Annotated in this window: 78 protein-coding genes, 1 tRNA gene, 1 rRNA gene and 5 pseudogenes (1 of these 85 only partly in view); 32 read left to right on the top strand and 53 right to left on the bottom strand. The window is 70.1% G+C overall.

Annotation, left to right across the window (positions count from 1 at the left end; all coding sequences use genetic code 11):
* Positions 1 to 383 carry the final stretch of a hypothetical protein gene (locus AB0K00_RS22630; RefSeq protein ID WP_363523469.1) on the top strand. 1,900 nt of this gene lie to the left of the window's left edge, so 383 of the gene's 2,283 nt are visible here — the last part of the coding sequence; the start codon falls outside the window, past its left edge; the stop codon is at positions 381 to 383.
* Positions 384 to 810: 427 nt separating this feature from the next.
* On the opposite strand, the pseudogene AB0K00_RS22635 reads toward AB0K00_RS22630, so the two are convergent.
* From AB0K00_RS22635 to AB0K00_RS22650, 4 genes and pseudogenes are all read right to left on the bottom strand, one after another.
* Positions 811 to 906 (bottom strand): annotated as a pseudogene (locus AB0K00_RS22635) (IS6 family transposase); the annotation flags it as partial.
* Positions 907 to 1,036: 130 nt separating this feature from the next.
* Positions 1,037 to 2,506 carry a multicopper oxidase family protein gene (locus tag AB0K00_RS22640; protein ID WP_363523470.1) on the bottom strand — a complete coding sequence of 490 codons (1,470 nt, stop codon included), beginning with the start codon at positions 2,504 to 2,506 and terminating at the stop codon, positions 1,037 to 1,039.
* Entirely contained in the window at positions 2,503 to 2,952 is a 450-nt protein-coding gene (locus AB0K00_RS22645; protein ID WP_363523471.1) for a hypothetical protein, read from the bottom strand. Before AB0K00_RS22645 ends, AB0K00_RS22640 begins: the two co-directional genes overlap by 4 nt.
* A gap of 54 nt (positions 2,953 to 3,006) precedes the next feature.
* On the bottom strand, positions 3,007 to 3,405 hold the full coding sequence (locus AB0K00_RS22650) for a hypothetical protein (RefSeq protein WP_363523472.1): 399 nt from the start codon (positions 3,403 to 3,405) through the stop codon (positions 3,007 to 3,009).
* 167 nt (positions 3,406 to 3,572) lie between these two features.
* Here AB0K00_RS22650 and AB0K00_RS22655 point away from each other — a divergent pair, with 167 nt between their 5' ends.
* Both AB0K00_RS22655 and AB0K00_RS22660 read left to right on the top strand, forming a co-directional pair.
* A complete protein-coding gene (locus tag AB0K00_RS22655) occupies positions 3,573 to 4,706 on the top strand; it encodes a histidine kinase (RefSeq protein ID WP_363523473.1) in 1,134 nt (377 codons plus the stop codon).
* On the top strand, positions 4,703 to 5,374 hold the full coding sequence (locus tag AB0K00_RS22660; protein WP_363523474.1) for a response regulator transcription factor: 672 nt from the start codon (positions 4,703 to 4,705) through the stop codon (positions 5,372 to 5,374). The genes AB0K00_RS22655 and AB0K00_RS22660 overlap by 4 nt, the downstream gene beginning before the upstream one ends.
* A 64-nt stretch (positions 5,375 to 5,438) precedes the next feature.
* Here the strand turns inward: AB0K00_RS22660 and AB0K00_RS22665 are convergent, their stop codons facing one another.
* Entirely contained in the window at positions 5,439 to 6,806 is a 1,368-nt protein-coding gene (locus AB0K00_RS22665; RefSeq protein ID WP_363523475.1) for a hypothetical protein, read from the bottom strand.
* Between the two features lie 88 nt (positions 6,807 to 6,894).
* Here AB0K00_RS22665 and AB0K00_RS22670 point away from each other — a divergent pair, with 88 nt between their 5' ends.
* A complete protein-coding gene (locus tag AB0K00_RS22670) occupies positions 6,895 to 7,467 on the top strand; it encodes a hypothetical protein (RefSeq protein ID WP_363523476.1) in 573 nt (190 codons plus the stop codon).
* A gap of 9 nt (positions 7,468 to 7,476) precedes the next feature.
* On the opposite strand, the gene AB0K00_RS22675 is transcribed toward AB0K00_RS22670, so the two are convergent.
* The gene (locus tag AB0K00_RS22675) at positions 7,477 to 8,565 is read right to left on the bottom strand and encodes a HEAT repeat domain-containing protein (RefSeq protein WP_363523477.1); all 1,089 of its coding nucleotides are present in this window, start codon (positions 8,563 to 8,565) and stop codon (positions 7,477 to 7,479) included.
* Between the two features lie 158 nt (positions 8,566 to 8,723).
* On the opposite strand from AB0K00_RS22675, the gene AB0K00_RS22680 reads away from it, so the two are divergent.
* From AB0K00_RS22680 to AB0K00_RS22700, 5 genes and pseudogenes are all read left to right on the top strand, one after another.
* Entirely contained in the window at positions 8,724 to 9,320 is a 597-nt protein-coding gene (locus tag AB0K00_RS22680; protein ID WP_363523478.1) for a hypothetical protein, read from the top strand.
* Entirely contained in the window at positions 9,317 to 9,676 is a 360-nt protein-coding gene (locus AB0K00_RS22685; RefSeq protein ID WP_363523479.1) for a hypothetical protein, read from the top strand. The genes AB0K00_RS22680 and AB0K00_RS22685 overlap by 4 nt, the downstream gene beginning before the upstream one ends.
* A 191-nt stretch (positions 9,677 to 9,867) precedes the next feature.
* Positions 9,868 to 10,203, top strand: a pseudogene (locus tag AB0K00_RS22690) (hypothetical protein); the annotation flags it as partial.
* 392 nt (positions 10,204 to 10,595) lie between these two features.
* Positions 10,596 to 10,886 carry an integrase core domain-containing protein gene (locus AB0K00_RS22695; RefSeq protein WP_363523545.1) on the top strand — a complete coding sequence of 97 codons (291 nt, stop codon included), beginning with the start codon at positions 10,596 to 10,598 and terminating at the stop codon, positions 10,884 to 10,886.
* A gap of 26 nt (positions 10,887 to 10,912) precedes the next feature.
* On the top strand, positions 10,913 to 11,341 hold the full coding sequence (locus AB0K00_RS22700; RefSeq protein ID WP_363523480.1) for a hypothetical protein: 429 nt from the start codon (positions 10,913 to 10,915) through the stop codon (positions 11,339 to 11,341).
* Positions 11,342 to 11,390: 49 nt separating this feature from the next.
* Here the strand turns inward: AB0K00_RS22700 and AB0K00_RS22705 are convergent, their stop codons facing one another.
* The gene (locus AB0K00_RS22705; RefSeq protein ID WP_363523481.1) at positions 11,391 to 11,795 is read right to left on the bottom strand and encodes a hypothetical protein; all 405 of its coding nucleotides are present in this window, start codon (positions 11,793 to 11,795) and stop codon (positions 11,391 to 11,393) included.
* Positions 11,796 to 12,000: 205 nt separating this feature from the next.
* Here AB0K00_RS22705 and AB0K00_RS22710 point away from each other — a divergent pair, with 205 nt between their 5' ends.
* Positions 12,001 to 12,309: a hypothetical protein gene (locus AB0K00_RS22710; protein WP_363523482.1), complete on the top strand. Its 309-nt coding sequence runs from the start codon at positions 12,001 to 12,003 to the stop codon at positions 12,307 to 12,309.
* 597 nt (positions 12,310 to 12,906) lie between these two features.
* Positions 12,907 to 13,383, top strand: a complete 477-nt coding sequence (locus tag AB0K00_RS22715) for a nucleotidyltransferase domain-containing protein (RefSeq protein WP_363523483.1) — start codon at positions 12,907 to 12,909, stop codon at positions 13,381 to 13,383.
* 490 nt (positions 13,384 to 13,873) lie between these two features.
* Here AB0K00_RS22715 and AB0K00_RS22720 read toward each other — a convergent pair whose 3' ends face one another.
* From AB0K00_RS22720 to AB0K00_RS22745, 6 genes are all read right to left on the bottom strand, one after another.
* Positions 13,874 to 15,790, bottom strand: a complete 1,917-nt coding sequence (locus AB0K00_RS22720; RefSeq protein WP_363523484.1) for an SAV_2336 N-terminal domain-related protein — start codon at positions 15,788 to 15,790, stop codon at positions 13,874 to 13,876.
* Positions 15,791 to 15,793: 3 nt separating this feature from the next.
* Entirely contained in the window at positions 15,794 to 16,579 is a 786-nt protein-coding gene (locus tag AB0K00_RS22725; RefSeq protein ID WP_363523485.1) for an AAA family ATPase, read from the bottom strand.
* A gap of 159 nt (positions 16,580 to 16,738) precedes the next feature.
* Positions 16,739 to 18,826 carry a hypothetical protein gene (locus AB0K00_RS22730; protein WP_363523486.1) on the bottom strand — a complete coding sequence of 696 codons (2,088 nt, stop codon included), beginning with the start codon at positions 18,824 to 18,826 and terminating at the stop codon, positions 16,739 to 16,741.
* Positions 18,742 to 19,692 (bottom strand): alpha/beta hydrolase, encoded by a 951-nt coding sequence (locus AB0K00_RS22735; RefSeq protein ID WP_363523487.1) that lies wholly within the window; start codon positions 19,690 to 19,692, stop codon positions 18,742 to 18,744. Before AB0K00_RS22735 ends, AB0K00_RS22730 begins: the two co-directional genes overlap by 85 nt.
* Before the next feature lie 54 nt (positions 19,693 to 19,746).
* Entirely contained in the window at positions 19,747 to 20,163 is a 417-nt protein-coding gene (locus tag AB0K00_RS22740) for a hypothetical protein (RefSeq protein WP_363523488.1), read from the bottom strand.
* Entirely contained in the window at positions 20,160 to 20,522 is a 363-nt protein-coding gene (locus AB0K00_RS22745) for a hypothetical protein (protein WP_363523489.1), read from the bottom strand. Before AB0K00_RS22745 ends, AB0K00_RS22740 begins: the two co-directional genes overlap by 4 nt.
* 231 nt (positions 20,523 to 20,753) lie before the next feature.
* On the opposite strand from AB0K00_RS22745, the gene AB0K00_RS22750 reads away from it, so the two are divergent.
* Together AB0K00_RS22750 and AB0K00_RS22755 are read left to right on the top strand one after the other, a co-directional pair.
* Positions 20,754 to 21,044 (top strand): hypothetical protein, encoded by a 291-nt coding sequence (locus AB0K00_RS22750; RefSeq protein WP_363523490.1) that lies wholly within the window; start codon positions 20,754 to 20,756, stop codon positions 21,042 to 21,044.
* 51 nt (positions 21,045 to 21,095) lie between these two features.
* Positions 21,096 to 22,160: an integrase core domain-containing protein gene (locus AB0K00_RS22755; RefSeq protein ID WP_363523491.1), complete on the top strand. Its 1,065-nt coding sequence runs from the start codon at positions 21,096 to 21,098 to the stop codon at positions 22,158 to 22,160.
* A 318-nt stretch (positions 22,161 to 22,478) separates the two neighbouring features.
* On the opposite strand, the gene AB0K00_RS22760 is transcribed toward AB0K00_RS22755, so the two are convergent.
* From AB0K00_RS22760 to AB0K00_RS22775, 4 genes and pseudogenes are all read right to left on the bottom strand, one after another.
* Complete coding sequence (locus AB0K00_RS22760; RefSeq protein WP_363523492.1) at positions 22,479 to 22,802, bottom strand: hypothetical protein; 324 nt, start codon at positions 22,800 to 22,802, stop codon at positions 22,479 to 22,481.
* Between the two features lie 105 nt (positions 22,803 to 22,907).
* Positions 22,908 to 23,042: pseudogene (locus AB0K00_RS22765) on the bottom strand (IS66 family transposase); the annotation flags it as partial.
* 193 nt (positions 23,043 to 23,235) lie between these two features.
* Positions 23,236 to 31,041, bottom strand: coding sequence for an FG-GAP-like repeat-containing protein (locus AB0K00_RS22770; protein WP_363523493.1), 7,806 nt, complete (start codon positions 31,039 to 31,041; stop codon positions 23,236 to 23,238).
* Positions 31,042 to 31,531: 490 nt separating this feature from the next.
* On the bottom strand, positions 31,532 to 36,397 hold the full coding sequence (locus AB0K00_RS22775; RefSeq protein ID WP_363523494.1) for an ATP-binding protein: 4,866 nt from the start codon (positions 36,395 to 36,397) through the stop codon (positions 31,532 to 31,534).
* A gap of 209 nt (positions 36,398 to 36,606) precedes the next feature.
* Between AB0K00_RS22775 and AB0K00_RS22780 the strand changes: the two genes are divergently transcribed.
* Together AB0K00_RS22780 and AB0K00_RS22785 are read left to right on the top strand one after the other, a co-directional pair.
* The gene (locus AB0K00_RS22780; RefSeq protein ID WP_363523495.1) at positions 36,607 to 39,087 is read left to right on the top strand and encodes a hypothetical protein; all 2,481 of its coding nucleotides are present in this window, start codon (positions 36,607 to 36,609) and stop codon (positions 39,085 to 39,087) included.
* A 157-nt stretch (positions 39,088 to 39,244) separates the two neighbouring features.
* Positions 39,245 to 43,699 carry a hypothetical protein gene (locus AB0K00_RS22785; RefSeq protein ID WP_363523496.1) on the top strand — a complete coding sequence of 1,485 codons (4,455 nt, stop codon included), beginning with the start codon at positions 39,245 to 39,247 and terminating at the stop codon, positions 43,697 to 43,699.
* Positions 43,700 to 44,045: 346 nt separating this feature from the next.
* Here AB0K00_RS22785 and AB0K00_RS22790 read toward each other — a convergent pair.
* A tRNA-Pro gene (locus tag AB0K00_RS22790) sits at positions 44,046 to 44,119 on the bottom strand.
* Positions 44,120 to 44,214: 95 nt separating this feature from the next.
* On the opposite strand from AB0K00_RS22790, the gene AB0K00_RS22795 reads away from it, so the two are divergent.
* From AB0K00_RS22795 to AB0K00_RS22805, 3 genes are all read left to right on the top strand, one after another.
* Positions 44,215 to 44,664: a VOC family protein gene (locus tag AB0K00_RS22795; RefSeq protein ID WP_363523497.1), complete on the top strand. Its 450-nt coding sequence runs from the start codon at positions 44,215 to 44,217 to the stop codon at positions 44,662 to 44,664.
* A gap of 95 nt (positions 44,665 to 44,759) precedes the next feature.
* Entirely contained in the window at positions 44,760 to 45,224 is a 465-nt protein-coding gene (locus tag AB0K00_RS22800) for a response regulator (protein ID WP_363523498.1), read from the top strand.
* A 196-nt stretch (positions 45,225 to 45,420) separates the two neighbouring features.
* Complete coding sequence (locus AB0K00_RS22805; protein WP_363523499.1) at positions 45,421 to 46,227, top strand: hypothetical protein; 807 nt, start codon at positions 45,421 to 45,423, stop codon at positions 46,225 to 46,227.
* A 142-nt stretch (positions 46,228 to 46,369) separates the two neighbouring features.
* On the opposite strand, the gene der is transcribed toward AB0K00_RS22805, so the two are convergent.
* From der to AB0K00_RS22820, 3 genes are all read right to left on the bottom strand, one after another.
* Positions 46,370 to 47,695, bottom strand: a complete 1,326-nt coding sequence (der, locus tag AB0K00_RS22810; protein WP_363523546.1) for a ribosome biogenesis GTPase Der — start codon at positions 47,693 to 47,695, stop codon at positions 46,370 to 46,372.
* Between the two features lie 99 nt (positions 47,696 to 47,794).
* Positions 47,795 to 48,466: a (d)CMP kinase gene (gene cmk, locus AB0K00_RS22815; protein WP_363523500.1), complete on the bottom strand. Its 672-nt coding sequence runs from the start codon at positions 48,464 to 48,466 to the stop codon at positions 47,795 to 47,797.
* A gap of 64 nt (positions 48,467 to 48,530) precedes the next feature.
* Positions 48,531 to 49,055, bottom strand: a complete 525-nt coding sequence (locus AB0K00_RS22820) for a MarR family winged helix-turn-helix transcriptional regulator (protein WP_363523501.1) — start codon at positions 49,053 to 49,055, stop codon at positions 48,531 to 48,533.
* A gap of 90 nt (positions 49,056 to 49,145) precedes the next feature.
* Between AB0K00_RS22820 and AB0K00_RS22825 the strand changes: the two genes are divergently transcribed.
* On the top strand, positions 49,146 to 49,706 hold the full coding sequence (locus AB0K00_RS22825) for an NAD(P)H-dependent oxidoreductase (protein WP_363523502.1): 561 nt from the start codon (positions 49,146 to 49,148) through the stop codon (positions 49,704 to 49,706).
* Between the two features lie 56 nt (positions 49,707 to 49,762).
* Here AB0K00_RS22825 and AB0K00_RS22830 read toward each other — a convergent pair whose 3' ends face one another.
* Entirely contained in the window at positions 49,763 to 50,734 is a 972-nt protein-coding gene (locus AB0K00_RS22830; RefSeq protein ID WP_363523503.1) for a WYL domain-containing protein, read from the bottom strand.
* Positions 50,735 to 50,797: 63 nt separating this feature from the next.
* Here AB0K00_RS22830 and AB0K00_RS22835 point away from each other — a divergent pair, with 63 nt between their 5' ends.
* Together AB0K00_RS22835 and AB0K00_RS22840 are read left to right on the top strand one after the other, a co-directional pair.
* Positions 50,798 to 51,733: an ATP-binding cassette domain-containing protein gene (locus AB0K00_RS22835; protein WP_363523504.1), complete on the top strand. Its 936-nt coding sequence runs from the start codon at positions 50,798 to 50,800 to the stop codon at positions 51,731 to 51,733.
* A complete protein-coding gene (locus AB0K00_RS22840) occupies positions 51,730 to 52,500 on the top strand; it encodes an ABC transporter permease (RefSeq protein WP_363523505.1) in 771 nt (256 codons plus the stop codon). Before AB0K00_RS22835 ends, AB0K00_RS22840 begins: the two co-directional genes overlap by 4 nt.
* 3 nt (positions 52,501 to 52,503) lie before the next feature.
* On the opposite strand, the gene AB0K00_RS22845 is transcribed toward AB0K00_RS22840, so the two are convergent.
* Genes AB0K00_RS22845 through AB0K00_RS22860 form a run of 4 tightly spaced genes read right to left on the bottom strand, consistent with a single transcriptional unit; the run spans position 52,504 to position 56,893 of the window.
* Positions 52,504 to 53,322: a pseudouridine synthase gene (locus AB0K00_RS22845; RefSeq protein ID WP_363523506.1), complete on the bottom strand. Its 819-nt coding sequence runs from the start codon at positions 53,320 to 53,322 to the stop codon at positions 52,504 to 52,506.
* A complete protein-coding gene (scpB, locus tag AB0K00_RS22850; RefSeq protein WP_363523507.1) occupies positions 53,309 to 54,730 on the bottom strand; it encodes an SMC-Scp complex subunit ScpB in 1,422 nt (473 codons plus the stop codon). Before scpB ends, AB0K00_RS22845 begins: the two co-directional genes overlap by 14 nt.
* Positions 54,727 to 55,923 (bottom strand): segregation/condensation protein A, encoded by a 1,197-nt coding sequence (locus AB0K00_RS22855; protein WP_363523508.1) that lies wholly within the window; start codon positions 55,921 to 55,923, stop codon positions 54,727 to 54,729. The genes scpB and AB0K00_RS22855 overlap by 4 nt, the downstream gene beginning before the upstream one ends.
* A gap of 34 nt (positions 55,924 to 55,957) precedes the next feature.
* Complete coding sequence (locus AB0K00_RS22860; RefSeq protein WP_363523509.1) at positions 55,958 to 56,893, bottom strand: ParA family protein; 936 nt, start codon at positions 56,891 to 56,893, stop codon at positions 55,958 to 55,960.
* A gap of 169 nt (positions 56,894 to 57,062) precedes the next feature.
* On the opposite strand from AB0K00_RS22860, the gene AB0K00_RS22865 reads away from it, so the two are divergent.
* The 3 genes from AB0K00_RS22865 (at position 57,063) to AB0K00_RS22875 (ending at position 60,313) form a co-directional block, all read left to right on the top strand.
* Complete coding sequence (locus tag AB0K00_RS22865; protein WP_363523510.1) at positions 57,063 to 58,355, top strand: serine/threonine-protein kinase; 1,293 nt, start codon at positions 57,063 to 57,065, stop codon at positions 58,353 to 58,355.
* A 103-nt stretch (positions 58,356 to 58,458) separates the two neighbouring features.
* Complete coding sequence (locus AB0K00_RS22870; protein WP_363523511.1) at positions 58,459 to 59,154, top strand: SigE family RNA polymerase sigma factor; 696 nt, start codon at positions 58,459 to 58,461, stop codon at positions 59,152 to 59,154.
* Positions 59,084 to 60,313: a hypothetical protein gene (locus AB0K00_RS22875; RefSeq protein WP_363523512.1), complete on the top strand. Its 1,230-nt coding sequence runs from the start codon at positions 59,084 to 59,086 to the stop codon at positions 60,311 to 60,313. The genes AB0K00_RS22870 and AB0K00_RS22875 overlap by 71 nt, the downstream gene beginning before the upstream one ends.
* 169 nt (positions 60,314 to 60,482) lie before the next feature.
* Here AB0K00_RS22875 and AB0K00_RS22880 read toward each other — a convergent pair whose 3' ends face one another.
* Positions 60,483 to 60,695, bottom strand: coding sequence for a hypothetical protein (locus AB0K00_RS22880; RefSeq protein ID WP_363523513.1), 213 nt, complete (start codon positions 60,693 to 60,695; stop codon positions 60,483 to 60,485).
* A gap of 222 nt (positions 60,696 to 60,917) precedes the next feature.
* Entirely contained in the window at positions 60,918 to 61,496 is a 579-nt protein-coding gene (locus tag AB0K00_RS22885; RefSeq protein WP_363523514.1) for a TetR family transcriptional regulator, read from the bottom strand.
* 60 nt (positions 61,497 to 61,556) lie between these two features.
* Between AB0K00_RS22885 and AB0K00_RS22890 the strand changes: the two genes are divergently transcribed.
* The gene (locus AB0K00_RS22890) at positions 61,557 to 62,738 is read left to right on the top strand and encodes an NAD(P)/FAD-dependent oxidoreductase (protein WP_363523515.1); all 1,182 of its coding nucleotides are present in this window, start codon (positions 61,557 to 61,559) and stop codon (positions 62,736 to 62,738) included.
* On the opposite strand, the gene AB0K00_RS22895 is transcribed toward AB0K00_RS22890, so the two are convergent.
* Both AB0K00_RS22895 and ald read right to left on the bottom strand, forming a co-directional pair.
* Complete coding sequence (locus AB0K00_RS22895) at positions 62,720 to 63,688, bottom strand: site-specific tyrosine recombinase XerD (protein WP_363523547.1); 969 nt, start codon at positions 63,686 to 63,688, stop codon at positions 62,720 to 62,722. The genes AB0K00_RS22890 and AB0K00_RS22895 overlap by 19 nt on opposite strands.
* Positions 63,689 to 63,716: 28 nt before the next feature.
* Complete coding sequence (gene ald, locus AB0K00_RS22900; RefSeq protein WP_363523516.1) at positions 63,717 to 64,832, bottom strand: alanine dehydrogenase; 1,116 nt, start codon at positions 64,830 to 64,832, stop codon at positions 63,717 to 63,719.
* A 586-nt stretch (positions 64,833 to 65,418) separates the two neighbouring features.
* On the opposite strand from ald, the gene AB0K00_RS22905 reads away from it, so the two are divergent.
* Positions 65,419 to 66,129 carry an RICIN domain-containing protein gene (locus tag AB0K00_RS22905; RefSeq protein ID WP_363523517.1) on the top strand — a complete coding sequence of 237 codons (711 nt, stop codon included), beginning with the start codon at positions 65,419 to 65,421 and terminating at the stop codon, positions 66,127 to 66,129.
* A gap of 161 nt (positions 66,130 to 66,290) precedes the next feature.
* Here the strand turns inward: AB0K00_RS22905 and AB0K00_RS22910 are convergent, their stop codons facing one another.
* From AB0K00_RS22910 to arfB, 3 genes are all read right to left on the bottom strand, one after another.
* On the bottom strand, positions 66,291 to 66,926 hold the full coding sequence (locus tag AB0K00_RS22910) for an NAD-dependent epimerase/dehydratase family protein (RefSeq protein WP_363523518.1): 636 nt from the start codon (positions 66,924 to 66,926) through the stop codon (positions 66,291 to 66,293).
* Positions 66,927 to 66,986: 60 nt separating this feature from the next.
* Positions 66,987 to 67,619 (bottom strand): hypothetical protein, encoded by a 633-nt coding sequence (locus AB0K00_RS22915; protein WP_363523519.1) that lies wholly within the window; start codon positions 67,617 to 67,619, stop codon positions 66,987 to 66,989.
* Between the two features lie 86 nt (positions 67,620 to 67,705).
* Positions 67,706 to 68,131 (bottom strand): alternative ribosome rescue aminoacyl-tRNA hydrolase ArfB, encoded by a 426-nt coding sequence (gene arfB / locus AB0K00_RS22920; protein WP_363523520.1) that lies wholly within the window; start codon positions 68,129 to 68,131, stop codon positions 67,706 to 67,708.
* A 123-nt stretch (positions 68,132 to 68,254) separates the two neighbouring features.
* Here arfB and AB0K00_RS22925 point away from each other — a divergent pair, with 123 nt between their 5' ends.
* A complete protein-coding gene (locus AB0K00_RS22925; RefSeq protein ID WP_363523521.1) occupies positions 68,255 to 68,659 on the top strand; it encodes an ATP-binding protein in 405 nt (134 codons plus the stop codon).
* Between the two features lie 9 nt (positions 68,660 to 68,668).
* Complete coding sequence (locus AB0K00_RS22930) at positions 68,669 to 69,226, top strand: GNAT family N-acetyltransferase (RefSeq protein ID WP_363523522.1); 558 nt, start codon at positions 68,669 to 68,671, stop codon at positions 69,224 to 69,226.
* Positions 69,227 to 69,269: 43 nt separating this feature from the next.
* Here the strand turns inward: AB0K00_RS22930 and AB0K00_RS22935 are convergent, their stop codons facing one another.
* Both AB0K00_RS22935 and AB0K00_RS22940 read right to left on the bottom strand, forming a co-directional pair.
* Entirely contained in the window at positions 69,270 to 69,641 is a 372-nt protein-coding gene (locus tag AB0K00_RS22935) for a YchJ family protein (RefSeq protein ID WP_363523523.1), read from the bottom strand.
* 1 nt (position 69,642) lies between these two features.
* Positions 69,643 to 70,566, bottom strand: coding sequence for an AraC family transcriptional regulator (locus tag AB0K00_RS22940; RefSeq protein WP_363523524.1), 924 nt, complete (start codon positions 70,564 to 70,566; stop codon positions 69,643 to 69,645).
* A gap of 75 nt (positions 70,567 to 70,641) precedes the next feature.
* Between AB0K00_RS22940 and AB0K00_RS22945 the strand changes: the two genes are divergently transcribed.
* Positions 70,642 to 71,115: an anthrone oxygenase family protein gene (locus AB0K00_RS22945; RefSeq protein ID WP_363523525.1), complete on the top strand. Its 474-nt coding sequence runs from the start codon at positions 70,642 to 70,644 to the stop codon at positions 71,113 to 71,115.
* 39 nt (positions 71,116 to 71,154) lie between these two features.
* On the opposite strand, the gene AB0K00_RS22950 is transcribed toward AB0K00_RS22945, so the two are convergent.
* From AB0K00_RS22950 to steA, 8 genes and pseudogenes are all read right to left on the bottom strand, one after another.
* Positions 71,155 to 71,739 (bottom strand): NUDIX hydrolase, encoded by a 585-nt coding sequence (locus AB0K00_RS22950; RefSeq protein WP_363523526.1) that lies wholly within the window; start codon positions 71,737 to 71,739, stop codon positions 71,155 to 71,157.
* Between the two features lie 82 nt (positions 71,740 to 71,821).
* On the bottom strand, positions 71,822 to 73,531 hold the full coding sequence (locus AB0K00_RS22955; protein ID WP_363523527.1) for a CTP synthase: 1,710 nt from the start codon (positions 73,529 to 73,531) through the stop codon (positions 71,822 to 71,824).
* Between the two features lie 70 nt (positions 73,532 to 73,601).
* The gene (locus tag AB0K00_RS22960; protein ID WP_363523528.1) at positions 73,602 to 75,725 is read right to left on the bottom strand and encodes a hypothetical protein; all 2,124 of its coding nucleotides are present in this window, start codon (positions 75,723 to 75,725) and stop codon (positions 73,602 to 73,604) included.
* The gene (locus tag AB0K00_RS22965) at positions 75,722 to 76,807 is read right to left on the bottom strand and encodes a glycosyltransferase family 4 protein (protein ID WP_363523529.1); all 1,086 of its coding nucleotides are present in this window, start codon (positions 76,805 to 76,807) and stop codon (positions 75,722 to 75,724) included. The genes AB0K00_RS22960 and AB0K00_RS22965 overlap by 4 nt, the downstream gene beginning before the upstream one ends.
* Positions 76,808 to 76,810: 3 nt before the next feature.
* On the bottom strand, positions 76,811 to 78,391 hold the full coding sequence (locus AB0K00_RS22970; RefSeq protein WP_363523530.1) for a lipid II flippase MurJ: 1,581 nt from the start codon (positions 78,389 to 78,391) through the stop codon (positions 76,811 to 76,813).
* Between the two features lie 200 nt (positions 78,392 to 78,591).
* Positions 78,592 to 79,188 (bottom strand): annotated as a pseudogene (locus tag AB0K00_RS22975) (hypothetical protein); the annotation flags it as partial.
* 589 nt (positions 79,189 to 79,777) lie between these two features.
* Positions 79,778 to 80,731, bottom strand: coding sequence for a copper transporter (locus AB0K00_RS22980; protein WP_363523531.1), 954 nt, complete (start codon positions 80,729 to 80,731; stop codon positions 79,778 to 79,780).
* Positions 80,732 to 80,773: 42 nt separating this feature from the next.
* Positions 80,774 to 81,946 (bottom strand): putative cytokinetic ring protein SteA, encoded by a 1,173-nt coding sequence (gene steA / locus AB0K00_RS22985; RefSeq protein WP_363523532.1) that lies wholly within the window; start codon positions 81,944 to 81,946, stop codon positions 80,774 to 80,776.
* 222 nt (positions 81,947 to 82,168) lie between these two features.
* Between steA and AB0K00_RS22990 the strand changes: the two genes are divergently transcribed.
* The gene (locus AB0K00_RS22990) at positions 82,169 to 82,354 is read left to right on the top strand and encodes a PASTA domain-containing protein (protein ID WP_363523548.1); all 186 of its coding nucleotides are present in this window, start codon (positions 82,169 to 82,171) and stop codon (positions 82,352 to 82,354) included.
* Between the two features lie 117 nt (positions 82,355 to 82,471).
* Here AB0K00_RS22990 and AB0K00_RS22995 read toward each other — a convergent pair.
* From AB0K00_RS22995 to AB0K00_RS23025, 7 genes and pseudogenes are all read right to left on the bottom strand, one after another.
* Positions 82,472 to 82,930 (bottom strand): annotated as a pseudogene (locus AB0K00_RS22995) (VTT domain-containing protein); the annotation flags it as partial.
* Positions 82,931 to 82,981: 51 nt separating this feature from the next.
* Complete coding sequence (locus tag AB0K00_RS23000; RefSeq protein ID WP_363523533.1) at positions 82,982 to 83,758, bottom strand: MOSC N-terminal beta barrel domain-containing protein; 777 nt, start codon at positions 83,756 to 83,758, stop codon at positions 82,982 to 82,984.
* A 98-nt stretch (positions 83,759 to 83,856) separates the two neighbouring features.
* Positions 83,857 to 85,614: a DNA repair protein RecN gene (gene recN, locus AB0K00_RS23005; RefSeq protein WP_363523534.1), complete on the bottom strand. Its 1,758-nt coding sequence runs from the start codon at positions 85,612 to 85,614 to the stop codon at positions 83,857 to 83,859.
* Between the two features lie 39 nt (positions 85,615 to 85,653).
* Complete coding sequence (locus AB0K00_RS23010) at positions 85,654 to 86,556, bottom strand: NAD kinase (RefSeq protein WP_363523535.1); 903 nt, start codon at positions 86,554 to 86,556, stop codon at positions 85,654 to 85,656.
* The gene (locus tag AB0K00_RS23015; protein ID WP_363523536.1) at positions 86,553 to 87,356 is read right to left on the bottom strand and encodes a TlyA family RNA methyltransferase; all 804 of its coding nucleotides are present in this window, start codon (positions 87,354 to 87,356) and stop codon (positions 86,553 to 86,555) included. The genes AB0K00_RS23010 and AB0K00_RS23015 overlap by 4 nt, the downstream gene beginning before the upstream one ends.
* Positions 87,356 to 87,583: a hypothetical protein gene (locus tag AB0K00_RS23020; RefSeq protein WP_363523537.1), complete on the bottom strand. Its 228-nt coding sequence runs from the start codon at positions 87,581 to 87,583 to the stop codon at positions 87,356 to 87,358. The genes AB0K00_RS23015 and AB0K00_RS23020 overlap by 1 nt, the downstream gene beginning before the upstream one ends.
* The gene (locus tag AB0K00_RS23025; protein WP_363523538.1) at positions 87,580 to 88,344 is read right to left on the bottom strand and encodes a hypothetical protein; all 765 of its coding nucleotides are present in this window, start codon (positions 88,342 to 88,344) and stop codon (positions 87,580 to 87,582) included. Before AB0K00_RS23025 ends, AB0K00_RS23020 begins: the two co-directional genes overlap by 4 nt.
* Positions 88,345 to 88,470: 126 nt before the next feature.
* Here AB0K00_RS23025 and AB0K00_RS23030 point away from each other — a divergent pair, with 126 nt between their 5' ends.
* Complete coding sequence (locus tag AB0K00_RS23030; RefSeq protein WP_363523539.1) at positions 88,471 to 88,809, top strand: SCP2 sterol-binding domain-containing protein; 339 nt, start codon at positions 88,471 to 88,473, stop codon at positions 88,807 to 88,809.
* Here the strand turns inward: AB0K00_RS23030 and AB0K00_RS23035 are convergent.
* A complete protein-coding gene (locus AB0K00_RS23035; protein ID WP_363523540.1) occupies positions 88,806 to 89,825 on the bottom strand; it encodes an HAD-IIA family hydrolase in 1,020 nt (339 codons plus the stop codon). The two genes, AB0K00_RS23030 and AB0K00_RS23035, sit on opposite strands and share 4 nt — an antisense overlap.
* Positions 89,818 to 90,903 (bottom strand): hypothetical protein, encoded by a 1,086-nt coding sequence (locus tag AB0K00_RS23040; protein ID WP_363523541.1) that lies wholly within the window; start codon positions 90,901 to 90,903, stop codon positions 89,818 to 89,820. Before AB0K00_RS23040 ends, AB0K00_RS23035 begins: the two co-directional genes overlap by 8 nt.
* Before the next feature lie 39 nt (positions 90,904 to 90,942).
* Here AB0K00_RS23040 and AB0K00_RS23045 point away from each other — a divergent pair, with 39 nt between their 5' ends.
* Positions 90,943 to 92,904: a hypothetical protein gene (locus AB0K00_RS23045; RefSeq protein WP_363523542.1), complete on the top strand. Its 1,962-nt coding sequence runs from the start codon at positions 90,943 to 90,945 to the stop codon at positions 92,902 to 92,904.
* A gap of 616 nt (positions 92,905 to 93,520) precedes the next feature.
* Here the strand turns inward: AB0K00_RS23045 and rrf are convergent.
* A 5S ribosomal RNA gene (rrf, locus tag AB0K00_RS23050) occupies positions 93,521 to 93,637 on the bottom strand.
* Positions 93,638 to 93,787: the final 150 nt, after the last annotated feature.

Consider the following 93,787-nt stretch of genomic DNA (forward strand, 5'->3'; position numbering starts at 1 on the left):
CCGGCGGCCGAGTCTCCTGGACCGCACCCGAACTCACCGTCACCGCAGACCAAGCCGGCGCACAATCCGAAACCATCCAATACACCGGCAAAGGCCGCATCATCCTCGCAGCACTCGCCTGGCCAGGCTGGCACGCCTCCGTCGGCGGCGAATACCTCCCCGTCCACAACGGCCCAGCCGGCCTCGTACAGGTCGACCTCCCCGAACGAACCACCACAACCACACTACGGCTCTGGTTCATGCCAGCCGGCCTCCGCCAAGGAGTCCAGATCCTCGCAATCGGCGCGCTCATCGGCGCCAGCTACTGCACCCACCACACCATCCAGACCCGACGACGCCGCACCCGCCCAATCAACCCACTCACCGCCGGCCGCCCGACGTGATCATGGCCGCGGACCGACTGTACTGCGCTACAACCTCTACCGCGCCGCTAATCGAGGGCAACGGCAGGAGCCGGCTGTGCATGGCGGGCGTCGACCGTGCAGAGGGTCTGGGTCGATAGCGCCCGGGCCGTGATGCGCGCGGCGCAGTAGGGTGCCTTTGCATCATCCGGGTACAAACCCATGTGAAGCGCTGCAGGACCCGGCCGTTCGGGCCTGCGGGAACGGCCGGAGCCGCCCTACACTTCGCGATGATCACGGGGCTGTCCCCGGCGGTCGATGCTGCATGGGGAGGAACGTTGTCGTTCGCGCTCACGCGACGCTCCGCCATCCTGGGGGCCGCGACCGCGGCCACCGCGGCGGCGGTACCGGGGATCACACCCAGGCAGAGGGCGGCGCACGCGTCACCGCCCGGCCAGACCGGCAAGATCACGTCACGGTAGGACAGGCCGTAGCGCAGGTACAGCCGGACCGCGACCACGATCACCTTCGGCGGGAACCGGAACCCGGCGAACGCTGACTGCAGCGGTGAGGACAACCGGCGGCATAGAGACTTCGCTGCTCAAGCCTGCCTCGATCATGCGAACGGCGAATGCAACAGAGCCGCATCGGCCGGTGTCATGCCGCGCGTTCCGCAGGACGGTGCGGGGCCGGACTCACTCAGGGTGGTTGTGCCCGTCGCCGCCGATCCGGAACGGGGTGGTGACGCCGGTGTACGCGAGGTGCGCGAGGAGTCCCTCCGCCGCGTGCGGCAGGTTGTGGCAGTGGTCGACCCAAACTCCCGGGTTGTCGGCGAGGAACGCGATCTCGTAGGTCTCGCCGTCAGCGACCTCCAGCGAGTCCGTCCACCACGGGCTGCCGGTCGCGGCGACGCCGTTGCGGCTGAGCACCACCGCGTGATGGCCGTGCAGGTGCATCGGGTGCGTTTCGCCGCTGCTGTTGGCGATCGTCATGCGAACGACGTCTCCGCCGCTGACCATGTACATGGGCACGTCCGGGTACATCCTGCCGTTGATCGTCCACCACAGCCCGGGCCGCCCGTCGAGGAAACCGGGGCGCCGCCCGATGCGGTACTCGAACCGCCGTGTCGCGGCGCCCGGGTCGAACCCGATCGGGGCGGGCGCGCCGTACGACAGCGGGTCGACCGACGCCTTGGGTTCCACGGTTGCCGAGGCCGCGGCGCCCTCGGGACCCACCACGAGCGCCGTTCCCGCACCGACGTCGACCCGCACGGCGCCGCCCGTGTCCGGTACCGCGAACTCCACGTCCGCTCGGCCACCGGCAGGCAGGACGAGCGCGGCGCCGGTGACCGGCGGCGGTGCCGTGGTGTCCCGGCCGTCGACGGCGACGACACGGTACGCCGCGTTGGACAACCAGGCGCGCACGGTGCCCTGGTCGGTGTTGACCAGGCGGACCCGGACGGTGCTGCCCGAGGCGGCGACGACCCTCGTCTCGCCCGACCGCCCGGCGATCGTGCGTCGCCCGGCGTAGGTGTGCACCAGCGCGAGGTGGTCGACGGCGGCGGGCGGGCCGGACGGCGGGCCGACCACGAGCGCGCCGAACAACCCGAGCCGCACCTGCTCGTGCGAGACCTGGTGGGAGTGGTACCAGTAGGTGCCGGCGTCCGCGGCGACGAACCGGTACACGTGGTCCGCGCCGGGGGCGACCGCGTCCTGGGTCACGCCGGCCACGCCGTCCTCCGCGTTCGGCACGTCGTAGCCGTGCCAGTGCAGGGTGACGCCGTCCGGCACCGACTCGTTGACCAGTCGTACCTCGACCAACTGTCCCTGTCGCGCACGGATCTCCGGGCCCGGTGAGGCGTGGTTGAGCGTGTACCCCGCCAGGCTACGGCCGTCGGGAAGGTGGATCTGCTCGGCGCGGGCCACCAGCGTGACCGACACGTCGGCGGGCCGGTCGCGTGGGCCGGTGAGGGCGGTGACCGTGGCGCCGCCGTGATGCATGGCGGCGTGGCCGGTGCGGTCGCCGCCGCCGTAGTCGGGATGACCCATGTCCATGACGGAGTACGTGTCCGGCGTCAGGCTGCCCTGCCACCACCAGCCCAGTGGGCCCAGGATGGCCAGAGCCGCCGCCACCGGTGCGGCGGCTCTCCACTGCCTGCGTTTCACGCGTGGACCGCGCTCGGCGCGACGACCGGCTGCTGCGCGTCCGGCCCGACGGCCCGCTTCACCCGGTGCGCGGCGAAGAGCGCGGTGACCAGCAGTGCCACGGCGTTGAGGCCGTGCAGCGCGCCGACCACCGGCGCGCTGAACGACACGAACGCCAACGCCACCTGCAGCGCCGTCAGACCGAACGTCGAACCCGCCCATTTGACGCCACCGGGGATCTTGGCGAAGAGGGACACGATCAGCAACGTCAGCGCGATGAGCGGGGTGACCACCATGCCGTTGATGGCGTGTGTGAGGTGTCCGGGGTTGGGGCCCGCGCTCTTGTCGAAGACTCCGCCCGCGTCGATGTCCTGAAGAACGGCGAACCAGGCGTAGGCGACGCTGGCCGCCTGCACCAGCACCCCGGTCGCGACCAGGTAGGCGAACAGTCGGTAGGTGGATCGCATAGCTCTGTCTCCTTGAAAAAAAGTGTCGGATGAACTCGGATCAACCCGGATCAACTACGAGCGGAAGTGGCGCCGGCTCGCCGGCAATGCGACCAGCCCGGCACAGACCGCGGTCACGGCCAGGAACACCAGTGCGGCCGACTCGCCGAACGCGATGAGCTTGAGCAGGCCGAACGCGGTCTGCGCGCCGAGCAGGACCAGCACCGTGCGCACCGTGCGCGCGGAGCCGCGGCCGAGGCGCAGCGCCGTGACGATGCAGGCGAGCGCCATGACCGGCGCCCAGACGGCGGCGATGTAGTCCTTGCCGGACAGCGGCGTGATGATCGAGAAGACGATCGTCGCGACGAGTTGGAACGCGCCGAGCGGCACCAGCAGCAGCAGCTGAGCGCCGCGGACGGCGATCGGGACCCGCCGGCCGGCGGTGCCCGGCTCGGCGGTGGTGGTCGTGGTCATCGGTACCTCCGGATCGAAACGGCGTGTTTTGTCGACGACGATCGTGCGGCCTGAAGCGACCTCCGCTCATCGACCCACGGGCGGAACCACCGCCGATCCGCCGGGGTGAGCGCCGGCTCAGCCCAGGGGCTGATGACACACCGGCGCCGCCCGCCTACCGTGGCCACGTGTCACCCTGGCGCCGGTTCGCACAGCTCGGGACCACGGACAGGGTGGTCGCGACGGTCCTGACTGCCGTCGCGCTCGCGCAGGTCCTGGTGTTCCTGCCGATCGCCGCCCGCCCGATCGGCGCCCTGGTCGCCGTCGGCACGACCGCGCCGATCGCCTGGCGCCGCACCCACCCGGTGGTCGCCGCGCTCGTCGGCTCGGCCGTCTGGCTGATCCCGACCGACGGATACGTCCTGGTCGGCTACGTCGCCGCGGTGCTGCTGTTCTACGCGGTGACCGCGCACGTGACCGACCGGCATCTCGCGGCCGCGACGGTCCTCATCGGGACCATCTTCGGCATCGCCGGCTCTGCCGGGCAGCAGGAGGGGGTAGGGGAGTACGTCGGCGCCGTCCTCGCCGTCCTGGCCCCCGCCGCGGTCGGGGTGCTGGTCCGCCGCCAGCGCCGGCAGAACCACCGGCTAGAGGAGCTGACGCGGCACCTGGAGCAGGAGCGCGACCGGCGCGAGCAGGCCGCGGTCGCCGACGAACGCGCCCGCATCGCCCGCGAGCTGCACGACCTGGTCGCCCATGCGGTCAGCGTCATCGCCCTGCAGGCCGACGCCGCGGAGGCGGCACTCGAGCACGACCCCGAACTCGCGAAACGGCCGATCGCGGTGATCCGCGGCTCCGCTGTCGAGGCGCTCACCGAGATGCGCCGGCTGCTCGGGGTCCTGCGCACCGACGCCGGCGACCTGGACCGGGAACCGCTGCCGGGGCTGGCCCAGCTGCAGGCGATGGTGGGCCGGGCCCGCGCCGGCGGCCAGACGGTGGAGCTGGCCGTGGACGGCACGCCGGTAGTGCTCCCGCCGAGCCTCGACCTCTCCGCGTATCGCATCGTGCAGGAGGCGCTGACCAACGCGACCAAGCATGCCCCCGGCGCACCGGTGTCGATCAGCCTGTACTGGCTGCCCGGCGCGCTGCAGATCGAGGTGACCGACCGCGGGCCCGGAGCCCGCGGCGTGCCCTCACCCGACGCGCACGGTCTCGTCGGCATGCGGGAGCGGGTGCGGATCCACGGCGGTAACCTGCAGGCCGGCAACGCCGACGACGGCGGGTTCGCAATCCGCGCGCTGCTGCCGATCGAGGCGGCATGACCAGCGTCCTCATCGCCGACGACCAGGACCTCGTCCGCTCCGGCCTCCGCTTCGTGCTCGAGGTCGCCGGCCTGGAGGTGGTCGCCGAGGCCGAGAACGGCGCCGAGGCGTTCGCGCAGGCGGAGCGCCTGCGGCCGGACGTGGCGCTGATGGACGTCCGCATGCCCGGAACCGACGGCATCGCGGCGACCCGGCGCATCGTCGACGCCGGCCTCGACACGAGGGTCCTCATCCTGACGACATTCGACCTGGACGAGCACGTCTTCGCCGCCCTCCAGGCGGGCGCCAGCGGCTTCCTGCTCAAGGACGTCGGCCGCCGGCAGCTGGTGGAGGCGGTACGGGTGGTGGCCGCCGGCGACTCCCTGTTCGCGCCCACCGTGCTGCGCCGCCTGGTCATGCATTACGTCAGCCGCCCACCGGCCCCGGCGCCGTCCGCCGCGCTCGCCGACCTGACCCCGCGCGAACGCGAGATCCTCCAGCTCATCGGCCGCGGCCTGTCGAACACGGACATCGCCGGAGAGCTGGTGATCTCGATGGCCACGGTGAAGACCCACGTGCGGCACCTGTTGCAGAAGCTCGCGCTGCGCGACCGTGCCCAGGCGGTCGTCCTCGCCTACGAGACCGGCCTGATCACGCCGGGCACTGCTGCGCCTGAGCGCCCTGGCTGAGCACCTTGCCTGAGCACCTTGCTTCGGGCTCGCGCAGCAGTGCGACCACATGTGGCAGCGCAACCTACGAGCCGGCGGCCGTCTCGACGAACATCCATGCCGAGTCGGTACCGCGCACCCAGATGCGGCCGTACGCGACGGCGATCGAGGCACCGAGCAACCGGCGGTCGCCGGGGTTCGGCCGTGGCACCAGCGGGCTGTCCGGCAACGGGAGCCGCCACACGACCGTCTCCGGCGCGGAGGTGGACACACAGACCAGCTCGGTCGAGCCCGCCAGCAGCAGATGGGTGGCGTCCACGTACGCGATCACCGGCGGGTCCCGGCGCGCGATGTCGCCGCCGCCACCGAGGTCGATGTCGACGGGTTCACTGCGGCGCGGCCACGGCCCGTCCACGAGGATCCGCTCCAGCCGGTAGCGCCGCTCGCCGTCGACGACCACGGCACAGACCATCGCGGGGCCCTCGGCGATCGCGACGACCTCGCCACCCACCGGGTAGCGCCATCGCTCATGCCCGTCGGCCAGGTCGTAGCCGATCAGCTCCTCCCCCGGCACCGGATGCTGCCGTTCCCAGGCTCGAGCCAGGTCGTCGAGGTCGGGCTCCACGTCGAACTCCGGCTCGCGCGCGACGATCGCCTCCTCGCGGACCGCTTCCGCGGCGAGCCGGCGCCCGCGGTCCACCAGCACCGCCGTGTCGCCCACCACCGCGCCGAACGAGCGGGCCCGCCGCGAGAAGATCTGGCACGGCGGCAGCCGCCACCGCTCGCGGCCGTCGGCGATCGCCCGGCCGACGATCTCACCCCCGTTGTCCTGGCCCGGTGCGGTCTCGGTGACGGCGAGGTCCCCGGCCGCGGCGAGGGCCCGCTCCGCCGCCTCCCAGCGCAATGCTCCTGTCGCCAGGTCCCGGCACTGCAGGTGCCAGGAGTAGGCGCGGTACACCCACGACGCGAGGTAGGCACCGGTCCCCACGGCGAGCGGCTCCTGCCACAGCTTGACGCTCACATCGGCGCCATACACGTCCAGGGCCAGCTCCCGGCCGTCGGCGAGATCGTCCGCGCGCAAGATCTGGCCGTCCGCATCGATCAGGTACACCGTGAACGACTCGTCCCACTGGTAGACCGGCAGCAGGACGCGGGCGTCCGGCAGCGGGCGCGGCACGCCCACCTGACACCCTTCCGCTCCCCGCCACCCGAGCGGTACCCGCACCCGGAACCGCTCCACCGCCGAGCGGGCGTCCAGCGCGATGAGCGCCGGCACGGTGCCGGCCCCCGAGTCGCACGCGGCGCCCGCGGCGGCGAGCAGCAGCCCGCCGCCGACCGCCGGCGGCAGGTACGACTCGTGCCAGGCGTCCGGCAGCGGCACCGTGGACACCAGCTCCGGGCGCCGGGCCGGACAGTGCCGCTCCCCGTCCGCTCCGCCGCCGCGAGCCCGCATCCCCGCACCGTAGCAAGGGGTCGCTACGGTCGATGACCGGTACTTCCCACCGAGAGGCGTAGATCGCATGAGCGATGGGCATCGAGCGTTGGCCGAACAGCTGAGCCAGGCCGCGCAGACCCGGTCGGTGACGTTGCGCGACGTCAGGCTGGAGCCCGACTCGTACGATCTGCTGCGCACCGACACCCGGTTCGCCGACGTGGAGCGGCTCACGCTGCACCACAACCAGCTCGGCGACCGCGGGACCGCGGCATTGGCGGCCAACCCCGCATTGACCGCCGTGACGCACCTGGAGCTGGTCGGCAACGCGGTCGGCCACGACGGCATCCGCGCACTCACCAACAGCCCGCTGCGCACCACCGTGACCCGGCTCGACCTCAGCGGCAACCCGGTGACGCCGGAAGGCTTCGAGGCACTGGCCGACGCGTCGATGCCCGCCCTGCGGGAACTGGTACTGCGCAACGTACGCTGCGGCGGGCTGGGCGCACTGTTGCGCACGGCGGCCCTCGACAGGCTCACCCTGCTCGACCTGTCCGAGAACGACATCGCCGACCACGACCGGGAGTACGCCGACTGGGGCGGCCCGGTGGTCTACACGATCCCGGCCGACGAGGTGTGCGTGGAACTGCGCCTGCGGCTGGGGTACCGCCTGGATCTGTGACGCCCGCGCCTACTCGGCGCAACCGGACGCCTCGGCAAGAACACGCAGCGCGTTGCGGCGCCCCAGGTCGGTGGGTTCGGCGGCGGCCCGCTCCCGCAGGAGGTCCACTGTGGATGGATCGACGGGCCACCGGCGGACCAGTGTCTCCCACGCGCCGACCCGCACGGAACCGTCCGGGTCCGCGACGGCCCGCTCGCGCAGCATCGAGCGCACTTGCGGGTCGGCCGTCCAACCGGCGGCGAGGGTCTCCAGGCACGCACGGCGCACCAGCGGCGACGGATCGTCGAGCGCGCGTTCGCGAACCAGCGCCATCACGCCGGCGCGGTCACGCCACAGGCCGGGACGGTACTCGTACGGCGGCGAATGCGGGGCCGACCCGGCAAGCACGTCGATCGCGCACCGGCGGACCTCCGCGGCCGGGTCCGCGACGGCGCACCGGCGCAGCACCGCTTCGGTGCCGGGCGCGTCGGGCCAGCCGTGGGCCAGCCAGTACGCCGCCTCGTGCCGCACCGCGCCGTGTCCGTCCTCGCGCACGCGCCCGCGCACGTGCGCGCCCGCCCGCGGATCGCCCGGCCACAGCCGGGCCAGCGAGTCGACCACCTGCCGGCGCACGTTGTGGTCGGGGTCGGCCACGCCGCGCTCCAGCAGCCACGCAACGGTGCCCGGTTCGTCGCGCCAACGGCTCGCGTACGCGGCGACGGCCTGGCGGCGAACGTAGCCCTCCGGGTCGTCGACTGCCCGGACCCGCACCAGGGGCCGGACCCGCGGATCGGCGGGACGCAACTCCGCGAGCTGGACCAGCGCGGTACGCCGTAGCCGCCCTTCATCGGCACCGGTCGCCAACGCGAACAGCCACTCGACGGTCTCCGGCTCTGCACGACCGCGGTGGGCGATGGTTTCGAGCATCGCGTCCCGGACGTCGCCGTCCGGATCGCCAAGGGCGCACACGCGCAGCAACTCGCGGACGTCGGGGTCGGCGAGCCAGTCGCGAGCCAGGATGCTCAGCGCCCGATGGCGATCCCACAACTCCTCGGCCAGGAACGCCTCTTCGAGCAGAGCATCCCGCCGCGCGTGCGCGGCCTCGTCCGCATCACCCACGTACATGAGGGTAACGGCCGCGCCACAGCCGCGACCCGCGCCAACGGCGGGACGCATCGCTGCCCCGATCCACCGACGATCATATCGATGGATCGGGGCAGCCAGCGGTCGTCCGCGAGGTCGGGGCGGAAGCCGGGGACGGAGGGCAAGCGACGTGAGTGCGAACACCTCAACGGCCCGATCGTCCTGGTCTGGGACGGGCCACCGGCACACAGGTCCTGCACCGCGGGCTCCGCGAAATCCTCGCGCACCACGTCATCTTCCACACCAACCGGGCGGGCATGTCCGTGCCCGACCTGTCCATCATGGCGGCGCTGGCGATGACGGACATCTTCGGCTTCCCCGTACGACCGCACCGTCGGCGTCTGGGACGTCCCCAGCCCGTGGCTGCAACAGCTCGCCCCGTCGGGCGGCTCGTCGTGCCGCTGCGGCTACGTGGGGCGGCGTCCCGCTCGATCGTGTTCACGCGCGACGACACCAGCGGCACCTGGCGCAGCATCGACAGCCAGCTGGCGGTGTTCATGCCGTTGCGCGGCGCCCTCGACGACGCCCGCCGCACCGTCGAACTCAACCCCGAGGACGACGTCACCCTCCAGGTCAACAAGGACCAGCCCGTCGTCGGCGACCTGCTCAGCGGCGTGCTGAGCAGCGCACCGCACACCGTGTGGACCGACGCGATCTTCCCCCGAACGTCCCGTTCGAGTGGCTCGACCTGTGGCTCGCGCTGCGCCTGCCCGGCTCGATCATGCGGATGAACACCGCCAAGGCCGCCATCGACCGTGGCGTGGTCTCGCCCATGTTCCCCACCTGGGGCGCGATGGCCACCACCGAGGGCCCGAACCTGGCCTACCTCACCCTGCGCCGGGCCGAGCCCGTCGACGGCGAGAACCGCTACGAGGTCGGCGTCGTCGGCCACGGCCCCGGCGGCGCAGCCCTCGCCGACCACGTCGCCGGCGAGGCCCAGACCTGGGACACGCACTACCGCGGCCGCACCGTGCGGTTCGAGCTCGGCGACCGGCACCTCACCTCGGTCTCCGACGCCGGCACCCCGGAAGCGGGCCGGTTCGTGATCGCCCGCCCCAACCACCCGATCACCGTCATCTGGGAATAGCCGACGGACGCCACCGGGCCGACCGCCCGCCGGTTCCCGCTCGTCGCCCGCACCCGACCCTGTCGGGCTCGTAAATCCGGTTGGGGCTGTGACGTGCGGTTTTGTGTGGAGTCTGCCCGGCGGTACTAGCGGCGACAATCGAGGTCATGACCGCTTCGCTGGTGTACCTGCTCCTACGCCAGATTCTGCAGATGCTCACCCAGCTCGCCCGCGACGGCGGAGCGAAAGACGTCGAACTCCTCGTGTTGCGCCATCAGGTCGCGGTACTACGCCGGCAGGTACACCGCCCAGACCTGCAGCCCGCCGACCGGGTGGTGCTGGCCGCGCTGTCGCGACTGCTGACCCGACCGCAATGGTCGGCGTTCTTCGTCACCCCGGCCACGTTGTTGCGCTGGCACCGGCAGCTGATCGCACGGCACTGGACCTATCCGCACGCACGACCCGGCCGGCCACCCATCGACCGGGAACACCGCAACCTAGTCCTGCGTCTGGCCGCGGAGAACCCGACCTGGGGCCACCGCCGAATACAGGGCGAGCTGGCTCGCCTTGGCTACCGGATCGCGGCCAGCACCGTCTGGAAAATCCTGCACCGGGTCGGCGTCGACCCGGCACCACGCCGGACCGGACCCACCTGGCCGCAGTTCCTGACCACCCAGGCCCACACGATCCTGGCCTGCGACTTCTTCACCGTCGACACCGTGCTCCTCAAACGCAACTACGTCCTGTTCTTCATCGAACTCGCCACCCGCCAGGTCCACGTCGTCGGCGTCACCGCACATCCGACCGGTAGCTGGGTCACGCAGCAAGCACGGAACCTTCTGATGAGCCTCGAGCAGCGGGCCGACGGCTGCGGTTCCTGCTCCGCGACCGGGACACGAAGTTCACCGCCGCCTTCGACACGGTCTTCACCGCCGCGGGTATCGACGTACTCCGCACACCGCCACAAGCGCCGAGGGCGAACGCCTACGCGGAACGCTGGGTCGGCACCGTCCGACGCGAGTGCACCGACCGGATCCTCATCGCCGGCGAACGGCACCTGGCCAGCGTCCTAACCGAGTACACCGCCCACTACAACAACCACCGGCCACACCGATCACTCGGCCAGCAACCACCCAACCCGTCACCACAGATCGTCGACCTCAACGCCGCCCGGGTCCAACGACGCCCGATCCTCGGCGGGCTGATCAACGAATACACGCAGGCAGCGTAGCCAAACCGGATTTACGAGCCCTACACGTGGCGCGGCGGGTCATCACGTTCCTGGAAGACCGGCGGGTCCTGTTCGGCCCGCGAGTCGTCGAGGACGAGATGGAGTGCGTAACGTCCGCCCTGGCGATCCGTACATTCGCAACCGAGCAGATTTCGTTGGCGAAGGCCGGCGGACAGGTTGAGCAGTTGCTGCGCTCGATCCGGGCGGCGTGCCGGCGGTTCGTCGATCGCGCCGGACCGGACGCGCGCAACTTCCGCCACGCCGACGGCGACCTCGGCGGCGTCCACGCGATCGACCAGATGAGTCTGGCGCTGGGCGACCTGCGCACCATAATCGGGTTCGCTGTCGCCGCTCTGGCCGACGGCTTCGACCTGCAGGTCGAGGATGACCTCGCGCAGATCCTGCCGCCCGCCGACGAGGACGACCCGAACTGGCTGCCAGGTTTCGACGAATGACCTTAGTCGGGCACGGCCGGGGCGGCAGGGGGCAGCGCCGTCGAGCGGGTCACTGATGGGCGGACAGTCCTCTGAGCTGGCGATACGCGCGGGTTGTGACCTCGTTACGGAGGTAGGCCGACGGCGCGAACCCGTCGGCCACTGCGGTGAGGACCTTCTCGGTGACGCGATTGCGTGCTCCGGCGGTGGCAGCGGCCCGGAACTCGGCGTTGGTGACCAGTTCGCGGACGATGCGGTCGAGGTTGGCCTGGACTGCCTGGTAGGCGGTAGCGGCGAGCGTTTCGATCTGCTCGTCGGCGATGCGCAGCGCTTCCCAAGCGACCGAGTCGTCGGCCGCCGTGTCGAGCGTGCTGATGATGGTCCTGCCGACTCGTTGCCGGACGCCGAGGCGTGCCGCCCGGAACTCTGGGTGCTGCAGCAGCGTGTCGGCCAGGTCGGCGATGCGTGCGGCCACCTCCTCGTCGGTCAGCGCGCGGCGCCTCGAGTAGGCGTCGACATCGTCGGGGTTCGCCGCGGCTAGCAGCCCTCAGCGTGGTGTTGAGCACCTCGGCGGCCGCGTCGTCGCTGAGGGAGTTGATGGCGTCGGCGTGGGCGCGATGCAGCGCGTCGGCGTGGACGTTGAGCCACCTGTCGAACCAAGCGGTCGACCGTTCCTAGAAGTGGACGACACCGTTTGCGGCGAAGGCGACGTCCACGCATCCGACCCCGCCTTTATGGGCGGCGAACCTGGCGGCAGCCCGGACATGCTCATTGCCGCGGGTTGGGTCGAACGGGTCAGCATCCAGATAGAGCACGCCGCCGAGGGTCGCGGCGAGCGTGAGGAATCCGTCCAGGGGGACGCGGTCGGCGTTGCAGCGGACCTGCAGTCCGCAGTCGCGGTCTGGGTTGCCGGCACGATCGTGAGCCTGCGGTCGTCGGCGAACCGGGCCGGCGCGACCGATCAACATCTACCGCGAACGGAACGCTAACGGATGGCATCCCGCAACACTGACAGCACTTGATTTTGCGTCAAGTGCAACGTGCTCAAAAGGGACTAACCTGGCGTTGAAGAGGGCATTCTGCCCGGTTTTGACCGAGTTCTTGTTAGCACCACCGTTAGCGCGCGCTAACAAGAACCGTCCAATGTGTACATTCTGAGCTTGAATATTCCCAGCTCACACTGTCGGGACGGCGGGATTCGAACCCACGACCCCTTGACCCCCAGGCTTGCAACGGCTCCACTGTGGAGTGACGGCTCATGTCGGCCAGTGTTCCCACATCCAAGTGACCTGCCCAGATTAACACGGCTGCGTGTTGACCTGTATTGCGTCATGCTTCCATGTCCGCCTCGAGTTGATCTCCGCTGTGAGCGCGTTGTTAGCGCCCTCCGATCAAGTGCCGTTCGTGATGCTGCGTCCACGCTGGACTTGCGCGCCACCATCACGGGCCCTTTGGGCGCATCACCTCGGCCAAATGCTCAAGGTCGCCGAAAGCGCGCCGTGCTGGAAGACTCGTCCGGTGAAGCGCGAACGAGCCATCCAGCTTGTCGAGCAACTGCTACAACGTCTCGACGCCGAACACCACGCATGCCGACGAACCTGACTACCGAGGTGTACCTCTTCGGGTCATTCGCCCGCGGCGCTATCGAGCCCCACGACATCGATGTGGCCATCGAGATGGACAGGGACGACCGTTGGGTCGCCCACACGGTCCGCTCTCTCAGTTCAGGTCGCAATCCGCAAACACTGATCCGTCGAGCTTTGGTCGGCAACCGCCGCAGCTTCGAATTTTTGTTCGACGGCGCGGCGCAGGCAGACTTCCCGATGACCTTGCTCTGGCGGCGCGGTGAAGCCATCAGTATCGCCGCCCAGCGCCTCCACGCCCTGCTACCCGATCCCACCGCGACCCGAGCACCTCGCGACGCGATGCTGCCCCAATTCGAAGGACTCGACCGCTGGCTCGATCGACCCGCACGCGAGCATCTCACACGCACAGGAATGCTCGCCGCCTTGCGAGTTGTTCCCTTGAACACCGAACTGCTCAACGGGGCCGACAGGAGCTGAGCCGCGCGGACCATCCATCGGTTTGTCCTGCACACCGACGTCACGATCCATCCACGAACGACTTTCAACCTGTTGGGCTCATAACTCGGATCAGGGCTGTGACATGCCCACCACCCCGCGTCCTCGCCGCCCAACGCCGCGAACGAGCCTTCGCCACGTAGCTCGCCGGACGATGCGGCGTCCTATGGATGTCGACCCGACACCCCAGGTGCCGGAGTGCCCGCCGATCGGCGGGGGCGTGGTCCTGTGCCGCCAGATGGCTGCCCGACGTGTTCATCAACCGGTTGCTCTTGCTGCCGCGTCCCGAGCGGCAGTTGACCGAGCGGTACGACGGTTACCAGCCCGCCGCGCCTGGCGGGTGAGCCGTCCTGTTATCCGAAGACGCGACCGCCTCGGAGGCATCCTCCACGAGTACGAGCACGCGGCCTGACCAGCACGGACAAGATTTTCGGCGAGGGCAACGCCCCGCACGGCCGGTAGTGCACGCGCCCTACCGGCCGCTGGCGCCGTCGCGCAACGCCCGACGGATGTCGGCGATGAGCTTCAGGGTCTCTTCCGCTCCCAGGCCGCTCACCGCGGCCAACCGCTGCCGCAACGAGTGGACCTTTCGCTGTTGGTCGCGCACTATCGACGCCCGGTCCGAGTCCACCACTTCCCAATCGGCGGCGAGATCGAAGAGTTCGGAGCCGAGCCTGTCGAGTCTCTCCAGCAACGCCCCTGTATCGCGTTGGTCCTCGATCGTCAGGTCAAGCGTCGCCTGCAGCCCTCTGGCGCGCGTGATGCCACTCGGCCGGGGCTGCGCTCGATCGTCAGCGGGGACGGGTGGCCTGTGGTCCACGATGCCGACGGGGTGCTGATCGGCGGTCGGTTGTGGAATCCCGGGCAGCACGCGTAGAGCGTCGAGCGCGGCCCGGGCGAACGGCAGGACCTCGGCGGGTATGTTGACGAGGCCGTCGGGATCGTGCATCGCCGCGAGGAAGTTCGGCGGCGAGTCGTGGTGCTCCGCGACATACTTAGTCAGCGCGTCATACACCCGCCAGACATCATTCCCGCGCAACTGCGACATCAGCACGGCCTGCACCCCGGGCCGGAACTCGAGGTAGGCCCGGCCGGTCCGGTCCCGCCCCGCCGACATCAGGCCACCGGCAACCAGCTCCGCGACGTCGCTGACGGTAGCCTCAGGGATCAGCTCCTGCCGGATGGCGTTGAGAACCGGCAGCGTGATGCTGGAGTAGGGCGCGCACAGGCGGGCCAGTCGCTCGGCCGGGTCGGTCGCGATGTGCTGGAACGTCTCAACCAGCTCCGGCCCGGTGGGCTCCGGCACGGGCGCGGCGCGTTCGCTGGCCGGCCACCGACCCGGTGCCATCAGGACCGCGTCGCAGCCGTTGGGGTCGTTGCGCATGAGTGTCATCGCCCAGCGGCGCAGCAGGACCGGCGTCAGTCCCGCGGCCGGCAACGGCATCACCTCGGCCGGCTCGGCGCCCTGCGGCAGGGGCGGCATCCGGTACCGCAGCTGGCCGTTGGGGGTGCCCACCCCCGAAGGCGTCACGGCGACCGCCGGCAGGCGCAGGCCGCCTCGCCGCCACAGGCGTACCGGCAGCGGGTTGAGCAGCGCGGTCGGAGTGGAGGACGCCCAGGTGCTCAGGACCCGCCACACGTGCGGAGCCCGCCATCCGCGTGCCGCACAGTCGGACAGGATCAGGATCAGCGTGCGCGCGTCGGTCGACCGTATGAGGTTGAGGCCGCAGCCGCGGCCACTGCCGTCCTGCAACGTCGCGGTGTCATCGCCGACCGTCAGGTGCAGGACGCTCACCTGCCGGAACGCTCCGACCTGGGCGAGGAGGCCGCCGAACTCGGTCGCCACCGACTCCCATGCGGCCATGGTCGCAGAGTCGTCGATGACAAGCGCGACGTCGAACCAGCGCTCGGGTGCCTGCCTGAATACCGGGTTCAACTGTCGGGTCTCGGCATACGCGCGGACCGTGGCTTCGATGTCCAACTCGACCGGACGTCCGGCCCGCCAGGGGCGTTTGAGCGGCCGCAACGCCCGGATCAGGTCCATCGCCCGGGGCAGCGCGCGCGTGCTGTGCAGGCGATGCAGCGTCGCGTTCGCCGGTTCGGCCGGATCCCAGGTGTCGTACAGGTTGGGCTGCGCGTCGCTCGACCCCGGCGGGGCGTTGCCGGGTTCGGGTGCCGGTGCGGGTGCGGGCTCCGTCGGCGGCTCGACGCCGGTTGGCTGAGCCGTCGGGGTACCCGGCTCGCCAGGGAGGGTCTCCGGCTGGTCCTCGAGTGGTACGGCACCCGCGGCCGCCGCCGGTCTCCCCGCGGCCAGCCAGACCGCTTCCGCGAAGGCCGTGGCGTCCAGCTCCGGGAAGGCGGCCACGATCGGCGGGATGTGATCGTCCACGGTTCAGGCCCGCGACAGGTTCCGCATGGCGAGGTCCAGCAGGCGCTGGCGTTGCTCGCCCTGTGGTGCGTCCTGACCCGCGAGCAGGAAGATCGCGCTCAGCAGTTGGTCGACGGCCACGGTGTCACCTCTGGACAGCCGGCCGAAGAATTCGTCGACCAGCTCCTTTGCCGGACCTGTCGTGGGGTCAAGGTTGAGATGGGCCCGCACCACCTGCGCGACCAACTCGTGCTTCGGCATGGGCATCTCGTACCGCACGCAGCGGCGAAGGAACGGCGCGGCGAAGTCGCGTTCGCCATTGCTGGTCATGACGATGAACGGAAAAGCCGTGCAGCTCACCCTGCCATCGGTCACGGTATGGGTGTCATCGCTCTTCCACAGGCGCACCCGGATCTCAGACTGCTCATGTCGGGCGAGTTCGGGGATCTCGTACTCGCCCTGTTCCAGGACGTCGAGCAGGTCACCCGCCAGGTCCAGGTCGCTCTTGTCGATCTCGTCGATGAGGAGCGCTCGAGGGTGTTGCGCCGGGACGAGCGCGGTGCCCAGGGGGCCGAGCCGGACGAACAACGAGATGTCATCGTTCTGCTTGAGCTGGTTGGCGTGGATGCGCCCCAGAGCGTCGTACCGATAGAGCGCCTCGGCGAGGGTGCTCCGCGACGTGATGTGCCAGCGCAGCACCTCGCCCAGCCCGAGTTCCGCCGCGACCGAGTCGATCACGGTCGACTTGCCGGAGCCGGGCAGTCCGGTGATGAGCAGCGGCCGGCGCAAGCAGAGGGCGGCGTTGACCACGTCGACGAGCCCGTCAGGAGGTTGAAAGACGAGGCCGAGCGACCGCCGGGGAAACGTCCGCCACGGCGGGGCCGGCTCCCAGTTGACCGGGTTTTGCCGCTGCCGGCCGTCGCCGTGGTAGTACGTCGTCCAAGCCATCCCACACACTCCTCGATCGCTTCAGCGTTGGAAAACCGAGCACAGGTCCAACCAGTCGCTGTCCTCCCAGACCGCACGGACGGCGACGAGCGGCTCGGTGCCGCCGGTCCGACGCCAACGCCGATAGGCGTGGCCGAACTCGTCCGGGAGCCGTTGCCAGTTGTCTGCCACGTGCTGCCGAACCTTGCCGTCGATGGTGTCGGTGCTCTCCCGGGGCCACATCACGATGGGCGCGTGCGTCAGCAGAAGTTCGGCGAGCGCCACGTCAGAGCCGGGGTGATGCTCAAGGCCGAGGGCACCGTTGTGTTGCTGGTTCACCAGCTTGCTCCGCAATGCCGGCCCGTCCTGCAGGACCTTGCTCGGAAGCCACTCCATGACCTGCTCGTCCGTCGTCGACGCGATGCTGTCCAGCCATTGCACGGCGAGCAGATTGACCGCCCGCCCGTCGTGGTCGGTCCGCCAGTTCCAGTGCATCCGGAAGTCGTACAGCAGTCCGAGCCGGACAATCCGTTCCGCATCCTCGGGGTGCCACGTCAGCAGAATTCCCGCGGGCGCCACCACGTCGATGTGCCACAGCCGCCGCCGCCGTTCGGCGGCGAGCTTCTCCGCCCAGTGAATGGCCTTGTGGAGCGCCTCGTCCGCGCCGGCGCGGTCGCCGGCGCAGGTGATCACCCAGCGCGCCGGAGGCTGCCCGTCCTCGTGCAACGACGCCATGACCGTGTCCGGCCAGCTTTCGGTCGGTCCGGGCAGCCGCACCACCAGCCGCAGCGCCCGCCTGTCCTGCTCCGCCCGCAAGGACCGCAGCGCGTCGCCGAGCTGGAGGTTCGCGTTGAGTTCCGCGGCCCACTTCGCCAGCTCGAGCACATCGAGATCCATTCTCAATTCGTCCGCGAGGGCGGCGACGAACGCCACGAGCCCGGCCCGATAGTCACCGTCAAGGCCAGACCGGGCGAAGGCGACGTGTTCGATGTAGTCGATCTCGCTGGTGAACGGGGCGTGCGGGCTGGACGCCGCCGGCGGAATCCCCTGCCGATCCAGCGCGACCAGCGCGCGCCGGAAGACGACCGTGGTTGGCGCGGCCGGTAGCCACCGACGGACAAAGGCTGCCGTCCGCTCCGTCGCCGACAGGGTGTCGACGAGCCGGCGCGCGCGGACGGTGGCGGGGGTCTCGATCGTCGTCGTCTCCGCCGCGCGCCGGAGCTCCATCAGGGAGCCGACGCCGGCCGGCTGGTCCGGTAGGAGGATCGCGCGGGCGGTCGCCAGCTGCTCGGCGCCGATGGCCCCGATCAATCCGTCGGAAACGTTTCGTCGCGAATACCTGCGGTTGTGGGCGAGCCACAGGTGCTCGGCCGATCCTGGTGCGCCGTCGTAGGCGAATGAGCCGACCGACTGCCCGGTCACCGTCCCACGCAGACTGCCGTGCACGTCCGGGATGGCGAGGACGTCCTTGTCGATCGGCAGGCCGAACTTGAGCACCTCGACGAGGCTCGTCGTCATCCGCAGGTCGACGGCCTGCTGGACGACGCCCGCAGCCAGCAGCAACTGCAGGCGGGTCTGGCCCGACCGCACGCCGGCGATCAGGTCACCGGCGTCCGGCACCGCACCCGCGGCCATGCAGGTGTCCACAAGCCCCAGGACGCCGTTGACGCCCGGATGGTCGGCGGCGACGCTAAGATGTTCGGGCACGTTGACGGCGCGGTTGCGCACATGCTCCGCGGAGTCGTGCGCCATGTAGTACAGCCGGCTCCTGCCTTCCACGACGAACCCGTGGCCGAGCAGGGCGATGATCAACGTGGCGCGCCGGACGCCGGCGAATTCGATGGCCGTTGTGATGTGTCCATCCACGTCCTGCTTCGTCAGCTTCCCATCGACGAGGGCTCTCCCGTCGGGCAGGCCGGGATCGCACGCGCCGATGTGCGGGTCGCGGAGCACCGCGGCAAGGTCCTGGGCCGCGCGCGCCAGCCGGGCAAGACGCAACTTGCCGTCGTAGTCGACGGCGACGACGAGGCAGTGCCGCAGACCGATCATCGCGGGCCCGACGCGAGCGCTTCGGCAACCGGCCCGGCGACGTCGCCCTGCGACAGGTAATTCGTTGCCGGGTGCACCCACAGGCCGTCCGAGTCGACGCGCGCGCTCACCGGGCGGACGCGGCCGGAATTGCGGCCGAACTCCTCCTCCAGCAGCGGCCGGCCGGTCAGGATGTCATCGCGGTCCCAGAAGTTGAGCCAACGCTTGACCGGCTCCGGCGTCCACAACGGCTGCGGGCGCAATCGCGGAAGCACCGCCGAGCGCATGCCGAGCGGCGAGCCGATGGTGACAAACAGCGGCAGGTCCACTGCGGACTCGTGGAGCGTCTCCCAGGCCACGATCGAGCCCAGCGAATGTCCGATGACCACCGCCGGACCCTGCTCCAGATGGGTCCGCAGCCGCGCCCGGACACGCTGGTCGAGCGTCGCCCCCGCCGCGTCGGGCTCGCCGCGGGCCAGGTACCGGGCCACCTGCGCGAGGTCCAGGATCATCGCCTTGCCGATCAACCACTGTCCCGTCGATCGCACGCCTGGCAGGTCGAGCAGCGTGGTGGCAACGTTTATCAGGCGGCGCGCCAGGTCACCGGGTCCCTGTCGCCCCTCGACCGGCGCAAGTTGACCGCGCGCGAGGGCCAGTGCCTCCTGACCCGCCGGGTCGGACCCGTCGTCCGCCGCGGACTCCGCGATCTCCAACAGGAGCTCGCCGAGTATCTCGGCGGAAGCCGGGTCCAGGTCGAGGCCTGCCGTGCCTTGAGCCTCCTTCGTCGCGAAGAGATCGGTGTAGTACGCCACCGCGGTGCGCACGCCGCGCCCATCGGGGAGGGACGCCGCCAGGTCGCCGTGACCCGCCTTCCGGGCGCCCTCGGCCAGCGCACGGGTCCAGATTTGCAGCATGTCGGAGCTCTCGCCACGGCCGACGCCGTGGGTCAGGACCAGTTGAGGACCCATACACTCTCCCGAATCACCCGATTGTCGCGGTCCGCGCCCGGCTCGGTGCACGTCTCAACCGTTGCCGCCGCGCGCCTCCCGAAGCGCCTGCCGGATCGCCGTGATGATTTTGGACGCCTCGTCGGCCTCCATCTCACCCATGCTTTCCACGCGACTGCGCAAACCGTGTAACCGCTGCTCCTGTTCACGAACTCGGGCGGCCATCTGCTCGTCCACGTCGTCCCAGTCCTGAGCCAGTTCGAACAGCTCGGACGCCACCTTGTCGAGTTTCTCCATAAGCGCTTCGGTGTCCCGCTCGTCCTGAATGGTGTAGTCGAGACTCGCGTGCATGTCCGTGGCGCGCTTCTTCGCCCTCGCTTGTGGGTCGTTGAACTCTGCCATGGAATCCCTTCCTCGGATCCGCAGGAAATGAAGCAGACGCAACACAGCCGGATTGCCGGAGGACGCCTCTCGGCGCGGCCGTTCGATCATGGGCGCAACTTAGACCGCACGGCTCGGGCCTCCGCCTCGATGGCTCCGCGGACCCTTTCCAGCGCGGCCAATTCCAGATTGACGATCTTGCTCACAAGTGATCGCAGACCATCTTCAATGATCCGCGCTTCGGCCGTCAACTCATCGGATTGCGCCGCGTCCCACAGCGCGACCATTTCGCGCTGATCGCTCGCCACCTGTCGCAGTCGCGCGGCCAGCTCCTGCTGCTGCGTTGCCAGCATCTGCCATTGCTCGGTCTTTGCGTGCAGCTGGTAAGCATCCTCTGGCATCGATCCCAATCTGCCGCTCGCCTTCGCCGTCCGGGACTGCCGATCAAGGCCCGAGCGGGCCGCCACCACCGTACGCCACCCTTCCACCGATGCATATCGTGCCTTCGATCAATCGCCGTGTGTCGGACTGAGGACGGTCCTGTCGAATTGGTGACCGACGCTGGGTGCGCCATCGGCAGGATCAAGCCTCACAACCCCCTGACGGACGGGGCGCGAGCCGGTATCGGTCGGCCGAACGGTTCGAGCCGTCCACCCGTCAAGACATGGCACGGGCCGGCTGCGTCGCCATAGGGTTCGAGCGTGCCGGACATCGACGACAGTGGCGATCGGATCGACCTCGTCCTGCGCATGGTCGACGCGTCAGCCGCGGTCGTGGCGCCGGAGGACCGGGACGAGGACTTCGACGAGTATGCCGATGTGGTGCGACGGACCGGGTGGGTGCCGGGGTTCGATCCGCGCAGCGCCGACGGGACCGCCGCGGGCATGTTCGAGCCTCTTTCCTCGGCGTCGGGCTTGCCTTCCTCGGTCAGGTCGCGATGCTCGTGGTCAACCAAGCCTGTCGGGCTCGTAAATTGGGTTTGTTGGCTGTGACGTGCGGGTTTGTCCGTGGCGACGTTGCCAGCGGCGACGATGATCCAGGCCATGAGCGCTTCGCTGGTGTACCTGCTCCTGCGTCAGATCTTGCAGATGCTGACCCAGCTTGCCCGAGACGGGGGCGCGAAGGACGTCGAACTGCTGGTGTTGCGGCATCAAGTGGCGGTGCTGCGCCGGCAGGTCCACCGCCCCGATCTGCAGCCCGAGGATCGGGTCGTGCTGGCGGCGTTGTCCGGGCTGCTGCCCCGACCACAATGGTCGGCGTTCTTCGTCACCCCGGCCACGCTGCTGCGCTGGCATCGGCAACTCATCGCCCGGCACTGGACCTACCCACACGCGCGGCCTGGCCGGCCACCCGTAGACCGCGAGATCCGGGAACTGGTCCTGCGTCTGGCCGCCGAGAACCCGACCTGGGGCCATCGCCGCGTGCAGGGTGAACTGGCTCGGCTGGGCTACCAGATCGCGGCGAGCACAGTCTGGAAGATCCTGCACCTGGCCGGCGTCGACCCGGCACCCCGCCGGACCGGACCCACCTGGCAGCAATTCCTGACTGCCCAGGCGCACACGATCCTGGCGTGCGACTTCTTCACCGTCGACACCGTGCTGCTGAAGCGGATCTATGTACTGTTCTTCATCGAGCTCGCCACCCGGCAGGTCCACGTCGTCGGCGTCACCGCACATCCCACCGGCGCCTGGGTGGCGCAGCAGGCACGGAACCTGCTGATGAGTCTCGACCAGCGCGCCGCCGGTCTGCGATTTCTGCTGCGTGACCGGGACGCGAAGTTCACCACAGCCTTCGACACGGTGTTCACCGCCGCCGGTATCGACGTGCTCCGCACGCCGCCGAAGGCCCCGCGGGCGAACGCCTTCGCGGAACGCTGGGTCGGCACGGTACGACGCGAGTGCACCGACCGGATACTCATCGTCGGCGAACGGCACCTGTCACGCGCGCTGACCGAGTACACCGCTCATTACAACGGCCACCGGCCACACCAATCGCTCGACCAACGACCGCCCAACCCACCAACGCAGGTCGTCGACCTCACCGCCGCCCGGGTTCAACGACGCCCGATCCTCGGCGGCCTGATCAACGAATACACGCAGGCTGCGTGACCGGAACCCGATTTACGAGCCCCACAGGATCCACACCCCGTACAAGCAACCGCCGACGGCCGTCAACTCTCTGTCGACAACCGTGCACACAACCTGCTCCTGCGCTCGATGCGCTGCCTAAGCGAACGCGGCTTCGCCAGCCTCACCGGCCGCTGGCGAACACTACGCCACACCACCGCCAGCCCCCGGCACGCTCGGCAACATCGTCGCCGCAGCGCTGTATCCCACCCATTTCGAACACCGCTACCTACCGCAATCTCGTTGAGATCACGTCATTGAGTCCGGGCGAATACTAGAAGAAACAATTATCGCGCACCTTCAGAAAGCTCGTCGGCGCGCCACCGCTGGTCGTCCGGCGACCCACAGCGTTATCTTCGTGGCGGACCGGCTCTTGTCCCGCATCACTTCAATCTCGTGCTCTCGGGTAACCGGGTCTCGGAATTCAACCTCGAAACCGCCTCGAGGACGCCGAGCAATAGACACATACCACCCTTCCTCGGCGTCCTTGGGCTCCAGGATCACAAACGTATTATCGCTGCTGTTCAGGTTCTCCATCAGGATGAATATGACATCCTCCGACGGGTCCGGGACGATACGCCCGTTCTCACACTCCGCTCGGAAGTAGAAGTCGTCAGATGACATCGAGTAGTCCTTCGCTCTCGGATCGACAGACGCTTGCCATCGGCTGCTGCGTAGCTTTTAGCTGGTTGTGGGCATCCAGGCGTGTCCACTGTGGAGTCGGGTGAAGGCTTCGAGGGCGTTGATGCCGTGTTTACGGACGATGGACAAGTAGCTGCGGACAGCACAGAAGGTTTCGGCGCCGGTCCAGGTGCGGAGTCCTCCGCTGATCTTCTGCCGGAGTTTGACCATGCGGATGTCGCGGTCGGAATCGCCGGACTGCTTCCCCGGCGCCCGGCCCGACGGCTGACGCCGCGACCGCGGCGACGCCTCACCGACCCGTCCGACGACGGCTTCGACGCCGTCCGCGAGTCCTTGCGCACGTCGCCCAGGATGCATTACACCGCCCATCAAGATCAGGAGCAGGTGATCAAGGACCTGCTGAATGGATCCGCTGCTACTGCAGTACCCGCCCGGCACCGATCAGTCTGATCGCATCCGTGACAGTGGCGCCCCCAGGCGCAACGGAGCCAGCGTACGCCTCGCGATTCCACGCACCCGGCCATCTCTTGACCATGTACGCCTCGTTTGCGAACGCATCCGATGAATCATCGTAGTTCCGAACGACCTGCATGTACGAACCCTTGCCGAAGTCAGCGTACTCCCGGTAGGTATAGCGACCGATCGGGTCCTGGCTGACACCCCACTTCAACAGCTTCCCGTCCTTCGAGAAGATCGCGTACAGCGATGTCTGGCCGTAGTCAGGCCGATCTCCGAAGATCGGCTTACGCGTGTTGCACCAAGGGCCGCCTGCATTGTGCACAAGGACCGGCGCCGTGCCTGCCATCACATAGTACGTGTGGAGCGTCGCAACGCTAATGTTGTGCACCCGCTGCACCTGGCTCCAGACACGGACCGCCGCGAGGTGCAGCGACTGACCGGTCGCGGTTTGCACAGTGTCGCCGGCACGCAGGTCGACCGGTGCCATCCAGCGCCGAGCAGCCGGAACCCAGATGGGGTGCTGATCCGTGACGATGATGTGCGCGACCGCTTGTCCGGATTCCCCGTCTGTGTCGACTGTGAGATCGACAAGCACTTTGGAACCCTCACCGACGATCGTTGCCGTAACCTTCTCAGACAATGTCAGGCCAGTGCTGGGGTCGCTGGCGAGCACAACGTCGCCTTCCGTTACCTCTTCGATCGGCTTGGACGAGCCATCAGCCATCAACACCAGCGTGCCTGGCGCGAAGGAGTTGCACATGATTGGGGTTTTGCTGCCGCCGGCAAAGTTCGCAACGTCCGACAGATCGCCGGTCATCAACTTTCCGCCACTGCCAACCAGCGCAGACTCGCGAATGGGCTCCAAGCTCTGCAAGGCGATCAGGAACGCCGGGTCCAGCGTGCCGTAGTAGCCGTCGGCCGCGGCCTGGGTGATGACATAGCCGGTCGCGTCCACATCCTCGTACGGCACTTTCAGCGTGTGCTTGTCCAGGAACCGGTCCGCTCCGGCCGCCATGTCCTCCAGGCTCATACCGTTCGGCGCGGTGACGAAGTTTGTGACGTCCACAGCGTTGATATAGCTGCGGCCGTTGTACGTCACGGTCGTCGTGCCGTTCTTCTTGACATGTACATCGATCCAACCACCGGGTGGTGGCGTACCGCCGCGGCAGGACGCGCTCTGATAGTGGCAGCGTGTTGCGCCGTCCGAACGGCAGGTGGTCTTCACGCATTGGGTAACCGGCTCAGGAATGAACTCCTCGCCGCCGTCCATGTCCCGGAGCAGACCCGTCGGGTCGCTCATCCCCGTCGGGTTGTTGTTGGCGTAGCTATACCCGTTGCTTTGCTGCGGGTCGCCGAAGTTGGTGATCGCGTCGTCGGAGATGAAGCGCCCGACGGCCGGCTCGTACTCGCGTGCCCCGAGATGTGTCAGGCCGGTGTTGTCGCGGGTCCCCCCGACGAACCCGCGGGGGTTGGGCCATGACGGGTCAACGCCCCGCGGATTACCGAAGGGGTCCGTCTTGCGGCGTGTCACTGCCTGGCTGACCGCATCGACGGCGAGCTGACCGGTGCCGTGATGATCCGCCGCAAGCCAGGTCAGTCCGGATGGGGTACGGCTGGCAACTCCGTAGTACCGCGTCGCGGTGACGGTGCTACCGACCTTGCGTACCTCGAAACCAGGTAGGTATACCGTCGCCCCGGCCGGGTCCTTGGCAACGAGCCGGGCGCCGTTCGCATCGTAGATGTAGCTGGTGGTTCCCGCGCTGTCGACGACCGACGCGAGATGGTCCTCGTTATCCCAGTTTAGCGTCTGACTCGGCTGGCCGACGACGCTACGGGTCTTCATGTTGCCTTTAAGGTCGTACGTGTAGCTGTCAGTGCCGGTGGTGCCGCCCGTCGCGGTAACGCTCGTCAGCGTGTGTCGCTTGTCGGACGTGGGATATGTGTATGTGCGAGTGGTGTCGACGCCGGCACCGATCGCATGCCGAACCTCCTGGGTGCGGTTGCCGTTGTTATACGTGCTGAGACCCGTGTCGTACTTGTAGCTCGTCCAGTAGGGATCAGTACCGCCGACAACGGCGGTTGACGGGGTGGCCTGGCATATGCTTGCCGCTGTCGTCCAGGCCTCGGTCAGCTCGCGCAGGATGTTGTAGTTGAAGCACTGGTTGACCACCACGGAGCCGCCGAGTGTCTCGGTGATGTTCTTGACGTTGCCCGCTGGGTCGTATCCGTAGCCCTCCGTCAATCGTTCGACCCAGGTGTTCGGGTTCGCCGCGTTCTCGGTCTCCGTCTTGGCATTCGTGAGTCTGCCGGTTGCCTCGTCGATCGCGGTCGTCTGCCGGACACGCTTGGCGCCTGAGCCAAGAATCTGCTGGTACATTGCGCCGAAGTTGTAGAAGCTCCGTCCGGCGATGTAGGTGTCCTGACCGCTCATCGTGAGCGGGTTGCCGGTGTTGTCATACGTCGTCGTCACCGTCTCGGCCATGAGACCACCTGCGGCCGGATAGGTGAGCGTGGCCTGCGAACCGTCCACGTTGAACGTCATTGACGTCGTGTAGTCATCGGCCGGGAGCCACGGCATCGCAAGGCTCGATGGGATGCTGGTGGTGGTACCCAGCGCTTGATAACCGTCGTTGTAGCCGGTGACTGTCGTCTTGAAGGTGTCCGAACCGACGAACCGGCTCGCGGACGTCACCTGTCCCTTGGCGATCGTGTCGTAGAGCCACGAGGCGCGTTTCGTGCCGGTCGTATCGACACCGTCGTACAGGTCGGTGACCCGTCCAAGCGCGTCATAGACCCTGGTGATGCTGACATTGCGCGCGTCGGTGGTCGTGACGGGCTGGCCCATGAGGTCGAAGCTGACTACGTTGGTGGTGCCACGGTCAGGATCGATGCTCTGGTCAGCCCAGCCTCGCAGGTTGTAGCGCGTGGCCCACACGTTGTTGGACTGGTCCTGGACCTGCGTCAACCGGTCGAGGGGATCGTACGTATAGGTCGTTGCCTGGTACGACCCGGTTGCCGTGCCGCTCAGGTACTGCCGCAGCTCCGTGGTCAGACCACGGGCGTTGGAGAACGTGATGGTGGCCGCGCCGCCTGTCGGCGGCGTCGTGGTTACCCGGTCGCCGTCGTAGCTGGTAGACGTCTGCCACTTGAACGTCGGGGTCGAGACGCCCGCCGCATACAGCGCATCGGCGGTCTTCCGTCCGAGCGTGTCGTAGGTGTACCGGTGCTGGTTGAGGACCTCGTGGTCACCGAACGACACGAGAGTGTCCACCGGACCGCTCGCGTTGTTGTAGACGATCGAGGACTTGCTGACGAAGCCGCGGCTGTCGAACTTCGTGTCGGCGATGATCCTTCCGCCGTTGGCCGCCGGCGCCGAGGCTTGGGTCTGCCGCGCACGGAGCAGCCCGTCTGAGAATTCATAGGTGCTGATGATGTTGTTGTTCGGCCCGAGCTTCTTCGTCAGCACGGAGCTCGGTTTCTGGTCCGCAACATTGTTGTAGTCGTGAATGTTGTAGACGTATTCGATGTTCGGTGACAGGTTCGTCGCACGTCCGGCTGCCCATACGTGTGTGAGCCGTCCCAGCGGGTCGAATCGCACGTTGGTGGTCTTCAGGTTGGCGTCGGTGGTGCTGACCGGCGTGTTCCGGTTGCCGTCCAGTGTCACGGTCGACGCGTGGCCGAGCGGATTCGTTGTCGTGACACTGGTGACGGTTCCGCCTGCGGCGGTGGTGAACCGAGTCATCGTCTTGTTGTCGGCGGCGTCGAAGGTGTCCTGGATGCGGCCGTTGGCGTCGTAGATGGCATGTGCTGTCTGCCTCCACACCGGAGTGCTGCCGGTGAAGGAGTCCAGCGCCGTGCTCTTGGTGTTCAGACCGCGGGTGCCGATGGAGCCGACCGCGGCGTTGTCGTCGTACAGGGTCTGGCTGCCGCCGAGGTGGTTGGCGGGCGCCGGGCTCGCGGTGCAGTCCGTGATGAGGGTCTGCGCCGGGTAGTCGATCAGCCAGTCGGTGGTGTTTCGGGCGTAGGTGATGCTGCTGCACCGGTCATCGCTGGCGGTTGTGGTGTCGCCGAGGTCCTTGACCGTGGTCGGCTGCGCATACGTGGTGTCATACGTGGTCTGGCTGTCGGTACGCCGCCATGTCGACGTCGCCGCGATCCAGGTGCGTGTCTGCGAGCGGGCCGTACGGACATACCCGGCGGTCTGCACGTTCGGTGCCGCCCAGGCAGGTGTCAACGTCCGGGACGCGGTCTGCTGCTGCCACGGATCGTTCAACGTCGCCGACAGCAGCGTCGTGCCGGGCCCGTCATATTTCCGGGTCTCGCGGAGGAACCCGGCGAGCCGGTCGTCGTCGGCGAGTGCCGGGCCTTCGGTCGCGGTGACGGTGGCGGTGCGGGTGTACAGGCCAGCGTCGGTGCGGTCCTTGTCCATGCCGCGCATGTACAGGTACTCGGTATAGCTTTGCGGCTCACCCGACGCGCCGGTGGTCACCTTCACCGTGGAGTAGCCACGCCACGACGACCAGCTCCGGTAGGAGATCTTCGTGGACCATGCGCTGTCGTTGTGGTGCCACAGCACCGCCGTGGATGAGTTCGCGGTGCTGTAGTCGTAGCCGTGCACGACGTCCGGGTTGCCGCCGACGAGGTCCTTCTCAAGGACCTGGGAGACGGTGTACTTGTTCCACCACGACCAGCCCGGCTGTGCCGCAGGCGGTGTGTAGTACTGCGGAAAGCACCGCTGCGTATTGTTGTCCGGGTCGGGCAGCGAGCTGATGGAACAGTTCGTCGCGTTGTACGTGATACCGAGTTCGCCGCCGGTGCCGTTGCTGACCCGGGTCACTCGGTACTTGTACGTCTGTGGGACGCCGGCACCCACGTTGAAGTCGGTGCGGTTGGCGTACGCCGTGCCGCCGAACGTGACCGCCGGAAGGGCCTTGACGCCCCCGACCTTGCCGGTGCGGGTGATGCTGGCCAGCCACAGTGACGGGCTGGTGCCGTCGCCGGTCGGAGGGAACTGATGGGTGAACGTCCACTCGTCGACGTCGCGGTAGGACGTGCCGCCCCACACCTTCGTCGTCACGCTCGCGAGGCGCTTCGAGGTCCAGAACGTCGGCGAGACGTTGTTGTTGCACGGCGGCCCGGCACACTTCAGGTCCCATGGCGTGTCCGGCCAGTTCGCCGTCACCGGGTTCGACCCCGACCAGCACGACGCCAGACAACGATCCCCGGTCGTGAACACCATCTGCATCGGCGCCGGCGTGGACAGCGACGCGTTCTTTCGCGTGCCGTAATCCATCCGGTTCAAAACGACGCCCCGGTCATACGCCGCGGTCGCGTTCGGGTTGCCGAACAACCCGGTGGCGTTACCTTCCTTGGTGTACCAGTACGACATGGTGTTGCCGTGCGGGTCCTCGACATAGTCGAGGTTCCACCGCCACGTCTGATAACACCACGACGCCGCGAACCCGCCGACCTGGAAGCACGGCTCGTCACCGCGGTTAGCGAACACCGGGATCCGCAACGCCGAGTTCGTCTCCGGATTTCCCGCCACCCAACCAGGAATCTGGTTCAGCCCGAAGTAGTACTTGGTGCCGTCCGTGGCCGTGAGCTTCCAGTGCTCGCCGTTGTTGTCACCGTTGTTGTTGGTCGTGCTAGTCAGCAGCTCAAATTTCGAACCGTCGTCGCTGGCGAGGCGCCACGTGCTGGTCGCGTCGTCCAGGACCAGTTCACCGGAGCGGCCGCCGAACACCACCGTGGCGTTCTGCGACCGCCAGCACGAGTCGCTGGTGGCGTTGGTGAAGAACGGCGCGTAGATCGGCTCACCAGGCTTGCCGACGTTGAGCCACGCCCGCAGCGCGTCACCTTCACGGCCGATGACATCGACCTTGCCGTCGGTGTCGAAGTCACCGGCGACGAGAAGGTTCACCGAACCCCAGACGCTGCTGGAGAACAACCGAGCGTCCACCGTCACCGCACCGCCGGTGGAGGTGTTGCGGTAGAAGTACATGTCGGTGCCGACGACCGCCATGATGTCGGGCTTGCCGTCAGCGTCGTAGTCCTTCAACGGCAGGAACGCGCCGTACCCCGACCAGCCCGTCGACCAGATCGTCGACGCGCCCACACTGAACGTACCGACGGTGCCGTTGCCCGGCCACACATACATCGCGTCACCGGAGCGGCCGAGGATGTCGCGTTTGCCGTCGCCGTTGTAGTCACCCTCCAGGAACGTGTTCACCGACCCCCAGACGCCACCGGTCTGCGTCCACGTCGCGGACGGGCTGCCGGCGGTTGAGGTGTTGCGGAAGAAGTCCAACCCCCCGGGGCTGCTCATGGTGGTGCCGCGCACCGCGAGGATGTCGACCTTGCCGTCGTTGTCGTAGTCCGCCATCGGCAGGAACTTGCTGTACGCCGACCAACCCGTCCACCCCGACCAACCCGACGTCGGCAACACCACCGACGGCGCCAACGAATACCCCGCCCCGCTCCCCTGCCCCCGATACACGTTGAGCTGATTGCCGACCCGGCCGACCACATCGGTCTTGCCGTCGCCGTCGAAATCACCAGCCATCACCACATCGGCGATCTGCCACCCCGGACCCAGGTTCTGCGCCGTGCCCACCGACGCGCTGCCCGGATGCGACGTGTTCCGCCACAACATCATGTCGTTGCTGCCGTTGATACCCACCACGTCGACCTTGCCGTCGCCGTCGTAATCCATCACCGGCAGCACCCGCCCGTACCCCGACCAGCCCGACGTCACATCGATACGGTTGTTGTAATCGTCAGCACACGACCGGAACGACCGCTCGATGTACCCCGCCTCGTAACCCCAGCCCTCACCGATCCACGACGTCTGCGCCCCACTGGCATTCGTGCGGCCGTCGACCTGACTCGACGAATACCCCAGAGCCACCTGCGGCACCGGCCCACCCAACCCCGGCGGCGCCGCCAGGGGATAGTTCCAGGAGAACTCACCGGACTGCGTCCCCGCCTGCCACGACCCCGCCGCGCTGAGCGGCGTGTGCGAATAATCCGGGCCGTCCGCCGACGACGCCAACGCCGTCACAGCGAGGACCGTCGGCGCCGACGCCACCAGCGACCCCGACCGCGACGCCTCCGCCAGATCCGCCTTCGACGCCACCTGCGCACCCACCGACACATCCGCCGTCAGCCGGGTGCCCACCTTGTCGTTGCGGGTCGCCACCGCAGTCCCCTGCTGACACACCTCCAGCTGCGGCGTGCTCAACGCGCACTCCGGCAACTGCAGCAACGTCAACCGCGCCGACCAGTCACCGCCATACGCGTCCCGGAACGCCGAATAGTCCACCTCCACCGACGCCGAACCCACCGCATACGCGTCATCCGCCCACGACATGCGCAGCAGCACACCCGACACACCAACTGCCGTCGCCGCCGCCCGGTCGAACACCTCAACCTTCAACCGCGACGGCCCAGCCGTGGTCTTCGCCTGCGCCGAACGACCCGCCCACACTGGCGAACTCCCCGCCCGCGCCCGCGCACCCGCCGCCGGCACCGAAATGTCCACCTCGGACGACCCTGCCGCAGGCCACGTCACCGGCCGCGGCGCCCACGCCGCCCCAGTGTCCGTCTGCGACACCGTCCTTGGCCGCACCGTCTGCGTCGACACCGAAGCCGACTTCTGCACCGGCACATCCGGATCCGACGGCACCACCGGCGCCGCATGCGCAGGTAACACCACGAACAACGCACCAGCCAGAAGGCCAGCCGCCGCGAACACGGTCACCCGCCGACCAAACGCCGACACCGACACGATGCCTCCCCGTGCGCCGAGCCCGCCAACCGGACATCGACGAACCGCAAACTACGCGGGGAGATCAACGGCACACAAGAGGTCACGATCATCAAACACGCAGCGCCACCTTGCACAGACATGCACGAACACCGTCAACGCACGGCACGACGTGCACCGCAACCAGATCCGCAGGCAGCGAAAAACACGGCCGCACTCACCGACCGCACACCCAGACAGCGCATCCCAGTCAGCACGAAATCCTTGCACATTGGGTAAACGTCACATACGTCCAAGATCTGGCAAACAACCACCGAGACCCGCACGCCGCGTCAGCCAGCCGACGCATTCCGGCAGGGCACACCGCAACGCAAGATCATGGCTACGTCAATCACCTCGGCTGCCAGAACGGCACGCTTGACCTCGTATGGATCTCAGCCGGCGGCCGAGCACGCCCGTGTCATCTGAGACCTCATGCCAGGTGTCAGTCGACGATGGCTTGATATGCGGCTTGCTCGACCTTGGCTTCCACACTTCCGACACCGTGTTCAATGAGCCGATCGGTTAGGTCGAGACAACGGCCCCGAATCAATCCTCCTGGGATCGCTTGTGCATAGATCGCAAGAACGATGTCGGTGACGTAGTATCCGTCTGCTGCCTCGCGCGTGGATATGTCGCCCGCTGTCTCCGCCGACGTAGCTGCCCACGATTCGCAAAGATCGAGCACGGATTCAGGCATTTCGTCGCGTCGGTTGCTGAGTACGACCAGCATGCTTGCGGGGTGGGCCGCAAAGGCACGGGACCGGGCCAGCCGCTGAAGCATCTCGGAATGCTGAACGAGCGGGGCAGCGGTGTGGCGCAGGACGTTCATGACCTGCGAGCAGACGTCGTCGTCATCGTCGTCTGCAAGACGGTACAGCAGCTCAACGCTTGCGCGTACCGGTGGAACATCGGGGACATCTGCCTCCCTGGTCGGGAGTTCATCGACAAGCTGTGCGAGGAATTCGGCTACTCCTCGGCGGGCGTGTACGTCATCGAGAGCCACGGCCAGGCAGTACGGATCATCGTCGGCGCCGATGGATACCGCTTTGACCGCGAACAGGGCCGCAAGGTTGCCGGCGCGTCGTCGGATTGCCGGCTCACCGGACGAGAGCATCTGTCGGACGAGCTCGTAGGCGAGTACTGAGTTGGTGTTGGAAGCCGCCCAGACTACTTGGCCGAGGTTGGGTGCGTACAGCACCGCGTCATTGGCGGATGCAAGCCACGCGCGGACGCCCCGCTCGAACATGTCGGGATCCACGGAGAGCACCGCAAGCAGCGCCTGCGGCGCGAACACACGAATGGACTCATCTGGGTCATTCCAGACTATTTCGATTAGCTGACGTAGAATTGCCAGGCGCTCCGCGCGGTGCTCTGGAGGTTGTAGGAGCGCGCCTGCCGCGTTGGCGGCTAGGCCGCGGGCGTGATTGAGGCCGGTCACGACTGCCCGATCGCCGAGATCCCAGCCGATGTCCCTTGTGGTCGTCGGACCGCGCAGGAACGCGGTAGGGACGATGCTGACGATTTCGTGCGGGAGTTGCCAGCCCGCGCATCGATGGATGACTGGCAGGATGTCCATGTCGGTCTGTATCGCCCGGCCTCGGGCCTCAAGGGTGGTGATCAGCTGGATGATCACATGTTGGTCGGCGTCGTCGATCGTGCTGATCGCCTCACCGATGCCCCTGAGGACAGCGCCCGTGAGCCGTGCGGACGCATCGGTTGCCGCCAGCAAGATGCGGGCGAACCGGATCGGGGCCTTCTGCGCCTGGTCATACAGTGCGACGGTCATGGCGTCGGCAGTAGCGTCCGCGACGTCGTCCAAGGCGTCGCCATCATCGTCACCCGTGTTCTCGTCGGAGGTCGCCAGGGCGTTGATGGCCTCTGCCCACTGTTGATCAGGGGACTCCGCGGTCGGTGGAGACACCGCCGCACGACGCGGTGTGAACTCAACCTCTTGCGGCTTTGCGGTGGTCGGCGCCGGTCCGGTGATCCGTTCCAGCTCGCGAAGGTTTCCGCTCAGTGCTGCTGGCAATGCAGGCCCGAGACTGCGGCTCAACTGACCGAGCACCACAACGCGCTCAGCCCCGTCGGCCGGCATCGACTCGCGTGTGACGCCCACTGGCACCTCTGTCGGCGGGTAGACAGCAGCAACGAGATCCAGAGCCGCCGCTCGCTGACCTGAGTCCCCGGTCGTGGCGATCTGGCTTACCACGGCGCCCCACGCCCAGCCGGACGTTATGTAGCGATCGAGCCCACGGACGCGAGGGTCCGCGCACCACTCTAGTGCGTCTGTGACCATTGGGCCGGCTGCATACTCGTAGGCATAGCCAAGTGTCTCGTGAACCGGAAAGAGGTCGCTGTCGTGGAGGGGGCGCAGCGTCTGCCGAAGTTGCCCAGGGTCGGCGTGTGCCGCCAGGCTCAACGCCAGGTGTAGTGCGTCGAGGACCTCGTCCCGCAACGACCGTCGTCCGTACGAGAACATCCCTTTGGTCGTCCGAAGCCCCGGCATGGAGGCGGGCACCCCAACTGGCCGCCAGTCGGCACCGACGTGGACAGTTCGTTCCCAGTCGCGGATGAGGATCGGGAGAACCGTCGCGACGTACTCGACTGGCGTGGCCCGGGCACAGCCCTCTAGGATGTCCAGGCCAGTGGACTCGTAGTGCAGCGGAGTGTCCTCACCGAAGCCCTGGAAAATGCTGTTGATGTTGTGGTGCAGCGTGATGCGTTCCGCGGCGTGCAGCCAGGCTCCGATTGCTCGGGCGGCGTGGCGCGTGCAGTTCTTGACGATCGTCGAGAGGGCATGCCGGCCATCGTCGTTGAACGTCAGGTCGACGATCCGCCGTACGAGCGCATCCGCATCTGGAAGATCATGCGTCGTGGCTGCGTGAACGAAGTTGGCGGGCGGCGGTGCTGTTGCAAGCTCGGCCACAGATTCGACCACTGCGATGAAGAGGTCGGCGACGTCTCGACCGTCTTCCGCCGGGCCGGCCATGAAGGCGATCCGGAGCAGCAGCCGCATCGTGCGATCGAGGGCTTCGACGTTGTCGGCGAGCGTACGCGCCGCCGCTGCTGTCGTGTCTGGGCTCGACTGCGCGAGCCAAATCAGGAGGCTGCTCGTCTCTTTGTTGCTGAGCAGGGCAAGCTCTTGCTCGTGTGGACCCTGCGGGGCTGGTGGGCTCGATGACAGTTGCATCGCTAGGAATTGCGGCAGGCTTCGCTGAGCCATGATGACCGCGAAAGACGGGGCGGCCAACGTCCTCCGCGCGTGGAACCTCAACGCATCGCATGGGTCCACGGCACGGTCGAATACGACCTCGAACTCGGCGTCCGTCACCGTGCGACATTCGCGGAGCATCGAGTATACGGCCGCACGAATGTGTGATCGGGTGCGGTTGCCGTCCAATGCGACACGGAGATCAGCGACGTAGGTTCGTTCCTCGTCCTCTTCCTTGCCCAATGCCAGCAGTGCGCGCACCTGACCCGACCTCAGCAGTTCCTGCGGTCCCGCGGCGAGAAGGTCCGCGACGGTGGTGCCTGCTTGCCGAATCCCGACCGCGACGAGGTACTCCAGCAGCGTTTCGTGAACGAACCGGAGTCGCCGCCTCTCCTTGATGATCACGCCGTGATGAACCATCAAGTCTCTGGTGTCGGGAAGGTCGGCAAGTATGGACTCCGGGGCGGACAGGATTCCATGGTGACTCATGTCGGCCGCCAGGCGGATTGCTGCGCTGGCGTACGACGTCCCCCCAGGCGAGTTACAGAGGTGCCGTGCTACGTGGGCGTGGTACCTCGCAACAAGATCGAGCTTGGTGCGCACAGCGGTCAGCGGCTCGCGCTCGGATTCATCTGCTTCGGAGTACAGCTCCGTGAACAAAGCGAGGTTGAGCGCGTTGCCGAGGAGTCTACGCAGCGCCCGCGGGGTGTCAGCATAGTCGAGGCCAAGTCCACGAAGGACCGACGCGACCTGCTCGTCGGCGAGATCGCCGAGGGCGATCTGTTCGATTTCTGAATCGGGGACGATCTGTCCCTGTCCCGGCTCGTCGGGCTTGCCCGGCGCGTCAATCGGCGATAGGCCCAGCGCGCGGCGAAGTGAGCTGTCGTACCGGAGGTCTTCGGTTCGGCACGCGACAAGCAGCTTGAAATCCTTCGCGGCTCGGGCCTGTGACACCACCTCGCGCAGCGCCAACAGCAGGGACGGGTCGCGCCCAGACATACGCGACACGGAGTCGATCTGGTCAATGACCAGGACAGCACCCTTGCCGGCGCCGGCTCTGGCCATCGCGATCGATGGCGCATCGCCGAATCCGATGGCTTCCTGCCGGCCGAGCTGAGCCGCGGTCGTTGCTGGGCTGGCCAAGTCGAGACGTAGCACTCCGATCACCACGTCGTCGGCGATACGGCGGCAGACTTGTGCGAGTACCGACGACTTCCCGGTGCCTGGCCGGCCAACGACGGCGACAACAGTTGGTCCGTCTTCGGCGGTCAACTGCTCCGTGATGCGATCGACTTGAGCACGTGGCACGAGCGGTAGCGCTGGGGGTCGTGAGCCGTTCACCTGCTCGACGTAGGTGTGGACGACGTCCCTCAGTGCCTCGGAGACGGCCGTGTTGGTGCCGGAGCGGGGATGATGCCCCTTTGCTCTGAGCACGCCCCACAGTTCATGTGCCGTGATCTGATGCTCGCCAAGATGCTGCTCGATGTGGGAGCGGATCAGCCCAAGGGCTTCTTCCGGGTCGCCCTCCATCGTCTTGGCGATCTGACCGATCAGCACATCGCGCAGCGTTTCGTCGTCGATAGTCCGGAACTCCGCAAGGCGAAGCCGTCGATGAACGACGTCTGCCGTCGTGCTCCAGTCGCGCTGCAGTTCCTTGGAAGCGGCCTCTTCCTTGTCGCTGAGGTCGGCCTGCCAGCTCGGAAACGTCAGCCGGCGTGCCTTCTTCGCCATCCGCGCGAGAATCGACGGCGAAGACGAGACGAACACGACGAGCGCGCCAAGGTCGGTTTGACGGGCAAGCTCGACGAGAAAGCCTTCACTCCGGAGCCGGGCGACCGTCCAAGATGTGCCATCGCTGTTCTTGCACTGATGTGCCTCGTCGGGGCCGCCGTCCGCTTGGCTGACCAGCCGAAACTCGATCGCGTCGGTGCCGGGCTCCTCGACGCACAATGCGCCGAAGTGGCCGTCAAGGACAGCGAGTGCGCCTTCGAAGATCGTCCACCATGCCTCATAGCGCTCGCCCAGCTTGCCAGCGATGCCACCACCGGCAGACGTCACCTTGGGTGCGGCCTTGGCTGCGGTTCTCTTCGTCGGCATCCTGTGCCTTTCGGGGCAGCCGGCTGAGCGGCGCGTGTGACCGAATCCTAACGGTTTCTCTCTGCAGTCAGGCCGCAGAGGCACGGCCCGGCGGTTGTCCGCCGCCACCGCGTCCGCGCCTCGCTCACCAGGACCTGACGCCAACGGTCGACCTGCTCGCGGTAACCTCGACAGCGGCGGAGCGTCGTGGAGAGGGTGCAATGGCCAGCGTGGACGTCCTCATCGTTACGGCGCTGCGAGAGGAGTACGACGCGGCTCACACAGTCGGTCTAAACCTCGCATCGGTGGCGAAGACTCAATGGCGGAAGCATGATCAGGCTACGTCAGCTCCGTACGAGACCATCGAGGTGGCGACGACAGCCGGGCCGCCACTTTCAATCGCGTTGGCGCGACCGACGCGGATGGGTGGCCGTTCAACCGCTCCGATTGCGACCGTCCTCGCTGAGCGCCTTGACCCGCAGTGCCTGGCGATGTCCGGCGTCTGCGCAGGCAACCCGAGCGACGTTGTCCTTGGCGACGTGGTCGTCGCCGAGATGACCTACGAATACGACGAAGGCAAACGAGCCGACACGAACTTCCAAGGCGATCATCGGCATCTACTGCTGGATGACACCTGGATCCGAGCGATGCAGGAGTTCTCGCCGTCCGACCTGCCGAGCTTCGGTCCGGCCACTCGCGACGAGGCGACCCTGTGGTTCCTGGAACGGCTGCTGGCAGGTGACGAGCCGCGGAGCCACCCCGCCCGATCCCGCTACTTCCCGGACGGCACCTGGCGGACGCGGCCTTCGCAGATGCAGGCCGACGGCTTGATCGATCGCAGCGGCCAGGGTTGGGCGTTGACGGACGAAGGCCGCAGGTTCATCGAACAGCGACTATACGACGATGTCGACGGACCGCGCACCCTCCCGTTCGCGGTCAAGGTGGCTCCGATGGCCAGCGGCAGCGGAGTGGTCAAGGACGGTTTGACGTGGGCAAACCTCGCGCAGATGGGGGTGCGTTCCGTTGCCGCGCTGGAGATGGAGGCCGCCACCATCGCCACCGTCGCCCGTCACCAGCAGGTTCCACACTGGTTGGTCGTCAAAGGGGTCATGGATCACGCCGATCCACGCAAAGACGACCGGTACAAGCGGTTCGCGGCCCGTGCCTCTGCCGAAGTCCTCTATGCGCTGCTGACGCATCTTGTCGTTCCGCGACCCACCCAGAAGTCCGATAGTCACAACGATCTCCTGGCAGGCGGGCCGCAGCATGGCTACCTGCAAGTGGCGGCGTTGAGCGGACCGGCTACGCCGGCTTCCTCGACGGACGGCGGCGATTTCACCGATGCGCATCAGCGGACGTTGCAGCTGGTATCCGAGCTATTCGTTCAACACGACAGGTGGCCGGCCTTCAACCTCATCGACCGGCCGCTTCGCCGGCAGGGCGTAGACGCCGCTAAAGCCGTCTCGACGATGCCTGCCGGATTGCTCGCTGGTATTCGGGAGAACACTGAGCCGATGCCGGACAACCCCATCCAGCTGACGGTTCGTGGCATGGCCCGCTGCCGAGGAACCGAACGGGACGTAGCGCTGTTTCTCGCCGCTACCCGATGGGCCGCAGTCCTCGACGACGAGTTCGACCCCAGCAACGAACCCACCGCAGTGCCCCGTCTGACGTCGCACGACGTCGCCGAGCACTTCCATCTGGCTGACGCCCCCCGGGCATTGCACCGGCTGTACGCAATGTTGCTCGTACAACGCTGGGGCTTTGGCAGCGGTGGAGGTGAGCCAAACGACTGGTGGTGGGAAATCAGCCGCGACATTCAACGGTTTGCCGCTGTCACCACCGCCGACGAGTACGACCGAGCACGAGCCACGTGGGTGACAGAGTCGACCCGGCCCTCGCGGATCTGGCAGGCGCAGGCCGCCAACGGCGGACAGACCGCGGCGCCCGAACGGCGTTCAACGCCGGCGGATCGGCTCGACCAACTTGCCGCGTCAGACCCTGTTCCCGATGCCGCCGCTCGCGTCAACGGCCACCTGTATCTGATCATTAGCCCACGCTCAGCCGAGAGCGACGTCCTCGGCTCGATCTGCACCCCCTCTGCCACGGCTGAGCTGAACGCCGCAGTCCAGCACGCGATCGCTGCTCGCGGCAGGGAGGCGTCGTTTGCGCCAGATTTCAGCGCCGGATCCTGGCGTCGCAGCAGTAGAGGTATCCACCGTACGGACGGGGTCCGCGAAGACAGCTCCGTTCGCGAGGCGTCGCTGCTGGTGTTGACAGTCTGTGAGGACGGCAGCATCACCGTGCTGTGCGGCCGGGCCACCGATCATGCCAGGCCAATGTGGAGGCGAATCGGCGCACCTGAACCGCAGGCAACTCAACCGGTGATCTTTCCCGCACTGATCCTCGGTCTGACCCACAGTGCTCTTGCCCTCGCCGGCGACCTCGGTCAGCGTGTCGCCAGCTACGACGGACCGTGGGACGTCGGGCTGCGCCTTACCGGTATCAAGGACGCGATCGCTTACGATTACGTGCTTTCCGGCGACGAGGACGTCGTCCATCCCTATGACGACGATCTCTATGAGCGAACCACCACGGCAACCACCACCGATCTCGCGGCGAACGCCGACGGCCTTGCCGAACGCCTCGTCGCGCCGCTGCTTCGGGCACTCACCATCGACTCGCGATACCTGCCATATCGCGCAGCCTGACCGGCTTGTCCGCGGCGACGCAATGCACCGCCATGCCAAGACACGGAATGAAGCGCCGCGCTGGCGTGTCATCGCGGGTTAGAACATCGAACTGGCGTTGAGAGGTACGCTGAACGGCTCCAGCGTCAGGCTGTCGGTTCCCTCGAGGCGTAGAGACATGAACTCCTACTTCGGCGTTCGGGTGCCCCGGCTCTGCCGGGTCCGGTCAGATGATGTCGGTGACGAGCTGTCGTTTCCATCGGACGACGACGGCTTCCTGTCCCCGCAGTGGATCGAGCCGGTCGGGCTGGACAGCGAGATCGCTGGCCGGGTGTTGCCACTACAAGATGTCGTGTATGTCGGGGCTGTTGTGCTGCTCGGCGAGCCGGGTCTTGGCAAGTCGACAGAGTTCGACCGCCTCCGCACCTATGCCGAAACAACCGGGTTGACCGTGAACGGCCCAGTCGATAGTGCTGACATCGTTGATTGGGCCTCGTTCGAGGAGTTCATCGGACGGCATCTGCGATCCCTTCCGTCCAAGGCAACGTCAATGGCCACTGACGCGTTCACCCGGCCGGCGCCCGAGCGGATCATCATCCTGGACCAGGTCGATGAGTCGCCTGCGCTGCGACAGCTCGCCACCTATTTCAAGCGTGCGCTCGAAGGCCGCGACACCAGCGGTCTCCGCCTCATGCTCGGGTGCCGAACCGCGGACTACCCATCCAACCTCACTGCAGTACTGCGGCACGCTTGCGGCGCCTGCCACCTGGCGGATCTGGCGCCGCTCACCCGCGCTGAGGCCATCGCGCTGTCGTCGAGTGTCGCAGGCATCGACGGCGAGGCGCTCATTGCGGCAGCCGTGGAGCGTGGCGCGACCGCTCTGGCTAATGTGCCTCTCACGCTTGAATTGCTCTGTCGCACGTTCCTCAAGCATGACTCTCTCGATGCGCCGCCGGCAGCGCTGTTCGCCAGAGGAGTCCTGCAGTTGTTGGACGAGTACGACAGAGAGCGCGCCGGCGTGAACGATGACTCGACCCCAGGTCAGCGGCGGGCGGTCGCGGAACGGATTGCCGCCCAACTCGTGTTGTCGGGCCGCCGAACTGTCTGGCACGGCCGGGCTTTGGAGGCTGGTGGGCAAGATGTGGACGCCTCCGCCTTCGTCGGCGGCGAAGAGGTTTGCGACGGCGGGCCGTTCCACGTCACCGCCAGGCTTGTCGCCGCAACGCTGGCGACCGGGCTGTTCACCGGGCGAGGGGTGAACCGGCTGGCGTTTCGCCACGCATCATTCGCGGCCTATCTCGCCGCCTCTTACCTCGTCCGACGCGGTGTGCCGCAGGCGCAGCTGCGGCGGCTGTTCCTCATGCCGGTCGGCCGCGTCGACCACGCCATTCCAGTTGCTTTGCGTGAGACAGCAGGCTGGCTGGCCGGCATGATCGGTGCAGAGACGCGATGGCTCGCAGACGCAGACCCAGAAAGCCTCGTACCGCACAGCCCGCTCGTCGACTCACCCGCCGTACGCGCGGCGATCGTCGACGCGATGCTACGCCGCGCCAGCGAGGTCGAGGTTGCAGACCAGCCATGGGCCCGGGCCAGTCGATATCTCGCCCATCCGGATCTCGGCCCACAGCTGCTGGAGGTCCTGACAACAGCTGACGCCGAGCCCCCGAAGGACTGGAACCCCTGGGCGCGGATCCGGCTGGCCGTCCGCCTCGCCCGCGACGCGGACGACCCTGACCTGCTCGATCGGCTCCTGCGTCTGGCGGAGAACGAAGCCTGGGACGACTCGACTCGAATGCTGGCGGCATCGTCCGCGTTCGCAGCCAACCCAGACAGGGCGGCCGGCCGGCTGCGGCAGCTCCTGCATCGATTCGCGGAACCAACGCACGTAGCCAGCGTGGACCCGATTGGAGAGCTGCGCGGCGGTCTGCTGCACATGCTGTGGCCACGATACGTCACGACCGAGGACGTGCTGCCCGTCCTGCGGCATCGCAGCCACTCCACGGTCATCGGCTCCATGCGGATGTTCTGGTACACCCTCTCGGAGCGCCTGCCTGAGACCGACCTCGACAGCGTGCTTCGGTGGGCGGCCAACGAGTACGGCCGGAACGAAGACACGAGCAACCCGCCCGACTACTTCGACGATTTCGTTGACGAGTTGCTCGACCGGGCACTCCTCATCGACTCTGGGCACATGCGTAGCGTGGCGACAGTGGTACGCCACCGCATCGAGCAAGACCAGCCGGTGGCCATGCTCGGGGCACTAGACCTCGTCAACCCGGACGGTACGGAGCCAGCGACCGTGTGCGCGTTGCGTCGCACGGTTGCCTATGAATTGCTTCAACAGTGGGTCGAGAGCGGGACGTTCAACCGCGCTTACGCCTGGAACCTTCTAGGGCCCTGGCGAGGACGCCAATTCAGACGCTCCGCTGAACAACCCGACAGCGAGCTGCAGCTAGGCGGGCGGACAACGCTGCTGGACTCCACGGACTTCATGTGGCTCTACAAGTTGACCACCGACGCCGCGGCGGACGGCCGCACGGAACTGGCCGAGGCGCTCGCTATCACAGCGTCGTTGGTATTCGACCTGGCCGACGACGAATCGGCGACGACCGTCCTTGACGACAAGACCCACCCTGTGTGGGTTCACGTCAGCTGGTGGTTCGACCCTGTCCGCGTCGACAGCGAGCTGGCGCTGCGGTGGCAGAGAAGACGACGCAACGACCAGCCGGAAGCAACTCCTGGGGACATCGCGGCGTTCCATCAGCGGCTCCGGCAGCTACTCGTCGAGGCCGAAGCCGGCGAGCCCGACGCGTTCTGGCAACTGGCGCACCTCCTACAGTTCGAACCTGACACAGCCAAAGGGCGGCTCCGCCAGGACGACAACCTGCTGAACCTTCCCGGCACAGCCGTACTGCCCGCCGATCACCCTGAGCGTCTCACCGAAGCTGCGCTGCGGTACCTGTCCGTCCAACACGACCACAGCGCGGATTGGCTCGGACGCGGCGTACTCGACAGACGCTCGTGGGCTGGCTTTCTGGCCTTCGCATTGCTCCACCGCCGTGACCGGCTCGGCGAACTACCGCCCGAATGCTGGGCATGCTGGACACACGCGCTCATCGACTCGATCACGTCACTCGACGACCGCGCAAATCTTCAGCGCAAGCTGCTTGCGGCCGCTGCCCAGTATGTGCCGGAACGGCTTGGGACCTGCCTCAAGGAGTACGTTCGGGCGGACCTCGCACGAGGCAGCTCGCCGTTCGGCGTGCGACTCATCGATCCCGCCTGGGCGCTCCCCATCGCCGACGCATTCGCGGAAGTGACCACCGAGATCGCGGCAGCCATCACCGCGACGGACAACGCGCCTTTCCGCCTCGACTCCGACGAGCACCGAGCGATCGCTATGGAGACCTGGGAGACCGTGGTCCGAGCGCTCATCGACGCCGGCGATGCCCGCGGCGCCGGGCTCGCTCTCAGCCAACTGCAGACCCGCACCAATGCGCCGACGGCACTCACGCTCGCCGGGCGCGCTGGCAGGGTGCTGCTACGCGCTGACGTCGAGAATGGTCTCGCGGCGGTACTGACGGCGAGCGCCGCCCGACTGTCGATCGGCCGCGAGGTCGCACTAGCCACCGCGTCGGCGCACGACTCCAGAGCGTTGCTGGAGGCTCGCTCCGTGGAAGACCTCGTCCGCGTCTTCCGGTGGCTCAGCCAGGTCTTCCCAGCGGAGAAGGACCCGGCCTGGAGACCGGAGGCCCACTTCGAAGGACCGGAGGAAGGAGCCCGCCGGTGGCGAGACAGCGTGCTTGAAGTGCTGGCCACCCTTGGCACCGACGAAGCAGTTGACGCGCTGATCGGGCTGCGCGGCGCATTTCCCGAGCGCCAGTTTCTGGTCTACTGCCTGGTCCGGGCCCGCAGGTCCGCCGCCGCGGAGCGTTGGCGGGCACCGGAACCGAGCGACGTCGCGAAACTGCTCGACAACGCGACCCGACGGTTCGCCCGTACCGATGGCGAACTACTGGAAATCTTGCTGGAAACTCTCGACCAGATCAGCGCCGATCTCCCTCAGCACGGCGACCTGCTGTGGAATCACCAGGCGAACGGCAGCTGGCGGCCCAAGTACGAGTACGCGCTGCAGGCGTACCTCACGCACGAACTGACACTTCGGCTCGCCGGACGAGGCCTCATCGTGAACCGCGAGGTCATGGTCAAACCGACGGATCCCCTCACCGGAGCCGGGGAACGAACCGACCTCCTCGTCGAAGCCACAACACGCACCAAGACCACCGACGAAACCATCGCCAACCGCGTAGCCGTCGTCATCGAGATCAAAGGCTCATGGAACAAGGAGATACCCATCGCCCAACAGACACAACTGGCCGACCGGTACCTACCGGCAGTAAACAGCTCAGCGGGCATCTACCTGATCGGCTGGTACCCCCTCGAACCGTGGACCAACGGCGACAGCAGGAAGAGGGCCGCGGCACGCCTCAGCAAGGACAGCCTGCTCGCCAGTCTCAACCAACAGGCAACGAACATCGCCGCGACCAACGCAGTCAGCACCATCCCCTACCTACTCGACGTGCACCTCCCACAACGGACCCGCACCAGCGCCGACGCACTGCCCGAAGCGTGACCCACCAGGGAGATCACCGTACGGGCGTACGTGTCGCAGATGTGTCGTGACCATCCACAGTGGACCCGGACTCGCCCGCTGCGGTAAAGGGGCCGTTTCACAGATGGGCACCGATCAGAGCGAAGCCTAAAAGTGCTGCTCAAGCCGCATCTTTGGCGATCATCATGGCGCCCAGACTGGACACCGCAGACCTGTGCGCTAACGGACCTTAGCGAGATCAACAGCCCATCCAGCAGCAGGTTCGCGGAAACAGTACGCGCTTACGTGCAAAAACAAGTGTCATGACGCGACCAACGCATCGACTCTGGTCAATAAAAAAGGCCAGCTGAGCTGGCCTTTTACGATGTCGGGACGGCGGGATTCGAACCCACGACCCCTTGACCCCCAGTCAAGTGCGCTACCAAGCTGCGCTACGTCCCGTGCATCCGGACGCCGTCCGGAGCAGCCGCTACAGACTAGCGCATCCCCTCACCACGTCGCGCAGGAGTATCCCCCGTCCCGACTAAGGTGCGGGGATGCGACTTGATCTCGTGACGATCGTGGTGGAGGAGTACGAGCCGGCGATCGGGTTCTTCACCGAGGTGCTGGGGTTCGAGCTGGTCGAGGACTCCCCCGCGACCACGACCGACGGGCAGCCGAAGCGGTGGGTCGTGGTGCGCCCGCCTGGTGGCGGCACCGGGTTGCTCCTTGCCAGGGCTGACGGTGAGCGGCAGCGGGAGGCGATCGGCGAGCAGGTCAAGGGCAGGGTCGGATTCTTCCTGCAGGTCGATGACTTCACGGCGACGTTCGACCGGATGCAGGCGGCCGGCGTCCAGTTCGTGCGGTCGCCGCGGTCCGAGGTGTACGGGCAGGTCGCCGTCTTCCTCGACATCGCCGGGAACCGATGGGACCTGCTAGGACCACTACAAACAACACCGCCGCAAACAACACCGCTGCAAACAACACCGCCGCAAGCACAACAGTGAGCTGCCGCACACAACCGTTCGGCAACCACGTGGCCGCTGAAGCGCAGCCGGGGCGGGTGAGTCTGGGACACCTCACCCCCAACAGGAGGCGCCCCATGAGCATCGCCGTCGCCGGAAGTATCGCGTCCGAAGCGCAGACCGCCCGGATTCTCGTCGCCGACGACGACCCGGACCTGCGGGGAATGATGGCGTACAAGCTGGTGAAGGCCGGCTTCGAGGTGATCGAGACGGACAACGGGCTGGCGGCCGTCGACGCTGCGGTGGCGTGCCTGCCCAACCTGGTGATCCTCGACATCATGATGCCGGGGCAGGACGGGCTGAGCGCGTGCGAGCAGCTGCAGAACGATCCGGAGACGGCACAGATCCCGGTGATGCTGCTGTCGGCGCCGTCGCAGCCGGACGTCGTGCGCAGCGGCGTGATGGCAGGAGCGGTGCACCACATGGTCAAACCGTTCAGCCCGGACGCGTTGCTGCGCAGCGTGCGGTCGCTGCTGCGGGTACACCCGACGCCCGTCGATCCGAACACCGGTCGCGACCACGGTCGCAGCTACCGGTGGTAGCCGCCCGGCGGCCGTGACCAACGGTGTCCAACGGAGGCAGCCCGGCTGGCGCTGGACGACGCGGTGGCTGACCCGGCAGACGCTGGAGAGCAGCGGTACCGGAGGTCGACTCGATCGCGACCGCACAGCGGCTCTGACGGCACGTATCACGGGCGTCACAGCGTGCTCCTACAGGTGTCATCACTTGGAGGGCACCATGGGCTATCTCACCCCACCGGTGGACGCTCCGCAGCGTCCCGATTCCACCCAGGACCAGGCCGACGAGAACCTGAAGTCCCGGATCCTCTATCTACGTTCGTTCCTGCTGATGCGCACCCTGATCGGTGTCATGGGCGTCCTGCTGCCGGTGGCGTTGCTGCTCGGCGACGGGTTCCTGTTCGAGGGCGGCAGGCCCCGCGGGTCGCTCAGCGCGTACTACTACTCCGGCATGCGGGACGTCTTCGTCAGCTGCCTGTGCGTCACCGCGTTCTTCCTGATCTTCTACAAGTTCTTCGAGCGGAACCTGGAGAACACGCTGAGCGCCCTCGCGGGCGTCGCGGCGGTGGGGGTGGCGTTGTTCGCGACGGGGCGGCCCGGCGGCGGGACGGTCCCGACGTCGCCGTTGCAGGACAAGCTCGGCGAGCCCTTCGTCCAGCAGGTGCACTACGTGTGCGCCGCGACGTTCATCCTCAGCCTGGGGGTGATCAGCTACTTCTTCGGCCGCCGTGAGGGGGCCAGGTCGCAGCACCGGGACGGGCACACCGCGCGGTTCACGCCCGAGTTCTGGCGGTCGTTCCACTACGCGTGCGCGGCCGGGATCGGCGTCGCGGTGGCGTACATCGCGCTGACCGAGGTGTTCGGCTGGCCCGACGCGTACAGCCTGATCATCGGCGAGACCGCGGCGGTGCTGTGCTTCGGCGCGTCGTGGCTGGCGAAGGGCCTCGAGATCGACATCCTGGGCAGCGCGGCGGCGGCCAAGGACCAGATCGAGGCGGGCACCACGGAGGAGACGGCAGCAGTCTAGGTGCGGCACCGGTGCGCGCCTCATCCTCGGCGCGCACCGGCCGAACTCGCGGGCATGGGAATGACCGTGTTCGCCGTGCTGGTCGTCGTCGCCGTCGCCGCGGAAGCGCTGCTGCCCCGCCGTACAAAGGCGACGGCGAGGGTTACTTCTTCCCGCGAGGGCTGTTCTTCTTGCGGGGCTTCACGGTGATGTGGATCGGGGTGCCGAGGAAGTCGAACTCCTCACGGAGCTTGCGCTCGACGAACCGGACGTAGCCGGGGTCGAGCACGCCCGTGGTGAAGAGCACGAACTTCGGCGGCGACACGCCGGCCTGGGTGGAGAACAGCACGCGTGGGGCGCGGCCGCCGCGGATCGGGTGCGGGGTCTGCTGCACGAGCGCGGTGAGCCACTGGTTGAGCTGGCCCGTCGGCACCCGGCGCTCCCAGTTCTCCAGCGCGGTGTTCAGCGCGGGGGCGAGCTTGTCCACGGCCCGGCCGGTCAGCGCGGACACGTTGACCTTGATCGCCCACGGGATGCGGCGCAGCTCGCGCTCGATCTCCTTGCCGAGCAGGTGCCGGCGGTCCTCGTCGACGAGGTCCCATTTGTTGAACGCGACGACGAGGGCCCGGCCGGACTCGATCACCATCGTGATGATCCGCTGGTCCTGCTCGGAGATGACCTCGCTCGCGTCCAGCAGCACGATCGCGACCTCTGCCGCCTCGATCGCCGCGTTGGTACGCAGGGAGGCGTAGTACTCGGTGCCGCTGGCCTGTGCCACGCGCTTGCGCAGGCCGGCGGTGTCGACGAGGTGCCAGGTCTCGCCGCCGAAGTCGACGAGGCTGTCGACGGGGTCGACGGTGGTGCCGGCGACGGGGTCGACGACCGCCCGCTCCTCCTTGGCCAGCTTGTTGAGCAGGCTGGACTTGCCGACGTTGGGCCGGCCGACGAGCGCGATGCGGCGCGGGCCGGCCTCGCGCGGGACGACGGGTTTCGCGGCGGGCAGCGCGGCGAGGATCTTGTCGAGCAGGTCGCCGGCGCCGCGGCCGTGCAGGGCCGAGATCGGGAACGGCTCGCCGAGGCCGAGGCCCCAGAGGCTGGAGATCTCCCCCTCGATGCGGGCGTTGTCGACCTTGTTGGCGACGAGGATCACGGGGCGGCCGCTGCGGCGCAGCATCCTGACCGCGGCCTCGTCGTCGGCGGTCGGCGGGATCGTGGCGTCGACCACGAACAGCACGACGTCCGCGGTCTGGGTGGCGATCTCCGCCTGGGTGGCGATGGCCTTGGCGCGTTCCTTGGCGTCGGGCAGCCAGCCGCCGGTGTCCACGACGGTGAAGTGCCGCCCGGTCCACTCGGCGTCATAGGCGACCCGGTCGCGGGTGACGCCGGCGACGTCCTCGACGACCGCCTGACGGCGGCCCAGGATCCGGTTGACGAGGGTCGACTTGCCGACGTTGGGTCGGCCGACGACGGCGACGATCGGCACACTCAGCTCGACGCCATCGACAACGTCGACGTCGACCTCGGCACCTGTGGATGCCTCAGCGCTCACGGGGATCCTTTGTTCAACTGCCGGGGGGCCGGCGCTCGCCTATGCGGTGACCTTGTCCAGCATCCGCTGGAGGCGCTCGACCACCTCGTCGATACCGAGCGCGGTGGTGTCGAGCACAACGGCGTCGTCGGCTTGGCGAAGCGGATCGGCGGCGCGCGTCGAGTCAAGTCTGTCACGCCGGGCCAGGTCGGCTGCGGTCGCGGCCTGGTTGACGGCATTCTCGGTGCTCCGGCGCCGGGCCCGCTCGTCCGCCGAGGCGGTGAGATAGACCTTCAGGTCGGCGCCAGGGGCGACCACGGTGCCGATGTCGCGGCCCTCGACCACGATGCGTGCCGCGCCGGCGATGATGTCGCGCTGGAGGGCGACCAGCAGCGCCCGCACGGCGGGGACGGCGGACACGGCGGACACGGCCTGGGTGACCTCGGCGCCGCGGATCTCCCGGTCGACGCCGACGCCGTCGACGCTGATGTGCGGCGCGGCCGGGTCGGTGCCGATGCTGAGGGTGACGGCGGCCGCGACGGCGTGGATCTTCTCCGCGTCGCTCAGGTCGACGTTGTCGCGCAGCACGGCCCAGGTCACCGCCCGGTACATGGCGCCGGTGTCCAGGTAGCGGGCGTCCAGGGCCTGTGCCACCCGGCGGGAGATCGTGGACTTGCCCGAGCCGGAGGGGCCGTCGACGGCAACCACCAACTGACCGCTCGTCGCTGCCACACCCACTCCTTCACCCCGATGACCACTGCTGTTCGACAGTACTTGACCCGCCGATGGCCCTACCTCACGGGAGGACGTCGTCGCAGGAGGGTGGCACGTCACACGGTGAACATGGCACACCCATGGTGCGGTCGGCCTCACGCAGGTGACCCAGGACGGTGTCGTTGAGGTCGAGCAGCGCCTCGACCTGCTCGGGCCGCAGGGCATCGAAGAACCAGTGCCGCACGTGCGCGACGTGCAGCGGGGCCGCGGCGGTGATCGCCTCCCAGCCGGCGTCGGTGAGCACGACGAACGCGCCGCGGGGGTCGTCCGGGCAGGGCTCGCGGGCGACGAGGCCACGGCTGGTCATGCGGGTGATCTGGTGCGTGAGCCGGGTTTTCTCCCAGTCGGCGGCGACGCGCAACTGGAAGACGCGCAGCCGCCCGCCGGGTGCCTCCGAGAGGCTGACCAGCACGGCGTAGTCGGCGCTGGAGAGGCCTGTCTCCTGCTGGAGCTGGCGGGCGATGCGCCCCCGGACGGCGGCGTTGACCGCGAGAAAGCCGCGCCAGGCCCGCTGCTCGTGCTCGTCGAGCCATGCCGGATCCGTCACATTTCGAAGTCTACCGGCATGGGTGACACGTCACCGTTTTGCTGAGCTATGGTGTCGGTGACACGTCACCCATGACGAAAAGGTTGTGCAATGACCAAGATCGGAATCATCCTCGGCAGCACCCGTCCCGGCCGGAACGGCGAAGCCGTGGCCAAGTGGGTCTACGACATCGCGAGCCGCCGCTCGGACGCGGAGTTCGAGCTGGTCGACCTGCTCGACTACGACCTGCCGCACCTGGATGAGGCCATCCCGGCGTCGCAGGGGATGTATGCCAACGAGCACACCAAGCAGTGGGCCGCGAAGATCGCCGAGCTGGACGGCTTCGTGTTCGTGACGCCGGAGTACAACCACTCCACCAGCGGCGCGTTGAAGAACGCGATCGACTTCGTCTACGGCGAGTGGAACAACAAGGCCGCCGGCTTCGTCAGCTACGGCGCCGCGGGCGGCACCCGCGCCGTCGAGCACCTGCGGCTGATCATGGGCGAGCTCCAGGTGGCGGACGTGCGCGCGCAGGTGGCGCTGTCGCTGTTCACCGACTTCGAGAACTACTCGACCTTCAAGCCGGGCCCGCAGCACGAGGGCAGCCTCGGCGTCGTGCTCGACCAGACGGTCAGCTGGACGAAGGCCCTCGAGACGGTCCGCAAGGCGTAGCCCCTTGAGCGTGACCGGCCCCGGCAGGCGCGCCGGGGCCGGTCGCAGTCCGCCCGTCAGACTGCCGCTGCCCGCGCCATCCGGCCGGCCAGCGCCGCAGTCGCCGCCCGAAGCTCCGGCGGCCCGATCAGCTCCACCTCCACATCGAACATCCCGAACCACGCCGCGAGCCCGGTCCACGACCACGACCCCGCGCTCACCCGGCACCGGTCCGGGCCCACGACCTCGACGAGGGCCTGTCCCCTGGTCCACTCCGTGATCGCCGCCGCCGGCGCGTGCAGGATCGCCTCCCCGCGGCACGGCAGCGGGTCGTGCCCCTCGAAGCGCTCCGCCACGAACGCCGCCACGTCCGCCGCCGGCAGCGGCCTGGGCGTGAAGCGGGGACCGTTCGGCGTCCGCAGCGTCATCCGGTCGACCCGGTACGTGCGCCAGTCCGCGCGGTCCAGGTCGAAGCCGATGAGGTACCACCGGCCGCCCCACGTCACCACGTGACACGGCTCGGCCCGGCGCCGGTCACCGTTGAGCCCGGCCGTCATCTCCCGCACCCCGGCGTAGTCGAAGCGCAGCACCTCGCGCGCCCGTACCGCCTGGCCGATCGCCAGGAGCACCCCGGTGTCGACCCGGGACGGCTGCCAGCCGGCCTTCGCCACCCTGGTCACCTGCAGCGCGTCGACCCGCTGGCGCAGCCGGGCCGGCATCACCTGCCGCACCGTCGCCAGGGCCCGCAGCGCCGCCTCCTCCACGCCCTCCACCGACATGGTCGCCGTCTGCAGCGCCACCGCGACCGCGACCGCCTGGTCGTCGTCGAACAGCAGCGGCGGCAGCTCCGAGCCGGCGTCGAGCCGGTACCCGCCGTCGGGGCCGCGGGTGGCCTGCACCGGGTACCCGAGCTCGCGCAGCCGGTCGACGTCTCGCCGCACCGTGCGCGGGCTGACCTCGAGGCGCTCGGCAAGGGTCTGGCCCGGCCAGTCGCGGCGGGCCTGCAGCAGGGACAGCAGTGCCAGGAGGCGTGCCGAGGTCTCCAACATGCGTCCAGTATCGCCCGCAGTTCAGGACAGAGACTGTCCGCATCTGCTGGCAACGTCAGGGGCATGATTCAGACGAGAGCACTGACGAAGGACTTCGTCGTCAACCGGAAGACCACGGTGCACGCCGTCCGCGGCATCAGTTTGGACATCGCCCCGGGCGAGCTCGTCGCGGTGCTCGGCCCCAACGGCGCGGGCAAGACCACCACGCTGCGGATGCTCACCACGCTCATCGCGCCGACCAGCGGCTCGGCCGTGGTCGCCGGGCACGACGTGGCGACGCAGGCGGCCCAGGTACGCCGGCAGATCGGCTATGTCGGGCAGGGCAACGGCGCAGGTCACATCCACCGCGTCGCCGACGAGCTGCGCACCCAGGGCCGCATCTACGGCCTCGACCGCAGGGACGCCGCGCGGCGCACCGACGAGCTCCTCGACGCGCTCGACCTCACCGAGCTGCGCGACCGCAAGGTGTCGGACCTGTCCGGCGGCCAGCGGCGCCGCCTCGACGTGGCAATCGGCCTGGTCCACGCGCCGCGGCTGCTCTTCCTGGACGAGCCGTCGACCGGGCTCGACCCGCAGAACCGCGCGAACCTGTGGCAGCACATCCTGCGCATGCGCGAGGAGCACCGGATGACGATCGTGCTCACCACCCACTACCTCGACGAGGCCGACACCATGGCCGAGCGGGTCGTGGTCGTCGACAACGGCGAGGTGATCGCCGACGACACGGCGAGCGCGCTGAAGGCGAAGCTGGCCGGCGACAAGCTGATCCTGACCGGCGACCTGCCGTTGATCGCCAAGGCGGCGACGCAGCTCCCCGGCGCACGCGATATTTCCGAAATTTCGGACACAGTACAGCTCCGCGTCAACGACGGCCCGGCCGCGCTGCCGGAGCTGATCGCCGCGGTACCAGGTGCCGTGCGCACCGCCGAGGTCCAACGACCCACCCTCGACGACGTCTTCCTGTCCCTGACCGGCCGCAACCTCCGGGAGAACTCATGAGCACCCTCGCCCTGCGCGACGTCGGCATCGTCGCGGCCCGGGAACTGCGCCCGCTGCTGCGCTCGCCGTTCTCGCTGATCTTCGGCATGATCCAGCCCCTCGTCTTCCTGGCGCTGTTCGGGCCGCTGCTCGTCGGCTCGCTGCGCGGCCAGGAAGGCGGGCTCGGCAGCGACGTGTGGCAGTGGTTCGTGCCCGCAATCCTCGTGATGACCACCCTGTTCGGCACGTCGACCGTCGGCGCGAACCTGCTCAACGAGTTCGTCACCGGCGCACACGAACGGATGCTCGTCACGCCCCTGGCCCGGCACGCGCTGCTCGTCGGGCGCGCGCTGAAGGAGATGGTGCCCCTCGCCGGGCAGGCCCTGGTCATCGTGCTGGTCATGCTGCCGTTCGGCTTCGAGCTGCACCCCGCCGGCGCGCTGCTCGGCCTGGCGCTGCTGACCGTCTTCGGCGTCGGCCTCGGCTCGCTCAGCTACGCCCTGGCCGTCGCCGTGCGCCGCAACGACTGGATGTTCTGGGTCGTGCACCAGACGCTGCTCTTCCCGCTGATGATCCTGTCCGGCATGCTGCTGCCCCTGGAGACCGGGCCGGGCTGGATGCGGGCCGTGGCCCACTTCAACCCCCTGGCACACATGGTGACCGCGGAGCGTCTCCTGTTCGCGGGTACGGTCAGCGACCGCGCTGTGCTCTGGGGCGCGATCGCCGCGACGGCGACGGCAGCCGTCGGGCTGGCCGTCGGCATCCGGGCGATGCGCCGCAGCACCTGACGGCTACTCGCCCACCGCTTTGAACAATGCGCCGATCTCCGCCTGGGACAGGTGTCGCGTCCTGCCCGGGCGGAGATCGCCGAGCCGGATCGGGCCGATCTGCGTACGGATCAGCCGCTGCACCGGGAACCCGACCGCGTCGAACATCCGCCGCACGATGTGGTTACGCCCCTCGTGCAGGACGACCTCGACGAGCGCCACCTTGCCGTACGCGGTGACGACCTTGAACGAGTCGACCTTCGCCGGCCCGTCGTCGAGCTGAATGCCCGCCTTGAGCTCCCGGCCCATCGACCGCGGCACCGGCCCGCCGATCTCGACCTGATAGGTCTTCGCCACCTCGTACGAGGGATGCATCAGCTTGTGCGCCAGCCCGCCGTCGTTCATGAGCAGCAGCAGGCCCTCGCTCTCCAGGTCGAGGCGCCCGACGTGGAAGACCCGGGTGTTGATGTTCGGCACGTAGTCGGCGAGCGCCTCGCGGCCCTTGTCGTCGTCCATCGTGGACACCACCCCGGCGGGCTTGTTCAGCGCGAGGTAGACCATGCGGGTGTCGGTGACCAGCCGCGACCCGTTGACGTGGATGACGTCGCGGACCGCGTCGGCCTTGTCCCCGAGGGTGGCCTCCTTGCCGTTGACGGTGACCTTCCCCTCGTCGATCATCCGCTCGCAGTTGCGCCGCGACCCGAGGCCGGCGGCGGCCAGGATCTTCTGCAGCCGCTCCTCGTTGCGCGGCGGCACCGCGTCCGGCGGCGCGTCGAACGCGGAGCCCTCGAAGGCGGCCGCGGGGTCGGTCGCAGGGACAATGGACGGGTCAACGCTGGGCATCGGCGATCTCATCAATGTCGTCGGGAAGGAACGGGGCGAGCGGCGGCAGCTGATCCACGCTGTCCAGGCCGAGTTTCTCCAGGAACAGCGACGTCGTCCGGTACAGGAACGCCCCACTTTCGGGCTCACTGCCGGTCTCCTCGATCAGACCCCGCGTCACCAGCGTACGGACAACCCCGTCACAGTTGACACCGCGGATGGCCGAGATGCGCGATCTGGTTACAGGCTGCTTGTACGCGACCACAGCCAGTGTTTCGAGGGCCGCTTGGGTCAGCCGGATCTGCTGCCCGTCGAGCACGAACTTCTCCACGTACGGGGCGAACTCCGCCCGCGTGTACAGCCGCCACCCCCCGGCCACCCGCCGCAGGTCGAACCCGAGCCCGAGCGACGTGTACTGCCGGGCGATGTCCTCCAGGACCCCACGGATCCGGTCGACGGGCTGGTCGAGGACCTGCGCGAGGGTGACCTCGGTCGCCGGCTCGTCGACGATGAGCAGGATCGCCTCCACGGCACCGCGCAGCTCGGCGTCGGACATGTCCGCGGGGGGCGGCTCGGTAGGCGCCGCCGGCGTGATCGCCGAGGCGGCCGCGGGTAGGTCGAACAGCACCCCGCCGCTGGACGCCGACTCAGCGCCGACCTCGACCTCGGCCTCGACCTCGGCGTCGGTGACGGGCGAGGTGTCGGCCTCGGTGTCAGCTTCGATGTCGGCGACCGGCGCGGTGTCGACTTCGATCGGCTCGGGCACGGCGTCCGACTCAGCGTCGATGACCAGCGCGGGGCCAGCTTCGACTACCGGCTCGGCTTCAGCCTCGGGCTCGGCTGCAACCTCGGCGGCGGGTTCAGCTTCAACCTCCGGCTCCGGCTCCCGCTCGGGCTCAACTTCGGCCTCGGGCTCCGACCCGGCTTCGGGCTCAGCGTCGGCTTCAGGCTCGGGTTCGGCCTCGGGCTCGGGCTCGGGCTCAGCTTCGGGTTCGAGCTCAGCTTCGGGTTCGGCGGCAGGGTCGGCTTCAGCGGCAGGCTCGGCGGCAACGACCAGCACGGCTTCGGCGTCGGGCTCGGCATCGACCATGAGCGCGGACTCGGCCGTGTCTGGCTCCGCGCCAACTCCCGCGTCGAGGTTGGCGTCGGGGTTGGCGTCGGACTCGGGGTCGGAGTTGACCTTGGAGACTTTGACTGCCTCTGACCAGTCAAAGTCTCCAAGGTCAACACGGTCCGGCGCCGGGGCGTCCGGCGCCGCAGCATCCGATGCCGCGGTGTCCGGTGCCGGAGCGTCCTCCGGGGATGCCTGGTCATCGGCGGCGGTGGGCTCGTCGGCGGGTGCTGGAGCGGGAGGCTGGGCACGTGCCCATGGCGGCACCCAGTTCGCGGCCTCGTCGGCGAGCGACCTCGAATGGTCGTCCTGGCTCACTGGTCCACCTCGCTGTCCGCCTCGGCCCGGTCGATGCCGGCGGAACCGGCACGCTCCCGACCGACTTCCACACTCACGTCCGCCTCGTCCAGGCTCACGTCGCCATCCGAGTCCACGCCGTCCGCACCCACGTCACCAAGGCCCGCGTCACCGAGGTCCACGCCAGCGAGATCCACGCCAGCGAGGTCCGCGCCGTCGAGGTCCACGCCAGCGAGATCCACGACGGCGGGGCCAACCTCGACGAAGTCCGCATCGACGAACTCCACGTCGTCCAGGTCCGGCGTGTCCACGACACCCAACGCACCCAACGCATCCACCGCGTCCGGGGTGTCCAGCGCGTCGGCCGCGGCCGGGGGTTCCGGCGGGGCGGGCGAGCCTTCGTACTCCTCGACCTCGATCACCGCCGCCTCCGCGTCGTCCGGGCCGGTCCAGCGGACGATGAGCTCGCCGAGCGCCTGGACCTGCTCGAAGGAGACGAGGTCCTCCCGGTACAGCTCCAGCAGCGCCAGGAAGCGGGCGACGACCTCCAGGGTCGACTCGCAGTCGATGCACAGGGCGCTGAACGTGGCCTCGCGCTGCTCGATGAGCCGGTCGCGGACGATGTTGGCGTGTTCGCGGACGCTGACGCGGACCATGTGGATGTGGGCGATCGACACCAGCGGCGGATCCGCCTTCGGGGTGAACGCCCGCAGCGCCAGTTTCAGCAGCCTCGCCGGTCCGACGCCGAGGACCAGGTCGGGCAGCGCCTCGGCGTACTGCGGCTCCAGGGACACCGAGCGCGGGTAGCGGCGGGAGCCGACCGCTTCGAGGCCGGCGATGTGCGCCGCCGCTTCCTTGAACGCCTTGTACTGCAGCAGGCGCGCGAACAGCAGGTCGCGGGCCTCGAGCAGGGCCAGGTCCTCCTCGTTCTCGACGGTGGCCGACGGCAGCAGCCGGGCGGCTTTCAGGTCGAGCAGCGTGGCGGCGACGACCAGGAACTCCGACGCCTCGTCGAGGTCCCAGTCGTCGCCCATGGCGCGGATGTAGGCGATGAAGTCGTCGGTGACCGTGTGCAGCGCGACCTCGGTCACGTCAAGCTTGTGCTTGCCGATGAGCTGCAGCAGCAGGTCGAACGGGCCGGTGAAGTTGGCCAGCCGCACCTGGAAGCCTGACGGCGCCGCCGTCGCGGCGTCCACGGTGGCAGGGTCGGTCACCGGAAGACCGTAGCGCAGAAGGCCGGGAAAACCGCTACAACCGCCGCTCGGCCTGCTGGGCGATGACTTCGCGGGCCAGCTGCCGGTAGTTGCGGGCGCCGGACGAGGACGGGTCGAGGGTGGTGATCGGCGCGCCGGCGACCGTGGACTCGGGGAACTTGACGGTCTTGGTGATGACGGTCTGATACACCTTGTCGCCGAACGCCTCGACGACCCGCTGCAGCACCTGGCGGCAGTGGGTGGTGCGGCTGTCGTACATGGTGGCGAGGATGCCTTCGAGCTCGAGGTCGAAGTTGAGCCGCTCGCGGACCTTGTCGATCGTGTCGAGGAGCAGCGCGACGCCGCGCAGCGCGAAGAACTCGCACTCCAGCGGGATCATGACGCCGTGCGCGACGGTGAGCGCGTTGATCGCGAGCAGCCCGAGGGAGGGCTGGCAGTCGATCAGGATGTAGTCGTACTCCTTCAGGACCGGTCGCAGCACCCGCGCGAGGGCCATCTCCCGGGCGACCTCGGTGACCAGCTGGATCTCGGCCGCGGACAGGTCGATGTTGGCCGGCAGCAGGTGCAGGCCGGCGATGTCCGTCTTGATCCGGATGTCCTCGACGGTCACGTCCGAGTCCATCAGGATGTTGTAGATGCTCAGGTCCAGGTTGTGCGGGTTGACGCCGAGGCCGACCGACAGGGCACCCTGCGGGTCGAAGTCGACGAGCAGGACCCGCCGCCCGTACTCCGCAAGGGCAGCGCCCAGGTTGATGGTCGACGTGGTCTTGCCCACGCCGCCCTTCTGGTTGGCCATCGCGATGATCCGCGCCGGGCCGTGCCGGTCCATCGGCATCGGCTCGGGGATCGGCTTGCGCATCGTATATGCCGTCGGATCGGCCGGTCCGAGCTCCGCACCGAGGTCAAGCGATGCCTGCTCGGCGCGCATCGTGGTCGTCCACGACTCCGCCTGGTTCGCCATGCCCGTCATCGAAACTCTTCGCCCCTCCCGGCGGCTCATCTCCACCCGGGGCCGATTCGTCGTCGGCGATCTGGGGAAGCGGGACGGCCGTTGCCCGACTCTACGTCAATGCAGGGTACATACCCCACTCTGCGCGCCCGGCGTGTCGCAAGTGCCATCGTTGGGTACGGTCATCGTCGTGTTGGGACCAGGAGACGTGCTCGGCGACAGGTACCGCCTCGATGAGTTCGTCGCCAGCGGCGGCATGGGGCAGGTGTTCCGCGCCACCGACAAGACGCTCAACCGGACGGTCGCCGTGAAAGTCCTGCTGCCGGGCCTTACCAGCGACGCCGAGTTCGGCAGCCGGTTCCGGGCCGAGGCGCGGATCATGGCGTCCATCGGGCACAAGGGCGTGGTCGGCGTCTACGACTACGGCGAGACCCCCGAAGGCACGATGTTCCTGGTCATGGCATTCGTCGACGGCCGGCCGCTCGGCGAGCGGATCACTCGCGAGGGTGGACTGTCGGCCGTGGAGACCATGGCGATCGTGGCGCAGGCGGCCGACGCGCTGCACGCCGCGCACAGCAACGGCATCATCCACCGCGACGTGAAGCCCAACAACCTGCTCGTCGGCGACAACGGGGCGGTGACGCTGGTCGACTTCGGCGTGGCCCGATCCTCCAACGTGACCTCGGTCACCAAGGTCAACGCCGTGATCGGCACGGCCCTGTACATGTCGCCCGAGCAGGCGTCCGGCAAGCCGATCGCGCCGTCGACCGACATCTACGCGCTCGGCGCGGTCGCGTACCACTGCCTGACCGGCGGCCCGCCGTTCACCGGCAACTCGCCGCTCGAGATCGCGATCAAGCATCTGCAGGACGACCCGCCGCCGCTGCCGGCGGACCTGTCCGGCAGCGTCCGGGCGCTGGTCGAGCGGGCCATGGAGAAGGACCCGGCGGACCGCTTCCCGACGGCCGCCGCGCTCGCCGCCGCCGCCCGCGCCGCCCAGGACCAGACCATTCAAGATCAAGAGCAGGGTGTGGTACCGGCAATCCCCCGCCGCTCCGCGACCGCGACGGCACCACGGGCCGGGACCGTGGTCGGCGGGCCGGGACCGTCCGGGGGCAGGCCCGCGTGGATCCCGGTCGCAGTCGGCGTGGCGCTGCTCGTCATGGCCGTCGGCGTCGTCATGGCCGTCATCGCGCTGACCGGCGGCGACGACAAGAAGGACACCCCCAGCACCGTCCCGAGCGCCACGCAGTCGGCGGCGCCGGCCACCTCGGGCCCGGCACCGGGCGGCGGAGGCGCCACCCGTACCACGGCCGCACCGTCGGCAAGCGCGTCCGCGTCGGCGTCGCCCAGCACCGCGACGAGCTCCGCCGCGCCTCCACCTGCGACATCGCAGGCACCACCGCCCACGACGGCGCCACCGGTCGAACCGACGGGCGGCGCCACGACACCGCCTGTCGACACGTCGGTCCCGGCCGCGTAGCCGGTCGGCCACTTCTCGCGACGCGGGCGAAGTTTCGTCATACCCGCGTGCAACCCTTCGTCCCGGGGCTCCGTCTACCCCGCGACGAAGGGAGCCCGAACGGGTGAACGAAGACGACGAAGCGCAGTTCCGGGAGTTCGTCGCCGCACGGTTCGACGGCCTGCGCTCGCTCGCCTACCTGACGTGCGGGGACTGGCACACGGCGGAGGACGCCGTCGCCTCGTCCCTGGCGAAGCTCTACGTGCACTGGCGCCGTGTCGACACGCCCCTGGCCTATGTGCGCCGGGCGATCGTGCACGCGCTGGTCGACGAGAGCCGCCGGCCGTGGCGGCGCAAGGAGCGCTCGGCGGGCTACAGCCTGCCCGAGCTGCCCGGCCCCGACCACGCCGACCAGGTCGACGAGCGGCTCCGGATCCGCGCGGCGCTCGCCCGGATGGCCCCCGGCCAGCGCGCCGTGCTGGTCCTGCGGTACTACGAGGGGCTGAGCGTTGAGGAGACCGCCGAGGTGCTCGGCCGGCAGCCGGGCACCGTCAAGAGCCAGACCGCCCGCGGGCTCACCGCCCTCCGCGCGCTGCTCGGCGCGGAACCGCGCGACGACGACGACCCAGGCGTCCCGGGCCAGCGATCCGGCCTCGGATCGGGTGCAGGGCACGGCGCCGCCGCGAGACCGGGCCGCCACGCACGGCCCGAGAACGGCGCTCACGAGATGGAGAACAGGAGGGAAGGGCATGGATCACGACCTGCACAGTCTGCTGGCGGCGGCCAGGGACGACGCGCCGCCACCGCGACTCAGCATTGACGACATCACCGCGGCCGGCCGCCAGCTCGCCCGGCGGCGCCGCCGCACCGTCCTGCTCTCCTCCGTCGCCGGTGGCCTCGCCGCGGTGATCACCAGCGCGACCGCCGCGGTGGTCCTGCTCGCCCACCCGTCCGTCGGCCCGTCCGTCGACCCCAACGGCAACCCCGGTGTCGCCACCGCGTCCCAGTCCCCGGCCCGCCGCGCGGACTTCACGCCGGTCGGCGCGTTCGAGACCAACTACACCGGATACACCGTCGGCAGATTTGTGGTCAGCGACCCTGACCTGGTCACCGCCGGCTACCAGCAGTCGACCATCGACCTGACCCTCAACCCGCCGGCCGCCGCCGCGCCGACCGTCTCGCCGACCGCGAAACCCCCCGCCACCACCGGCGCGCCGGCGGTCTCGCGGTCCGCCCCGCCGGCCGACCGTGGCGACGCGCCGGGCGACGGCCGCCTGGTCGTCTACGGTGCCGGCGCCTTCGACCCGCGCGACTTCAGCAACGGCGAGAAGTTCCAGATCGCCGGCCGGACCGCCCTGCTGCGCTATGCCGGCGCCCCGTCGGTGCCGTCGGCCTCCACCAACAGCAAGTACGGTTGCTGCCCCGACCCGATCCTGCCCACGATCGCCTGGCAGTACCTGCCCGACAGCTGGGCGGCGATCTACTGGTCGTCGTTCGAGACCGCGCCGACCCGCGACGAGCTCATCGCGCTCGCCGAGGCCCTGCCGGCCGCCGACCCACGCCCGTTCCCGACCGGCATCTTCTTGAAGGACGTCCCGAAGGGCTACCGGCTGATCGCGGTCAGCACCCGCACCTCGGTCTACGACACGATGAACCGGTCGGTCGTGCGGCTCTCGCCGAAGCCCCTCGCCGGCCCGTTCGTCGCCCCGGTCGACTTCGACGAGCAGCCGTCGATCGTCCTGAGCCTGGGCGTCGCCGACCCGACCATGGGCAAGATGCTCACCAAGGCGTCGTGCCCGCCCGGCAGCGCCACCTGCGCCATGCTCCTCGAAGACGGCCAGTTCTACCTGCAGGTCGAGAGCGTCGGCAGCCGGTCCCTCGGTTCGCTCGAGCTGGCGCAGATCCTCAAGGCCATGGACGCCGGGCAACCCGACGACCGTTCCACCTGGCCCCCGGCGGTGTCGGTCTTCACGTTCTGATCGAAGGGGGCGGATCTGGTCGGGTGATGACCGGATCCGCCCCTTCGATCGCCGCGCCGACATGATCGAAGCGGCGGCCCGGACGGCACGGGCCCGGCGGACCGGCGCTCGTGCGGGACGGAAATGCCGAAGGGCGCCCCCTGATGGGAGCGCCCTGCCGGTGGTCAGGTTACTTGTGCCGGTTGTACATGCGGGGCGACTTGCCCTTGGCGCCCTTGCCGGCGGCGCCCTTGCCACCGCCGTGCTGCTGGATCCCGGGCGGCAGGGCCCGGTTGGCCTGAGCGCGGCGGATCGCCTCAAGCGGGTTCAGCGGCGGCGCCTCGGTCTCGGCCTCGGCGGTCTGGGCGTCCTCGGGCTGGTTATCTGCAGTAGCGGCAGGCATGGCGTCTCCTTCGCGGATGACTTTCGCGGCGACGTTGCAAACGACGTGCCGCGGATGACGAGCGGATGGCCTCGCAGGAGCATGGACAGGCGTCAGCCGCGCTGAGAACGAAGCGGGGAGAGTCCCACAACGGGGGCCGCTGGCAGACCCCTGAAGGCGGGATCGCGGCGGCACGCGCGGCGTCGGTGGGCTCAGAAACGCATGCGCCTACGGTAACACGACTCACAGGGGCCCGGTGAGGTACCGCTGCACCGTCGCACCCACGTGAGCCACGAGCAGGGCCGGGGTGGCCGCGACGATCGGCGGCAGCAGCAGGATCTGCCGGCACATGGCCAGGCCGAGCATCTGCGTCGCGACCAGCCCGGCCCGCAGCGCCGCCTCGGCCGGGTCGGCGACGACCGCCAGCACGACCGGGGCGACCTGCTCGCGGAAGATGTCCCGCAGCCGGGCGGCCACGGACTCGTCGGTGGCGGCGGAGCGCAGCAGCGTCAGCAGCGCGTCGTCGGTCGGGTCGCCCTCCCAGCGCTGGATGAAGTGCGCGACCAGCGTCTCGCCGAGCCGGTCCGGCGGGATGCGGGTCGCGTCCGGCAGCCGCAGGTCGACGTCGACGGCGGCGGCGAACAGCTGGGCCTTGTTGCCGTAATACCGCATGACCATGGACGGGTCGATGCCGGCGTCGGCGGCGATCGCCCGGATCGTGGCCCGCTGGTAGCCGTCGCCGGCGAACCTGGCCCGCGCCGCACGCAGGATCCCGGCGCGGGTGGCATCGGAGCGGCGGGCGGGCAGCTGCACGTCATTCACGCCCACAACCGTAGGCCAACAACCGTTGACACGAAAGTCAACACGTGTTGGCATAGGTCGGTGTACGACGTCATCGTGCTCGGCGCACGACCGGCCGGGGCCGCGACCGCGATGCTCCTCGCCCGGCGCGGGCGGCGCGTCCTCATGGTCGACCGGGCCCGCTTCCCGAGCGACACCCTGTCCACCCATCAGGTCCAGCCGTCGGGGATCGACCGCCTGCGCCGCTGGGGTCTGCTGGAGCGGCTCCTGGCCGCCGGCACCCCGGTCACCGACCACGTCCGCTTCGACGTGGGCGGCACGGTGCTGGCGGGCCGCTTCCCGCCCGCGGCCGGCGACCCGGACACGCCCGGGATCCTGTGCAGCCCGCGCCGGACCGTCCTGGACAAGCTCCTGGTCGACGCCGCCCGCGAGGCCGGCGCCGAGGTCCTCGAAGGCTTCCACGTCGCCGGGCTGACCAAGGAGGGCGACCGCGTCACCGGCATCCGCGGCCGCGACGGCACCGAGCACCGCGCCCCGGTCGTCGTCGGCGCCGACGGCAAGCACTCCCTGGTCGCGAGGGAGGTCGCCGCGCCGGTGCTGCGCGAGGTCCCGCCGCGGACCGTCGCCAGCTACTCCTACTGGGAGGGCGTCGACCTGCCCCGCGGCGAGCTCTACCACCGCCCCGGCCGGGCCGTCGCCGCGTTCCCCACCAACGACGGTCTCACGATGGTGTACACCGCCGCCCCGATCACGGCGTTCGACACCTGGCGCAAGGACGTCGAGGGGGCACTGCTGGCGACCGTCGACGGCTGTGGCGACCTCGGCGCGCGGGTCCGGTCCGGCCGGCGGGTCGAGCGCCTGCGCACCACCGTCGACCTGCCCAACGTGGTGCGCCGCGCGCACGGCCCAGGCTGGTTCCTCGCCGGCGACGCGGCGACCGTCATGGACCCGGTGACGGCGCAGGGCATCGGCAACGCCCTCGCCGACGCCGAGCTGCTGGCGGCAACCATCGCGGACGGCGGCGACGGCGGCACGTACCAGCGCGCACGGGACGAGGCCAGACTGCCGATGTTCGACCTCACCACCGGCCTCGCGTCGCTGCGGGCGCCGAAGGGTTTCGCGGCGCTGTTCCTGCGCGCCGTCGCCCGCCGGCAGGCCAGCACCGAACAGTTCCTCGGCGTGTTCGCGGGCACGGTGCCGGTCCGGGCGTTCCAGCGGAGACGCAACGTCGCGAGGATCCTGGTTCAGCGCGCCCGCGGGTGAGCGGTGGCGTAGACCTCGCGGAGCTTGTCGACGGTGACCAGGGTGTAGACCTGCGTGGTGGTCACCGAGGCGTGCCCGAGCAGCTCCTGCACGACCCTGATGTCGGCGCCGCCGTCGAGCAGGTGCGTGGCGAACGAGTGCCGCAGCGTGTGCGGCGACACCCCGTGCGGCCCGTCGACCGGCAGCCCCGCCCGGACCGCGGCCTTGCGCAGGATCGTCCACGCGCTCTGCCGCGACAGCGCGCCGCCGCGGGCGTTCAGGAACACGGTCGGCACGCCGGTGCCGTTCGCGACGAGCGTCGGCCGGGCGCGGACCAGGTACACGTCCATCGCGGTCCGCGCGTAGCTGCCCATCGGGACCAGGCGGGTCTTGCCGCCCTTGCCGCGCAGCAGCACCATGCCGTGCGTGCCGGTGAGGTCGAGGTCGTCGACGGCGATGCCGACAGCCTCGGAGATGCGGGCGCCGGTGCCGTACAGGAACTCCAGCAGCGCCTGGTCACGCAGCCCGAGCGGGCCGGCGTCGGCGGCGGTCGCCAGCAGCCGCGACACCTGGTCCACGTCGAGGGCCTTCGGCAGCCGCTTCGGCAGCGACGGCGGTTTCACGTCCCGGGACGGGTCCGTCGGCGCGAGGCCCTCCAGGAGCAGGAACCGGTGCAGCCCCCGTACCGCGCTCGCGGCCCGCGCCGCCGAGGACGCCGACAGCGCCGGGTGGTCCTCGTCGCCGGCCCGCAACGCCGCCACGTGCCCGGCGATGTCCCGCGCCCCGACGTCGGCGAGGTCGACGACCCCAGTGGCGGCCAGCCAGTCCACGTAGCGGTCGAGATCCCGCCGGTACGACGCCAGCGTGTTCTCGGCCAGTGCCCGCTCGACGGTCAGGTGGTCCAGGTAGACGTCGACGGACTTCCGTAACGCGGGCGTGCCGGCGGCCGCCGCGGCCCGGTCGGGGGCCACGGCGGTGTCCGCCGGGTCGCGCGTCACGTCAGGCCAGCACGTCCGCCAGCGGAAGGTGCTGCATGCCGTGCGCGTCGGCGACCGGCCCGTACGTCACGTGCCCGTCGTGCGTGTTCAGCCCGAGCGCGAGGGCCGGGTCGCGGCGCAGCGCCTCACGCCAGCCCCGGTTCGCCAGCTCCACCACGTACGGCAGGGTGACGTTCGTCAGCGCGTACGTGCTGGTGTGCGGCACCGCACCCGGCATGTTCGCGACGCAGTAGAAGATCGAGTCGTGCACCTTGTACGTCGGGTCGGCGTGCGTGGTCGGGCGGGAGTCCTCGAAGCAGCCACCCTGGTCGATCGAGATGTCGACGAGGACGCTGCCGGGCTTCATCCGCTTCACCAGGTCGTTGGTGATGAGCTTCGGCGCCTTCGCACCGGGCACGAGCACCGCACCGATGACCAGGTCGGCGTCGAGGACGGCGCGCTCGATCTCGTAGCTGTTGGACGCGACCGTCTGCAGGTGCCCCTGGTAGATGGCGTCGGCGCCGCGCAGCCGGGAGATGTTCTTGTCCAGCAGCAGCACCTCGGCCTGCATGCCCAGCGCGATCGCGGCCGCGTTGAGGCCGGACACACCGGCGCCGATGACGACGACCTTCGCGGCGTAGACACCGGACACCCCGCCGAGCAGGACGCCGCGGCCACCTCCGGCACGCATCAGGTGGTACGCGCCGACCTGCGGTGCGAGCCGCCCGGCGACCTCCGACATGGGGGCGAGCAGCGGCAGCGAGCGGTCGGCGAGCTCGACGGTCTCGTACGCGATGCCGGTGACCTTGCGGTCCACGAGGGCGTCGGTGCACGCCTTCGACGCGGCCAGGTGCAGGTAGGTGAAGAGGACCTGCCCGGCCCGCATCCGGTGGTACTCCTCGGCGATCGGCTCCTTGACCTTCAGGACCAGGTCGCCGGCGGCCCACGTGTCGTCGGCGGTCGGCAGGATCTGCGCGCCGGCCTCACGGAACTCCTGGTCCGTGATCGACGAGCCGTCGCCGGCGCCGGCCTCGATGAAGACCTCGTGCCCGTTCGCGGTGAGCTCGTGGACGCCGGCCGGGGTGATGGCCACCCGGTACTCGTGGTTCTTGACCTCGCGCGGAACTGCGACCTTCACGTTTCGTGACCCCTCTCCACCAGCGACCGTGACGCTGCGTGTACAAGCGGCAGTCTATGGCGCCCGGACCGCCGGCGAAGGCAGCACAGTGTGAACTCCTCCGCGAACGGATTGACACAGTGTCGCCTTCCGGGGCGTCTTCGCCCGCCCCGGAGCCGCCCCGCAGCGTGGCCGAAACCCGGCCGAAACCGACCCGAGGCGGGCCCGAGCCGGGCGGGCCGGGCGGGCCGGGCGGGCCGGGCGGGCCGGGCGGGCCGGGCGCACGCTGGGTCGGGCGCAAGCCGGCGCGAATCGGGCAGGGCGCAAGCAGGCGCGAGCCGGGCAGGGCGGGCGGGGCCGAAGCCAGGCGCGAGCCGGGTCGGGCGCAAACCATGCGCGGGCCGGGCTGGGCTGGGCCGAAGCGCCGAAGACAGGCGCAAACTGGGCCGAAGCCAGGCGCAGACTGGGCCCGAACCGCCTCGGCGCCGCGCCGCAGCCTGAGCCCGAGCCGCCCCGACGCCGATCCGAAGCCGGGGCCCCGAGCCGCGTCGAGCCGCCCGCACGGCTGATCTATGCCACCCGCAAGGCTGATCTATGCTGTGCGGCCATGACCGTCTACGGCGGGCAACGCCCGACACCGCCTGGCTCGCCACCTGGTGCACCACAGCGCGTCAAGCCGGACCCGCTGCTCTTCGGCGCGTTCGGCTTTCTCGTCGTCGCGGTCATCGCCGGACTGATCTTCGCGTTCCAGGGCGGCGGGGACGGCGACGGCCGGCCGAGCGCCGCCGAGCAGCAGACCGGCGCACCCGCCGAGCAGGCCCCGTCGCAGGCGGCCTCCAGCGCCGCTCCCCCGCCGCCGCCGTCGAGCGCCGCGCCGTCGTCGGCGCCGCCGCAGGCGATGCTGCCGGCGAAGCCGACGCTGCTGCGGGCGTCGCACTCCGGCCTGTGCCTGCAGGCCGCGGAGGGCAACGGCGGCATCGCCACCCAGATGCCGTGCGACAACAACCCGACCCAGGTGTGGATGCCGCAGGCGGTGGCCGGCACCCAGGACGTGTTCACGTTCGTCAACACCAAGGACAACCGCTGCCTGGACGTCAACGGCGCGTCGAAGGACAACGGCGCCCAGGTTCTGCAGTGGGACTGCCACGGCGGCCCCAACCAGCAGTGGCGTCTGCAGCGCGACGGCGACGGCTTCCGGTTCGTCAGCCTCAACAGCGGCCGCTGCATCGGCGTGGACTCCGGCAGCCCCGCCCCGGGCGCGGCCGCGCGGCAGTGGGATTGCGACAACTCAGCGAATCAGCGCTGGCAACTGCCGTAAAGACTGCCGTGAAAACTGCCATGAGATCAGCGCCGGCGGCTGCCACCGCACTTGCGAGGCCGTGACTGCGGGCCGGTGAGCGCGTCTTTCAACACCGTAACCCATGCCACCTAATCGCGGGCGACACGCCGAACGGTCCTATCACCCACTGTAACAGCGCCTCAGAGGGCGGCGATGTCGCGGGACTCCAGGATGTGCTTGGTGCCGCCCTCGCGGGCGACCCGCAGCATCGCGTGGCCGATCTGCGCGGTCGTCGTGGCGATGCCGGGTGCGAAGCGGACCAGTGCCGCGGTCAGCGGGCGGAGCGCGGTGTAGATCACGCGGTACAGCCGGACCTTCGACACGGCGCCGTGCATCGGCTGGATGAAGCCGGGCCGGAACATGTACGCCCGCAGGTCCATGGCGAGCAGGGTGTCCTCGGTCGCGCCCTTCACCTGGGCCCACTTGGCGCGTTTCGTGGTGCCGGTGCCGGCGCCGGACACGTAGATGAACGTGGAGCCCGGCGTCACCGCCCGCGCGGCGGCGAGGGTGTAGTCGACCGTGATCCGCCGGTACGCCTCCTCCGACATGCCGACGGAGCTGACGCCGAGGCAGAAGAAGCAGGCGTCGTAGCCGGTGAGGTCGACGCCGGTGAAGTCGGTGAAGTCGCCGTGCGTGATCTCGCGCAGCTTCGGGTGCTGCTGCCCGGTCGCGCTCCGGCCGACGACGAGGACCTCGGTGACGTCGCCGGCGAGCAGGCACTCCCGCAGGACACCCTTGCCGACCATGCCGGTGGCGCCGAACACGATAATCCTCATGCCCCTCATCATGCCCTTAGCACCGACGGAATCGTCACGCCCGTAGCACCGACAAGAGCGTCATGCCCGTAGCACCGACAGGGTCGCGCCCTCCAGGGTCGTGTACAGATCCGAGTCCGTGAAATCGGTGCCGGTCTCCTCGCCCACGTAGACGTCGACGTGTTTCGAGCCGCCCATGCCGGGAGTGAACTCGTCGACGATCGTCCACGTCGGCGCCTTCAGCTTGGCGCACACGGCGGCGGTGACCTCCGCGGTACCGCAGCGCAGGACGCTGAACCGGGCGCCGGCGCGCAGCACGTCACCGTCGGCGGCGGCGGACACCCACGGGACCAGGGGGCGGCCGGCGGTGTCGCGCGGGGCGGTGTCCATCCAGTACCCGGTGTCGTAGGACCAGTTGAGGTACCGCCCGTCGGCGACCCGGCCCGTGCCCTCGTCCTTGACGGCCTTGACGAACGACGCCGGGAACGTGCCGAGGTCCCGCTGGTTGCGGCCCTTCTCGCAGTCGATCGTCGGGCAGCCGGTGACCTGCTGCGCCGCGCCGGAGTGCAGGGCGGCCACGGCCGTGTAGTAGACGGTGACCTCCCAGCCCGTGGACTGGGCCGGGCTGCTGCCGGCCGAAACGGTCGGTACGTCGGAGATGCCGGGCAGGGCGCCGGTCTGCGGCGGGTGGCCGGGCGTCTCCGGCACGGTCACGCCCGGCGACGGCGTCGAGGGCGAGCACCCCGCCAGGGCTATCACCGTGAGCAACGTCGCGACTACCCGTACCACTCCCTGATCTTCTAATCCTCGGGGCGGCGGCGCTCCTGTTTGCGCAGCCCGGTCCGGCGCTTGTCGGTGAGCCGCCGCTCGATCGCGCGTTTCGAGGGCTTCGTCCGCTTCCGTGGCCTGGGCGGCGGGGCGATCGCCTGCGCGATCACGGCGACGAGGCGTTCCTCGGCCGCGCGCCGGTTCTGCAGCTGCGAGCGGTGCTCGGACGCGACGATCGACAGCACCCCGTCGACGAGCCGGTTGCCGAGCCGCAGCAGCGCGCGCTCCTTCAGCGGCTCCGGCAGCGCCTGCGTCGCGGCCAGGTCGAACCGCAGCTCGACCCGGGAGTCGGTGGTGTTCACCGACTGGCCGCCCGGCCCGCCGGAGCGGCTGAACCGCCAGCCGAGCTCCGCGCGCGGCAGTGCAATGTCGTCGGTGACCCGCAAGTCGTCGTCCACGCCGTCAAGGATGCGGGTTCCGGTATGCATCTTGCACTCCAGGGTGACTTCCGCGAGTGCCGCGGATCGGCTCGGGGTACTCTCGGCTTCGTCGCAGCGGAGACGCAGCGGAAAGGTGACACCGTGGCTGAGGCCGTTGAGACGGCGCTGCTCGTCGAGGAGTTCGACGCTGAGCAGATCACCCCGGTGCGGCATGCCGTGAGCCGGGCCGCCGCGGCCGTCGGGCTGCTCGGCCAGCGCCTGGAGGATTTCGTCCTCGCCGTCAACGAGATCGTCACCAACGCGGTCCGCCACGCCGGCGGGCGCGGCGCGGTGCGGCTGTGGACCCTCGACGGCGCCCTGCTGTGCGAGGTCACCGACAAGGGCTCCGGCATCCCCGCGGAGCGCCTCGACGGCGGCCCGCTGCCGCCGAGCAACGCGGTCAGCGGCCGTGGCCTGTGGCTGGCCCGGCATCTGGTCGATGAGGTGACTGTGCGGTCGACGCCCGCGGGCACAATTGTCACGCTGCGGAGCTCACTGGCGGGTTAGCATCCTGTCGTGCTCCGCCCCTCCTACCCCATCCGGACGTCCCGCCTGTCGCTGCGCCCGTTTACCGAGGGCGACTTCGACGACCTGCACGCCCTCACCGGCGACCCTGACGTCGTGCGTTACCTGTACTGGGACGTCCACGACGAGGAGATGACCCGGGCGTCGCTGAAGAACCGGATCGCCCAGGACGCGCTCACCGCCGAGGGGCAGTGGCTGGTCCTCGCGATGGACCTCGACGGGCGGGTCATCGGCCAGGTCGTGCTCAAGTGGGAGAGCGCGCTGAGCCGCCAGGGCGAGCTCGGTTTCGTCCTGCACCCCGACTTCCAGGGCAAGGGCTATGCCCGGGAGGCGTCGGAGGCGATGCTGCGGCTCGGCTTCGAAGGCCTCGGCCTGCACCGCATCTGCGGCAAGTGCGACACCCGCAACGTGCCGTCGTGGCAGCTGCTGTCCCGGCTCGGGATGCGCCGGGAGGCACATTTCGTCGAGGATGAGCTGTTCAAGGGCGAGTTCGGCGACCAGTACGTGTACGCGATGCTGGACCGCGAGTGGCGGGCACGTCAGACCTGAACGTCAAACCCGCACGTCACACCTGAACGTCAGAACCTGCACGTCACACCTCGTCGACGTAGAGCCAGACGCCGTCGGTCTTCACGAACCGGCTGGTGTCGTGCATCACGCCGGGCTTGCCGTCGGCCTCGTAGCGCGCCTTGAACTCGACGGTGCCCTCGGTGTCGAACAGCCCGCCGCCGGTGCGTTCCAGGATGTACAGGCCCTTCCAGTGCTGCCCGTCCTCGACCGTCAGCATCCGCGGCCGGGTCTTCTCGTGCCAGGTCCGCAGCAGGAAGTCGCGGTCACCGACCACGTAGGCGCTGTACCGGGCGCGCATGAGCAGCTCGGCGCTCGGCGGCGCCTCGGCTCCCCGGTGGAAGCGGCCGCAGCAGTCGTCGTAGGGCTCGCCGAGCCCGCACGGACAGAGAGACATGTCAGGATTGTCCACGATGCCGCTGGGGGCTCACACCGCGGACACGCTTGAACGCCGCGCTCAACGCAAAAGCACCTCCGTAACCCACCCTCCTGGCCACCGCGCCGAGCGTCGCGCCGGGCTCGAGGAGCAGGTCCGCGGCGAGGGCGAGGCGCCAGCCGGTCAGGTACGCCATCGGCGGCTCCCCCACGACCTCAGTGAACCGCCGGGCGAGCAGCGCCCGTGACACGCCGACCTTCTCCGCGAGCACGGCGACCGTCCACGGGTGCGCCGGGTTGTGGTGCAGCAGGGTCAGCGCCGGCCCGACGACCGGGTCGCTCTGCGCCTGGTACCAGCCGGGAGCGCCCGCCTCGGGCCGGTCCAGCCAGCCGCGCAGCGCCGAGATGAGCATCAGGTCCAGGAGCCGGTCCAGGACCGCCTCCTGCCCGGCGCGATCCTTCGCGATCTCCTGCGCCAGCAGCGCGACCAGGGTCCCCTCCCCGCGCACGACGAGGGCGTCCGGCAGGGCGGTGAGCAGCCGGCGGCCGACCTCGCCGGCGAGCTCGTAGGCGCCGGTGATGACGAGGGTGGGGCCGTCGAGGTCGGTGCCCCAGGTGCGGACCCCGAGGTGCATGACCTCGGCGAGGTCCTGGCCGTCGGGCGTGGTGCACCGCTGCCCGGGATGGATGATGATCTGCGGCGCGGTGCCGGGCGGGTCGGCGACCGTGTAGTGCCCGGGCCCGCGGATGACCATCACGTCGCCAGGTCCGATCTTCCGGACATCTCCGTCATCGGGGACATAAAAAGCGTCGCCCCGCACCATCGCGACCAGGGCCAGGGCCGCCTCGTCACGGATCCGCAGCGACCACGGCGGTGTCAGCACCGAGCGCAAGAGGAACGCCCCGCGCGCCCTCGGCCCGTCCAGCAGCGCCGTCAACGCATCCACACCGTAGACGATGACACATGCATCGGCGATGCTCGACCATGGCCCGTCTGCGCCGCGTCCGATTGACTGGTTCGCATGGAACAGTTGCGCAGCGCCGTCCTCGCCACGGCGACCCTCTTCGTCGGCCTGTCCGCGGGCGTCTTCTTCGCCTACTCCACCTCGGTCATGCTCGCCCTGCGCCGCGTCGACGACCGCACCTTCGTCGACGTCATGCAGAAGATCAACTCGGCGATCCTCAACGGCTGGTTCCTCGGCGCGTACGTCGGCGCGCTCCTCGCCGCGATCGCCGCGGTCCTGCTACACCTCGGCGGCACCCACCGGGCCGCGCTGCCGTGGCTGATCGCGGCGACGCTGCTCTACGCGGTGGTGATCGTCGTGACCGCCACGGTGAACGTCCCGCTGAACAACCAGCTCGACGCCGCCGGCCTGACCGACCCGGCCGCGGCGCGGGCCGTCTTCGAGGCCTCCTGGAACCGCTGGAACACGGTCCGCACGATCTCCTCGGCCGGCGCCCTGCTGACGCTGGCGATCGCACTGCTGAGGCACTGAGGAAGCCCGGGGGCGGCACCGGCCCCCGGGCAACCGACGTCAGACGGCAGCGGCGGCGGGCCGCAGGGTCTTCCAGTCGCGGTCCCGGGCGTGCGCGGCGCCGAGCACACCCACCGCGCAGGCCGCGTTGGTGATCTGGCCGCTCAGCACCATGCCGACGGCCGCGTCGAGGTCGACCCAGTGCAGTTCGAGGTCGGCCTCCTCGTGGGTACGGGCATGCCGGTCGGCGTCCGGTACCGGCGTGATGTCCCGCGCCAGGAACAGCCGGATCTTCTCGTTGGAGCAGCCGGGTGACGGGTGCACCTCGGTCAGCAGGTCCCAGTTGGCGGCCGCGAGGTCGACCTCCTCGGCGAGCTCCCGGGCGGCCGCGTCGACGAGCGGCTCGCCCTCGACGTCGACGAGCCCCGCCGGCAGCTCCCAGAGCACCTGGCGGACCGCCGGCCGGTACTGCCGCACCAGCGCGACCCGCCCGCCGGTGTCGACGGCGACCACGCCGACGGCGCCGACGTGGTCCATGTAGTCGCGCAGCGCGGTGTCGCCGCCCGGCATGACGACCTCGTCGGTGAAGATCGCGAACACCTTGTTGCGCAGCCGCTCGGTGTGCGACAGCACCTCGTACGTCACGCCGCCGCCTCCGCTACGCTCCGGCGACGCCGTTCAACCCTGCGCCCATGGTGAGCGGCCCCTCCGCTGCGCTCCGGACCGCTCACGCGTCGACCGTCTCGAGCTCGACCGGCAGCCGGTCGGCGGCGTTGTAGGCGACGGCCGCGCCGACGAACCCGGCGAACAGCGGGTGCGCCCGGGTCGGCCGGCTCTTGAGCTCCGGGTGGGCCTGGGTGGCGACGAAGAACGGGTGCCGCTCCCGGTCCAGTTCGACGAACTCGACGAGGCGCCCGTCCGGCGACGTGCCGGAGATCAGCAGCCCCGCGGACGTCATCGCCTCGCGGTAGGCGTTGTTCACCTCGTACCGGTGGCGGTGCCGCTCCGACACCTCCGGTGCGCCGTAGGCGTCGGCGGTCAGGGTGCCGGGGACGAGGACCGCCGGGTACGCGCCGAGCCGCATCGTGCCGCCGAGGTCGCCCTTGCCCGCGACGATGTCCTCCTGGTCGGCCATGGTGGAGATGACCGGGTCGGTGGCGTCGCCGTCGAACTCGAGGGAGTTGGCGCCCTCGATGCCGGCGACGTTGCGCAGCACCTCGATCGTCATGCACTGCAGGCCGAGGCACAGCCCGAGGGTGGGGATGCCACGTTCCCGGGTGTACTGGGCAGCGCCGATCTTGCCTTCGATGCCGCGGACGCCGAAGCCGCCGGGGATGACGACGCCGTCGACGCCGGCGAGGGCCTGGGCGGCGGTGGCCGGGGTGGTGCAGGTGTCGCTGGGCACCCAGCGGATCTCGACCCGGGCGCGGTGCGCGAACCCGGCGGCGCGGACCGCCTCGGTGACCGACAGGTAGGCGTCGGGCAGGTCGACGTACTTGCCGACGATCGCGACGGTCACCGTCTGCCGCGGGTGGTGGACCCGTTCGAGCAGGTCGTCCCACTTCTTCCAGGCCACGTCGCGGAAGGACAGGCCGAGGCGGCGCACCACGTATGCGTCGAGACCCTCCTCGTGCAGGACCCGCGGGATGTCGTAGATGCTCGGCGCGTCCGGCGCGGACACGACCGCTTCGGCGTCGACGTCGCAGTACAGGGCGAGCTTGTTCTTGGTCTTCTCCGGGATCTGCCGGTCGGAGCGGCAGACCAGCGCGTCGGGCTGGATGCCGATGCTGCGCAGCGCGGCGACGGAGTGCTGCGTGGGTTTGGTCTTCAGCTCGCCGCTCGGCGCGAGATACGGCACCAGCGACACGTGCAGGAAGAAGCAGTTGTCGCGGCCGATGTCGTGGCGCACCTGGCGGATGGCCTCCAGGAACGGCAGTGACTCGATGTCGCCGACCGTGCCGCCGACCTCGGTGATGATCACGTCGGGGGCGACCCCGTCGGCGTCGGGCGCCGACATCGCCCGGATGCGGGCCTTGATCTCGTTGGTGATGTGCGGGATGACCTGGACGGTGTCGCCGAGATACTCCCCGCGCCGTTCCTTGGCGATGACCGCCGAGTAGATCTGGCCGGTGGTGACGTTGGCGTTCCCGGACAGGTCCTGGTCGAGGAACCGCTCGTAGTGACCGATGTCGAGGTCGGTCTCGGCGCCGTCTTCGGTGACGAACACCTCGCCGTGCTGGAAGGGGTTCATGGTCCCGGGGTCGACGTTGAGATACGGGTCCAGCTTCTGCATGACGACCCGCAGACCGCGGGCGCTGAGCAGACTGCCGAGGCTGGATCCGGTCAGACCCTTACCGAGTGAGGAGGCGACGCCCCCGGTGACGAAGATGTGCTTAGCCTGCCGGCTCGCACCGGTCCGTGTCGAAGAGCGATCCACGGGAGTTCAGCCTAACAGCAGGTGAACGGCCCCGCTCCGGACACACCGGGCCGCTCAGCCGTTGGGACGCTCATCGGGTCCGGTCGTCGGCGTGGTCGAGGACCCGCAGGCACGCGAGGACCGTCAATGGCGCGGCGGTGGCGAGCGCGGCGCCGAGGACGTTGAGCGACACCCCTTCCACGACCCCGGCGAGCACGCTGGCCAGCACCAACCCTGCCAGGGCGCCGCGGACCGGCGGGAACACGCCGAGCAGCCGGCGGAACCCGCCCCAGTCGCGCAGCAGCACGAACGTCGCATAGAGCACCGTGCCGATCACCAGGAGGGTCAGCGGGCTGGTGACCGTCGTCACCACGTTCGCCTCGCCGATGCGCCGGGCGATGTACCCGGCCGTGCCGTCCTGGGTGCGCACCAGGAGCCGGCCGACGCTGCTGCGCTGGTCGTCGGGGCGGAACAGGTCCAGCACGCCGATGCCGGCGGTGACGGCGAGCGCGGCGGCGACCGCCCAGATCAGCCGGGTGATCGTCAGCCAGCCGCCGACGGCCATGGCCGCGGCCGCGCACACCCCCGCGGTCAGCGCGACCGCCCCGGAGGCGTCGGCGCCGAGGTACGGGCTGCCGATGACGATCATCCCGGCGGCGCCGACGACGGCCATGACGAACGGCCGCCAGCGCCGGTCGAAGCGTTGCGCGAGGCTGGCGCCGCCGAGCAGCACCCCGGTGACCAGCAGCCCGAGGCCGATGACCCCGACCCCGGCGTACCGCCCACCGGCTGCCGCGGAGTAGCCGGCGACGCCGTTGAGCTGCAGCCGCGCGCCGGTGAGCACGTCGAGCGCGACGGCGAGCGCGCCGACGGCGGCAACCCCGCCGAGCGGCGCGTTGGCGCGGCTCCGCGACGACGTGAGGGCGATGACGGTCGTCGCGGCGGCGAGCGCGGCCAGGGTGACCCCGCCGAACCCGAACCCCGGCGACGACCACCGCCACCACGGCAGCAGGTCCGCGACGAGCGCGGCGGGCACGGCGAGGGACGCGGCGATGAGCAGCACCTCCGCGGCGCGCACGACGAGCCGCGGCGCGGGCGGGTGCGCGACCGGCCCCGCCGGCCGGCGGGCCCACCGCAGCAGCGGCACGACCAGCACGAACAGGGCGAGTTCGGCGACGACGAGCAGGGTGAAGAACGTGGAGCCGACCCGCTGCTGGACGCTGGCCTCCCGGTCGGCGTCGGCGAGGCGTTCGACGGCCTGCCCGACCGAGGCGGGCCGGCCGTCGCTCATCGTGGCCGCGCCGCCGGCGAAGAGCTTGCCGGGGATCGGCCGGTCCAGGGCCGCGAGGGCGGTCGGGGCGAGGTCGACGACCTGCACGTAGCCGGGTCGCGACGTCGACGGCGAGGTCAGCCAGCCGCCGGTGTAGCCGGGGCCCTGCGCGATCGCGACGTGCAGGCGGCTGCCGGCGTCCAGGTCGGACAGGCCGGCGAGCACGACCACGGCCCGCTCCGGCCGGTCGGCGATGACCCTCGCCAGGGCGGCGTCGGCGCGGCGGGCGTCACCGGCGCGGGACGCGGCGTCGGTCCCGGCGATCTGGCCGAGGTCGACGATGGTCAGCGCGCACGCCGACAGCAGGTTCTCATCGACGGTGTCGGCGTACCGGTCGACCCGCCCGTACGGCCGGGCCGCGGCGACGGCGGCGCCGGGCCCGACGGCGGTGGTGCAGCGCACGCCCTCGGCCAGGGCACCTGGCTGGGCGCCCCAGTGCAGGGCCCGGTTCTTCGCCACGACCCCGCCGTGGTCCGGCAGCGACGCGCCGGTCTTCGTCGTGTCCGGCGTGATCGACACCGCCAGGGGCGGGCACGTCGAGGTGATCGGGCCGGTCGTGAACGTCGCGTAGTTGCCGGCGCCGAGCGTGAGCCAGCCGTCACCGGCGCAGGTGACCCGCCGGGCGGAGCGCACCGACAGCGCGCCGATCGCGCCGTCCTGCGCCAGTTGCCACATCGTCGGCGTGTCGGTGGGGTTCACGTCGTCCCACCGCAGCCCGGCGACCCCGACGATGATCACGTAGTCGGCGGACGGGGTGACGGTGCCCGAGTCGGGTCGCGGGATCAGCGCGAGCAGGGCGAGGACCCCGACGAGCAGTGCGAGCAGCGCCGGCGTGAAGCGATGCAGCCGGTGCCGCAGCAGCACTCCCCGCGGGTGCTGCGTCACGCCCTTCCGGCAGCTCCCAGCAGCTGCGCGTACACCGCCTCGACCTGCTCCAGGGTGTCCCGTTCGGTCGGCCAGGTCGCCGCCCGGGCCAGGCCCCGCTTCCCGAGCTCCTGCAGCGCCGGCGGGTCGGCGAGCAGCGCCTCCGCGGCGGCGGTGAACCCTTCGACGTCGTGCGGCTCGACCAGCTGGGCGCCGTCGCCGACGACCTCCGGGATCCCGCCGACGGCGGTCGCGAGCAGCGGCACCCCGGCGGCCAGGGTCTCCTGGACGAACAGCGGCTGTCCCTCCCACACGCTGGTCACCACGACCAGGTCGGCGGCGGCGAGCAGGTCGGGGACGTCGTCGCGGTAGCCGAGCAGGTGCACGGGCGCGTGCTCGGTGGAGATGCGCTGCGCCAGGGTCATGTAGGACGGGCCGCTGCCGGCGATCGCCACGAACGGCTGCGGCTCCGCCCACTTGGCCGCGACGAGCGTCTCGAACCCCTTCTGCGGATGCAGGCGGCCGACGGCGAGCACCAGGGGCTGCCCCGGCTCCACGCCGAGCTCCTCGCGGACCTCGTCGCGGCCGCGGCCGGCCGGTGGCAGCACCGGCGCGGGCACCAGCGCGAGCCGCACGTCCCGGCCGCCGAGCTCACGGATCCGCTCGACCAGGTCCGTCGACACGCCGAGGGTCACGTCGGCGGCGCGGGCGACCCGCCGCTCGAGCGGGTGGTAGAGCTTCGCCCGCAGGCCCTGTGCCAGGACCAGGTTGTGCCAGGTGACGACGAGCGGGGCGCCGGCGGGGCGGGCGAGCCCGGCGACGAACCCGGCGCGCAGGCCGTGCGCGTGGATGACGTCGACACCTTTGAGTGACCGGCGCAGCGCCCGGACGGCGAGCACGTCACCCGGCTGGGGACTGGCGGGGATCTCGACGGGGACGAACTGCGCGCCGCGCGCGGCGAACCCGAACTGCGCCTCCGTCGCCGCGGGACCGTGCACACTGACGTCGTCGCCGCGTGCGACAAGGCCGTCGACAAGCATGCCGACGTGCCGGCCGACGCCGCCCGTGCTCGACGCCAGAACCAACGCGATGCGGGCGCCCACCCCTCAGCCCCTCCTGTGTATGAGCCGCTGCAGGGTCCGCCGGTCCGTGACCGCCACCCCGGCGAGGAACACCACCGCCACCGCGACTCCGCACAGCATGCCCTGTGCAATCGCCTCGAGGACATCTGGGGTGCCGCCGCCCCAGATGCCATTCCTGAGCGTCAATGCCGCCGTGGCCGCGACAGCTGCCGATGCGACGGCGGCGGCAATGGTACGACTGGCGCCCGCGACCGCGTCGCCACCGGCCCTCGCGCGGACGGCCAGCAGCAGCGCCGCCGCGAGCACGAGCATGCCGATCGAGTTGGCCGCCGCGAGGGCCGCGACCCGCCGGCCGAGCGGCAGCGCGACGGCCAGGGGCACGGCGGTGGCGGCGGCGACCGCCCAGCCGAGCCCGGTCGCCCAGGCCGCGGCGTACGCGTTGCCGCCCGCATACAGCGCCCGCGACAGCAGCGCGAACAGCCCGTAGCCGAGCAGCCCCGGCGCGAACCAGGTGATCCCACCGGCCAGCTGCCCGATGTCCGGCGGCTTCGAGGACAGCTCGGCGAGCACCACCGCGACCGGCTCGGCCAGCACCACGAGGGCCGCCGCGCCGAGGCTGGTCAGCACGATCACGGTGCGCAGCGCGGGCGCGAGCACCCCGGCGAAGCGTTCCCGGTCGTGCGCCCCGCCGGCCTCGGCGAGCCCCGGGTACGCGGTCGTCGCCACCGGCACGGCCAGGACCGCCCACGGCAGCAGGAAGATCGTCTGGGCGAGGCTGTACACGACGACGGCGCCCTTGCCCGCGTACCCGCTCAACGCGATGGCGAGCCCCAGCACCAGCTGCTGGCTGCCGACGGTGACGATCCCGGCGACCACGAGCGGCTTGAGCGCCCGCACCTCGTGCGCGTCGAACCGCAGCGTCGGCCGGATCCGCAGGCCCAGGCGGCGCAGCGGGACGAGCAGGCTCAGCGTCAGCACCGCCACCGCGAGGGTCGTCCCGCCGGACAGCAGCCACAGGTCCGCGTCGTCGACCTGGCCGAGATCCGCCCCGCGGCCGGCGACGACGCCGAACGTCACGTACACCGCCATCACGGTCAGGCTCGACAGCAGCGGCGCGATGACCGGCCAGGCGAAGCGGCGGTACGTCTGCAGCGTGCCGGTGAGCACGATCCCGATCCCGTACAGCGGCAGCTGCGGCGCGAACACGCGCAGCATGTCGGTGCCCGCGTCGACGGCACCGGCAGGCTGCCCGGGCATCAGCAGCCCGACAAGGGGCCGGGCGAGCAGCGCGACGAGGACCGAGAGCGGGACGAGCAGCACGAGCACCCAGCTGAGCAGCGCCGACACGGTCCGCGCCACGGCCGGACGGTCCTGCCGCGCGACCGCCCCGGCGAGCAGCGGCACGACGAGGCTCGCGAGGGCACCCCCGGCGACGAGCTCGAAGATGATGTTCGGGATGGTGTTGGCCGCGGTGTACGCGTTTCCGAGGAACGTCGGCCCGACCGACCAGTTGAACACCAGAATGCGCGCAAATCCGGCAAGCCGGCTCAGCATGGTGAGCGCCGCGACCACCGCCGCGGCTCCGATCAGCCGCTTTCCGGTCACCCGTCGCGACGCGGTCTCGGCGACGGCTTCGCCCGCACCCCGGTCTGCTGTTCGGTCCTGGGTTCGGTCCTTGCCTCGGTCCTGGGTTCGGTTTCCTGCGCTGCGTCGATCGCGTCGTCGGTGTCGATCGCGTCGTCGGTGTCGTCGGGTCGCGGCGCCGGTGGGGTGGTGGCCATGGCCGGCGGGGTGGTGGGCCGCAGGCGGCCGAGCTGGTCGATCGCCCGCAGCGCGGGGGTCTTCTCGATGACCTGGGTGAAGCTGACCTTCTCGCTGGCCGCGGTCAGCGCGACGATCCCGGCGAGCGCGGCGAGCCGGCCCCAGGTGCCGGTGCGGGCCACGTACGCCGTCCCGAGCACCGCCCCGAGCGCGTTGGCCCCGGCGTCGCCGAGCATGATCTCCTCGCCGAGGTCCGCCGCCAGGAGCGCGCCAGCCGCGCCGAGCGCCCCGGCCGCGGCACCGCCGCCCTTCCCCGCGGTCAGCGGCGCGCCGACCAGGATGCCGGCCTTGATCGCCCGGCCCGGTCGCAGGTCGAGCAGGTTGAACAGGTTCGCCGCCCCGGCGATGACACCCGCACCGAGCAGCACGTCCACCGCCCGCCGCCTAGGCAGCATCGCGGCCGCAACCATCCCGGCGGCGCCGACTCCGGCGATCTTGACGAGCCCGCTGGTGACCCGCCCTTCCTTCAGCGCGCCGAGATGCCCCCGGAACCCCTTCGCCGCGTGCTCAGGCCGCCCGCCGACGAGGTCGTCATACAGCCCGACCCCTCCGGCACCGAGCCCGGCAACCGCCGCGGCCCCCATGACCCGAACCCCACGCCCAGTCCTCTCCCCGCGCCCAGCCCTGCCGCCCTTGCCGCCGCGCCCTGCCCTGCCGCCGCGCCCGCGCCCTGTCACGTCGCGCGCTGCCGTGCCGCCGCGCCCTGTCGCATCACGTGCACTCGCATCGCGTCCGGCCGCGTCACTGGCGCGCGTTGCCCGCCCGCTCGCGGACTTGCGGCTCGCCGCCCGGCCTCGCGACGCCGTGGCACCCGGCGCTTCATCGTCGAATGCCAGGCCGCCGTCATCGGACGCCGCAATGCCGTCGCTCCACCAGGCAGACGAGTCCGCCGCGCGGGCCACGCCTGGCGAACCGGCCACCCCCGACGAACGGGCTGCCCTAGAGGAGCGGGCCACCCCAGAGGAGCTCGCGGCGCCGGACGAGCGGGCTGCGCCGGAGCGGCCTGCGGCGCCGAGGACGGCTCCTGCGGTGGCGCCGATGGCCAGGGCCGGGCCGCCGGCCAGGGAGACGGTGCGGCCGCGGAAGTTGGTGCGGTCGAGCGCCGGCAGGCCGCGCAGTTCACGCAGCGCGGCCCGGGCCACGACCGCCCCGGCGGCGGCGGCAAGCAGCTTACGAACCACTGACCACGCTCGCTGATTTGGGCAGCAGGCTGGTCGCGCCGCTGCCGATGCCGTAGTGGCCGGTCTTGCCGCCGATCCGCTCGACGAGGGCCAGGACCGCGGCGACCTGCCCGTATGCGGTGACGGCGTTGTCGACGGTCGACACGCTCTTGGCGATCGAGGCGTCGTCGCGGACCGAGGACACCAGGCCGTTGGCGGACAGGCCGGCCACGACCATGTCGTTGGACAGGGCCAGGGCGAAGCGGGTCACCGTGACGAGGGCGACTGCGTTGCGCTCCTTGGCGTCCTTGCCGCTGGCGGGTGCGCCGGCGATGACGATGACCGCGTCCGCCGGGGTCTTGAGGTCGCCGTCGAGGCCGATGAAGCCGCCGCCCTCATACGCCGACAGCACCGCCCGGGTGCCGTCGACCTGTGGCGTGCCGGGCTTGTCGGCGACGAGGACCGCGGCGAGCAGCGCGGCCGAGGTCTCCTGCCCGTTGCCCTTGTTCGGCAGAGCGCCGCTGATGGCCGGCGGGGCCGACGACTCGGCCAGGTCCAGCAGGTTGTCGTCGCTGGCCGCGGCGGTGAACCGCTCCTTGATCGTGACGGTGCCGGTGACCTTGGCGCCGGCGGTCTGCAGCGTGGTGGCAATCCCGTCGGCGGCGGTGTCGATGTCCTTGTCGCTGCCGTCGATCTTGACCAGCAGCACGTTGCGACCGGCCAGTTTGCCGTTGAGCAGCATCGGGGCGACCTCGGTGGCGAAGTCCGAGTTCTTCTTCAGCTCCGCCCGCGACTGGTCCAGGTCGTCGCGCAGCTGCTGCTTCTCATCGGTGATCTTGTTGACCTGATCGTTGAGGTTCTCGGCGAGCGGCCCGTTCGCCGCCGCGGTCCCGACGACGAGGCCGATGGCGAGCGCCAGGAAGACGGCGGCCAGCGACACCACGTGGTACCGGAAGTTGATCACAGCAAACGGTCCCGTCCAGGAGAACAGCGCCAGTGGGCAGCGCTATGAGAACAGCGTGAAGATCAGGTTGTCCCACCACTCGGCGATGACGCTCAGGTAGGCCCGGCCGATCGTCGTCACGGCCAGGGCCGCCGCCATCGCGGCGATCGCCGAGGCCAGCAGCAGGATCAGCGACGAGCCGGACAGGCTCTGCCGGTAGAGCCGGCTGACGCCCTTGGCGTCGACCAGTTTGCCACCGAGCTTGAGCCGGGTGAGGAAGGTGGAGGCCATGCCGCCGCGACCCTTGTCGAGGAACTCGATGAGGGTGTTGTGGGTGCCGACCGCCACGAGCAGCGACGCGCCCTTGTCGTCGGCGAGCAGCATCGCGATGTCCTCGCTCGTCGCCGCGGCCGGGAACGTGATCGCCTCGACGCCGAGCCGCTGCACGCGGGCCAGTCCGGGCGCCCGCCCGTCGGGATAGGCGTGCACGACGACCTCGGCGCCGCAGCGCAGCACGTCGTCGGAGACCGAGTCCATGTCGCCGATGATCATGTCGGGCGTATAGCCGGCCTCGACGAGCGCGTCGGCGCCGCCGTCGACCCCGATGAGCACGGGCTTGTACTCACGGATGTAGGGCCGCAGCACGTCGATGTCGGCCTTGTAGTCATAGCCGCGCACGACGATCAGGCAGTGCCGCCCGGCGATCTCGGTCTGGATCTCGGGCACGCCGACGCCGTCGAGCAGCAGCGCGCGCTCCTGCTTCAGGTATTCCATCGTGTTGGCGGCGAACGCCTCCAGCTGCACCGACAGGCCCTCCCGGGCGTCGGCCATCGACAGCGCGACCGTCTCGGCGTCCTGTCGCTGCCCCTTGGCGACCGCGTCCTCACCGACATACACGGTGTCGCCCTCGATGCGGACGGTCTCGCCCTCACGGAGCCGCTCGAACAGCTCCTCGCCGAGGTCGTCGACGAGCGGGATCCCGGCCTTGATCAGGCCCTCTGGGCCCAGGTTGGGATAGCGACCTGACACGGACGGCTTCGCGTTGAGCACCGCCGCGACCCCTGCCGCGACGAGCGAGTCGGCCGCGACACGGTCGAGGTCGACGTGGTCGATGACCGCGATCTCGCCGGGACGCAGCCGTCCCACCAAGCGTTTGGTCCGCCGGTCCAGCCGCACGACGCCACCGATGACACCCGGCTCGGCGGGCCGGGTGCGGCGCAAGGTTGGAAGTCGCATCCCAACCATCCTGGCATGGACCTCTGACAAAAGCCGCGCGCGACATGTCCACTAGCAGGTGGAACGCCACTTTTCGCACGGAGGGTGACGCCGGTCACCTTCGCGGACTGTCAGCCAGGCGACACAATTCGCGCGTATTCACGACGGCCCTGGGTGCCTCTTGTCGGTGTACGCATCGGAAGGAGTGCCGCAGTGAACCTCTCGTCGATCAGCCTGACCCTCGTGCCCAACCTCACCGGGAAGTCGCCCACCGAGGCCGCCACCGAGCTGCGCGCCGCCGGTCTCGAGCTCGGCGTGATCCGCGAGGTCGGCCCCAGCGGCAGCATGATCGTGCTGGAGCAGTCGACCCTCCCGCTCACCGTCGCCCCGCGCGGGACCAGGGTCAACCTCCTCGTCGGCGTCCCGTGACGTGAGCCGCCTGAGCACCTCGGCGACCACCAGCAGCGACGCCGCGCCGGCGTAGGCGAGCAGCAGCGCCTGCCAGGGCCGGCCGTCCAGGAAGCGTCCGCAGCCGTACCCGATGAGCCCCGCCATGCTCGCCCAGACGCTCACCCCGAGGGCCGTCCACGCCTGGAACCGCCCCGACGGGTAGCCGACCACGCCCGCGGCGAGCGCCGAGGCCGACCGTCCGCCGGGCAGGTACCTCGCGAACACGAGCACCTGCCCGCCACGGTCGGTGAGGGTGCGGTGCGCCCAGCCGTACACCTGCAGCCCGCGCCGCCCGGCCCGCAGCCGTCGCAGGACCCCGGCCCCGGCCCGGACCCCGATCTGGAACGACACCACGTCCCCGGCGAACGCCCCGGCCGCCGCCGCGACGACGACCAGCCAGATCGCCGGGCGGCCCGTCTGCGCCGACACCACCGCGACCGCGATCAGCGTCGACTCGCTCGGCGACAGCGGCACGACCGCATCGAGGGCCGCCACCACGAACACGACCAGCACCACCCACGGCGTCGCCGCGACCGACTCCACGAGGTCCCGCATCGCCTGACTGTCTCGCGACGCGCCGAACACCGACCGTCGCGGGGACGACCATCAACCGTCGGTTTCGATACGTCCCGCCTGCTCGACCGCGCCGTACCAGCCGAAGCACGCGGCCGTCCCGAAGTCCCCGACCGGCATCCGGTAGTGCCTGGCCAGGGTCCGCAGCAGCCCGGGGTCGCCCGCCCCGCCGTCGGGCCCGAGCGACGGCACCACACACCGCGGCGTCGGCACCTGCACCCGCAGCCGCACCCCGCCGACCCGCACCTCCTGCCCCGGCGCCGGATCGTCCGGCAGGTCGAGCAGCAGGTTGGGCCGGAACCGCCGCGGGTCGACCGGCGCGCCGTGCACCTCGGCGAGCCTGGCGAGGGCGCCGGTCGTCACCGCGTGCACCGCCCCGAAGTCGTGGAAGCGCCCGCTGCCGATCACGCTGACCACGTCGCTGCCCGCCTCGGCGTCGGCCGCCCACGACGGGATCATGCCGGCCTCCCGCGGCCAGAACCGGTGCAGCACCGCCCCGTCGGGCACCACGTCGGTCACGGTCACCGCGCGCCCCAGCCACGACGACAGCAGCGCGCCGGCGTCGGCGAGACCGTCCCGGTCGAGCACCGCGGTCCTGCCGTCGGGCAGCCGCAGCCGGTCACCGCCGGCGCTGACCTGCAGCAGCCGCTCCCACAGCCGTGGCTGCTTCGCGCTGACGACGACCCCGTCGCCGTCGACGCACGCCCACCGCCGGTCGCCCACGAGCCCGCCGGCGGCGACGTCGGCCGCGGTGAGCCGCTCCCCGCCGGCGGACTTCATCGGATACCGCCACATCCCCACGACCCGCACGCGGCCACTCCCCCGATCGGCAAAGAAACGCCCCGTCGCCGGGCGGCGAAGCACGGCGACGGGGCACGGTCAGGCAGGACCCAGGGTCCGCGGGGTGCTCAGTGGTGGGACTTCTCGCGGTCGGCGACCGACAGCAGCTCCTCCGCGTGCGCGATGCCGAGGTCCGAGTCCGGCAGGCCGGCCAGCATCCGGGCCAGCTCGCGGGCCCGGTCGGTGTGCTCGACGACGCGGACGCCGCTGGTGGTGACGGCGCCGCCGGTGTCCTTGGCGACCACGAGGTGCCGGTCGGCGAACGCGGCCACCTGCGGCAGGTGCGTCACCACGAGGACCTGGTGGTCGCGGGCGAGCCGGGCGAGCCGCTTGCCGATCTCGACCGCGGCGGTGCCGCCGACACCGGCGTCGACCTCGTCGAAGACCAGGGTGGGCGGGCCGCCCACACCGGCGAACACGACCTCGATGGCCAGCATGACCCGGGACAGCTCGCCGCCGGACGCGCCCTTCTGCAGCGGCTGCGCGGGGGCGCCGGGGTGCGGCAGGAGCCGCAGCTCGATGTCGTCGGCGCCGTCGGGGCCGACACCGGCGTCGGTGCCGCCCGCGGTGGGGACGGTGGGTCCGCCGCCGGCGGGCTTCGGACCGACGACGACGTGGATGCGGGCGTGCGGCATGGCGAGGCCGGCCAGCTCGACCGTCACGTCGGCGGCGAACCGGCCCGCCGCCTCCTGCCGGGCCGCGGACAGGGCCGCGGCGACGTCGGCGACCTCACCGTGCAGGCGGCGGCGCTCCCGGTCGAGCTCCTCGAGGAGCTCGTCGGAGTTGTCGAGCTCGCCGAGCTTGGTGCGGGCCCGGTCGGCCCAGGCGACGACGCCGTCGACGTCCTCGGCGTATTTGCGGGTGAGCGTGCGCAGCGCGGCGCGGCGCTCATAGACCTCCTGGAGGCGGCCCGGGTCGGCGTCCAGCGCCGCGAGATAGCTGCCGAGCTCCGTGGACACGTCACCGGCGAGGGTGGCGACCTCGTCGAGGCGGGCGGCGAGCTCGCCGAGGACGCGGTCGACGCCGGTCTGCGCCTCGAGGGTGCGCCGGGCCGTCGACAGCAGGCTCAGCACGTCCAGGACGTCGTCGCCGTCGCCGGTGCCGGTCAGGGACACGTGCGCGACCTGGGCGGCGCTGCGCAGCCCCTCGACGTGTTCGAGGCGCTGGGCCTCCTCGCGCAGCAGCTCGTCCTCGCCCGGCTGCGGATCGACGCGGCTGATCTCGTCGAGGCCTAGCCGCAGCAGGTCGGCCTCCTGGCTGCGCTGCCTGGCGTTGGCGCGGCGGTCCGCGAGGTCGTCCTCGACGGCGCGCCAGCGGCCATACAGCTCCGCGAACCGCCCGAGCAGCTTCTCGTGCTCCGGCCCCGCGTAACGGTCCAGGGCGGCCCGCTGCTCGGCCGGGCGCAGCAGCCGCAGCTGGTCGGACTGGCCGTGCAGGGCGAAGACCCGCTCGCCGACCTCGGCGAGGACCGCGACCGGCACGGTGCGCCCGCCGACGTGCGCCCGGGAACGGCCCTCGGCCGTCAGGGTGCGGCTCATCAGCAGGGTGCCGTCGTCGTCGATCTCGGCGCCCGCGTCGACGATGCGGCTCTCGACCGCGGCGCGCAGGTGTGCGGGCAGCTTGACCCGGCCGTCGACGGTGGCACGACCAGGGTCGGCGCGGACCCGGCCCGCGTCGGCGCGACCGCCGAACAGCAGGCCGAGACTCGTCACGACCATGGTCTTACCCGCGCCTGTCTCGCCCGTGATGACGGTCAGGCCCGGTCCGAGGGGCAGTGTGGCGTCTTCGATCACGCCGAGTCCGGTAATGCGGAGTTCCTCCAGCACAACCAGAGACACTAGCCGCGGGGTACGACACTTCTCCACTCAGCCGTGCCGTTTGTTGTGTCTCCAACCGTCGACCGGCAGGGCGAACTTCGCCACGAGGCGGTCCGTGAACGGTCGCTCACGCAGCCGGACCACCCGTACGGGCAGCGCACCCCGCCGAACCGTGACCGTCGATCCGGGTGCGAGGTCCATGACCCGCCGGCCGTCGCAGGACAGCAGCGCGAAACTGGTGAAGGGCTCGACGTTGATCGTGATCGTCGAGGACGGCGCGATGACCAGGGGCCGGCTGAACAGGGCGTGCGCGCTGATCGGCACCAGCAGCAGCGCCTCCAGCTCCGGCCACACGACCGGGCCGCCGGCGGAGAACGCGTACGCCGTGGAGCCCGTCGGCGTCGCGCACACGACACCGTCGCAGCCGTAACGGGACAGGGGCCGCCCGTCGACCTCGACGAGCAGCTCCAGCATCTTCTCCCGGGCGCCCTTCTCGACGGTGGCCTCGTTGAGCGCCCACGAGGAGCCGACGGGCCGGCCGTCGTGCTCGGCGAACACGTCGATGGTGAGGCGCTCGTCGACGGTGTACGTGCCCTCGACGACCTCCCGCACGGCCTTGTCGACGTCGCCGATCTCCGCCTCGGCGAGGAACCCGACCTTGCCGAGGTTGATACCGAGCAGCGGCGCCTTCGCCGGCCGGGCCAGCTCCGCGGCACGTAGCAGGGTGCCGTCGCCGCCGAGGGCGAACACGATCTCCACGCCCTGTGCGGCGGTCTCCCCGCTGACCGGCACGGCCCGCGGGATGGCGAGCTCGGCGGCCTCCTCGGCGAGGACGCGGACGGTGAACCCGGCGTCGAGCAGGTCCGCGGCGACAGTCCGGGCGTGCTCGTTGTTGCTGCGCTTGCCCGTATGGGTGACCAGCAGCGCCTCACGAATCGATGCAGCGATCATGTCGTGACCCCCAACGAAGCCGCCGCGTGCACCGCGTCGGGTGACACCGGTGGCGCGTCACGGCGCAGCCACAGGAAGAACTCGACGTTGCCGGACGGCCCCGGCAGTGGGCTGACCGTCACCCCGGCGACGCCGAGCCCGAGCTGCGCGGCCGCGGCCGCCACGTCCAGCACCGCCTCCGCCCTCAGCGCCGGGTCCCGGACCACGCCACCCTCGCCGACGCGTTCCCGGCCGACCTCGAACTGCGGCTTCACCATCGGCACCAGGTCCCCGTCGGGGGACGTGCAAGCGGCGAGCGCGGCCAGTACCAGCCGCAAGGAGATGAACGACAGGTCCGCGACGGTCAGATCGGCCGGCCCGCCGATCACGTCCGGGGTGAGGGTGCGCACGTTCGTGCGTTCGATCACGGTCACCCGCGCGTCGGTGCGCAGGGACCAGGCGATCTGGCCGTAGCCGACGTCGACTGCCGCGACGGACGCGGCGCCGCGGCGCAGGAGCACGTCGGTGAAGCCGCCCGTGGACGCTCCGGCGTCAAGACACCGCCGCCCCTGTACGGGCAGCGCGTCGAACGCTGTCAACGCCCCGGCGAGCTTGTGCCCGCCCCGGGACACGTAGTCGTCACCGGTCGCCTCGCCCAGGACCCGGACCGCGTCGGCCGGGTCGATCTGCGCGGCGGCCTTCGCGGCCAGGACACCCCGCACCTCGACACGTCCGTCGGTGATCAACGCGGCCGCCTGCTCCCTCGATCGGGCCAGGCCGCGGCGCACCAGCTCGGCATCGAGTCGTGTCCGCCGCGCCATCACCGTTCCTCGATCGTGCCCAACGTCTCCTGCAGGGTGCGGTGGGCTTCGGCGTACACCGAGACCTGCCGCTGCAACGGCAGCGACGCTACCCCGTTCAGGGCCTCGACCGCCGCCTCGACCCGCCCGAGCGCCGCCGCACCCGGCGGGCCCGGCATCGGGCCGGGCCCCGGACCGGGGGCGTGAGCAGGCCCGGGACCGGGCACGGGGCCTGGGGTGGTGCTCACGAGGACGACGCCCGCTTCCGCGGCGTGGTCTTCTTCACAGGCGCCACGTCTGACGCTTCGGCGATCTTCTCGACCGCGGCCTTCGCCGCCGCCTTCTTCGCCGGGGTGCTGCGCTTGACCGGCGCGGCCTTCGCCGGTGCCGCGCTCTTCGCCGGTGCCGCGCTCTTGGCCGGTGCCGCGCTCTTCGCAGCCGCGGCGCTCTTCGCCGGCGCGCTCTTCGCCGGCGCGCTCTTCGCGGGCGCGGCGCTCTTCGCCGGAGCCGCGCTCTTCGCCGGAGCGGCGGCCGGGGCCGCGGCGGTCTTCTTCGCCACTGTCCGCTTCGCCACCGTCTTCTTCGCCGCGGCGACCGCGGGCGCGCCGGACGTCTCGACGATCTCGGCGCCGATCGGCAGCGCCGGCTCCGGCTCCACCGCCGGCACCTTCGCGGTCGCGGCCGGCGCCTTCGTGGTCGCGGCCAGCGAGGCGGCCTTGAGCTGCGCCTCGAGCTCGTGCACGCGGGTCGTCAGCCCCGCGACCTCTTCGGCGGTGGCGAGGCCGACGGCGCCGAGGGCACGGTCCAGCTCGTACCGGACGAGCTTGGTCATCGCCTCACGATTGGTGGTGCCGGCCTTCACCAGGTCCTCGGCCATCGCCTGCAGCTGCTCGGCCGTCGCGCCGCTCCTGCCGACCAGCTTGCGGACCGTCTTGGTCGCCTTCTTGGTCGTCGCCTCGGTCATGCCGTAGGCCAGTTCCAGGTATGCCCGCCAGGCTTCCTGAGCCATGCTTGCGCCTCTCATCCAAGTGGTGTACCGCTGTTCACGCTACCGGGCGGTTCGTGACGCCGTACGGTACGGTCACAATCCAAGTGTCCGCATTGGACATTTGAATGCACGGAAACGGGGGGATACGTGGCCACGGTTGAGGAATGTCGGGCGGCGCTGCAGAGGCTCGCGGTGCGTCTCGGCGAGAACGCCGCGGCGGCCCGGGAGAAGCTGGACTTCGACCGTTCCCTCGCCTGCCGGGTCACCGACCTGGACGTGGCGTTCCACGGGCAGCTGCAGGGCGGGCAGATCTCCGGCCTCACCGACGGCGACGACCCCCGCGCGAAGATCAAGCTCACCGCGACGAGCGACGACCTGGTCGCCCTCGTCAACGGTGAGCTCAACGTCATGCAGGCCTGGACCAGCGGCCGCATCAAGATCGACGCCGGCGTGTTCGACCTGCTGAAGCTCCGCAAGCTCCTCTAGAGCTTCAGCCATTTCAGCGCCGCCGCGGCGGCCTCGCCCTTCGCCGTGACCGGCCGGACCTCCCCGGCCGCCCACGCCACCGCGCACAGCGCGTTGAGCGCGTCGATGCGCCGGCCGTCGCCGGTCAGCTCCCACCGGTCGCCGTGCTCCTCGACCCGCCACTGGTTCGTCCCAGCAGCCGGCGGGGGCTCGAACAGCCCGGCCAGGTCCTCCGCGACGAACGTGGGCCGCCGCTCGACCGGCGCGGCGAGCAGCTCCGCGGCGTCGCTGACCCCGGTGAGGACGAGCAGGCTGTCCATGCCGGCCCGGTACGCGCCCTCGATGTCCGTGTCCAGGCGGTCGCCGACCACGATCGGGTGCGTGGCCGCCCGTTCCCGGGCCGCCTCGAGGAACAACGTCGGGTCGGGCTTGCCGACGATCGTGTCCGGCTGCCGCCCGAGGGCCGTCGCGAGGGCCGCGACCAGCGAGCCGTTGCCCGGCAGCGGACCTCTCGGCGACGGCAGCGTCTTGTCGGCGTTCGTCGCGATCCACTTCGCGCCGCCGCGGATCGCCACCGACGCGTCGGCGAGGTCCCGCATGGCAACGTCGGGCCCGTACCCCTGCACGACCACCTCGGCCTCCTCGGCCGCGGTGACCGGCCGGAGCCCGACGGCCCTGACCTCCTCCTGCAGCGCGGGCGCGCCGAGGATGAGCACGGGCGTGCCCGCCGCGAACCGCTCGGCGAGCAGCAGCGCCGTCGCGTGCGCCGACGTGACGACCTCCCGCACCTCTGCGGGGATGCCGATCCTGGTCAGCAGCGCCGCCACGTCACCGGGCAGCCGCGAGGCGTTGTTGGTGGCGTACGCGCTGGGGATGCCCCGCTCACGCAGCCGCGCACACGCCTCGGCGGCGCCCGGGATGACCTGGTCGACTAGGTACAGGACGCCGTCGAGGTCGAAGATGACCAGGTCGTAGTGGCTGACGAGGTCCCCGCCGGCGGTGTCGCCGGCGGGTGCTCCGGACGTCTGGTCAGGCACGCGTGGTCCCGGTCTCGTCACCGTCGCCGTCGGGCCTGGTGCCGGTCGAGCGGGTGGCGTCGCCGTCACGGTCGTCGTCGGCGTCGTCGTCGCCGGTCTCGTCGTCGCTGTCTGCGTCGTCGTCGCCGTCTGCGTCGTCGCTGCCGCCGCCGGTACGCGCGGCGCCGGTCACCCGGTCGTCGCCGGCCTCGACGGGTGCGTCGCCGTCGCGGTCGTCGTCGGCGTTGTCCGCGTCGTCCTCGTCTTCGTCGTCGTAGTCGTCCTCGTCGTCGCGGTCGTCTTCGTCGTCCGCGTCTTCGTCGTCTTCATCTTCTTCTTCGTCGTCGTAGTCGTCGTCATCTTCGTCGTCCGCGTCGTCGTCCTGATCGTCGTCGCGGTCGTCGTCCTCGTCGTCTTCTACGTCGTCTTCTTCGTCGTCGTCTTCTTCGTCTTCTTCGTCTTCTTCGTCGTCGTAGTCGTCTTCGTCGTCGCGGTCGTCGTCCTCGTCGTCCGCGTCTTCGTCGTCGTCTTCGTCGTCGTAGTCGTCCGCGTCGTCGTCATCGCGATCGGTGTCGTCGCCGGCGGTGGCGCGGTCCTCGTCGAGGTCCTCGTCGCCGTCCTCGTCACCGTCCAGGACGATGCCGTCGAGCTCCAGGAGCCGCTCCGCCGCGTCGGTGACGAGTTCCTCGTCGAGGTCGGCGGCGCGCGCGAACCACTCCCGGGCCTCTTCCCGGCGGCCGGCACGCAGGAGGGCGTCGGCGTACGCGTACCGCAGCCGCGCCGCCCACACCGCGTCAGGCGCCGACGTCAGCTCACGAACCTGCAGCATCGCCACGGCGGCGTCGTGCTGGCCCATGTCGCCCCGGGCGCCGGCGGCGACGATGAGCAGCTCGACGATCTCCTCGGCGGTCAGCTTCTCCCGGTCCGCGGTACGGAACAGGTCGATCGCCTTCTCCGGCCGCTCCAGGGCCCGCTCACAGTCGGCGATGACCGCGATGTGCGTCTGCCGTCCCGTCATCCGGTGATAGGTCCGCAGCTCGCCGAGGGCCGTCTGCCACTCGCCGGCCCGGTACGCGGCGAGACCCGCGGCCTCCCGCACCACGGCGATCCGCGACGCCTTCCGGCGCGCGACGAGCGCGTGGGCGAGCGCGAGCTCCGGGTCGTCGTCGATGAGCTGCCCGGTCGCGATGAGCCGCTTGGCGACCTCCTCGGCCACGGGCCGGGCGAGCGAGCTCAGTTCGGCGCGCACCCCACGGTCCAGCTCCGACGGGTCGATGTCGTCGGCGAGCACCGGGTCCGCGACGCGGCTGACCGTCTCCTCGCCTTCGACCTCCTCGGCGACGAAGCCGGGGTCGCTCTGCCGCGGCCTGTACCCACCGGCGTCGTTGCGACGCAGCGCCTCGGGACGCTGGAAGCCTGCGCCGCGCCCGCCTGCGTCCCGGTCCCGGAACCCACCGGCACGCGGTCCACCGTCACGCTGCCCGGGACGGTCGCCCCGGTCACGGCGAGGGCCGCCACGATCGTCACGGAAGTTGCCGGACCGGTCGCCGCCGCCGTCACGGTACCCACCGGTGCGGGGCCCGCCGTCACGGTCACGGAAGCCACCGGGACGGTCACCGCCGGCGGGACGGTCACCACGGTCACGGAACCCGGGACGGTCGCCACCGGGACGCTCGCCACGGTCGCGGTACGCCGGACGGTCGCCGGCGGGCCGCTCGCCACGGTCGCGGTATGCCGGGCGGTCGCCGGCGGGCCGGTCGCCGCGGTCGCGGTACGCGGGACGGTCGCCACCGGGACGGTCGCCACGGTCGCCGCCGGCGCGGAAGCCGCTCGGACGGTCGCCGCTCGGACGGTCGCCGGTCGGACGGTCGCCACGCGAGCCACCGTCGCGGTCGCGGAAGCCACTGGGACGGTCGCCGGTTGGACGGTCGCCACGCGGGCCGCCGTCGCGGTCGCGGAAGCCACTGGGACGGTCGCCGGTCGGACGGTCACCACGCGAGCCACCGTCGCGGTCACGGAAACCACTGGGACGGTCGCCGCGCGGGCCACCGTCACGGTCGCGGAACCCACCCGAGCCGCCGGGCCGGTCGCCGCGGTCACGGAACCCACCGGCGCCACTGGGCCGGTCACCACGGTCGCCACGCGGGCCACCGTCGCGGAACGAGGGCCGGTCGCCACCGTCACGGAACCCACCACCGCGGGGACCACTGTCACGCGGACCACTGTCACGGTCGCGGAAGCCGCCCGGACGGTCGCCACGGTCACCACCGGCGCGGAACCCGGGCCGGTCACCACGGTCACCACGGGGGCCACTGTCACGGTCCCGGAACCCGCCGGAGCCACTGGGCCGGTCACCACGCGGGCCACCGTCACGGTCCCGGAACCCACCGCCGGTGGGCCGGTCGCCGCGCGGCGCGCCGTCGCGGAAGCCGCCCGGACGGTCACCGCGGTCCGCGCCACCGCGGAACGGCGGACGGTCACCACGGGAAGCGTTGTCACGGAACGGCGGACGGTCACCCCGAGGACCACCCTCACGGTCCCGGAAACCACCCGAACCACTCGGCCGGTCACCACGGTCACCACGCGGGCCACCGTCGCGGAACGAGGGCCGGTCGCCACCATCACGGAACCCACCACCGCTGGGCCGGTCACCACGGGGGCCGCCGTCGCGGTCGCGGAAGCCGCCCGGACGATCGCCACGGGCGCCGTCCCGGAAGCCGCCGGAGCCACTGGGCCGGTCACTACGGTCACCACGAGGGCCACCGTCACGGTCCCGGAACCCACCGGAGCCGGTGGGCCGGTCGCCGCGCGGCGGGCCGTCACGGAACCCCGGACGGTCACCGCGGTCCGCGCCACCGCGGAACGGCGGACGGTCACCACGGGAAGCGTTGTCACGGAACGGCGGACGGTCACCCCGAGGACCACCCTCACGGTCCCGGAAACCACCCGAACCACTCGGCCGGTCACCACGGTCACCACGCGGGCCACCCTCACGGAACCCGCCGGAACGCTCACCGTCACGGAACCCGGGCCGGTCGCCGCCGGAGCGGAAGCCGCCACCCGTACCGCCGCCGGCGCCGCCGGACCGGTATCCACCTGAGCTGCTGGAGCCACCGGAGCGGAAGCCACCCGGACGGTCGCCGCGCTCGCCACGGTCGCCGCGCGGGGCGCCGTCGCGGGAGCCGGCGTCGCGGTCACGGAAGCCACCGGGACGGTCGCCACCTTCGCGGGGCCGGAAGCCACCGGAGCGCTCACCGTCACGGAACGCGGGACGGTCACCGCCGGAACCACCGGACCGGAATCCACCCGAGCCACCGGTACGGTCACCCGACCGGTATCCGCCCGAGCTGCCGGATCCGCCGGTACGGTCGCCGGACCGGTATCCACCGGAGCCGCCGGTGCGGGGGGCGCCGTCACGGTCGCGGGAACCGCCGGAGCGCTCGCCGCCCGTGCGGTCACCGCCGGCGCGCGGGGCGCCGTCACGGGGGGTCCGGGAGCTCGACGACGAGCCGCGGTCGCGGTCCGCTCCGGTCCAACGGGGTTTGCGGTCACCGGAGGCGGGGCGCTCTCCCCGGTCCTGGCCGCCCTTGTTATCGCGGTCGTGGGGTCCTGCAGTCACGACTTCATCCTTCCCGACCGGGGTGCGCTGCATGCACTCGACCCGGTAAACGAATTAAGGGCCGCCCCAGGAAAGGGCGGCCCTTAATCGAAAATTTGTCCGGCGGCGTCCTACTCTCCCACACTCTCTCGGGTGCAGTACCATCGGCGCTGGAGGGCTTAGCTTCCGGGTTCGGAATGGGACCGGGCGTTTCCCCTCCGCTATGGCCGCCGTAACACTATGAACCTGTCAACCACCGCACACCCTGCACACACCGTTGCCGGCGTGCCTGGGGTGCGTTCTGGTGTTGGTTCAGAATCACACAGTGGATGCGTATGTCTCAAAAGCTTGTGTATGAGGTCAAGTCCTCGGCCTATTAGTACCG

It is taken from the genome of Dactylosporangium sp. NPDC049525 (assembly GCF_040676755.1).
Classification (GTDB): Bacteria; Actinomycetota; Actinomycetes; order Mycobacteriales; family Micromonosporaceae; genus Dactylosporangium.

Bases quoted from the DNA above. Each gene is read 5' to 3' on its own strand.
- AB0K00_RS22645 (WP_363523471.1), bottom strand. From the start codon at position 2,952: ATGCGATCCACCTACCGACTGTTCGCCTACCTGGTCGCGACCGGGGTG.
- AB0K00_RS22650 (WP_363523472.1), bottom strand. From the start codon at position 3,405: ATGACCACGACCACCACCGCCGAGCCGGGCACCGCCGGCCGGCGGGTC.
- AB0K00_RS22660 (WP_363523474.1), top strand. From the start codon at position 4,703: ATGACCAGCGTCCTCATCGCCGACGACCAGGACCTCGTCCGCTCCGGC.
- AB0K00_RS22665 (WP_363523475.1), bottom strand. From the start codon at position 6,806: ATGCGGGCTCGCGGCGGCGGAGCGGACGGGGAGCGGCACTGTCCGGCC.
- AB0K00_RS22685 (WP_363523479.1), top strand. From the start codon at position 9,317: ATGAACACCGCCAAGGCCGCCATCGACCGTGGCGTGGTCTCGCCCATG.
- AB0K00_RS22715 (WP_363523483.1), top strand. From the start codon at position 12,907: ATGCCGACGAACCTGACTACCGAGGTGTACCTCTTCGGGTCATTCGCC.
- AB0K00_RS22735 (WP_363523487.1), bottom strand. From the start codon at position 19,692: ATGGGTCCTCAACTGGTCCTGACCCACGGCGTCGGCCGTGGCGAGAGC.
- AB0K00_RS22740 (WP_363523488.1), bottom strand. From the start codon at position 20,163: ATGATCGAACGGCCGCGCCGAGAGGCGTCCTCCGGCAATCCGGCTGTG.
- AB0K00_RS22755 (WP_363523491.1), top strand. From the start codon at position 21,096: ATGAGCGCTTCGCTGGTGTACCTGCTCCTGCGTCAGATCTTGCAGATG.
- AB0K00_RS22760 (WP_363523492.1), bottom strand. From the start codon at position 22,802: ATGTCATCTGACGACTTCTACTTCCGAGCGGAGTGTGAGAACGGGCGT.
- AB0K00_RS22775 (WP_363523494.1), bottom strand. From the start codon at position 36,397: ATGCCGACGAAGAGAACCGCAGCCAAGGCCGCACCCAAGGTGACGTCT.
- AB0K00_RS22785 (WP_363523496.1), top strand. From the start codon at position 39,245: ATGAACTCCTACTTCGGCGTTCGGGTGCCCCGGCTCTGCCGGGTCCGG.
- AB0K00_RS22795 (WP_363523497.1), top strand. From the start codon at position 44,215: ATGCGACTTGATCTCGTGACGATCGTGGTGGAGGAGTACGAGCCGGCG.
- AB0K00_RS22800 (WP_363523498.1), top strand. From the start codon at position 44,760: ATGAGCATCGCCGTCGCCGGAAGTATCGCGTCCGAAGCGCAGACCGCC.
- AB0K00_RS22805 (WP_363523499.1), top strand. From the start codon at position 45,421: ATGGGCTATCTCACCCCACCGGTGGACGCTCCGCAGCGTCCCGATTCC.
- AB0K00_RS22825 (WP_363523502.1), top strand. From the start codon at position 49,146: ATGACCAAGATCGGAATCATCCTCGGCAGCACCCGTCCCGGCCGGAAC.
- AB0K00_RS22830 (WP_363523503.1), bottom strand. From the start codon at position 50,734: ATGTTGGAGACCTCGGCACGCCTCCTGGCACTGCTGTCCCTGCTGCAG.
- AB0K00_RS22835 (WP_363523504.1), top strand. From the start codon at position 50,798: ATGATTCAGACGAGAGCACTGACGAAGGACTTCGTCGTCAACCGGAAG.
- AB0K00_RS22840 (WP_363523505.1), top strand. From the start codon at position 51,730: ATGAGCACCCTCGCCCTGCGCGACGTCGGCATCGTCGCGGCCCGGGAA.
- AB0K00_RS22845 (WP_363523506.1), bottom strand. From the start codon at position 53,322: ATGCCCAGCGTTGACCCGTCCATTGTCCCTGCGACCGACCCCGCGGCC.
- AB0K00_RS22860 (WP_363523509.1), bottom strand. From the start codon at position 56,893: ATGACGGGCATGGCGAACCAGGCGGAGTCGTGGACGACCACGATGCGC.
- AB0K00_RS22875 (WP_363523512.1), top strand. From the start codon at position 59,084: ATGGATCACGACCTGCACAGTCTGCTGGCGGCGGCCAGGGACGACGCG.
- AB0K00_RS22880 (WP_363523513.1), bottom strand. From the start codon at position 60,695: ATGCCTGCCGCTACTGCAGATAACCAGCCCGAGGACGCCCAGACCGCC.
- AB0K00_RS22905 (WP_363523517.1), top strand. From the start codon at position 65,419: ATGACCGTCTACGGCGGGCAACGCCCGACACCGCCTGGCTCGCCACCT.
- AB0K00_RS22910 (WP_363523518.1), bottom strand. From the start codon at position 66,926: ATGAGGATTATCGTGTTCGGCGCCACCGGCATGGTCGGCAAGGGTGTC.
- AB0K00_RS22935 (WP_363523523.1), bottom strand. From the start codon at position 69,641: ATGTCTCTCTGTCCGTGCGGGCTCGGCGAGCCCTACGACGACTGCTGC.
- AB0K00_RS22945 (WP_363523525.1), top strand. From the start codon at position 70,642: ATGGAACAGTTGCGCAGCGCCGTCCTCGCCACGGCGACCCTCTTCGTC.
- steA (WP_363523532.1), bottom strand. From the start codon at position 81,946: ATGCGACTTCCAACCTTGCGCCGCACCCGGCCCGCCGAGCCGGGTGTC.
- AB0K00_RS23010 (WP_363523535.1), bottom strand. From the start codon at position 86,556: ATGATCGCTGCATCGATTCGTGAGGCGCTGCTGGTCACCCATACGGGC.
- AB0K00_RS23015 (WP_363523536.1), bottom strand. From the start codon at position 87,356: ATGGCGCGGCGGACACGACTCGATGCCGAGCTGGTGCGCCGCGGCCTG.
- AB0K00_RS23025 (WP_363523538.1), bottom strand. From the start codon at position 88,344: ATGGCTCAGGAAGCCTGGCGGGCATACCTGGAACTGGCCTACGGCATG.